This window comes from Pseudomonas sp. PDM01, assembly GCF_014852325.1.
GTDB classification, from domain to species: domain Bacteria; phylum Pseudomonadota; class Gammaproteobacteria; order Pseudomonadales; family Pseudomonadaceae; genus Aquipseudomonas; species Aquipseudomonas migulae.
In genome coordinates this window covers 743,067-858,409 of record NZ_JACVBK010000001.1, presented here as the reverse complement: position 1 = coordinate 858,409, position 115,343 = coordinate 743,067, and the positions used below count along the sequence as shown (strand labels likewise).

Annotated in this window: 92 protein-coding genes (2 of these 92 cut by a window edge); 31 read left to right on the top strand and 61 right to left on the bottom strand. The window is 60.9% G+C overall.

Translation table 11 applies throughout. The annotated features are described in order from the left end of the window. From IB246_RS03855 to IB246_RS03830, 6 genes are all read left to right on the top strand, one after another. Positions 1-843, top strand: partial view of an MdtA/MuxA family multidrug efflux RND transporter periplasmic adaptor subunit gene (locus tag IB246_RS03855; RefSeq protein ID WP_032832279.1) — the 3' portion only. 474 nt of this gene lie to the left of the window's left edge; 843 of the gene's 1,317 nt are visible here — the last part of the coding sequence; its start codon lies beyond the left edge, outside the window; its stop codon occupies positions 841-843. Next, positions 840-3,944, top strand: a complete 3,105-nt coding sequence (locus tag IB246_RS03850; protein ID WP_008030209.1) for an MdtB/MuxB family multidrug efflux RND transporter permease subunit — start codon at positions 840-842, stop codon at positions 3,942-3,944. The genes IB246_RS03855 and IB246_RS03850 overlap by 4 nt, the downstream gene beginning before the upstream one ends. Beyond that, positions 3,941-7,048, top strand: a complete 3,108-nt coding sequence (locus tag IB246_RS03845) for an efflux RND transporter permease subunit (protein ID WP_008036286.1) — start codon at positions 3,941-3,943, stop codon at positions 7,046-7,048. The genes IB246_RS03850 and IB246_RS03845 overlap by 4 nt, the downstream gene beginning before the upstream one ends. Continuing rightward, positions 7,045-8,520: an efflux transporter outer membrane subunit gene (locus tag IB246_RS03840; protein WP_008036281.1), complete on the top strand. Its 1,476-nt coding sequence runs from the start codon at positions 7,045-7,047 to the stop codon at positions 8,518-8,520. Before IB246_RS03845 ends, IB246_RS03840 begins: the two co-directional genes overlap by 4 nt. Positions 8,521-8,839: 319 nt before the next feature. Further along, positions 8,840-10,948 carry a putative bifunctional diguanylate cyclase/phosphodiesterase gene (locus tag IB246_RS03835; protein ID WP_192229993.1) on the top strand — a complete coding sequence of 703 codons (2,109 nt, stop codon included), beginning with the start codon at positions 8,840-8,842 and terminating at the stop codon, positions 10,946-10,948. Positions 10,949-11,188: 240 nt separating this feature from the next. Then, positions 11,189-11,935, top strand: coding sequence for an SDR family oxidoreductase (locus IB246_RS03830; RefSeq protein WP_008035597.1), 747 nt, complete (start codon positions 11,189-11,191; stop codon positions 11,933-11,935). 123 nt (positions 11,936-12,058) lie between these two features. On the opposite strand, the gene mapR is transcribed toward IB246_RS03830, so the two are convergent. From mapR to IB246_RS03815, 3 genes are all read right to left on the bottom strand, one after another. Continuing rightward, positions 12,059-13,468, bottom strand: coding sequence for a GntR family transcriptional regulator MpaR (gene mapR, locus IB246_RS03825; RefSeq protein ID WP_008041055.1), 1,410 nt, complete (start codon positions 13,466-13,468; stop codon positions 12,059-12,061). Between the two features lie 130 nt (positions 13,469-13,598). After that, entirely contained in the window at positions 13,599-15,011 is a 1,413-nt protein-coding gene (gene ccoG / locus IB246_RS03820) for a cytochrome c oxidase accessory protein CcoG (RefSeq protein WP_008041054.1), read from the bottom strand. A gap of 195 nt (positions 15,012-15,206) precedes the next feature. Next, positions 15,207-15,440 (bottom strand): DUF3203 family protein, encoded by a 234-nt coding sequence (locus IB246_RS03815; RefSeq protein WP_008035603.1) that lies wholly within the window; start codon positions 15,438-15,440, stop codon positions 15,207-15,209. Between the two features lie 121 nt (positions 15,441-15,561). Between IB246_RS03815 and IB246_RS03810 the strand changes: the two genes are divergently transcribed. Continuing rightward, complete coding sequence (locus IB246_RS03810; protein WP_008041053.1) at positions 15,562-16,056, top strand: MgtC/SapB family protein; 495 nt, start codon at positions 15,562-15,564, stop codon at positions 16,054-16,056. A 110-nt stretch (positions 16,057-16,166) separates the two neighbouring features. Here IB246_RS03810 and IB246_RS03805 read toward each other — a convergent pair whose 3' ends face one another. Further along, entirely contained in the window at positions 16,167-16,334 is a 168-nt protein-coding gene (locus IB246_RS03805) for a hypothetical protein (protein ID WP_008041052.1), read from the bottom strand. A gap of 217 nt (positions 16,335-16,551) precedes the next feature. On the opposite strand from IB246_RS03805, the gene IB246_RS03800 reads away from it, so the two are divergent. From IB246_RS03800 to glgB, 3 genes are all read left to right on the top strand, one after another. Then, entirely contained in the window at positions 16,552-18,546 is a 1,995-nt protein-coding gene (locus IB246_RS03800) for an alpha-1,4-glucan--maltose-1-phosphate maltosyltransferase (protein ID WP_008041051.1), read from the top strand. 168 nt (positions 18,547-18,714) lie between these two features. Then, entirely contained in the window at positions 18,715-22,056 is a 3,342-nt protein-coding gene (gene treS, locus IB246_RS03795; RefSeq protein WP_008041050.1) for a maltose alpha-D-glucosyltransferase, read from the top strand. Positions 22,057-22,058: 2 nt separating this feature from the next. Next, entirely contained in the window at positions 22,059-24,290 is a 2,232-nt protein-coding gene (glgB, locus tag IB246_RS03790) for a 1,4-alpha-glucan branching protein GlgB (RefSeq protein ID WP_008035616.1), read from the top strand. A 144-nt stretch (positions 24,291-24,434) separates the two neighbouring features. Here the strand turns inward: glgB and IB246_RS03785 are convergent, their stop codons facing one another. The 9 genes from IB246_RS03785 to glgA all read right to left on the bottom strand — a co-directional run bounded on the left by IB246_RS03785 (position 24,435) and on the right by glgA (position 39,422). Further along, a complete protein-coding gene (locus IB246_RS03785; protein ID WP_008041049.1) occupies positions 24,435-25,502 on the bottom strand; it encodes an autotransporter outer membrane beta-barrel domain-containing protein in 1,068 nt (355 codons plus the stop codon). A 417-nt stretch (positions 25,503-25,919) separates the two neighbouring features. Beyond that, a complete protein-coding gene (locus tag IB246_RS03780) occupies positions 25,920-26,720 on the bottom strand; it encodes an endonuclease/exonuclease/phosphatase family protein (RefSeq protein ID WP_008041048.1) in 801 nt (266 codons plus the stop codon). Positions 26,721-27,503: 783 nt separating this feature from the next. Beyond that, positions 27,504-28,262, bottom strand: a complete 759-nt coding sequence (locus IB246_RS03775) for a PIG-L deacetylase family protein (RefSeq protein ID WP_192227257.1) — start codon at positions 28,260-28,262, stop codon at positions 27,504-27,506. Between the two features lie 215 nt (positions 28,263-28,477). Continuing rightward, entirely contained in the window at positions 28,478-30,637 is a 2,160-nt protein-coding gene (gene glgX, locus IB246_RS03770) for a glycogen debranching protein GlgX (protein ID WP_008044002.1), read from the bottom strand. Between the two features lie 198 nt (positions 30,638-30,835). Then, positions 30,836-31,162 (bottom strand): DUF2934 domain-containing protein, encoded by a 327-nt coding sequence (locus tag IB246_RS03765; RefSeq protein ID WP_008038331.1) that lies wholly within the window; start codon positions 31,160-31,162, stop codon positions 30,836-30,838. A gap of 2 nt (positions 31,163-31,164) precedes the next feature. Next, a complete protein-coding gene (locus IB246_RS03760; protein ID WP_008038332.1) occupies positions 31,165-33,936 on the bottom strand; it encodes a malto-oligosyltrehalose synthase in 2,772 nt (923 codons plus the stop codon). Next, positions 33,933-36,011 (bottom strand): 4-alpha-glucanotransferase, encoded by a 2,079-nt coding sequence (malQ, locus tag IB246_RS03755; protein WP_008038334.1) that lies wholly within the window; start codon positions 36,009-36,011, stop codon positions 33,933-33,935. The genes IB246_RS03760 and malQ overlap by 4 nt, the downstream gene beginning before the upstream one ends. Beyond that, on the bottom strand, positions 36,008-37,804 hold the full coding sequence (gene treZ / locus IB246_RS03750; protein ID WP_008038336.1) for a malto-oligosyltrehalose trehalohydrolase: 1,797 nt from the start codon (positions 37,802-37,804) through the stop codon (positions 36,008-36,010). Before treZ ends, malQ begins: the two co-directional genes overlap by 4 nt. A 13-nt stretch (positions 37,805-37,817) precedes the next feature. Beyond that, positions 37,818-39,422, bottom strand: a complete 1,605-nt coding sequence (glgA, locus tag IB246_RS03745; RefSeq protein ID WP_008038338.1) for a glycogen synthase GlgA — start codon at positions 39,420-39,422, stop codon at positions 37,818-37,820. Positions 39,423-39,977: 555 nt separating this feature from the next. Here glgA and IB246_RS03740 point away from each other — a divergent pair. Next, positions 39,978-40,790 carry a crotonase/enoyl-CoA hydratase family protein gene (locus IB246_RS03740; protein WP_008026262.1) on the top strand — a complete coding sequence of 271 codons (813 nt, stop codon included), beginning with the start codon at positions 39,978-39,980 and terminating at the stop codon, positions 40,788-40,790. A 7-nt stretch (positions 40,791-40,797) separates the two neighbouring features. Further along, positions 40,798-41,628, top strand: a complete 831-nt coding sequence (gene nudC, locus IB246_RS03735) for an NAD(+) diphosphatase (protein ID WP_008026265.1) — start codon at positions 40,798-40,800, stop codon at positions 41,626-41,628. Here the strand turns inward: nudC and IB246_RS03730 are convergent. Next, positions 41,596-42,375 (bottom strand): TSUP family transporter, encoded by a 780-nt coding sequence (locus tag IB246_RS03730; RefSeq protein WP_008038340.1) that lies wholly within the window; start codon positions 42,373-42,375, stop codon positions 41,596-41,598. The genes nudC and IB246_RS03730 overlap by 33 nt on opposite strands. Positions 42,376-42,557: 182 nt before the next feature. Beyond that, on the bottom strand, positions 42,558-43,796 hold the full coding sequence (locus IB246_RS03725) for an acyl-CoA dehydrogenase family protein (RefSeq protein ID WP_008038342.1): 1,239 nt from the start codon (positions 43,794-43,796) through the stop codon (positions 42,558-42,560). A 333-nt stretch (positions 43,797-44,129) separates the two neighbouring features. On the opposite strand from IB246_RS03725, the gene sfnG reads away from it, so the two are divergent. Next, a complete protein-coding gene (gene sfnG, locus IB246_RS03720) occupies positions 44,130-45,221 on the top strand; it encodes a dimethylsulfone monooxygenase SfnG (RefSeq protein ID WP_008038344.1) in 1,092 nt (363 codons plus the stop codon). A 118-nt stretch (positions 45,222-45,339) separates the two neighbouring features. On the opposite strand, the gene IB246_RS03715 is transcribed toward sfnG, so the two are convergent. Together IB246_RS03715 and IB246_RS03710 are read right to left on the bottom strand one after the other, a co-directional pair. Then, complete coding sequence (locus IB246_RS03715) at positions 45,340-45,816, bottom strand: DUF1348 family protein (RefSeq protein WP_008038345.1); 477 nt, start codon at positions 45,814-45,816, stop codon at positions 45,340-45,342. Between the two features lie 56 nt (positions 45,817-45,872). Then, on the bottom strand, positions 45,873-46,436 hold the full coding sequence (locus tag IB246_RS03710) for a TetR/AcrR family transcriptional regulator (RefSeq protein ID WP_008038347.1): 564 nt from the start codon (positions 46,434-46,436) through the stop codon (positions 45,873-45,875). A 205-nt stretch (positions 46,437-46,641) separates the two neighbouring features. Between IB246_RS03710 and pssA the strand changes: the two genes are divergently transcribed. After that, positions 46,642-47,985, top strand: coding sequence for a CDP-diacylglycerol--serine O-phosphatidyltransferase (gene pssA / locus IB246_RS03705; RefSeq protein WP_008038356.1), 1,344 nt, complete (start codon positions 46,642-46,644; stop codon positions 47,983-47,985). Here pssA and IB246_RS03700 read toward each other — a convergent pair. The 5 genes from IB246_RS03700 to efeU form a co-directional block, all read right to left on the bottom strand. Further along, positions 47,980-49,158 (bottom strand): MFS transporter, encoded by a 1,179-nt coding sequence (locus IB246_RS03700; RefSeq protein ID WP_008038357.1) that lies wholly within the window; start codon positions 49,156-49,158, stop codon positions 47,980-47,982. The genes pssA and IB246_RS03700 overlap by 6 nt on opposite strands. A gap of 168 nt (positions 49,159-49,326) precedes the next feature. After that, on the bottom strand, positions 49,327-50,151 hold the full coding sequence (gene efeO / locus IB246_RS03695; protein ID WP_008038359.1) for an iron uptake system protein EfeO: 825 nt from the start codon (positions 50,149-50,151) through the stop codon (positions 49,327-49,329). 25 nt (positions 50,152-50,176) lie between these two features. Continuing rightward, a complete protein-coding gene (efeB, locus tag IB246_RS03690) occupies positions 50,177-51,475 on the bottom strand; it encodes an iron uptake transporter deferrochelatase/peroxidase subunit (protein WP_008038360.1) in 1,299 nt (432 codons plus the stop codon). Between the two features lie 17 nt (positions 51,476-51,492). Next, positions 51,493-52,692 (bottom strand): iron uptake system protein EfeO, encoded by a 1,200-nt coding sequence (efeO, locus tag IB246_RS03685; RefSeq protein WP_008038361.1) that lies wholly within the window; start codon positions 52,690-52,692, stop codon positions 51,493-51,495. A gap of 110 nt (positions 52,693-52,802) precedes the next feature. Beyond that, positions 52,803-53,645, bottom strand: coding sequence for an iron uptake transporter permease EfeU (gene efeU, locus IB246_RS03680; protein ID WP_008038362.1), 843 nt, complete (start codon positions 53,643-53,645; stop codon positions 52,803-52,805). 275 nt (positions 53,646-53,920) lie between these two features. Between efeU and IB246_RS03675 the strand changes: the two genes are divergently transcribed. From IB246_RS03675 to IB246_RS03645, 7 genes are all read left to right on the top strand, one after another. Beyond that, complete coding sequence (locus tag IB246_RS03675) at positions 53,921-54,937, top strand: AraC family transcriptional regulator (protein WP_008038363.1); 1,017 nt, start codon at positions 53,921-53,923, stop codon at positions 54,935-54,937. 250 nt (positions 54,938-55,187) lie between these two features. Next, positions 55,188-56,852, top strand: coding sequence for an AMP-binding protein (locus tag IB246_RS03670; RefSeq protein ID WP_008038364.1), 1,665 nt, complete (start codon positions 55,188-55,190; stop codon positions 56,850-56,852). A 16-nt stretch (positions 56,853-56,868) separates the two neighbouring features. Beyond that, a complete protein-coding gene (locus tag IB246_RS03665) occupies positions 56,869-57,630 on the top strand; it encodes an SDR family NAD(P)-dependent oxidoreductase (protein WP_008026522.1) in 762 nt (253 codons plus the stop codon). 12 nt (positions 57,631-57,642) lie between these two features. Continuing rightward, positions 57,643-58,836: an acetyl-CoA C-acyltransferase gene (locus tag IB246_RS03660; protein WP_008038365.1), complete on the top strand. Its 1,194-nt coding sequence runs from the start codon at positions 57,643-57,645 to the stop codon at positions 58,834-58,836. Positions 58,837-58,975: 139 nt separating this feature from the next. Further along, on the top strand, positions 58,976-60,103 hold the full coding sequence (locus IB246_RS03655; protein WP_008026517.1) for an acyl-CoA dehydrogenase: 1,128 nt from the start codon (positions 58,976-58,978) through the stop codon (positions 60,101-60,103). Positions 60,104-60,116: 13 nt separating this feature from the next. After that, positions 60,117-60,890, top strand: coding sequence for an enoyl-CoA hydratase (locus IB246_RS03650; RefSeq protein WP_008038367.1), 774 nt, complete (start codon positions 60,117-60,119; stop codon positions 60,888-60,890). A 274-nt stretch (positions 60,891-61,164) separates the two neighbouring features. Then, positions 61,165-61,434, top strand: a complete 270-nt coding sequence (locus tag IB246_RS03645) for a hypothetical protein (protein ID WP_008038369.1) — start codon at positions 61,165-61,167, stop codon at positions 61,432-61,434. 107 nt (positions 61,435-61,541) lie between these two features. Here IB246_RS03645 and IB246_RS03640 read toward each other — a convergent pair whose 3' ends face one another. Further along, positions 61,542-62,693, bottom strand: coding sequence for an acyl-CoA dehydrogenase family protein (locus tag IB246_RS03640; RefSeq protein ID WP_008026512.1), 1,152 nt, complete (start codon positions 62,691-62,693; stop codon positions 61,542-61,544). A gap of 3 nt (positions 62,694-62,696) precedes the next feature. After that, positions 62,697-63,803: an enoyl-CoA hydratase/isomerase family protein gene (locus IB246_RS03635; RefSeq protein WP_008038371.1), complete on the bottom strand. Its 1,107-nt coding sequence runs from the start codon at positions 63,801-63,803 to the stop codon at positions 62,697-62,699. 448 nt (positions 63,804-64,251) lie between these two features. Here IB246_RS03635 and IB246_RS03630 point away from each other — a divergent pair, with 448 nt between their 5' ends. The 7 genes from IB246_RS03630 to astA all read left to right on the top strand — a co-directional run bounded on the left by IB246_RS03630 (position 64,252) and on the right by astA (position 70,068). Continuing rightward, positions 64,252-65,031 carry a transporter substrate-binding domain-containing protein gene (locus IB246_RS03630; protein ID WP_008026508.1) on the top strand — a complete coding sequence of 260 codons (780 nt, stop codon included), beginning with the start codon at positions 64,252-64,254 and terminating at the stop codon, positions 65,029-65,031. Positions 65,032-65,106: 75 nt separating this feature from the next. Further along, complete coding sequence (locus IB246_RS03625) at positions 65,107-65,832, top strand: ABC transporter permease (RefSeq protein ID WP_008038374.1); 726 nt, start codon at positions 65,107-65,109, stop codon at positions 65,830-65,832. Then, the gene (locus IB246_RS03620) at positions 65,829-66,539 is read left to right on the top strand and encodes an ABC transporter permease (RefSeq protein WP_008026504.1); all 711 of its coding nucleotides are present in this window, start codon (positions 65,829-65,831) and stop codon (positions 66,537-66,539) included. Before IB246_RS03625 ends, IB246_RS03620 begins: the two co-directional genes overlap by 4 nt. 51 nt (positions 66,540-66,590) lie before the next feature. Beyond that, on the top strand, positions 66,591-67,352 hold the full coding sequence (locus tag IB246_RS03615; RefSeq protein ID WP_008038375.1) for an ABC transporter ATP-binding protein: 762 nt from the start codon (positions 66,591-66,593) through the stop codon (positions 67,350-67,352). 12 nt (positions 67,353-67,364) lie between these two features. Then, positions 67,365-67,844, top strand: coding sequence for an Lrp/AsnC family transcriptional regulator (locus IB246_RS03610; RefSeq protein ID WP_008026500.1), 480 nt, complete (start codon positions 67,365-67,367; stop codon positions 67,842-67,844). Positions 67,845-68,098: 254 nt separating this feature from the next. Continuing rightward, positions 68,099-69,037 (top strand): citrulline utilization hydrolase CtlX, encoded by a 939-nt coding sequence (gene ctlX, locus IB246_RS03605; RefSeq protein ID WP_008038378.1) that lies wholly within the window; start codon positions 68,099-68,101, stop codon positions 69,035-69,037. After that, positions 69,034-70,068, top strand: a complete 1,035-nt coding sequence (gene astA / locus IB246_RS03600; protein WP_008038379.1) for an arginine N-succinyltransferase — start codon at positions 69,034-69,036, stop codon at positions 70,066-70,068. The genes ctlX and astA overlap by 4 nt, the downstream gene beginning before the upstream one ends. Positions 70,069-70,119: 51 nt before the next feature. Here astA and IB246_RS03595 read toward each other — a convergent pair whose 3' ends face one another. The 9 genes from IB246_RS03595 to argH form a co-directional block, all read right to left on the bottom strand. Next, on the bottom strand, positions 70,120-70,827 hold the full coding sequence (locus tag IB246_RS03595) for an HPP family protein (protein WP_008038386.1): 708 nt from the start codon (positions 70,825-70,827) through the stop codon (positions 70,120-70,122). 159 nt (positions 70,828-70,986) lie between these two features. Then, positions 70,987-72,165, bottom strand: coding sequence for an MFS transporter (locus tag IB246_RS03590; protein ID WP_008026490.1), 1,179 nt, complete (start codon positions 72,163-72,165; stop codon positions 70,987-70,989). A gap of 140 nt (positions 72,166-72,305) precedes the next feature. Beyond that, entirely contained in the window at positions 72,306-73,655 is a 1,350-nt protein-coding gene (locus IB246_RS03585; RefSeq protein WP_008038389.1) for an MmgE/PrpD family protein, read from the bottom strand. After that, positions 73,652-74,539 carry a polysaccharide deacetylase family protein gene (locus IB246_RS03580; protein WP_008038390.1) on the bottom strand — a complete coding sequence of 296 codons (888 nt, stop codon included), beginning with the start codon at positions 74,537-74,539 and terminating at the stop codon, positions 73,652-73,654. The genes IB246_RS03585 and IB246_RS03580 overlap by 4 nt, the downstream gene beginning before the upstream one ends. Next, the gene (locus IB246_RS03575; RefSeq protein ID WP_008038392.1) at positions 74,532-75,374 is read right to left on the bottom strand and encodes a polysaccharide deacetylase family protein; all 843 of its coding nucleotides are present in this window, start codon (positions 75,372-75,374) and stop codon (positions 74,532-74,534) included. Before IB246_RS03575 ends, IB246_RS03580 begins: the two co-directional genes overlap by 8 nt. Positions 75,375-75,523: 149 nt before the next feature. Beyond that, positions 75,524-76,348, bottom strand: coding sequence for an ABC transporter substrate-binding protein (locus IB246_RS03570; protein WP_008026483.1), 825 nt, complete (start codon positions 76,346-76,348; stop codon positions 75,524-75,526). Between the two features lie 38 nt (positions 76,349-76,386). Next, complete coding sequence (locus tag IB246_RS03565; RefSeq protein ID WP_008026481.1) at positions 76,387-77,151, bottom strand: amino acid ABC transporter ATP-binding protein; 765 nt, start codon at positions 77,149-77,151, stop codon at positions 76,387-76,389. A 10-nt stretch (positions 77,152-77,161) separates the two neighbouring features. Beyond that, the gene (locus IB246_RS03560) at positions 77,162-78,040 is read right to left on the bottom strand and encodes an amino acid ABC transporter permease (protein WP_008026479.1); all 879 of its coding nucleotides are present in this window, start codon (positions 78,038-78,040) and stop codon (positions 77,162-77,164) included. A gap of 154 nt (positions 78,041-78,194) precedes the next feature. Beyond that, positions 78,195-79,622 carry an argininosuccinate lyase gene (argH, locus tag IB246_RS03555; protein WP_008038395.1) on the bottom strand — a complete coding sequence of 476 codons (1,428 nt, stop codon included), beginning with the start codon at positions 79,620-79,622 and terminating at the stop codon, positions 78,195-78,197. Between the two features lie 296 nt (positions 79,623-79,918). Between argH and IB246_RS03550 the strand changes: the two genes are divergently transcribed. Further along, positions 79,919-80,887, top strand: coding sequence for a LysR family transcriptional regulator (locus IB246_RS03550; RefSeq protein ID WP_008038396.1), 969 nt, complete (start codon positions 79,919-79,921; stop codon positions 80,885-80,887). A gap of 133 nt (positions 80,888-81,020) precedes the next feature. Here the strand turns inward: IB246_RS03550 and IB246_RS03545 are convergent, their stop codons facing one another. The 8 genes from IB246_RS03545 to arnB are packed head-to-tail and all read right to left on the bottom strand — an operon-like array spanning position 81,021 to position 89,818. After that, positions 81,021-82,400 carry a UDP-glucose dehydrogenase family protein gene (locus tag IB246_RS03545; protein WP_008038398.1) on the bottom strand — a complete coding sequence of 460 codons (1,380 nt, stop codon included), beginning with the start codon at positions 82,398-82,400 and terminating at the stop codon, positions 81,021-81,023. After that, positions 82,397-82,798 (bottom strand): 4-amino-4-deoxy-L-arabinose-phosphoundecaprenol flippase subunit ArnF, encoded by a 402-nt coding sequence (arnF, locus tag IB246_RS03540; RefSeq protein WP_008038401.1) that lies wholly within the window; start codon positions 82,796-82,798, stop codon positions 82,397-82,399. The genes IB246_RS03545 and arnF overlap by 4 nt, the downstream gene beginning before the upstream one ends. Further along, positions 82,795-83,139 (bottom strand): 4-amino-4-deoxy-L-arabinose-phosphoundecaprenol flippase subunit ArnE, encoded by a 345-nt coding sequence (arnE, locus tag IB246_RS03535; RefSeq protein WP_008026468.1) that lies wholly within the window; start codon positions 83,137-83,139, stop codon positions 82,795-82,797. Before arnE ends, arnF begins: the two co-directional genes overlap by 4 nt. Beyond that, entirely contained in the window at positions 83,136-84,785 is a 1,650-nt protein-coding gene (arnT, locus tag IB246_RS03530; protein WP_008038402.1) for a lipid IV(A) 4-amino-4-deoxy-L-arabinosyltransferase, read from the bottom strand. The genes arnE and arnT overlap by 4 nt, the downstream gene beginning before the upstream one ends. Next, entirely contained in the window at positions 84,782-85,666 is an 885-nt protein-coding gene (gene arnD / locus IB246_RS03525) for a 4-deoxy-4-formamido-L-arabinose-phosphoundecaprenol deformylase (protein WP_008038404.1), read from the bottom strand. The genes arnT and arnD overlap by 4 nt, the downstream gene beginning before the upstream one ends. Continuing rightward, positions 85,666-87,657: a bifunctional UDP-4-amino-4-deoxy-L-arabinose formyltransferase/UDP-glucuronic acid oxidase ArnA gene (gene arnA, locus IB246_RS03520; protein WP_008038405.1), complete on the bottom strand. Its 1,992-nt coding sequence runs from the start codon at positions 87,655-87,657 to the stop codon at positions 85,666-85,668. The genes arnD and arnA overlap by 1 nt, the downstream gene beginning before the upstream one ends. Next, positions 87,654-88,673 carry an undecaprenyl-phosphate 4-deoxy-4-formamido-L-arabinose transferase gene (gene arnC / locus IB246_RS03515; protein ID WP_008026458.1) on the bottom strand — a complete coding sequence of 340 codons (1,020 nt, stop codon included), beginning with the start codon at positions 88,671-88,673 and terminating at the stop codon, positions 87,654-87,656. Before arnC ends, arnA begins: the two co-directional genes overlap by 4 nt. Next, positions 88,670-89,818: a UDP-4-amino-4-deoxy-L-arabinose aminotransferase gene (gene arnB, locus IB246_RS03510; protein WP_008038406.1), complete on the bottom strand. Its 1,149-nt coding sequence runs from the start codon at positions 89,816-89,818 to the stop codon at positions 88,670-88,672. Before arnB ends, arnC begins: the two co-directional genes overlap by 4 nt. A gap of 433 nt (positions 89,819-90,251) precedes the next feature. On the opposite strand from arnB, the gene xerC reads away from it, so the two are divergent. Continuing rightward, positions 90,252-91,142, top strand: a complete 891-nt coding sequence (xerC, locus tag IB246_RS03505) for a tyrosine recombinase XerC (protein WP_008038408.1) — start codon at positions 90,252-90,254, stop codon at positions 91,140-91,142. Here the strand turns inward: xerC and IB246_RS03500 are convergent. The 17 genes from IB246_RS03500 to IB246_RS03420 all read right to left on the bottom strand — a co-directional run bounded on the left by IB246_RS03500 (position 91,139) and on the right by IB246_RS03420 (position 111,520). Next, positions 91,139-92,209: an ABC transporter ATP-binding protein gene (locus tag IB246_RS03500; RefSeq protein ID WP_008038418.1), complete on the bottom strand. Its 1,071-nt coding sequence runs from the start codon at positions 92,207-92,209 to the stop codon at positions 91,139-91,141. The genes xerC and IB246_RS03500 overlap by 4 nt on opposite strands. After that, positions 92,206-93,804, bottom strand: a complete 1,599-nt coding sequence (locus tag IB246_RS03495) for an ABC transporter permease (protein ID WP_032832447.1) — start codon at positions 93,802-93,804, stop codon at positions 92,206-92,208. The genes IB246_RS03500 and IB246_RS03495 overlap by 4 nt, the downstream gene beginning before the upstream one ends. A gap of 3 nt (positions 93,805-93,807) precedes the next feature. Next, complete coding sequence (locus IB246_RS03490; protein WP_008026448.1) at positions 93,808-94,821, bottom strand: iron ABC transporter substrate-binding protein; 1,014 nt, start codon at positions 94,819-94,821, stop codon at positions 93,808-93,810. 192 nt (positions 94,822-95,013) lie between these two features. After that, a complete protein-coding gene (locus tag IB246_RS03485) occupies positions 95,014-95,769 on the bottom strand; it encodes an ABC transporter ATP-binding protein (RefSeq protein ID WP_008038420.1) in 756 nt (251 codons plus the stop codon). Then, positions 95,763-96,824 carry a FecCD family ABC transporter permease gene (locus IB246_RS03480; protein ID WP_008038421.1) on the bottom strand — a complete coding sequence of 354 codons (1,062 nt, stop codon included), beginning with the start codon at positions 96,822-96,824 and terminating at the stop codon, positions 95,763-95,765. The genes IB246_RS03485 and IB246_RS03480 overlap by 7 nt, the downstream gene beginning before the upstream one ends. After that, positions 96,821-98,008, bottom strand: a complete 1,188-nt coding sequence (locus IB246_RS03475; RefSeq protein ID WP_008038422.1) for an ABC transporter substrate-binding protein — start codon at positions 98,006-98,008, stop codon at positions 96,821-96,823. Before IB246_RS03475 ends, IB246_RS03480 begins: the two co-directional genes overlap by 4 nt. A gap of 65 nt (positions 98,009-98,073) precedes the next feature. Then, positions 98,074-100,503, bottom strand: a complete 2,430-nt coding sequence (locus IB246_RS03470; protein ID WP_008038423.1) for a TonB-dependent receptor — start codon at positions 100,501-100,503, stop codon at positions 98,074-98,076. Between the two features lie 102 nt (positions 100,504-100,605). Continuing rightward, the gene (locus tag IB246_RS03465; RefSeq protein ID WP_008038424.1) at positions 100,606-101,583 is read right to left on the bottom strand and encodes a FecR domain-containing protein; all 978 of its coding nucleotides are present in this window, start codon (positions 101,581-101,583) and stop codon (positions 100,606-100,608) included. After that, the gene (locus tag IB246_RS03460) at positions 101,584-102,099 is read right to left on the bottom strand and encodes a sigma-70 family RNA polymerase sigma factor (RefSeq protein WP_008026436.1); all 516 of its coding nucleotides are present in this window, start codon (positions 102,097-102,099) and stop codon (positions 101,584-101,586) included. 77 nt (positions 102,100-102,176) lie between these two features. Further along, on the bottom strand, positions 102,177-103,421 hold the full coding sequence (locus IB246_RS03455) for an MFS transporter (RefSeq protein WP_008038425.1): 1,245 nt from the start codon (positions 103,419-103,421) through the stop codon (positions 102,177-102,179). Between the two features lie 79 nt (positions 103,422-103,500). Beyond that, positions 103,501-104,061: a membrane integrity-associated transporter subunit PqiC gene (locus tag IB246_RS03450; protein WP_008038426.1), complete on the bottom strand. Its 561-nt coding sequence runs from the start codon at positions 104,059-104,061 to the stop codon at positions 103,501-103,503. A 17-nt stretch (positions 104,062-104,078) separates the two neighbouring features. Beyond that, positions 104,079-105,734, bottom strand: coding sequence for an intermembrane transport protein PqiB (locus tag IB246_RS03445; protein ID WP_008038427.1), 1,656 nt, complete (start codon positions 105,732-105,734; stop codon positions 104,079-104,081). After that, a complete protein-coding gene (locus IB246_RS03440; RefSeq protein WP_008038428.1) occupies positions 105,715-106,365 on the bottom strand; it encodes a paraquat-inducible protein A in 651 nt (216 codons plus the stop codon). The genes IB246_RS03445 and IB246_RS03440 overlap by 20 nt, the downstream gene beginning before the upstream one ends. Next, on the bottom strand, positions 106,362-106,958 hold the full coding sequence (locus tag IB246_RS03435; protein ID WP_008038429.1) for a paraquat-inducible protein A: 597 nt from the start codon (positions 106,956-106,958) through the stop codon (positions 106,362-106,364). The genes IB246_RS03440 and IB246_RS03435 overlap by 4 nt, the downstream gene beginning before the upstream one ends. A 661-nt stretch (positions 106,959-107,619) precedes the next feature. Beyond that, complete coding sequence (locus tag IB246_RS03430) at positions 107,620-108,921, bottom strand: NAD(P)/FAD-dependent oxidoreductase (RefSeq protein ID WP_008041573.1); 1,302 nt, start codon at positions 108,919-108,921, stop codon at positions 107,620-107,622. Then, a complete protein-coding gene (locus IB246_RS03425; protein WP_008041571.1) occupies positions 108,918-110,006 on the bottom strand; it encodes a polyamine ABC transporter substrate-binding protein in 1,089 nt (362 codons plus the stop codon). Before IB246_RS03425 ends, IB246_RS03430 begins: the two co-directional genes overlap by 4 nt. 155 nt (positions 110,007-110,161) lie before the next feature. Continuing rightward, on the bottom strand, positions 110,162-111,520 hold the full coding sequence (locus IB246_RS03420) for a glutamine synthetase family protein (RefSeq protein WP_008041569.1): 1,359 nt from the start codon (positions 111,518-111,520) through the stop codon (positions 110,162-110,164). Between the two features lie 161 nt (positions 111,521-111,681). Between IB246_RS03420 and IB246_RS03415 the strand changes: the two genes are divergently transcribed. Beyond that, a complete protein-coding gene (locus IB246_RS03415) occupies positions 111,682-112,602 on the top strand; it encodes a helix-turn-helix domain-containing protein (protein ID WP_008041567.1) in 921 nt (306 codons plus the stop codon). Positions 112,603-112,614: 12 nt separating this feature from the next. On the opposite strand, the gene IB246_RS03410 is transcribed toward IB246_RS03415, so the two are convergent. The 3 genes from IB246_RS03410 to IB246_RS03400 form a co-directional block, all read right to left on the bottom strand. Further along, on the bottom strand, positions 112,615-113,535 hold the full coding sequence (locus IB246_RS03410) for a MurR/RpiR family transcriptional regulator (RefSeq protein WP_008041565.1): 921 nt from the start codon (positions 113,533-113,535) through the stop codon (positions 112,615-112,617). 120 nt (positions 113,536-113,655) lie between these two features. Further along, positions 113,656-114,420, bottom strand: a complete 765-nt coding sequence (locus tag IB246_RS03405; protein ID WP_008026415.1) for an ABC transporter ATP-binding protein — start codon at positions 114,418-114,420, stop codon at positions 113,656-113,658. Between the two features lie 18 nt (positions 114,421-114,438). Beyond that, on the bottom strand, positions 114,439-115,343 hold the 3' portion of the coding sequence (locus IB246_RS03400) for a succinylglutamate desuccinylase/aspartoacylase family protein (protein WP_008041554.1). It continues 208 nt past the right edge of the window; only the last 905 of its 1,113 coding nucleotides appear in the window; its start codon lies off the right edge, out of view — the gene reads right to left on this strand; its stop codon occupies positions 114,439-114,441.

The window sequence follows — 115,343 nt, the reverse complement described above, 5'->3', positions numbered from 1 at the left end:
GTCGAGCGTTATCGCAACCTGTACCGCGAAGACAGCATCGCCAAGCAAACCCTGGACACCGCCGAAGCGCTGGTCGGCCAGTACCAAGGCACGGTCAAGACCAATCAGGCGGCGGTCAACGACGCCAAGCTCAATCTCGAATTCACCAAGATCCGTGCGCCGATTACCGGGCGTGTGGGCCTGCGTCAGCTCGATGTCGGCAACCTGGTGGCGGCCAACGACACCACGGCGCTGGCGATCATCACCCAGACCCAGCCGATCAGCGTGGCGTTCACCTTGCCGGAAAACAGCCTCGACGTGGTGCTGACCCGCTATCGCAGCGGCGCCAAATTGCCCGCCGAAGCGTGGAACCGTGGCGATACCCAAATACAGGCCACCGGTGTATTGCAAAGCCTCGACAACCAGATCGACGTCACCACCGGCACCCTGAAATTCAAGGCGCGCTACGAAAACCGTGATCAGGCGCTGTTCCCCAATCAGTTCGTCAACATCCACCTGCTGGCCGACACCCTCAAAGGCGTGGTACTCGCGCCGTCTGCAGCGATTCAATTCGGCACCAACGGCACCTTCGTCTATGCGATGGATGGCGACAAGAAAGTCACGATCCGCCAGTTGAAAGTCGGCGCCAGCGACGGTGACAACACCGTGATCACCGAAGGCCTGGTCGCCGGCGATCGTGTCGTCCTGGAAGGCACCGACCGCCTGAAGGAAGGCAGCGAAGTAGAAGTGGTCAACGACACCAAGGATGTGCCGACCACCCCGACCGGGCACCTGCAAGGTAAATCGGCGGCCGACGCGACTGAGCCGGCGACCACCGACAAGGCGAAAAAGGGCGGCGCATGAACATCTCGCGTCTGTTCATCCTTCGCCCGGTCGCCACGACCCTGAGCATGCTGGCCATTATTCTGGCCGGCGTGATCGCCTATCGGCTGTTGCCGGTATCGGCGTTGCCACAGGTTGATTACCCGACCATTCGCGTGATGACCCTCTATCCCGGCGCCAGCCCGGACGTCATGACCAGCGCCGTCACCGCGCCGCTCGAACGTCAGTTCGGGCAGATGCCGGGGCTCACGCAAATGGCCTCGACCAGCTCCGGCGGCGCTTCGGTATTGACCCTGCGGTTCAGCCTCGACATCAACATGGACGTCGCCGAGCAGCAGGTGCAAGCCGCGATCAACGCCGCGACCAATCTGCTGCCCAAGGACCTGCCGGCACCACCGGTGTACAACAAGGTCAACCCGGCGGACACCCCGGTGCTGACCCTGGCGATCACCTCCAAAACCATGCTGTTGCCCAAGCTCAATGACCTGGTCGATACGCGCATGGCGCAGAAAATCGCCCAGATCAGCGGCGTCGGCATGGTCAGCATTGCCGGCGGTCAGCGTCAGGCGGTACGGATCAAGGTCAACCCCGAGGCCCTGGCGGCCAACGGCCTGAACCTGTCGGATGTGCGCACCTTGATCGGCGCCTCCAACGTCAACCAGCCCAAGGGCAACTTCGACGGCCCGACCCGGGTCTCGATGCTTGATGCAAACGATCAACTGACTTCGCCCAAGGATTACGCCAACCTGATCCTGGCCTACACCAACGGCGCGCCGTTGCGGCTCAAGGACGTGGCGGAAATCGTCGATGGAGCGGAGAACGAACGCCTGGCGGCCTGGGCCAATGAAAATCAGGCGGTGTTGCTGAACATTCAGCGCCAGCCGGGGGCCAACGTCATCGAGGTGGTCGACCGGATCAAGGCCTTGCTGCCGAGCATCACCGACAACCTGCCGGCCGGTCTCGAGGTCACCGTACTGACCGACCGCACCCAGACCATCCGCGCATCGGTCACCGACGTGCAACACGAGCTGCTGATCGCCATCGCGCTGGTGGTGATGGTGACGTTCCTGTTCCTGCGCCGGGCCAGCGCCACGATCATTCCATCGGTGGCCGTGCCGCTGTCGCTGATCGGCACCTTCGGCGTGATGTACCTCGCCGGTTTCTCGGTGAACAACCTGACGCTGATGGCGCTGACCATCGCCACCGGTTTCGTGGTGGACGATGCGATCGTCATGCTGGAGAACATTTCCCGGTTCATCGAAGAGGGCGACAGCCCGTTGAACGCGGCGCTCAAGGGTGCCAAGCAGATTGGCTTTACCCTGATTTCCCTGACGCTGTCGCTGATCGCGGTACTGATTCCGCTGCTGTTCATGGCCGACGTGGTAGGGCGCCTGTTCCGCGAATTTGCCATCACCCTGGCGGTGGCGATCCTGATTTCCCTGGTCGTGTCGTTGACCCTGACACCGATGATGTGCGCGCGGCTGCTCAAGCGTGAGCCCAAGGAAGAAGAGCAGGGCCGTTTCTACCGGGCCAGCGGCGAAGCAATTGATTGGATGATCGCGGCTTACGGGCGTAAGTTAAAGTGGGTTCTCAAGCATCAACCGCTGACGTTGCTGGTGGCCATCGGCACTTTGGCGCTGACCGTGTTCCTTTACATGGTGGTACCGAAGGGCTTCTTCCCGGTGCAGGACACCGGGGTGATTCAGGGGATTTCCGAGGCGCCGCAGTCGATTTCCTTTGCGGCGATGAGTGAGCGGCAGCAGGAGCTGGCGAAAGTGATTCTGGCGGATCCTGCCGTCGAAAGCCTGTCGTCCTATATTGGCGTTGATGGCGACAACTCGACGCTGAACAGCGGTCGCCTGCTGATCAACCTCAAATCACACAGCAATCGTGATTTGAGCGCCACCGAGGTGATTGCCCGCCTGCAACCGGAACTCGACAAACTGGTCGGTATCCGTCTGTTCATGCAGCCGGTGCAAGACCTGACCATCGAGGACCGGGTCAGCCGCACCCAGTACCAGTTCAGCATGTCGTCGCCGGATTCCGAGCTGCTCAGCCTGTGGAGCAGTCGATTGGTTGAGGCTCTGGCCCAACGGCCGGAACTGACCGACGTCGCCAGCGACCTTCAGGACAAAGGCTTGCAGGTTTACCTGGTGATCGACCGTGATGCCGCCTCGCGGGTCGGCGTATCGGTGTCGAACATCACCGACGCGCTGTACGACGCCTTCGGCCAACGGCAGATTTCGACCATTTACACCCAGGCCAGCCAGTATCGCGTGGTCCTGCAGTCGCAGTCCGGCGAGAAAATCGGCCCGGACGCGCTGAACCAGATTCACGTCAAGACCACCGATGGCGGGCAAGTGCGCCTGTCCAGCCTGGCGCACATCGAAGAGCGTCAGGCGCAACTGGCGATCACCCACATTGGCCAGTTCCCGGCGGTGATGATGTCGTTCAACCTCGCGCCCGGTGTGGCGCTGGGGCATGCGGTGCAAATCATCGAGCAAGTGCAAAAGGACATCGGCATGCCGATTGGCGTGCAGACCCAGTTCCAGGGCGCAGCCGAGGCGTTCCAGGCTTCGCTGTCGAGCACCTTGCTGCTGATTCTGGCGGCGGTGGTGACCATGTACATCGTGCTCGGCGTGCTCTACGAGAGCTACATCCACCCGATCACCATCCTCTCGACCTTGCCCTCGGCGGCGGTCGGCGCCTTGCTGGCGTTGCTGTTGAGTGGCAATGACCTGGGGATGATCGCGATCATCGGCATCATCCTGCTGATCGGTATCGTGAAGAAGAACGCGATCATGATGATCGACTTCGCCCTCGATGCTGAGCGCAATCAGGGCATGGACCCGGAAACGGCGATCTATCAAGCCGCGCTGTTGCGGTTCCGGCCGATTCTGATGACCACGCTCGCGGCGTTGTTCGGCGCGGTGCCGTTGATGCTCGCCACCGGTTCCGGCGCTGAATTACGTCAGCCGTTGGGTCTGGTGATGGTCGGTGGCTTGTTGGTGAGTCAGGTACTGACGTTGTTCACCACGCCTGTTATCTACCTGTACTTCGACCGCCTCGGTCGTCGTTGGGGCCGCAAGTCCGAGTCCGTGGAAGTGGTCGAGCAGCCATGAACCTCTCCGGACCTTTCATCAAGCGCCCGGTCGCCACCATGTTGCTGAGCCTGGCGATCATGCTGCTGGGCGGGGTGAGCTTCGGCCTGCTGCCGGTGTCGCCGCTGCCGCAAATGGACTTCCCGGTGATCGTGGTCCAGGCCAGTCTGCCCGGCGCGAGCCCGGAGGTAATGGCCTCGACCGTGGCCACGCCGCTCGAACGTTCCTTCGGCGCCATTGCCGGGGTCAACACCATGAGCAGCCGATCCAGCCAGGGCTCGACCCGGGTCATTCTGCAATTCGACCTCGACCGCGACATCAACGGCGCGGCGCGGGAAGTGCAAGCGGCGATCAACGCCTCGCGCAACCTGCTGCCGAGCGGGATGCGCAGCATGCCGACCTACAAGAAGGTCAACCCGTCCCAGGCACCAATCATGGTGCTGTCGCTGACTTCGGACGTTTTGGAGAAGGGCCAGCTCTACGATTTGGCCTCGACGATCCTGTCCCAGAGCCTGTCCCAGGTGCAGGGCGTGGGCGAAGTACAGATCGGCGGCAGCTCTTTGCCGGCGGTGCGTATCGAACTTGAACCGCAGGCGCTCAACCAGTACGGCGTGGCGCTGGACGATGTGCGCAACACCATCGCCAATGCCAACGTGCGCCGGCCCAAGGGCTCGGTCGAAGACGGTCAGCGCTTGTGGCAGGTTCAGGCCAACGATCAACTGGAGAAGGCCAAGGACTACGAGTCGCTGATCATCCACTACAACGGCGGTGCGGCATTGCGCCTGAAGGATGTGGCCAAGGTCAGCGACGGCGTCGAAGACCGCTACAACAGCGGTTTCTTCAACGACGACGCGGCGGTTCTGCTGGTGATCAACCGCCAGGCCGGCGCCAACATCATCGAGACCGTCAACGAGATCAAGGCCCAGCTCCCGGCACTGCAAGCCGTGCTGCCGGCCAGCGTCAAACTGAACCTGGCCATGGACCGCTCGCCGGTGATCAAGGCGACCCTGCATGAAGCGGAAATGACCCTGCTGATTGCCGTGGCGCTGGTGATTCTGGTGGTGTTCCTGTTCCTCGGTAACTTCCGCGCCTCGCTGATTCCGACCCTCGCGGTGCCGGTGTCGCTGGTCGGCACTTTCGCGGTGATGTACCTCTACGGGTTCTCGCTGAACAACCTGTCGCTGATGGCATTGATTTTGGCCACCGGGCTGGTGGTGGACGACGCCATCGTGGTGCTGGAGAACATTTCCCGGCACATCGACGAAGGCGTGCCGCCGATGAAGGCCGCTTACCTCGGGGCACAGGAAGTCGGCTTTACGCTGCTGTCGATGAACGTCTCGCTGGTGGCGGTGTTTCTCTCGATCCTGTTTATGGGCGGGATCATCGAAAGCCTGTTCCGTGAGTTTTCCATCACGCTGGCGGCGTCCATCGTGGTGTCGCTGGTGGTCTCGCTGACGCTGACACCGATGCTGTGCGCCCGTTGGCTGAAGCCACATACGCCGGGTCAGGAAAACCGTTTGCAGCGCTGGAGCCAGCGCGCCAATGAGTGGATGGTCGGCAAATACGCCACCAGCCTTGACTGGGTGCTGCGTCACCGTCGTCTGACGTTGCTCAGCCTGATCGTTACAGTTGGCGTTAATATTGCGCTGTATATTGTTGTTCCTAAAACGTTTTTACCTCAGCAGGATACCGGTCAGCTGATCGGTTTCGTGCGTGGCGACGATGGTCTGTCGTTTAGCGTGATGCAGCCGAAAATGGAAATCTTCCGCCGTGCCGTGTTGAAAGATGAGGCAGTGGAAAGCGTTGCCGGCTTCATTGGTGGCACTAACGGCACCAACAACGCCTTCATGCTGGTGCGTCTGAAGCCGATCAAGGAACGGGCCTTGTCCGCGCAAAAAGTCATCGAACGCCTGCGCAAGGAAATGCCCAAGGTTCCCGGCGCACAGTTGATGCTGATGGCGGATCAGGACCTGCAGTTTGGCGGTGGTCGTGAACAGACCAGTTCGCAGTATTCCTACATCCTGCAAAGCGCCGACCTTGGTGAATTGCGCCAGTGGTACCCGAAAGTCGTCACCGCGCTCAAGGCGTTGCCGGAGCTGACCGCGATTGATGCCCGTGAAGGGCGCGGCGCGCAGCAAGTGACCTTGATCGTCGACCGCGATCAGGCCAAACGCCTGGGCGTCGATATGGACATGGTCACCGCCGTGTTGAACAACGCCTACAGCCAGCGGCAGATTTCGACGATCTACGACAGCCTTAACCAGTATCAGGTGGTGATGGAGGTCAATCCGAAGTACGCCCAGGACCCGATCACCCTCAAGCAGGTCCAGGTGATCACCGCCGACGGCGCGCGGATTCCGCTATCGACCATCGCCCATTACGAAAACAGCCTGGAAGATGACCGCGTCAGCCACGAAGGCCAGTTCGCCTCCGAAAGCATTTCCTTCGACATGGCCGAAGGTGTGACCGTGGAGCAGGGCAGTGCGGCCATCGAACGGGCGATTGCCAAGCTCGGCATGCCGGAAGACGTCATCGTGAAAATGGCCGGTACAGCCGATGCCTTTGCCGCCACGCAAAAGAGCCAGCCGTGGATGATTCTTGGCGCGCTGGTGGCGGTGTATCTGGTGCTGGGCGTGTTGTATGAAAGCTACATTCATCCGCTGACCATTCTCTCGACCTTGCCGTCGGCCGGGGTCGGTGCGTTGTTGTCGATCTATGCATTGGGCGGCGAGTTCAGCCTGATCTCGTTGCTCGGGCTGTTTTTGCTGATCGGGGTGGTGAAGAAAAACGCCATTCTGATGATCGACCTCGCGCTGCAACTGGAGCGGCAAAAGGGCCTGGAACCGCTGGAGTCGATTCGCAGCGCGTGCCTGCAACGTCTGCGTCCGATTCTGATGACCACGCTGGCCGCGATCCTCGGGGCGTTGCCGCTGCTGCTGAGCCGTGCCGAAGGTGCGGAAATGCGCCAGCCGCTGGGCCTGACCATCATTGGCGGGCTGATCTTCAGTCAGGTGCTGACCCTTTACACCACCCCGGTGGTTTACCTCTATCTCGACAAACTGCGCCATCGTTTCAATAAATGGCGTGGGGTGCGTACTGATGCTGCTCTGGAAACTCCGCTATGACTGACCGTTCGCTTATCAACCTGTCTGCACCGCTGATTACGGCCCGAGGCTCGCGTTTGTTGAGCCTGTCGCTGTGCGTGGCGCTGCTCAGTGCCTGCGCCATCGGCCCGGATTACCAGCGCCCGACGGCCGCCGCGCCGGTGCAGTACAAGGAGGCGGCCGGTTGGCGTCAGGCCAACCCGAGCGATTCCCTGGCCCGCGGTGCCTGGTGGGAGCTGTATGGCGATCAACAGCTCAACGGCCTGATCGATAAACTCAACAGCGCCAACCAGACCGTCGCTCAGTCCGAAGCCCAGTACCGTCAGGCCCAGGCCCTGGTGCGCAGTGCTCGCGGCGCTTTTTTCCCGACGGTGGACCTGACCGTCGGGAAAAACCGTTCCAGCCAGGGCACCGGCAGCAGCAGTTCGAGCCTGAGCAGTTCCTCCAGCGGTATTCGCAACACCTACACGGCCCAGGCCGGGGTCAGTTGGGAGGCCGATGTCTGGGGTAAATTGCGCCGAGGCCTTGAGGCCGACACTGCCAACGCCGAGGCAAGTTTTGCCGATCTGGCAGCGATGCGTTTGAGCCAGCAGTCGGAGCTGGTGCAGAACTACCTGCAATTGCGTGTGATTGATGAGCAAAGGCGCCTGCTGCAAGCGACGGTCGAAGCCTATCAGCGCTCGCTGAAAATGACCGAAAACCAGTACCGCGCCGGTGTTTCCGGCAAGGACGCGGTGGCACAGGCCACCACTCAGCTCAAGAGCACCGAGGCCGAGCTGGTTGATCTGATCTGGCAACGCGCCCAATTCGAAAACGCCATCGCCGTGCTGATCGGACTGGCGCCCGCTGAGTTCAGCCTCGCAGAAACCACGGACATCCCGCTGCTGCCCGACGTGCCGCTGAACCTGCCTTCGCAATTGCTCGAACGTCGCCCGGACATCGCCTCCGCCGAGCGCTCGGTGATGGCGGCCAACGCCAACATTGGCGTGGCCAAGGCCGCTTATTACCCGGACCTGACGTTGAGTTTGAACGGTGGTTACAGCAGCAGCACCTCTTCGAACTGGATCAGTGTGCCGAACCGCTTCTGGTCGGTCGGCCCGCAACTGGCGATGACCTTGTTCGACGGCGGCCAGCGTTCAGCGGAAGTCGACCGCAGCGAAGCGGCCTATGACGAAACCGTGGCCAAGTACCGCCAGACCGTGCTCGACGGTTTCCGCGAGGTGGAAAATTACCTGGTTCAGCTCAAGGTCCTGGAAGACGAATCCGCCGTGCGTCAACAGGCTCTGGACGCGGCGCGTGAATCCCTGCGCCTGACCCAGAACCAGTACAAGGCCGGGTTGATTGCTTATCTGGATGTGGTCGTGGTGCAGGCCACGGCGCTGAACAATGAACGCAACATGCTGGACTTGTTGCAGAGCCGGCTGATCGCCAGCGTGCAATTGATTGCGGCGCTGGGCGGCGGATGGGACGGCCAGCTCGAACTCAACAACTGACCCCCGTATTCCCGCTTTCCCCCGTATCCCTGTAGGAGCTGTCGAGTGAAACGAGGCGGCGATTTTTGATCTTGCTCCAGATCTTCATTGCCTGAAAGAATCGCCGCCTCGTTTCACTCGACAGCTCCTACAGGAGAGCGGGGGAGTTGGGGCTCGGGAGTAACGTTTCAGAGGTATTGCGGGTGATCAAACAAGCGTTTCATCGGCTTGATGGCCCTTTGCTAATTTTCTCAGTGCGTTCTTTTGTGCAATCAGTACAATCGCCCGATTTGCCCCCCGAGAACGGAAGCAGTACGGCGGGGTAGTCGCGAGAAATCCAATGCTCATCGGTAGCTATTCACCCACGCTGGTTATCATTTCGCTCTTCGTAGCGATTCTCGCCTCCTATACCGCACTCGACATGACCGGGCGTATTGCCACTGCCAAAGGTCGGGCCGTGCATTTGTGGACGGCGGGCGGGGCTTTTGCGATGGGCATTGGTGTGTGGTCGATGCATTTCATCGGCATGCTCGCGTTCAAATTGCCGATTGACCTTGGCTACGATGTCACGCTGACGTCGCTGTCGCTGCTGACCGCGTTCCTGTCCAGCGGCTTCGCCCTGTGGCTGGTCAGCCAGCCACAATTACCGGCCTGGCAACTGGCGTTCGGTGCACTGGTGATGGGTGCGGGCATCAGCGCCATGCATTACACCGGCATGGCCGCCATGAGCATGCAGCCGGGCATCGATTACGACCCTACGCTGTTCAGCGCATCGCTGCTGATAGCCGTTGGCGCCTCGGGCGCGGCGTTATGGATCGCCTTCCGCCTGCGCAAGCACACACCTTACGTCCGGCTGATTCGCGGCGGCGCGGCGGTGATCATGGGCATCGCCATCGTCGGCATGCATTACACCGCCATGGCCGCAGCGCAGTTTCCGGACGGCAGTTTTTGTGGCGCGGCCGTCAACGGTTTAAGCGGCAAGGGCCTGGACAGCCTGGTCTTGATCACCACGCTGGCGGTGTTGAGCATCGCCTTGCTCACCTCGATTCTGGATGCGCGTCTGGAGGCGCGCACCGCCGACCTGGCCCGCTCGCTGACCGAAGCCAATCGTGAACTCACCCAACTGGCGCTGCACGACACCCTGACCGGTTTGCCGAACCGGGTATTGCTGGCCGACCGCATCGGCCAGGCCATGTCGAAGGTGCAGGAGCAGGGCGGTTGTTTTGCATTGATGTTCATCGATCTGGACGGTTTCAAACCGGTCAATGATGCCTTCGGCCATCACATGGGCGACCTGCTGCTGCGGGAAGTCGGCTTGCGCCTGCGCGAGGATCTGCGCAGCCAGGACACCCTGGCGCGGATCGGCGGTGACGAATTTGTCTTGCTGGTGCAACTGCGCGACGAACATGACGCCCTGAACCTGGCGGCCCGTCAGGTCGGAATGATCGCGCGCTCGTTCCGTGTCGCCGAACATGATTTGCAGATTTCAGCCAGTGTCGGCATCGCCCTCTACCCGGGCAACGGCCAGACGGCCGAAGAGCTGCTGATGAATGCCGATGCGGCGATGTATCACGCCAAGGGCGCGGGCAAAAACGGCTACAGCTTCTTCGACGCCTCGATGAACAGCAACGCGCGCAAACAACTGCAATTGCTGCAAGACCTGCGTAATGCCGTGGACCAGCAACAATTCAGCCTCTATTACCAGCCCAAATTCGACGCCAGCAATGGCCGGCCGGTCGGCGCCGAAGCGCTGTTGCGTTGGGTGCACCCGACTCAGGGCATGCTGCTGCCGGACAAATTCATCGAGCTGGCGGAGAAGACCGGGCTGATCATTCCGATTGGCGACTGGGTGCTCAACGAAGCCTGCCGCCAGATGCGCGAGTGGTACGTGCTCGGCTACACCGACTGGCGCATCGCCGTGAACCTCTCGGCCCTGCAGTTCTGTCATGCCGGCCTGGTTCAAAGTGTCGCCAAAGCCCTGGCCACGCACCATTTGCCCGCCAACAGCCTGACTCTGGAAATCACCGAAACCACCGCCATGAGTGACGCCGATGCGAGCATGACGGTGCTTAACGAGCTCTCGGAGATGGGCGTCGACTTGTCCATCGATGACTTTGGCACCGGCTATTCGAGTTTGATGTACCTCAAGCGTTTGCCGGCCAATGAATTGAAGATCGACCGCGGTTTTGTCCGCGACCTGGAACGCGACAGCGACGACGCCGCGATCGTTTCCGCCATCGTCGCGCTGGGCCAGGCACTGGGTTTGCGGATTGTCGCCGAAGGGGTGGAAACCGACGTGCAGCAGGATTTCCTCACCCAGCTGGGCTGCGATTCGTTGCAAGGCTACCTGCTGGGGCACCCGCTGCCGGCGGAGCGCTTCATGGTCGACATCCTTCGAGCGGAGCGTGCGGCCGCGTTACCGCTTACCGCCGAGTCACTCCCCCTGTAGGAGCCGGCTTGCCGGCGATGGGCCCCGTGAGAGTTACGTCGATTTCGAGGGCGCTATCGCCAGCAAGCCGGCTCCTACAGAGGACCGTGTAGTTCAGATCGTTCAGGCCCGCCACAAAACCTTGTAGGAGCCGGCTTGCCGGCGATGGGGCCCGTCCAGTCTCCACACACCCCATGCAAAAAACGCCGATGACGGTTATTCTTGCCCCCGACTGCTTACGCTTGAACGGGGAAAGCTCGCATGGACAAAGTCATCGTCATCACCGGCGGAAGCCGCGGCATCGGTGCCGCCACAGCCTTGTTGGCCGCCGAACAGGGCTATCGGATTTGCATCAACTATCAATCCGACGAAGAAGCTGCGCACCGTGTGCTCGAGCAAGTCCGCGCCCTTGGCGCCCAAGCCATCGCGGTCCGTGCCGATGTCAGCATCGAAGACGAAGTGATCGCCTTGTTTCACCGGGTCGACACCGAGCTGGGCCGGGTCACCGCACTGGTCAACAACGCCGGCACCGTGGGGCACAAATCCCGGGTCGACGAAATGTCCGAATTCCGCATCCTCAAAATTCTCAAAACCAACGTCCTGGCGCCGATCCTCTGCGCCAAACACGCGATCCTGCGCATGTCGCCCAAACATGGCGGCCAGGGTGGCAGCATCGTCAACGTCTCCTCGGTGGCCGCACGCTTGGGCGCCCCCAACGAATACGTCGACTACGCGTCCTCCAAAGGCGCACTCGACACCTTCACCGTCGGCCTGTCCAAGGAAGTGGCCGGCGAAGGCATCCGCGTCAACGCCGTGCGCCCCGGTTACATCTACACCGATTTCCATGCACTGAGCGGCGATCCGGACCGGGTCAGCAAACTGGAATCGGCAATACCGATGGCACGCGGTGGCCGGCCGGATGAAGTGGCGGAAGCGATTGTGTGGTTGTTGTCGGATAAGGCGTCGTATGCGACGGGGACGTTTGTTGATCTTGGTGGCGGGCGTTAGCCTTCAAGTGTTGTGGTGCCTGTTCTGGTCTCATCGCGAGCAGGCTCGCTCCCACAGTGGAACACGGTCAACTGTAGGAGCGAGCCTGCTCGCGAAGGCGATAGACCAAACACTATCAAACCTTCAGAACGACCGCACAATCCGCCCCAACGTCTCCATCGCCTTCTCCGAAGCCTCATCCCAAGGGCTGCCATAATTCAGTCGAATACAATTCCTGAACCGCTGCGCCGGTGAAAATATCGGCCCCGGCGCAATGCTGATCCCTTGCGCCAATGCCATCTGAAACAACTTCAACGAGTCCATCTGCGGCGGCAATTCCAGCCATAAAAAATACCCGCCGGCCGGTTGGCTGACACGAGTCTGCGCCGGGAAATAGCGCGCAATCGCCGCCAGCATCGCACTTTGCTGCTCTTCCAACGCATAACGCAGTTTGCGCAGATGCCGGTCATAGCCGCCATGTTGCAGATAATCGGCAATGGCCGCCTGCGCCGGCATCGATGCGCACAGCGAGGTCATCAACTTCAACCGCTCAATCTTCTGCGCATAGCGCCCGGCAGCCACCCAGCCAATGCGATAACCAGGGGCGAGGCTCTTGGCGAACGAGCCGCAGTGCATCACCAACCCTTCGGTATCGAACGCTTTCGCCGGTTTTGGCGCCTGTTGCCCGTAATAGAGTTCTGCGTAAACGTCATCTTCGATCAGTGGCACCTGATGGCTGCGCAACAACTCCACCAGTTCCTGTTTCTTGGCCTCGGGCATGGTGGCGCCCATGGGGTTCTGGAAACTGGTCATGCACCAGCAGGCCTTGATCGGGTGGCGTTCCAGGGTTTGCGCGAGCACGCCGAGGTCGATGCCGTCGCGTGGGTGCACGGGGATTTCCACGGCTTTGAGTTTCAGCCGTTCGAGGATTTGCAGGCAGGCGTAGAACGCCGGGGCTTCGATGGCCACCAGGTCGCCGGGTTCGGTGACGGCTTGCAGGCACAGGTTCAACGCTTCGAGGGCGCCGTTGGTGATCAGCAGTTCTTCCATGGGCAGCATCAGGCCGCCGACCATGTAGCGCAGGGCGATTTGTCGGCGCAGTTGCGGGTTGCCCGGCGACATGTCGGTGACGACCATGCGCGGGTCCATGTCCCTGGCGGCGCTGGCCAGGGAGCGGGACAGGCGTTGCAGGGGAAACAGGGTCGGGCTGGGGAACGCCGAGCCGAAGGGCACGGTGTTGGGGTCTTTGATCGAGTCGAGGACCGAGAACACCAGTTCGCTGACGTCGACTTCGGTGGACTCGTTGACCTGGCTGCTGATCACCGGCTCTGAAAACGGGCTCGGCGCATGGGTGTTGACGAAGTAGCCGGAACGCGGGCGGGCGCGGATCAGGCCACGGCGCTCCAGCAGGTAATAGGCCTGGAACACCGTGGACGGGCTGACGCCGTAGGTCTGGCTGGCGTAGCGCACCGAGGGCACGCGCTGGCCGGGGCCGAGGACGCCGGAGCGGATCAGTTCAGCGATGTCGTCGGCGAATTTTTCGTAGCGTTTCATCGAGTGCCCGGTTCATTGTGGTTCAGTGAAATCGAGGTGACTTCTTCGCGGGCAAGCCTCGCTCCTACAGTACGGTGGAGACTGTAGGAGCGAGGCTTGCCCGCGAATGGCAGCACCGCAGTCTAAGGGATCAACGGTTCATCGGCGCAACAAACCGGCTTTTGGCCACGCTATAAATCTCAGGTTCATCGCTGTCGATGATCTTGAAATTGATGCTCTGCGAGCTGCTGCTTGGCCGTTCGGTGGTCATCGCCACGGACACCGGCACGTCGACAATTTCGCCCGGCGCCAGGCTCAGTTCGGTCTTGCCTTGCAGCTGGAAGCCGTCGCCATCGACCAGGGTCAAGCGATAGTCCTGACGTTGCTGGGTCTTGTTGATGACCTTAAGGCTGTAGATGTTTTCGATCTGCCCCTGGCTGTTCTCGCGGAACAGACCACGGTCCTTGCTGACGTCCAGCGACACCATCGGCCGTTCCACCAGCGCGAGGGCGAGGGCGCCGATCATCACCAGCAACACCGCGGTGTAGCCGATCAGCCTTGGCCGCAGCAGATGCGTCTTGCCACCTTGCAACTCGTGCTCCGAGGTGTAGCTGATCAGGCCACGGGCATAGCCCATTTTGTCCATGATCGAATCGCAGGCGTCGATACACGCGGCGCACCCGATGCACTCCATCTGCAAGCCATCGCGGATGTCGATGCCGGTCGGGCAGACCTGTACGCACAGTTGGCAATCGATGCAATCACCAAGGCCGACGTCGGCAGGTTGCACCTCACGTTTGCGTGGGCCACGGTTTTCGCCACGGGCGACATCGTAGGAAATTGTCAGCGTGTCCTTGTCGAACATCACGCTCTGGAACCGTGCATACGGGCACATGTGCATGCACACCGCTTCGCGCAGCCAACCGGCGTTGATGTAGGTCGCGCCGGTGAAAAACAACACCCAGAACAGGCTGACACCGCCCATCTGCAAGGTCAGCAGTTCTTCGGCCAGCGGCCGGATCGGCGTGAAGTAACCGACAAACGTCAGGCCCGTCATCAAACTGATCGCCAGCCACAGCGTGTGCTTGGCCGAGCGACGCATCAGTTTATTCACGCCCCAGGGCGCGGCTTGCAGCTTGATTCGCTGGTTACGCTCGCCTTCGGTGATCTTCTCGCACCACATGAAGATCCAGGTCCAGGAGCTCTGCGGGCAGGTGTAGCCGCACCAGACCCGGCCGGCAAATACGGTGATCGCAAACAGACCGAACGCGGCAATGATCAGCAGCGCCGACAGCAGAATGAAATCCTGCGGCCAGAAGGTCGCACCGAAGATGTGGAATTTGCTTTCGGAAAGGTCCCAGAGCACGGCCTGACGGCCACCCCAGTTCAACCACACGGTGCCGAAAAACAGCAGAAACAGAAACCCCGCACCGCTCAAGCGCAGGGTTCGGAACAGGCCGGTGAAGCTGCGGGTGTGGATCAGGTTGTCGCTGGACTTGGCCTTCATCTTTGGACGCGAAGGCTCAAATGTTTCTACGGTTCGGACGGGGATTCTTTCGCTCATGGTCTTTCGCTCATCAGCCTCCATCAGGCATGAGCACTATGAGCGGCGATCTGTTTGCATAACAGACTCAGGTATCGCAATAAAAAGCGGATCAGATGAGCGTTGGGCCTCGCCCTGCGACAAGTTGATGCACCCGTCAAAACGGGGCGCGGGCGCCTATATCAGGCGCCCGCGCGTGATGTTGATCCGGGTCAGTCAAATCACCGAATCACTGTTGGTGGCCTTCAGATGCCGTCGACCGTCCACTGCGCCTGCTACGGTCAATGCATCGGCTTCTGCTTCGGTGATGTAAATGCGCTGGCCGTCGATGTCTACCGCCGACATGGCCTTGGCGCCGTCGGTGATGATGGTGACGTCGGGGCACAGACGAATTTCTTCGCCGTTCTGCGTGATGAAGAAGCAGGTCTGGTTTTCGATGCGCACAGTCATGGATAGGTCCTTTTTCTGCGGGTTCATGACTGTTAGGGCACCCGCGGCCGCCATCGTTCTGTGCAACCGATTAATGGTCGGCGCGGTCCATCCTCTATCGAGCATCTACAAGGATTGCACCATGAACGCCTGGTGGCATGAGGTTTGGGTGACGCTGCAAGCGGAGTTCGCCGACATCGGCGACGCCTCACAACTGACACGAATTACCGTCAGATTGCTGATAGCGGCGATTTTGGGCGGGATTCTGGGGTTCGAGCGTGAACACAAGGGCAAGGCGGCCGGAGTGCGAACGCACATGTTGGTTGCCCTTGGCGCGGCATTGTTTGTGCTGGTGCCGCAAATGTCCGGTTCTCAGGCGGATGCCATGAGCCGCGTGGTGCAGGGCGTGATCGCCGGGATCGGCTTTCTCGGTGCCGGGACCATCCTGAAAAACCAGGACGGTGATGAAGGCCATGTGAAAGGCCTGACCACCGCCGCCGGGTTGTGGATGACCGCGGCGATTGGTGTTTCCGCCGGGTTGGGGCGTGAGGCGACGGCGGTGTTTAGTACGTTGCTGGCGTTGGCGATTTTCAGCGTGATGCCGAGGATCGTGAAGCTACTCGAAAACAAAGACTGACACGGACCTGTAGGAGCCGGCTTGCTGGCGATGGCGGTGTGTCAATCAATGCAAATGGTGCGTTGTAAACCGCTATCGCCAGCAAGCCGGCTCCTACAGGGGGCGCGGCATCATTCGGGACTGACGATTACCGGCGGGATGGTTTCTGGCGGATCTTCACGCGGTGGCGGGGTAGTGCCCGGCGGGTCCTGCTCGGGTACAGGCTGTGGCTCAGTCGACGGAATGGTCGGTTGGTCGATGTTCGGATCTGGCGTTTCTGCCGGGATTGGAATACTCATCGTTGAAGCCTCCAGTGGCACATGGCGCAAGTCGTGCTTAAGTGTGTTGACCACTTCGTGCAGGAATTGATTCCACCGGATACCCAGGCAAATCCCCGTGAACTTTTACCGGCGCCCGTCGCTCGGAACTTAAGTGAGTTCATTCCCGGGCCGCTGGCCTTGCGCGAATGACGACCAGGTACAAGAGCGTCCATGGGGCGTGAAGGAGAGATGCTCGATGACTGCTGAAAAACCCACAGAGCTCAACTACAACCCTCATATGCCGCTGTCGCAGGCATTACTGCTACCGCGCATCGCCATCGAAAACACCATGCCGACCCTCGATGGTGGGCAATTCGCCGTTAAAGCGGTGGTGGGGCAAGACGTGGTCGTTACCAGCAAAGTCTTCGCCGACGGTCATGACAAACTGGCCGTCCGGGTCCGCTGGCGCGCCGCCGACGATGAAGTCTGGCAGAGCGAAGTCATGGGCGAGTTGGGCAACAACGGTTATCAAGGCCAGTTCCGCGTCGACCGCCAGGGCCGTTATGTGTTCTGCATCGAAGCCTGGGTCGATCAGTTCGCCAGCTTCTGTTATGAGCTGGAAAAAAAGTACACGGCCCGGGTGCCGGTCAGTCTTGAGTTGCAGGAGGGGCGCAATCAGGTCCAGCAGGCGGCCGAACGCACTGAAGGACCACTCAGCGAAGCGCTGGCCGCGCTGCACCATGAATTGTCCGGGTTGCTCGAAACCGAGCAGGTCGCACTGTTTTTGCACCAGCGTAGCGCTGACCTGATGGCCGAGGCCGATCACCACGCTTATTTGAGCCTGAGCGCCGAGTTTCCGCTGGATGTCGAACGCGAGCTCGCGCAGTTTGCCAGTTGGTATGAGTTGTTCCCGCGTTCGATCACCGATGACCCGGCCCGTCACGGCACCTTCAACGACGTGCATTCGCGGCTGCCGATGATCCACGACATGGGGTTCGACGTGCTGTATTTTCCACCGATCCACCCGATCGGGCGCAGCTACCGCAAAGGCCCGAACAACTCGCTCACCGCTGGCCCCGACGATCCGGGCAGCCCCTATGCCATTGGCAGTGAAGAGGGCGGGCATGAGGCGATTCATAAGGAGCTGGGCACCCGCGAAGACTTCCGTCGGCTGGTGGCTGCAGCGGCTGACCATGGCCTGGAAATCGCGCTCGACTTTGCCATCCAGTGTTCCCAGGACCATCCGTGGCTCAAACAGCACCCCGGCTGGTTCAACTGGCGCCCGGACGGCACGATCAAATACGCCGAGAACCCGCCGAAGAAATATCAGGACATCGTCAACGTCGACTTCTATGCGGTCGAGGCGATCCCCAGCCTGTGGGTCGAGTTGCGTGACATCGTGGTCGGCTGGGTCGAGGAGGGCGTGAAGCTCTTTCGCGTCGACAACCCGCACACCAAACCGTTGCCGTTCTGGCAGTGGCTGATCGCCGATGTGCGGGCGCTGTACCCGGAGGTGATTTTTCTCGCCGAAGCCTTCACCACGCCAGCGATGATGGCGCGCCTGGGCAAGGTGGGGTATTCGCAGAGCTACACCTACTTCACCTGGCGCAACACCAAGCATGAACTGTCGACGTACTTCACCGAGCTCAACGAATCGCCGTGGCGCGAATGCTACCGGCCGAATTTCTTCGTCAATACGCCAGACATCAACCCGGCGTTTCTGCATGAGTCGGGGCGCGCCGGTTTTCTCATCCGTGCGGCGCTGGCGACTATGGGCTCCGGGTTGTGGGGCATGTATTCAGGGTTCGAACTCTGTGAAGCCGCGCCTGTGCCGGGGAAGGAAGAATACCTCGATTCCGAGAAGTACGAGATCCGCCCAAGGGACTTCAATGCGCCCGGCAACATCATCGCCGAGATCGCGCAGCTCAATCGCATTCGTCGGCAAAACCCGGCGCTGCACACGCATTTGGGGCTAAGGGTCTACAACGCCTGGAATGACAACATTCTGTATTTCGGCAAGCGCAGCGCCGATGGCAGCAATTTCATTCTGGTGGCCGTCAGCCTCGATCCGCACAACGTTCAGGAAGCGAATTTCGAATTGCCGCTGTGGGAAATGGGTTTGTCCGACGACGCCAGCACCCAGGGCGAGGATTTGATGAACGGGCATCGCTGGACCTGGCACGGCAAGTACCAGTTCATGCGGATCGACCCGGCGCATCAGCCGTTCGGGATCTGGCGCATCACCGTCTAAACGCAGGACCTGTAGGAGCCGGCTTGCTGGCGATAGCGCAATTACATTCAACAGTTTCGTTGACTGGCCCGCCGCCATCGCCAGCAAGCCGGCTCCTACAAGGGAAATCATTGCGTCGGAGGACTGTGCACGGCCCAGCGACCTTCTCGAACTCAACAGGAGTTTCAAATGGCGAAGAAACCCAAGGCAGCCACGTTTATCAAGGACCCGCTCTGGTACAAGGATGCGGTGATCTACCAGGTTCACGTTAAGTCTTTTTTCGACTCCAACAACGACGGAATCGGCGACTTTCCCGGCCTTATCGCCAAACTCGATTACATTGCCGACCTCGGCGTCAACACCATCTGGCTTCTGCCGTTTTACCCGTCGCCACGACGCGATGACGGTTACGACATTGCCGAATACCGCGGCGTGCACCCCGATTACGGCACCATGGCCGACGCCAAACGCTTTATCTCTGAAGCGCACAAACGTGGCTTGCGGGTGATTACCGAACTGGTCATCAATCACACCTCGGACCAGCACGCGTGGTTCCAGCGTGCGCGCAAAGCCAAGCCCGGCTCGGCTGCGCGGGACTTTTACGTGTGGTCCGATGACGATCAAAAATACGACGGTACCCGCATCATTTTTCTCGACACCGAGAAATCCAACTGGACCTGGGACCCGGTCGCCGGTCAGTACTTCTGGCACCGCTTCTACTCCCACCAGCCGGACCTGAACTTCGATAACCCGCAGGTCATGAAAGCCGTGCTCTCGGTCATGCGCTATTGGCTGGACATGGGCATCGACGGTTTGCGTCTGGATGCGATTCCGTACCTCATCGAGCGCGACGGCACCAATAACGAAAACCTGCCCGAGACCCATGACGTCCTCAAGCAGATCCGTGCCGAAATCGACGCCAATTATCCCGACCGCATGCTGCTGGCCGAGGCCAACCAATGGCCGGAAGACACCCAGTTGTACTTCGGTGAAACCGATAAAAAAGGCCTGAACGGTGACGAATGCCACATGGCGTTCCACTTCCCGCTGATGCCGCGAATGTACATGGCGCTGGCCCAGGAAGACCGTTTCCCGATCACCGACATTCTGCGTCAAACCCCGGAAATCCCGGCCAACTGTCAGTGGGCGATTTTCCTGCGCAACCACGATGAGCTGACCCTGGAAATGGTCACCGACAAGGAGCGCGATTACCTGTGGAATTACTACGCCGCCGACCGTCGAGCGCGGATCAACCTGGGGATTCGCCGTCGCCTGGCGCCGCTGATGGAGCGTGATCGTCGTCGCGTGGAATTGCTCAATAGCCTGTTGCTGTCGATGCCCGGCACACCGACGCTGTATTACGGCGATGAAATCGGCATGGGCGACAACATCTACCTCGGCGACCGCGATGGCGTGCGCACGCCGATGCAATGGTCGATCGACCGTAACGGCGGGTTTTCCCGCGCCGACCCGGCGAGCCTGGTGCTGCCGCCGATCATGGACCCGCAATACGGCTACCTGTCGGTCAACGTCGAAACCCAGGCCGGCGACCCGCATTCGCTGCTGAACTGGACCCGCCGCATGCTCGCGGTGCGCAAGCAGTCCAAAGCCTTCGGTCGTGGCACCCTGAAAATGCTGTCGCCGAGCAACCGCCGGATTTTGGCCTACACCCGTGAATTCACCGGCGCCGACGGCAAGCACGAAATCATCCTGTGCGTGGCCAACGTGTCCCGCAGCGCGCAAGCGGCAGAGCTCGACCTGTCGGCCTACGTCGGCATGGTGCCGGTGGAGATGCTCGGCGGGAATGCGTTCCCACCGATTGGTCAGCTGAATTTTCTCCTGACCCTGGCACCGTACGGTTTCTATTGGTTTGTGCTGGCGGCAGAAAACCAAATGCCGAGCTGGCACGTCGAGCCGGCGCAAAGCCTGCCGGATTTCACCACGCTGGTGCTGAAAAAACGCATGGAGGAACTGCTCGAAGCGCCGTCCCGTGGCACGTTGGAGCAGAGCATCTTGCCAAGCTGGTTGCAGAACCGGCGTTGGTTCGCCGGCAAAGACGCAGCCATCGACAAGGTCAACCTGGCCTACGGCGTGCGTTTCGGTGATGCGCAGCATCCGGTGCTGTTGAGTGAAATCGAAGTCACCAGCGGCGGCCAGACCAGTCGTTACCAGTTGCCGTTCGGCTTTATTGCGGACGATCAGGTCGGGCCGGCATTGCCGCAGCAACTGGCGTTGTCGCGCGTGCGACGCGGACCGCAGGTGGGTTTGATCACCGATGCCTTCAGCCTCGAACACTTCATCCGCGCCGTGCTGTCAGCCATGCAGGACAACACGGTGTTGCCTTCCGATGGCGGCGAAATCCGTTTCGAGCCGACTGCCGCACTGGCCGGCCTGGGGCTGACGGCGGAATCGGAAGTGCGTTACCTGTCCGCCGAGCAGTCCAACAGTTCGGTGGTAGTGGGCAAAACCATGGTGCTGAAGCTGATCCGCAAGATCGCCTCGGGCGTGCACCCGGAACTGGAAATGAGCGCGTACCTGACCAACGCAGGCTTTGCCAATATCTCGCCGCTGCTGGGCTCGGTGGTTCGCCGCGACGCCAAGGGCGAAGACAACCTGCTGATGATCGCCCAAGGCTATTTGAGCAATCAGGGCGATGCGTGGGAATGGACGCAGAACAACCTCGAACGGGCGCTGCGTGATGAACTGGCCGACGCGATGTCCGAGCAGGAACAGCATTACAACGCCCTCGGCGAGTTGAAAGACTTCGCCGCTATGCTCGGTCAGCGCCTGGGTGAAATGCACCTGGTGCTGGCGGCGTCTACCGACGACCCGGACTTCGCCCCGCACGTCACCACGCAAAAAGACGCCCTGGCCTCGGCCAAGGATGTCGCGGCGCAACTGGAGCACGCGCTGAAGTTGCTCAAGCACCATCAAAGCGAACTGGACCCGGCGGACAAAACCCTGGTCAGCCGTTTACTGGACAACAAAAAAGCCATCCTCGGCCATGTCCAGGAACTGGGTAAAAAAGCAGTCGGTGGTCTGCGGATTCGCGTCCACGGCGACTTGCACCTCGGGCAGGTGCTGGTGATCAAGGGGGATGCGTACCTGATCGACTTCGAAGGTGAACCGGCGCGGCCACTGGCCGAACGGCGCGGCAAACACAGCCCCTACAAGGATGTCAGCGGCGTGTTGCGTTCCTTCGACTACGCTGCGGCGATGACGATCAACGTGCACAACGCCGATCACACCACCGATGTGCAGGCGGCTCGCCAGCGTGTCGCCGATCGCTATTTAAGTGAAGCGCGACAGGCATTTGTCGACGCTTATCGGCTGGCGGCAGCTAGTCTTGCTCATGCGTGGCAAGATCCGGAAGGCGAGGACGCCGCGCTGGCGTTGTTCAGTCTGGAGAAAGCGGCGTATGAGGTGGCCTATGAGGCAGAGAATCGGCCCACCTGGTTGCCCGTGCCCTTGCACGGTTTATATGGATTATTGAGTGGGCTTAAACCCTTTTCCGATCTTGGTGGAGAGTAGTCATGAGTTTCTCGAACAAGGAACAGGGTCACGCTAGAGAGGCGTTACTGCCCAGGTCCCGGGACATCGATGCGCTGGTACGCGCTGAACATCACGACCCCTTTGCAATCCTCGGCCCCCATGGCGATGGTGCTGGCGGGCAATTTATTCGGGCTTATCTACCTGACGCGCTGAGCGTGCAGGTGCTGGCCAAGGACTCCGGCGAAGAACTCGGCAGCCTGGAGGCCACCCAGACGCCGGGGTTGTTTGTCGGGCATTTCGAGCACGCGCAGCCGTACGTGCTGCGCACCCGTTGGGCCGGCGGTGAACAGGTGTCCGAGGACCCTTACAGCTTTGGCCCGTTGCTCGGTGAAATGGACTTGTACCTGTTCGCCGAGGGTAATCACCGCGACTTGAGCAGTTGCCTCGGTGCGCAGCTGAAAAACGTCGACGGTGTCGACGGCGTGCGTTTTGCCGTGTGGGCACCCAACGCCAGGCGGGTGTCGGTGGTCGGCGATTTCAATAACTGGGATGGCCGCCGGCACCCGATGCGCTCGCGTCACCCGACCGGTGTCTGGGAAGTGTTCATCCCGCGCATGCAGGCAGGCGAGGCTTACAAGTACGAGATCCTCGGTGCCCACGGCATTCTGCCGCTCAAGGCCGATCCGATGGCCCTGGCCACCGCGCTGCCACCGGACACCGCGTCGAAAGTCGCCTCACCCCTGAGCATCGAGTGGCAGGATCACGCGTGGATGCAGGCACGCGTCGAGCGTTCACAACCGAGCGCGCCGCTGTCGATCTACGAATTGCACGCCGGCTCCTGGCAGTGCGAACTGGACGATCTGGGCGAAGTCGCGCGCCAGTACACCTGGCACGAACTGGGTGAACGGTTGATCCCGTACGTGAAAGATCTGGGCTTCACCCACATTGAGCTGATGCCGATCATGGAGCACCCGTTCGGCGGTTCGTGGGGCTATCAACTGCTCTCGCAATTCGCCCCGAGCGCACGCTACGGTTCACCGGATGACTTCGCCGCGTTCGTCAACGCCTGTCACCTGGCCGACATCGGCGTCATCCTCGATTGGGTGCCGGCGCATTTCCCGACCGATGTCCACGGCCTGGCGCAATTCGACGGCACCGCACTGTACGAATACGGCAACCCGCTGGAAGGTTTCCACCAGGATTGGGACACGCTGATCTACAACCTTGGCCGCACCGAAGTGCACGGTTACATGCTGGCGTCGGGGTTGCACTGGCTCAAGCATTTCCATGTCGATGGCCTGCGCGTCGACGCGGTGGCGTCGATGCTGTATCGCGATTACTCGCGCAAGGCCGGCGAATGGGTGCCGAACCGTCACGGCGGGCGGGAGAACCTTGAAGCGATCGACTTCCTGCGTCACCTCAACGACGTGGTCAACCTCGAAGCCCCTGGCGCACTGGTGATCGCCGAAGAATCCACCGCGTGGCCAGGCGTGAGCCAGAGCACGCAACAGGGCGGCCTGGGTTTCGATTACAAATGGAACATGGGCTGGATGCACGATTCGCTGCATTACATCCAGCAGGATCCGGTGTACCGCGCGCATCATCACAACGAACTGAGTTTCGGCCTGGTATACGCCTGGTCCGAGCGCTTCATCCTGCCGATCTCCCACGACGAAGTGGTCCACGGCAAACACTCGCTGATCGACAAAATGCCCGGCGACCGCTGGCAGAAATTCGCCAACCTGCGTGCGTACCTGAGCTTCATGTGGGCGCATCCGGGCAAGAAGCTGTTGTTCATGGGCTGCGAGTTTGGCCAGTGGCGCGAGTGGGATCATGATCAGCAGCTGGATTGGTACTTGCTGCAGTACCCGGAACACCAAGGTGTGAAGACATTGGTCGGTGACCTGAATCGGCTGTACCGCGAAGAACCGGCGCTGCATGAGCAGGACGACGTGCCGCAAGGGTTCCAGTGGCTGATTGGCGATGACGCGATCAACAGCGTTTACGCGTTCCTGCGCTGGAGCAAGGACGGTCGGCCGGTGCTGGTGGTGGCCAACTTTACGCCGGTGCCGCGCCAGGCTTATCGCATTGGCGTACCGTTTGCGGGGCGCTGGACTGAGGTGATCAACAGCGATGCAGCGACGTATGCCGGGTCGAATTACGGGAACAGCGGCGGGGCGTCTACCGAGGAAGAGGCGAGCCATGGGCAGGCGCTTTCCTTGGTGCTGAATTTACCGCCGTTGGCGGTGTTGATGTTGAGGCCGGAGGGTTGATCTAAAAACGCGTCGCTGCCATTCGCCGGCAAGCCGGTCTCGCTCCCACAGGGGTCATGCTGTACCTGTGGGAGCAGCGGTGCGACGACCCGACTTGCCCGCGATGTTGTCAGCCGGGACAACGCATTTCTTGAAAACCGACGCTCACCAGCGCATCCGCACGCCAAGGCTGCCAATCAGCCCATTCAAATCATTTTCATCCACGCTGCTGCTGTAATCCGCGCTGACATACAGGCTCACGGCGGGAGTCACTCTGGCCACCAGGCCCAAACCCACTTCGACTGTCGATGAATAGCGGCTGGTGCTTATCTTGTCGACCTGATCCAGGGTCACGGTATTGCCGGTGTACACCGTGTGCCACAAGTTGGTCCGCACATACGGTTCGACCCCGAGGCCGTTGATGTCGTAACTACCTTTCAACCGTGCACCGACCCGACCGCTCCAGGATGTCAGGTCGCTGGACGAAGCGTTGCCGGAACCGGCGTACGGGGTGTCCAGGGTGATGCGCTGATTGATCAACTGAGCCTGGGGTTCGACCACCCAGTTGTCGCCCAGACCAATCGGAAAGCCGCCTTCCACCGAGAAGGTGACTGCGCTGCCTTCGGTGGCTTGTCGGGCTCCCTGTTCATTACGACTGAAGCCGTTGACCCGACCGCCACTGGCCGTCAAGTCGACGTGCCAGCCCTGTGGGCCGGTCAGGCTCCAGTAGGCGCCGAGGCTCTGGCCTTGCAGGTTGAGGGTGTCGGTGTTGGGGTCGGCAAGGGCGCGACTGGTCAGCAGGCCGTTGCTGTTGCCTTGAAACTGGCTCATCCCGCCGATCAGCCCGACCTGCTGGGTATGGCCGCTACCGCTTTGCAGGGTGAGGATCGCCGGGCCTTTGAATTCGTTGGCGCCAGGAATGCTGAATCCCTGGGACAGATAATCGGTTTGTGCCTGACGCGATACCTGTCCATAGAGCTGATCCCAGGCCGAGGGCGCAGCGTCTTCGATGGTCAGGTGTGAACTTCGCAGATCAGGGTTGGCGCTGAAGCGGCCGGGGTAGTTGGTAGCGAGCGAGGGCAAGGTGAGCACCGGGACCTCCTGGTCATACCAGGGGGTTGTTTCTTCCTCGGCAGGCGAGGCCTGCACTTCCATGGATGAACACAGCAAGAGTGAACTCGACACTGTGCAAAAAGTAACTTTGATCTCTTGTGGGGTGAATGAAGTTTTCATGGAGGTCTACCTTGCAGTCGCATGTGGTATCTCGCTCTGGCGTCTCTCCTACCCCTGATTGAGGGGCGACCGAATGGACTGGGGCAAGCCGCTGGCGGCCCGTTTTGACGGGTGTCTGGGGGCTGCTCCGGGTGGTACTTCCGGGGGTAGTAACGTCAAGTCAAGAAGACCGATGGCGTCGCGTCAAGAAAATGAACGATAAGCGGTATGTCTAATTTAGCCGTTGCAACTGATTGTTTTTTGGCGCTTATCTAAGTTCTTGTTTGTACGAAAAATCATCGTGAAAGTATTGTTCCAGAGGCGTTTGAGCAGCCGACGGTCGGTAAGAAAGTCGATGTGAGCGGCGAGATTCACGGTCGCATCCCTTAGAACATTACTGTCAATATCAATGATGCCTGACGGATCATGCCTGAAACACTAAAGACGCACTTCCACCGCCAACGGCAAATGATCCGACAGATGCGTCCACGGCTTGCTGCCCAATATCCGCGGCTCATGGCTGCTGGCATTGCGCAGATAGATCCGGTCCAGGCGCAGTAACGGAAACCGTGCCGGATAGGTTTTTGCCGGGCGACCATGGTGGCGCTCGAAGGCTTCGTGCAGGTAGTCGTGGCGGGCGAGGGCGGCGTTGCCTTGTAGCTGCCAGTCGTTGAAGTCGCCGGCGATGATCACCGGTGCATCGTCGGGTAAAGACTCAAGCAGTTGGCAGAGTAACTGGAGCTGCAACTGACGATGACTTTCCAGCAGGCTCAGGTGTACGCAAATCGCGTGGACTTCGGCGTGGCCCGGTACGTCGAGCAGGCAATGCAGCAGACCTCGGCGTTCGGGACCGGTGATCGAGACGTCGAGGTTGCGGTATTCGCGGATCGGGTATTTTGACAGCAGCGCGTTACCGTGGTGACCGTTGGGGTAGACCGCATTGCGGCCGTAGGCGAAATCGCTCCACATGCTGTCGGCCAGGAACTCGTATTGCGAGGTCTGCGGCCAGTTGTTGAGGCGGGAAGAATGGCGTTCGTGTTCACCGACGACTTCCTGCAGGAACACCAGGTCGGCGGACGTACTGCGTACCGCTTCACGCAGTTCCGGGAGGATGAAACGTCGGTTTAGCGCGGTGAAGCCCTTGTGGGTGTTGACCGTCAGCACTCTGAGTCGATTAATCGCCGGCGGCGTGTTCAATGGCGTCGATTCGACGGTCTGGCGCTTGGAATCACTGGTCACTTTGACTCCTCTGAATCAGGCTGGCTTATGTATGCGACTGATGCGGGGGCGGGCAGTTCAGTTTGAGCATGCGCTGCGGTCCGACTTGCCGGTGATGGCGTCTTCAAGATTAGCGCAAGGTTCAAGGGCCCCATCGCCAGCAAGCCGGCTCCTACAGGGGCGGGGGTAAATTCAAACCTGTGATCGACACAACCTTGTAGGAGCTGGCTTGCCGGCGATGGCGCCCGCAAGATCAGTGCAAGGTTCAAGGGCCTCATCGCCAGCAAGCTGGCTCCTACAGGGGTGGGGGCAATTTCGAGCGGGTGATCGACACAACCTTGTAGGAGCTGGCTTGCCAGCGATGGCGTCTTCAAGATTAGTGCAAGGTTCAAGGGCCTCATCGCCAGCAAGCTGGCTCCTACAGGGGCGGGGGCAAATTCAAACCTGTGATCGACACAACCTTGTAGGAGCCGGCTTGCCGGCGATGGCGTCCGCAAGATTAGCGCAAGGTTCAAGGGCCTCATCGCCGGCAAGCTGGCTCCTACAGGGGTGGGGTCAACTTTAAACCTGTGATCGACACAACCTTGTAGGAGCTGGCTTGCCGGCGATGGCGTCTTCAAGATTAGCGCAAGGTTCGAGGGCCTCATCGCCAGCAAGCTGGCTCCTACAGGGGCGGGGGCAAATTCAAACCTGTGATCGACACAACCTTGTAGGAGCTGGCTTGCCAGCGATGGCGTCTTCAAGATTAGTGCAAGGTTCAAGGGCCTCATCGCCGGCAAGCTGGCTCCTGCAGGGGGTGTTGGTTTAGACGAAGACGATTTCATAGGGCAACCGCATGCGTTCCAGCAGCACCCGGGGCAGCAGCGGGGCGATACCGATGGCGGGTTCGCCGTCGAGCTGGCTGGCGTAGGCGTGGGTGGCGTGGCTTTTGCGCGCGACGGTCCAGGTGTCGAGGCGAACCTTGCGGGCACGGTGCCACGGGATCAGCCCTCGATCACGCGAGGGCCAATGCCACGCCCAGACGGGCACTTCGTTGAACGCAGCACCGACCGAGGCGGCGGCTTTGGCACTGGCGCGGCCGACGACGTCGTGGTCGACATTGCCGTCCTCGCTCCAGGTGCTGAACACCACATCACCAGGCCGCAAGTACCGCGCGATGAATTGAGTCAACTGAAGTTCGCGCTCAGCCAGGGCGTTGTCGGTGAACCCACCGCGAATCCACTTCAGGCTGTGCATCGGCAAACCGAGGCGGCGCAAGGCTTCGACGCTTTCCTGGGGACGAAACACGCTGAGGCGTTTCTCCGACCACTGCTGTGACCCCGGATGGCTGGCGCTGCCGTCGGTGATCGAGATCAATTGCAGGGGATGGCCCAGAGCGCTGAGTAATTGCAGCAGTCCGCCGCAGGTCACGACTTCATCGCCGGGATGCGGCGCGATCACCACGGCGCGGGCGCCGGGCGGGACCAGGGTCTGGGTGTTGATGACGGGAATGTTGTCGAGCTGAGGCGCGTTGTTCCAGATCTGTGCAGTAAGGCTGCTGTCGCTGATGGAAACGGATTTCATCGGGCTACGTCCTTGTTCTAATTGATAGCAATGTGCCGCTCTCCGAACCCTGGATTGCTGCGAGCAGAGTATTGCTCAAGTCACGCTATTCGTCGCGTCGATGTTCCCACCGGTGCATATTTTTCTCCGGGCTGTGCCAGGTCGCGCAATTATCGCTGGAGTCGCTCCAGTGTCCGTCTGCTGCCTGGCCATGTAGAAACGCCCGTAGTTTCATTTCACTCTTCTTCCTCACGCTGCAATTCGAACAGCAGCAGCGAACGGCCGGTGACCGAATATTCGTGGCCGAACTCAAAGCGCTCCTGACCGCGGATCGATGGCTGATTGGTGTCGACCATGCAGGTCCAGAACCTGCCATCCGGCACTTGCGGCAAGGTGAAGTTGACGATGTCGTGGTGCGCGTTGACCACCAGTAGCAAGGTGGCATCACCGCCCTTGCGGCGAATCCCGGTTTCCTGGGCTCGGCCATCGAGTAACATGCCGAGGCATTTGCCGTGGGATTCCTCCCATTGTTCGGTGCTCATCTCGCTGCCATCCGGCGCCAGCCAGGTGACGTCCTTGACGCCGATGTCCTCGTTGTAATTGCCCACCAGGAAGCGCCCGCGTCGCAGGATCGGGTAGGCCAGGCGCAACTTGATCAGGCGTTTGACGAACTTCAGCAACGCCTTGCCATCTTCGCTCAGGTCCCAATTGACCCAGCCGATTTCACTGTCCTGGCAATAGGCATTGTTGTTGCCGTCCTGGGTGCGGGCGAACTCGTCACCGGCCACCAGCATCGGCGTGCCCTGGGACAGCAGCAGGGTGGCGAAGAAGTTGCGCATCTGCCGCTGGCGGAGCGCGTTGATCTCCGGGTCATCAGTCGGGCCTTCGACGCCGTGGTTCCAGGACAGGTTGTTGTTGCTGCCGTCCTGGTTGTTCTCGTCGTTGGCTTCGTTGTGTTTTTCGTTGTACGACACCAGGTCGTTGAGGGTGAAGCCGTCGTGAGCGGTGACGAAGTTCACTGACGCGTAGGGCCGCCGACCACGCTGATTGAACATTTCACCGGAGGCAGTCATCCGGCTGGCGAAGTCAGCGAGTTGGCCGTCGTCGCCTTTCCAGAACGCGCGCACGGTGTCGCGGAATTTGTCGTTCCATTCAACCCAGCCCGGTGGAAAGCGACCGACCTGATAGCCACCGGGACCAATGTCCCACGGCTCGGCAATCATTTTCACCTGGCGCAATACAGGGTCCTGGCGGCAGGCAACGAGAAAGCTGTGACGTTCATCGAAACCGTCGTGGTAGCGCCCGAGAATGGTCGCCAGGTCGAAGCGGAACCCGTCCACGTGCATTTCCGACGCCCAGTAACGCAGGGAGTCGGTGACCATTTGCAGCACGCACGGGTGACTCAGGTCCAGGGTGTTGCCGGTGCCGGAATCGTTGATGTAGAAGCGCTTGTCGTCGGGCATCAAGCGGTAATACGAGGCGTTGTCGATGCCGCGCATCGACAGGGTGGGGCCCTGTTCGTTGCCCTCGGCGGTGTGGTTGTACACCACGTCGAGAATCACCTCCAGATTGGCTTCGTGCAGGTGCGCGACCATTTCCTTGAACTCGGCGATCTTGCCGCTGGCCAGGTAGCGCGGGTCCGGCGCAAAAAACGCGATGCTGTTGTAGCCCCAGTAATTGGTCATGCCTTTGTGCAACAAGTGCTGGTCATTCACGAACGCGTGAATCGGCAGCAATTCCACGGTCGATACGCCGAGCTTGCGGATGTGTTCCAGCATGTCATCGACCATCAACCCGGCGAAGGTGCCACGCACGCTCTCGGGGACAGACGGGTGACGCATGCTGAAGCCGCGCACGTGAGTTTCGTAAATGATCGTTTTGTCCCACGGCACGCTGACGCGGTGGTCGTGGCCCCAGGTGTGCGCCGGGTCGATCACCTTGCATTTCGGTACAAACGGCGCGCTGTCGCGTTCGTCAAAACTGAGGTCGGCGTCGGGGTGGCCGATGGTGTAGCCGAACAGCGCTTCGGACCATTTCAACTGGCCGACCAGTTGTTTGGCGTAGGGGTCGATCAACAGTTTGTTGTGATTGAAGCGATGCCCGTTGGCCGGGTCATACGGGCCATAAACACGGTAGCCATAGATCAGCCCCGGATGAGCGTCGGGGAGGTAGCCGTGGTAGATCTCGTCGGTGTATTCCGGCAGTTCGATGCGCTCCAGTTCAACTTCGCCGGCGTCATCGAAGATGCACAGTTCAACCCTGGTTGCGTTGGCGGAGAACAAGGCGAAGTTGACCCCCAGACCATCCCAGGTGGCGCCCAGCGGGAAGGGCAGGCCTTCCCGGATTCGCGAAGCCTCGGCCTGAGGTTCTGGCGCGGCTTTTTTTGGACTGGTCATAGATGCTCCTGCAATTGGGGGAATCCCCTGTAGGAGCGAGGCTTGCCCGCGAAGACGGCGTGTCAGTCGATTCGAATGTTGATTGACACACCGCCTTCGCGGGCAAGCCTCGCTCCTACAGGTTTATCGGGGGCGAACGCGCCCACGGTGGCGAGAGGTCGCTCGCCACAAGGTCAGTCAGGACAATGCCGGGAAGCGTCAGACCGCAGGCGGTTTACGCGCTGCGCGAGGTTTCTTCTCGGTGGATTTTTCCCCGGGCGGGATCACCTTTGCCGCAGCGGCGGGTTTCGCCTTGGCTTTGGTTTTCGGCTCGCCAGCCTTGCCGTTGGCGGTTTTGCTGACGGCAGGCTTGGTGCCTGCCGCTTTGCTGCCGGCTGCCTTGGGCGATTTGCTGGGGGCCAGGGCTTCGGCTTCTGCCAGTTTTCGAGCCATCTCCCAGTGCCGGGCTTCATGGCCCTCGGGTTTTCCTTCCGATTCCCAGATCTGATAGGCAAATTCGCGGATGCGTTTATCGTCGGTACTCATCGCTATGCTCCTGAACTGAACTCAAAGTTTTGGATAAAGAGATTGACCGGGAAATCCCCCAGCGCGGCGCCAATTATCAGCTCCTTGTGTTCTGTGACTGCGACGCTGGAAAAAAGTCCCTTCAGATTTTCGGCAGGGGTGGTAAACGGTAATTTGACTCGCGTATCGCCCCACTGCGGCGCGCCGACATGGGGTATGGCACTGTTTTTCAGCAGGCCTGCACAGCGTATCGGGACGATCACGATGGCCTGCTTCTGGTTGTACGAGCGCGCAAATGCCAGCACTCGGTGTGCCTCGCAGCCGACCACTTCCAGCGCTTGATACGTCCCGCGTTGAAACAGCTCGGCCTGTTGGGCGCGCAGGCTTAATGTGCGCGCGATCAGGGTTTGTTTGATGCGTCCGTCACGCCAGTTGGCCAGCAGTTCCGGCAGTTCCGGCGGACGTTGCATGGCGTGTTGGCGACTCGCGTAATCCACCGGGCGACGGTTGTCCGGATCGACCAGCGAGAAGTCCCAGTACTCGTTGCCTTGGTAAAGGTCCGCAATGCCCGGCACAGTCATGCGCAGCAAGGTTTGCGCCAATCCGTTGAGTGCGCCGGGGGCGGCGATGGACGTCACGGCTTTGCTCAGGGCTGCGCGCAGCAGCTCGGCTTCGGGGCTTAGCAGCAGACGTTCGATGAACGCCTGGGTCGCACGTTCATACGCATCGTTCGGCGCGCTCCAGCTGCTTTGCAGCTTGGCTTCACGCAAGGCTTTCTGCTGCCACTGCCAGAGACGTTTGACGTAGTCCTCGAGCGCGGGCCGATCGTCGACGCGCAGTTCCAGCGGCCAACTGCCGAGAATCGTCTGATACAGAATCAATTCATCACCCGCCGACGGCATCGCATCGTCGGCGCGCACCGGCCGGGCCAGTGTCTGCCAGAGCGGCACCTGCTCGGCGAACCACGCGCTGCGCTCGCTCAACACCGCCAGCCTGGCGCGGGTGTCTTCGCCGCGTTTGTGGTCGTGGGTCGCGGTGGCCAGCAGGTTGTCGGGGAATTCTTCGAGACGATTGAGGCACGCGGCATGGAAGTCAGCCACCGGTGCACTGAATTGTTCTGTGTTGAACCCCACGTCATTGCGCGACAGCAAAACCGCCGAGCGATAAAACGCGGTGTCCTCGACGGCCTTCGCCGCTGCCGGTGAAGTCAGTTGCTGAAAACGCACGCAGGCATGCTTGAGCATCTTGCGCGGACGGCCCACCGGGCGTTTGCGCCAGGGTTCGCCGCCCAGCCATCGGGCCAGGCAATCGAGTACCGGCCAATCGGCTTCGCTGAGGTTTTGCCGCGCGCCGTCCATGGCTTGCTGAAAAAAACCACCGTCCTCAGCGGAACGCCCACAAGGGCTGATGTAGGTGCGATACACCGGGAAGTGCACGATCAGTTCCTGCAACGCCCGACGAATCGCGCCGAGGGTCAGGTCGCGGGTCATCACATCATCCCGGGCCACTTGCAGCAGCGCCTGGGCGACACTTTCGAAGTCGCCGGCAAGCGAACCGTTGAGAATTTGCTGGCGGGCCAGGTGTGCTTCCTGACGGAAATCGGCGGGCCGTTCGCTGTAGCGGTTCCACAATTCGCCGAGGGTTTTCTCACCAGCGGGATCATGTTGCAGCAAGGACACCTGGTTCATGAATTCATAACCGGTGGTGCCATCCACCGACCAGTCACGGTGCAGGGTTTCACCTTCACCGAGAATCTTCTCGACGTAGATCGGCAGGTGTCGGCCCGGCGTCAGGCTGTCGACCCGGCGTCGCAGTTTGCGGCAATAACCGCGTGGATCGGCGAGGCCATCGATGTGGTCGATGCGCAGGCCGTCGATCAGGCCCTCGGCGACCAGTTCGAAGATTTTTGCGTGAGTGGCTTCGAACACCGCCGGGCGCTCCACACGCAGACCTCCCAGTTCATTGACATCGAAAAAGCGCCGCCAGTTGATGTCATCCGCCGCCGTGCGCCAACTGGCGAGGCGATAGCTTTGACGTTCCAGCAACTGATGCAGGCGCTGGAAACCGTCCGGCGTGAGCGAATCGTAGGCTTGCAGGTTCTGCTCGATGACTTGAAGCAGGGCCGGGTCGCTGGCCAGTTCGCGCAGCTCGTCTTTCAACGGTTTCGCCAAGCGGTGGGCGTCAGTCTGGTAACTCAAGGTGCTGAAGCGGTCGGCCAGTGACTTGAATCGCTCGGTATCGTCCTTGAGCAATTCGCCGTAGTCCATCGGGCAAATCGGGAAGTGATGATCGTAGTGTTCGACGTAAAAAGCACCGTGCTGCGCATCGAAGCGCAAGGGCAGGGTGCCGTCCTGCAACGCCACGCCATAGTCGCTGCCGAGAAATGGCAGCAAGAGCTGACCCTCCATCAACGGATCGGGCGAATGCCATTGGATGTCGAAAAATTCGCCGTACGGGCTCAAACGGCCCCATTCCAGCAAGTCCAGCCACCAGGGATTATCGCCGCCACCGACGGCCATGTGGTTGGAGACAATGTCGAGGATCAGCCCCATGTTCTGCTCACGCAACGCGCTGACCAAACGGCGCAACGCCGCTTCGCCGCCCAGTTCCGGGTTGACCGTGCCCGGGTCCACCACGTCATAGCCGTGCATGGAACCTGCGCGTGCGCTCAGCAGCGGCGAGGCGTAGACATGACTGATGCCGAGGCGCGAGAAATAGGGCACCAGCGGCACCGCATCGTCCAGCGTGAAGCCCTTATGAAACTGCAAACGCAGGGTCGCGCGTGGTTGATTCATCGGTCACGCTCGGCCGCCTGAAGCCGCGCGCAGGCAAGCAATTCCAGACGTCGGGCAGCGTCCAGGTCATCGAGCAAGGCTTCGCTGGCACCGGGCAAGCGGCGCGACCAATTCGGATGGGTGTCGATGGTGCCGGGCAGGTTGGCCTGCTGTTCGATGCCTAGGGCATCCTCCAGCGGCAGCAACACCAGCGGCGCGCGGGTATGGCCGAGGAAGCGGATGGCTGCGTCGAGTATCTGATCGGTCTCATGGGACTCTTCGCGGAAGTTCTGCGGGTCCTGGCTCAACGCCCGGCGCAGGCCTTCACGCTCGCGTTCGCGGTGACGGCGCCACTCGATTTCACCCGTGGCGTCGACCAGGCCCAATCGGGCATTCCAGTCGATATCGTGGCCATGCCACCAGCCGTTGAGCGTCGGTAAATCGTGGGTGCTGGTGGTGGCCAGTGCGTTGTCCGGCCAGTCGAGGATCGGCTTGAAGTGTGTGTTGTCCTGCTCGAACAGCAACACGCGCATGCCGAGAATCGAACGGGCGATGAGTTTTTCCCGCAGGCCGTCTTCCACTGTCCCGAGATCTTCGCCGAGGACGATGGCTTGATGCCGATGGGATTCCAGGGTCAGCAGGCGCAGCAGATCGTCCACCGGGTAATACAGATAAGCGCCATCGGCGGGTGACGCGCCGTTGGGGATCACCCACAGCCGTTGCAGGCCCATGACGTGATCGATGCGCAGGCCACCGGCATGGGCGAAGTTGGCCCGGAGCATTTCGATGAACGCACGAAATCCGTGACGCACCAGGCCTTCGGGCGAGAAAGCGGAAATCCCCCAGCCCTGCCCGGTGCGATTAAGAATGTCCGGCGGCGCACCCACCGTCAGCGAGGCGAGCAATTCGTCCTGGCGACTCCAGGCCTGGCTGCCGCCGCCGTCGGCACCGACCGCGAGGTCAGCGATCAGGCCAATGCTCATGCCGCTACTGCGCGCAGCGGATTGTGCGCGCTCCAGGCAACGGGTAATCAACCACTGGCAGAAGGCGAAGAAGCCGATGCGCCCGGCGTTCTCTTCGGCAAATTCAGCCAGCGCAGCACTGCGCGGGTCGCGCCATTGCTCGGGCCACTCGCGCCAGTCGAGGTTTTCACCTTTGGCGGCACGGGCCTCCTGAATGGCTTCGAAACGGCAGTGGTTCTCCAGCGCTTCGCCAGCCGCGTGGCGGAAGCTGCTGAAGTCGGCGTGCAACGGGTGTTCGCCCTGGACAAAACCTTCGTACAACGCCTGCAACAAACGGTGCTTGGCGTCGGCCGCCACAGGCCAGTCAACCAGCGGCTGTTGTTCCAGATGCTTGAGCTCGGCGGCGAGCCCGGTGGCGTCAATCGCCGTGCGCATCGCTCGTTCGCCAAGTATCGCGCCGGGTGCTGCGTACAGGCTGTTGAGGAACAGGCGGCTGGACGGCGAATAAGGGCTATAGCGCTGGGTGTCGCTGCTGAACATCGCGTGCAGCGGACTGATCGCCAGCGCTTCGGCGCCACGCTCACCGGCAACGCGGGCCAGGTCTTCCAGCGCCTGGGTGTCGCCAAAACCGCCATCGCCGGGACGGCGCAGCGAGTACAGCTGCACGCTCAGCCCCCAGGCGCGAGGGATCGGGCTGTCGACCGCATCGCTGACGCTGTAGCAACGTGCCGGCGCCACGGCCAGCGTAAAGGATTGGCCGTCGATCGTGACGTGCTGATAACCGACGGGAATCAGGCCGGGCAACATCGCCTGGGCATCCAGTTTCAGGTTTAACCGCGATCCGTCCTCAAGGTGGATCTCGCAGGGGGTCTGCGGCTCAAAATAATGCGCGAGGCTGAGGCCCACGCCAACGTCCGCGGTCAGCAGCGGCGGCAGATGCCGGGTTTGTTGCACTTGCTGCAATTCTTGCAGGCTGGCATCGATCTCCTGGGCGCTGCCGGCCGGATGGCCGAGCCCGGTCAGGACATTGCGTAACACCGATGGCGCGACTTTTTGTGGGCGGCCGTTGGCATCGATCCAGTCGACGGCCAGGCCAGCTCGGCTGGCCAGTATTTCCAATTGCGCATCGCTCATGGGCGCTCTCCATCCGGGGGTAGCAAAGGGGCTGCGGTCGTGAGGCTGACTAGCGCGCAATACGGGGCAAGGGTGCCCTGATTCAGCAGGTCGGCGGACTTCGGCGGGTGTTCGAACAACAACGAAGTGCCGGCCTGTGGGGAGTGGACCACCGGCTTGTCGCTGAGGTTCAGGTCAATGCGCAGCAGGCTGCCATCGCCCAGTTGCCAGCGTGCGCTCACCGCGCCCGGCGCCAGTACCTCGGCACCCAGCGGGTGTGCACCGGGCAGGCGCGCGATGATCTGCTCGTGGCGGATTTTCAGCAGTTGGCGATACAGCGTGTAAATGGCCGATTGCCCGCTCGCCGTCAGATTCGGTCGTGAGTCTTCGAAGGTCTGCTGCGCGTTCGGGTCGGGAATCTGTTCACGCTTGGCCGGATCGGAAAATGCATCGAACGCGCAAAATTCGTTACGCCGACCTTCGCGAACGAGTTCCGCCAGTTCGCCGTGATGGCTGGTGAAAAACAGGAACGGTTGCTCGGCGGCAAACTCGTCGCCCATGAACATCAGCGGGATCATCGGCGATAACAGCAACAACGCCGTCGCGGCTTTCAAGGCGTCGGGGTGGGCGAGTTGGTGCAGCCGTTCGCCGAATGCGCGATTGCCGATCTGGTCATGGTTCTGCAAGAACAGCACGAACGCCGTGGGCGGCAAATGACCGCTGGGCTCGCCGCGGGCTTCGCCGTGGCGGTTGGTGTGGCCCTGGAATACGAAGCCCTGGCTCAGGCAGCGCGCCAACTGTTCGGTAGGGTTGTCGGCATAGTCGGCGTAATAGGCCTCGGTTTCACCGGTCAGCAGCACGTGCAAGGCGTTGTGGCCGTCGTCGTTCCACTGCGCGTCGTAACCTTCCTGCAGCAGGCTGGCCTGGTTGTGTTCGTTTTCGACTGTCAGCCACACGTGGCGCGCCGGGTCGATTTGCTGCCGGATGCGTTGCGCCAATTCCTGTAGAAAGTCCGGGCTTTTGATCGCGTGCACCGCGTCGAAGCGCAAACCGTCAAAGCGGTATTCCAGCAACCACATCAACGCATTGTCGATAAAAAAGTCGCGCACCTCGCGTCGCCGGAAGTCGATGGCCGCGCCCCAAGGCGTGTGCTTGTCTTCATTGAAGAAGGCCTTGGCGTAGCGATGCAGGTAATTGCCGTCCGGGCCGAAGTGGTTGTAGACCACATCGAGCATCACCGCCAGACCATGGCCGTGGGCGCTGTCGATCAGGTGCTTGAGTTGCTCGGGCGTGCCATAGGAGGCTTGGGGCGCGTAGGGCAGAACCCCGTCGTAGCCCCAATTGCGATCACCGGGGAACTGCGCCAGCGGCATCAGTTCGATGGCGGTAATGCCCAGTCCGGCAAGCCGCGCCAGGTGCTGCTCGACCTCGACGAAACCGCCGAGCGCACCGACGTGCAACTCGTAGATCACCGCCTCGTTCCAGGGCCGCCCCAGCCAGTCGCGGTGTCGCCACGTGTAGGCGAGGGGATCGACCACCACGCTGTGCCGGTGAATGTCACCGGCCTGAGCGCGGGAGGCCGGGTCGGGCACCTCGAGTTCGCCATCAATGTTGTAGCGGTAACGCGTGCCCGCAGGACAGCGCGTCTTGATCACGAACCAGCCATCGGCCTGAGGCAGCAACGGCAAGGACTGTCCATCTTCCAGTTCGACACTGACAAAAAAAGCATCCGGCGCCCACAAGGCAAAACGCGTGTGCTCTGCGTCCAGCATGATTGCGCCGTGGGGCCAGGTCTCAAGGGTCCGTAACGGCATCGTTGAAAACCTCTTACTGTTTGTTCGATTTCCCCAGCGCTTTAGCCACCAGCTGTTCGTAGAGTTCGGCGTAGGGTTCGACGGCTTTGCACCAGTTGAACGGTGCGGCCATGGCCCGGCAACGCATGGCATTGAGCAAGCCAGGAAAGGCGAACACCTTGAAGGCTCGACTCAGGGCTTCCTGATAGCTCTCGACCGTGGATTCGTCGAACAGGAAACCGGTCACGCCATTTTCGATGGTGTCGGCCAGGCCGCCGGTGTTGCGTGCCACCGGCAACGAACCAAAACGCTGGGCGTACATCTGGCTCAAGCCGCACGGTTCATAACGCGAGGGCATCAGCAGGAAATCGCTGCCGGCGAACATGCGGCGGGCGTCGGTTTCGTTGAAGCCGATGCGCACGCCGATCTGCCCTGGAAAGCGCAGTGCCAGTTCACGCATTGCCTGTTCTTCTTCCGGCTCGCCGCGCCCGATGATCGCGATCTGGCCACCGGATTTGACGATGTACTCGGACACGGCTTCCGTCAGGTCCAGGCCTTTCTGATAGACCAGGCGCGAGACCACGGCGAACAGCGGACCTTCGGAGTCGTCCAGCCCGAACAGCTCGCGCACGTGCGCCGCGTTGACCGCTTTGCCTTCCCAGTCACCGATGCTGAACGGACGGAACAGGTGGCTGTCAGTGGCGGCGTCCCAGCTCTCATCGATGCCATTGGGAATCCCGCTGAGCAGGCCTTGCTGGGTCTTGGCGGCGAGAAAACCGTCGAGGCCGCAGCCGAAGGCCGGCGTGGTGATTTCCTGGGCGTAGGTGGCGCTGACGGTGGTGATGTGGCTCGAATAAGCCATGCCGGCCTTGAGGAACGACATCTTGCCGTAAAACTCCATGCCTTCCTGTTGCAGGGCATGCGCGGGAATGCCTAGCTCGGGGCACGACCCCAGGCTGGTCACGCCTTGATAAGCGAGGTTGTGAATGGTGAACAGCGTCGGCGTGCGTTGACCGCGCCAGTGCATGTAGGCGGGGGCCAGGCCGGCGGGCCAGTCATGGGCGTGCACCAGGTCCGGGCACCAGTGGATTTGCGCGAGGTTGGCGGCGATGTCGGCAGCCGCCAGGCCCAGGCGGGCGAAACGAATATGGTTGTCCGGCCAGTCGCGGCCGTTGTTGGCGCCGTAAGGTGAACCTTCGCGCTCGTAGAGTTCAGGGCAGATCAACACGTAAATGACCAGGCCGTCAGGCATGTCCATGCGCCCGATCTTGCAGGCAGGCAGCGCGGCATGACCGCCGAGCTCACCAATAATGTGGATCGGGTTTTCGCTGTGCAGCACTTGCGGGTAACCGGGGATCAGCACACGCACATCGTGCAATTTCGCCATGGCCCGGGGCAGCGCCGCGGAAACGTCACCCAGACCGCCGGTCTTCACCAGGTCGGCGATTTCCGAGGTCACAAACAACACTTTCTTTCTGTTGGGATTCTGACTGACCACCGGCGTCAACGTCTTGGTACCCGTGACGTTGATCGATTGGGCACTTGGGGCGCTCACGGCGCTCACGGCGCTCACGGCGCTCGTTTCGCCGACCTGCTGATGAGCACGTTCTCCCTGGATATCTAATGCCGTACTGATCATATGAATCTCCCGTGTTGTTGATCTAATTCTAGGTCTGGCAAACGGTGTTTCGTGGCCAAATCCTGTGGCCGGGCGCAAACGCGCTACGCATCGGTGAGCAAACGCTGCCCATGCGTTAAAGCAGAATGGCTGGAGTGGCCGTTGCAAGGATTGCACCAGTCGCAACGCACCTACCTTTCAGAGGACCGGCCACAAATGGCAAAAGTTTCGATTTTTTTGACACTTTGTGACCGACCGGTTTTGCCCCGCGAAAAGGAGTCTAGGCCAGAACTTAGAGCGGTGAAGGCCAGTTGGCAAAATTGTTCGACAATCGGTTCAAAGCGGTACGGACGTACCGGATAGGCAGCCAAACGCCCCGACGAAGGGCGTGTTTTTTCGCGATTCGGCCCCAAAAAGTAACCTGGCAGTCACACGAATGTGCGAGGGCGATTACGGCTGCGCACTGTTGTGGTGCGTTCGCAGGTCCCGCTTTTGGCCGAACCGCTGCCTTACTGCGGCGCGGGTTGCCTTGTTATAGTTCGGGCCTCATTTTTTGCCCGGTAAAGGATCACTGCCATGTCTCAGTACACTGCGTTCACCGTCGAACTGGCCGATAAAATTGCCCATGTGCAGATCAATCGTCCGGAAAAGATCAACTCGATGAACGCCGCGTTCTGGAGCGAGATCATTGAGATCTTCCAGTGGATCGATGACACCGACGAAGTCCGGGTGGTGGTGCTCAGCGGCGCCGGCAAACATTTTTCCTCCGGTATCGACCTGATGATGCTGGCCGGCGTGGCCAATGAGCTGGGCAAGGACGTCGGCCGCAATGCGCGCCTGCTGCGCCGCAAGATCCTCGCGCTGCAAGCGTCCTTCAATGCCGTCGACAACTGCCGCAAGCCGGTGCTGGCAGCAATCCAGGGTTATTGCCTGGGTGGCGCGATCGACCTGATTGCCGCCTGCGACATGCGTTATGCCGCCGAAGACGCGCAATTCTCGATCAAGGAAATCGACATCGGCATGGCCGCCGACGTTGGCACCTTGCAACGCTTGCCGCGGATCATCGGTGACGGCATGCTGCGTGAACTGGCTTACACTGGTCGCTCGTTTGGCGCCGAGGAAGCGCGCAGTATCGGCCTGGTCAATCGCGTCTACAGCGACGCCGCCAGCCTGCTCGACGGTGTCATGGGCATTGCCCGGGACATCGCCGGCAAGTCGCCGATTGCGATCACCGGCACCAAAGAGATGATCAGCTACATGCGTGACCATCGCATTGACGACGGCCTTGAATACGTCGCTACCTGGAACGCCGCCATGCTGCAATCCACTGACTTGCGCGTGGCCATGGCCGCCCATATGAGCAAACAGAAACCCGAATTTCTGGATTGATTGAAAAATGACTTCACGCTGGACCACTGCAGTACTGGACACCGATCAACCGGGCGGCTGGGCCGTTGCGCGCAGCCCCGAAGGCTTCCTGTTCGACGACAATGGCGCGCTGTTCCCGCGTGAATGGCTCAAGCGTCAGGACCTGCCGGTTCTGGCCGAGCACGGCATCGGTCATCTGGATGGCGAACCGGTCTACCTGTTGGAGCTGCGCAGTCACAGCGAAGTGCCGGGCTGCAACTGGAAAGGCTTGCGGGCGTTCATGCTCGATGGCGATCACGCGGTTTACAAAGTGCTGGGTTATGCCGCGCAGATCGGCACCTGGGCCCGTGAACACCGCTTTTGCGGCAACTGCGGGCAGGCGACCTTGCAGGTGCCGCGTGAGCGGGCGATGTATTGCGAGCCGTGCAATTTGCGCTATTACCCGCGGATTTCGCCGAGCATGATCGTGCTGATCACCCGTGGCGATGAAGTCTTGCTGGCGCGCTCGCCACGGTTTGTCACCGGGGTCTACAGCACGCTGGCGGGTTTTGCCGAACCGGGTGAGTCCGCTGAAGACTGCCTGATTCGCGAGGTGCGTGAAGAGGTGCAGATCGAGGTCAAGAACATCCAGTACATGGGCAGCCAGTGCTGGCCGTTCCCGCACTCGATGATGCTCGGCTTCCACGCCGAGTACGCCGGGGGCGAGATTGTCTGCCAGGAGGACGAGATCGAGGACGCCCAGTGGTTCAACGTGCACGAGCTGCCGCCGTTGCCGGCGTCACGCTCGATTGCCCGTTACCTGATCGACGTCTATGTGGCGCGGCGCTTAGGCCACGCTGAACCAGTGCTGCCAGGCTAGGCGCACTGTCAGGCCCAGCACCACGGTGATGAACACCGGGCGAATGAACTTGGCTCCGCCGCTGATGGCGGAGCGCGCACCGAAGAACGCACCGACCATCACCGACAGGCCCATGCTCAGGCCGATGATCCAGTCCACTTGCCCGGAAAAGATGAACACCGACAGCGCTGCAATGTTGCTGACGAAGTTCATGCTGCGCGCCACGCCGCTGGCCTTCACCAGATCGATGGGGTACATCAGCAGGCTGCTCACGGTCCAGAACGCGCCAGTGCCGGGGCCGGCCACACCGTCGTAGAAACCGAGGCTGAAGCCTTGGGTCGATTGCCACTTTTTCTTGATCGGTGCTTCGCTGTCCAGCGGCGCTTTCGGCGTGCCACCGAACAACAGGTAAAGGCCGCAGGCGAACACGATAACCGGCAGCATTTTGTTCAGCCATTCGGCGGGCAGGTAATGCGCGACCACGGCACCGGTCAGCGCGCCGACCAAGGTGCCGACGATGGCGTGCACCCACTGCCGGGGATGGAACAGTTTGCGTCGATAGAAGGTGAAACTGGCGGTGGCCGAGCCGAAGGTCGAACTGAGTTTGTTGGTGCCCAGCACCAGATGCGGCGGCAGGCCAGCGGTCAACAGCGCCGGCGTGGTCAACAGACCGCCGCCGCCGGCAATGGCGTCGATGAAACCGGCAATGAAGGCGACGACGGCCAGGATGGCGAGGGTGGTGAGGTCAACGCTGAGTTCGAAAGGCATGGAAATGGGCTTATTCGGCGGGGTGCAGCAAAGGGCTGCGGGGAAGGGCCGATATCTTACCTATATCCAACTTCTGCGGCGACTGGTCTGGCCTCTTCGCGGGCAAGCCTCGCTCCTACGGTTAAGTGTATTCCCCTGTAGGAGCGAGGCTTGCCCGCGAAGACTGACTCGCAGGCGCTACATCACTTGGCGGCCGGCCCATTCCCGATCTGCCACACAAACGGCGGTTCAGTCCCGTTAATCTCCCAATCCCCGACAATCCGCGCCTTGTAGATCACCGGATTATGCGAAGACACGGTCCGCGCATTACGCCAATGCCGGTCCAGCGACTTGCCCTGACGCACATCCGAAGCCCCCAGCGCATTGAACAGCTCGGTGGTCGCCCGCTGAATCAGCTCCGACACCACCACCTGCGCTTTCGCCGATTCGAGCTCCGCTGCAACATTCGCGGCCCGCTCCAGCGCGTCATCCCCCGAAAACCGCGCCAGATACGCCCGCTGCGCCGGTTGTGCAGCCTTCAACGCGCTCGCTTCGGCGGCGTACACCAGCGCCGCCACCTCACCGACGACTTGTTGAACTTGTGAATCCTCGCTGACGCGCTGGGCATTGCCATGGCTGTAAATACGTTTGCGTTCACCTACCTGATGCGCCACGTCGCGCAACGCGGCGCGACCGATTCCGGCCAGCGTGGCCAACAACACGAGCTGATAGAACGCCGTCTGGTATTTGAAACGGGTGGCGAAGTCGATGACGTTTTCGGCGTCCACCTCGGCGTCGATAAACTGCGACGTGCCGCTGCCCGTGGTGCGCTGACCGAAACCGTCCCAGTCATCGCTTTGCACGATCCCCGGTTGTCGGGTGCGCACCGCTGCGATGACATCGCCGCCGGTATCACTGCGCTGGGCGTAGACGTCGATCCAGTCGGAAAACAGGCTGCCGGTGCTGTAGAACTTTTCACCGTTGAGCCGCCAGCCGTCGCCGTTGGGCGAGACTTTAGTGATCACGTCGCCAATCGCCACATTGCCGATTTCTGTCCAGGCACAGCCGACAATGTCGCCGTCGACAAAGCGTTTGAACCACAGGTCCCGTGCCGGCCCTGGCGTGGCGTTCAAGCGGTCCTCGGCAAACGCGAAATGCCCGCGCAGTGCCTGGGGCACGTTGGAATCGGCTTCGGCCAGTTCGATCAGCAACTCAAACAGCTGCGGCAGGGAGGCGCCGCCACCCCCATATTCCGCCGGCACCCGCACCGCGCCGAAACCGGCTTCCTTCAGCCACTGGATGGGCTCGTAAGGCAGACTGCGCGATTGTTCACGCTCAATGGCACCGGCGGCGATGCGCTGGAAAACAGGACGGAATCTCGCGGCCAGCGCTTCATAGTCAGTGCCAATGGACAGCGGATTGATTACCTGGTGTTCGGTCATGGGACAGCTCCTTGGATCGGCAGTGGATGCCAAGGGGGATTGCATGGTCCATGCCGGAGAGGGGCGGCCAGGATTTACTGAAGCGTAGGGATTCAGATTCTGCTTGAACTGTTGCTGGGCCAACAGCGCCGCAGCAAATTGCCCTGACACACCCAGACCCATGTGGGAGCGAGCCTGCTCGCGATGGCGGTTGCACATACAACACTTTTGTTGGCTGACACACCGCCATCGCGAGCAGGCTCGCTCCCACAGGGGGCTTCGGTCGGTACAGGAAAGCACTGGCACGGTTGCTGCTCTCACCCCAGGACTTCCTAACGTCCCGAGGACACGTCAATGAGTCAGCAAGCCGTCAAATTTGCCTACTGGGTGCCGAACGTCAGCGGCGGGCTGGTGGTCAGCAAGATCGAACAACGCACCCACTGGGGCATCGACTACAACCGCAAACTGGCGCAACTGGCTGAAGCGGCGGGGTTCGAATATGCCCTGACGCAGATTCGCTTCACCGCCGGTTACGGTGCCGAGTACCAGCATGAATCGGTCGTCTTCAGCCACGCGCTGCTCGCCGCCACCACCACATTGAAAGTCATCGCGGCGATCCTGCCCGGCCCCTGGCAACCCGCGCTCGCGGCCAAGCAACTGGCGACCATCGATCAACTGACCAACGGCCGCATCGCGGTGAACATCGTCAGTGGTTGGTTCAAGGGTGAATTCCAGGCCATCGGCGAACACTGGCTGGAGCATGACGAGCGCTATCGCCGCTCCGAAGAATTCATTCGCTCGCTCAAAGGCATCTGGAGCCAGGACAACTTCACCTTTCGCGGCGACTTTTACCGCTTCGACAATTACAGCCTCAAACCGAAACCACTGGGTCAGCCGGAAATCTTCCAGGGCGGCAGCTCCCGTGCAGCACGGGACATGGCGGCGCGAGTTTCGGACTGGTACTTCACCAACGGCAACACGCCGGAAGGCATCAAGGCGCAAGTCGACGATATCCGCAGCAAGGCCGCCGCGAACAATCACTCGGTGAAGGTCGGGGTCAACGCGTTCGTCATCGCCCGCGACACCGAAGAAGAAGCACGCGCAGTGCTGGCGCAGATCATCGATCAGGCTGATCCGGAAGCGGTGAATGCCTTTGGCGATGCGGCGAAACAGGCGGGCAGGGCATCACCGGAAGGCGAGGGTAATTGGGCCAAATCAACGTTCGAGGATCTGGTGCAGTACAACGACGGCTTCAAGACCAACCTGATCGGCACGCCGCGGCAAATTGCCGAGCGGATTGTGGCGTTGAAAGCGGTGGGCGTGGATTTGGTGCTGGCGGGGTTTCTGCACTTTCAGGAAGAGGTGGAGTACTTCGGCAAGCGGGTGCTGCCGTTGGTGCGGGAGCTGGAGGCCGAGGCCAACGTGAAACAAGCCGAAGTCGCCTGACCACCACAAAAACTTGTAGGAGCCGGCTTGCTGGCGATAGCGATTTCACAATCAACATCATCGTTGAATGTTATGACGCCATCGCCAGCAAGCCGGCTCCTACAAGGGGGATATGCGTTTACAAGCCCAGGTCGGACAAACTTGGATGATCATCCGGGCGACGCCCCAGCGGCCAGTGGAACTTGCGGTCGCTTTCCTTGATCGGCATGTCGTTGATGCAGGCGAACCGGTTGGCCATCAGGCCGTTCTCGTCGAACTCCCAGTTTTCGTTGCCGTAGGAACGGAACCAGTTGCCTGAGTCGTCGTGCCATTCATAGGCGTAGCGCACGGCGATGCGGTTGCCGGTGAACGCCCAGAGTTCCTTGATCAGTCGATAGTCCAGTTCCTTGGCCCATTTGCGCGTCAGGAAACCTTTGGCTTCTTCACGGTTGTAGGCGAATTCGGCGCGGTTGCGCCATTTGGTGTCCAGTGTGTAGGCCAGAGACACACGCTCTGCATCACGGGAGTTCCAGCCATCTTCGGCCAGGCGAACTTTTTCGATGGCCGATTCACGGGTAAACGGCGGCAATGGCGGACGAACTTCGGCGTTAGACATTTAAAGTCTCCCAATAAGATTAAAGTTCAAGCAAGTTGTCGGGCTTGTTTAAAGTGTTACAGGTCCAATAACTTTCGCGCCATGCATTGCGCATTATCGGCGGCACTGTGATCACCCATGACAAGCGCCACGGTAATGGCGCCATCGATCAGGATCAGCAGCTGTTTGGCCAGCGTCTCCGGGTCGGTTGCGCCATGTTCGGTGCAGAGCTCGCGCACGTAGTCGAGCAGCTTCTGTTTGTGTTCTTTGGCGACCAGCCGGACCGGGTCTTGCGGGTCGCCGGTTTCACCGCTGGTGTTGATGAAAGCGCAGCCACGGAAGCCTTCGGAGGCAAACCAGGCCTTGAGCACGGTAAACAGGTTGAGTAGCCGGTCGGCCGGGGTTTCGGCCTGGTCGACGGCACTTCTGTACCAGAGCATCCAGCGCACGTCGCGGCGTTGCAGGGCGGCGACGGTCAACTCCTCCTTGTTGGCGAAGTAGCGGTAGACGCTCTTTCTGGAGACGCCGGCGGTTTTCACCAGAAGATCCATGCCCGTGGCAGCGATGCCACTTTTGTAGATCAACTTTTCGGTGACATCCAGAATGATGTCGCGTGTGTCGTTGCTAGTGATTTCGTTCATGGGGCATACAGTAGAACGATCGTTCTCCTTGGTCAAATATTATTTTGTGGCGACCATGAAATCGCCTTCGCGGGCAAGCCTCGCTCCTACAGAGGTGTAGGAGCGAGGCTTGCCCGCGAAGGGGTCATTACAGACCGTAACAAGACCCAAACCCCTCCATGGTGTAAGCTCTCAACCTCTCCGGATTCGACCCATTGCGAGCCCTATGCCGTCGCTTTTCAAACGCTCTCTGCTGCCCAAACTGCGCAGTTTTCCGCTGACCGCCGATGCCGTCACCATCCTCTCTGGCGCTGCCGAATTCCGTCGTTGCCTGTTGGAAAAAATTGCCCAGGCGACCCGGCGCATCTATATCGTCGCGCTGTACCTGCAACAGGATGAAGCCGGCCAGGAAATTCTCGATGCCTTGCATGCTGCCAAACTGGCGCGTCCGGAACTGGACGTGGTGGTCGTCGTCGACTGGCTGCGCGCCCAGCGTGGCTTGATCGGTGCCGGCAAACAGCCGGGCAATTCGGCGTGGTATCAGGAAACCACCCGAACCCACGCCAGCGTGGTCCCGGTGTACGGTGTGCCAGTGCAGACCCGCGAGCTGTTCGGCGTGCTGCATTTGAAGGGCTTCGTGATCGATGACTGCGTGATCTACAGCGGTGCGAGCCTGAACAACGTTTATCTGCACAAATTCGACAAATACCGCTACGACCGTTATCACCTGCTGCACAACGGCGCCCTGGCCGATTCGATGCAGCACCTGGTTCAGCACGGCCTGGTCGCCTCGAAAGCGGTGCATCGCCTCGATTTGCCGAACCTGCCGACCACCCGCAGCCTGCGCCACGACATCGGCGACCTGCGCAGCCGCCTGAAACATGCGGCGTACGACACCACGACGGGCACCACGGTTAAAGACGGTTTGTCGGTCAGCCCATTGCTTGGGGTCGGCAAGAACAACCCGTTGAGCCGGGTAATCTGCGAGTTGATCGCCAGTGCCCAGCATCAACTGACGATCTGCACGCCGTACTTCAACCTGCCGTTGGCGGTGACCCGGGAGATCAACCGGGCATTGGCCCGCGGTGTGAAGATCGACATCGTGGTCGGCGACAAAACGGCCAACGACTTCTACATCCCGCCGAGCGAGCCGTTCAAGGTGATCTCGGCGTTGCCGTACCTCTACGAGATCAGCTTGCGGCGTTTCGCCAAGCGTCATCATCGCAGCGTCGACAGCGGCCAGTTGAACCTGCACCTGTGGAAGGACGGCGATAACACCTATCACCTGAAAGGCATGTGGGTCGATCAGCGTTACACCTTGCTGACCGGCAACAACCTCAATCCGCGCGCATTCCGTCTCGACCTGGAAAACGCGCTGCTGATTGATGACCCCAAAGGTGAATTGCTGGAGCCGCGTCGCAGTGAGCTGGCGGAGATTTTCCAGCACACCACGCGCATCGAGCGTTATCAGGACCTGCAAACCCTGCCGGATTACCCGGCGGGCGTGGCCAAGTTCCTCAAGCGTGTCAGTCGTGTGCGCATTGAACGCTTGCTCTATCGCATCCTATAAAGCCTGACACTGCCGGGGCCCTGGCCACAGGGCCACCAGCAGCAACAGCGCAGCCGCCACCAGATACGGCAAACGCGGTTCGATGCCGTAGATCAGCGTGGCGGTCAACGGCCCGATCACCACGCCGAACCCTTGGGCGGCGCCGATGGAACCTGCGGTCGCGCCTTGCTCCGAGGCCTCGACCGCATTGGCGGCAAGCGCGGCGAAGGACGGGAAAATCAGGCCCATGCCGCTCGCCGAGACAAAGAACCCCAGCCACAACCCCCACGCCGAATCGACCATGATGCTGCCGGAAAACCCCAGCGCAGCGACCATCGCGCCGACCCGGATCAGCCGTAGCGGCGGCCATTCCAGTCGACGCACAACCAGCTGCGAACAGATCAACGCGAAGCCGACCATGGTCAGGGCGATACCGGCCGTTTGCGCGGCGTCGGCCGGGCTCATGCCCAGTCGATCGATGGCGAAGAAGCCAACGGTGATCTGCGCGACAGAAACGCACAGCATCGCCACGAACGCGACCGCCATGGGCCGGCGCAACCGTGGATCGTTGAGGTGCACCTTGCGCGGTGCCTGACGCAAGTGCAGTTCCTGGGCCTTGAGTTTGTAACGCAGCACGAGGAATGCCATCAGCGGTAGAAACGCCATGGCGTAGAAGGGCAGGCTCAGGCTGTATCGGGACAGCAACGCCGCTATCGCCGGGCCGACCACCAGCCCGCAGGCGTTGGCAGCGCCCAGCGCGGCCATGGCTTTGGCGCGGTGTTGCGGCTCGACGTTGTCGGCAATCAACGCATTGCAACCCACCGGAATCGCCGCATAGAACACCCCGATCAGCCCGCGTCCGAGCATCAGCCCGATAAACGCCAGCGCCGCTGAAGGCAGGAATCGCAAAGACGTGTCGATGAACAGGCACAAGGCCCAATAGGCGAGGGTGAATCCCGCAGTGCCGAGCAACAGAATGCGCCGTCGTCCAAAGCGGTCGCTGGCCTGACCCCATGGACGCGCCAGCACCATCCAGATCACCCCGGACACCGTCACCGCCGCACCGGCCTGCCAGGTGGCCAGGCCCAACACCCGGGCGATGGGCCCGATCAAAGAAACGAACGCCATCATTGCCATGGTGCAGGCCATGTTGGCGACCATGAGCGGGCGCAGGTCGAAGGTTGAAGCGGACATGGGTGAGTCTTCCGTGAGCTTTTATTATTGGCGGGGGATGGTAGCAGGAGGGGAATGTGTAGGGGCTGAAAATGCCTTCGCGGGCAAGCCTCGCTCCTACAGAGGTATGCGATCCCCTGTAGGAGCGAGGCTTGCCCGCGAAGGGGCCCGCTCAAACGCTACAAAAAATCAATTCAACCCAAGTTTCCCACGCAACGTCGACAAATCCTCAGCCAACGTATTCACCGGCCCGACCAGCGCCTTGCGGTCGCTGTCCTTCACTTTGTCATAGGTCTCAAAACCGCCATCCCTGGTTTTGTACTTCGCCAGCGTCTTGTTCACCGTGGCAAAGTTTTTGTCGACCTTGGCAATGAACGCCGCGTCCTGCTTCTCGATCTGCGGACGGAACAGGTCGACGATTTTCTTCGCGCCGTCGATATTGCCCTGGAAGTCATACAGGTCGGTGTGGCTGTAACGATCCTCTTCGCCGGAGATCTTGGTGGCGGCGACTTCTTCCAGCAGCGCCGCCGCGCCGCCCACCACTTTTTCAGGCGGGAAGGTCAGGCCGGCCACGCGGGTTTGCAGGTCCTTGACGTCTTTGTTCAAGCCATCGGCCAGTTCGCCCAGGCCCTTGGTGCTCTTCTCGGAAAACAGCGAGTATTCGATGCGGTGGAAACCGGTGAAGTCTTCGGCTTTCACGCCTTTTTCGTGGTCGTCGACACGGGAGTCGATGGAGGCGTCGAGGTCACTGAACAGCTCGGCAATCGGCTCGATCGATTCGTAGTAAACCCGGGTCGGCGCGTAGAGTTTTTGCGCGGTGGCCAGATCACCTTTCTTCACCGCATCGGTGAATTTCTGAGTGTGGCTGGCCAGTTCGTCCAGTTGCTCGGTGACGTAGATTTTGTAATCCGAAATCGGCCCCACCAGTTCCAGCGGCGCCGTCGCCGCGAAAGCCGAAAACGGGGTGTTGAGCAAACCAAGGGTCAGCAATAACGCGAGTGGCGACTTTTTCATGGGACGGTTCCGTGTTGGGGGTTGGTTAGGCGGTGGCTTTTGTTTGTGTGGCGTTGAGCAGCGAGCGACCGATGAAATCCTGGTCGCCCGTCACACCCGGCAGGGTGAAGAAGTACCCGCCGCCGACCGGCTTGAGGTACTCCTCGAGCGGCTCGCCGTTGAGCCGGGTTTGCACGGTGATGAAGCCTTTTTCCAGGTCGGCCTGATAGCAGATGAACAGCAACCCCATGTCCAGCTGACCGTTCTTGTTCACGCCGTTGGAGTAGTTGAACGGCCGGCGCAGGATCAGGTTGGCCTGGCTCGCGGCAGTGCGCGGGTTGGCCAGGCGAATGTGCGCGTCGAGCTTGGTCAGCTTGCCTTCCGGGTCCTTGGCGTAGTCCGGCACCTCGGTTTCGTGGGCACCGCCCATGGGGGCGCCGGTGCTTTTGACCCGGCCGAGAATGCTTTCCTGCTCCTGCAACGGCGTGCGGTCCCAGCGTTCGACGAAGTTGCGGATGATCCGCACCGCTTGATAGCTGCCATTGACGGCCCACGCCGGTTCGTCGCTGCCGGGCTGGACCCAGACGATGCGATCCATGGCCTTGGCGTCGTTGGAATCGGGGTTGGCCGAGCCGTCGCGAAAACCCAGAAAGTTACGCGCACTCTGCGCCGGCACACCGGGTTTCGCCGGTGCCTGGGGCGGCACGCTGCCTTCCTGTTTCCAGCGCACCAGCAGCAAGTCCGGCAGGTTTTTCACGATGTCGCGCAGGGCGTGGATGTTGGTGTCGGTGGTGTTGGAGCAGAACTGCAGACTCAGGTCGCCGTGGCAGCAATCGGCTTCCAGCGCATCGTTGGGGAAACCGACCATGCGACTCAGCCGTTTCGGTTTGGCGTGGACCAGGCCGAAGCGTTCGTCGAATAACGATTCACCCACCGAGACGGTGATGGTCAGGTTGTCCGGCGTGACCACCGGGCCAAGAATCCCTGAATCCACCGGCGGCAGTTTCGGATCGACCTGCGCCACCGGGCCGCCCTTCATCAGGAACGCGATGCGCTCATTAAGCGTGCGGAACAGCCGTTCGAGGTCTTCGCGGTCACTGGCCAACACATCAAACGACACCAACATGCCCGACGCCGGGCGCGGCGTGACGATGCCGCTTTGGTGCTGGCCGTGGAAGTCGTGGTGGTCTTCGGTCCTGTCGCTGCTCGGTGCTTCGGTGACTTGCGCGGGGCTGGCGGCCATGGCCGGGCAGCTCAATGCCGAACCGGCCAACGCGACACCGGCGGCACCCATGCCCATCAAAACCCGGCGACGCTGGAGGTTGAATTGCTCTGAATCGTTCATCTGAATGTCGTCTTCTGCTACAGGCCGGAAAGGCCAAGGGCGGGATCGATTCCATCGAGTGCATCGGCCAGTGCCTTGGCCTTGTCGGCGATCTGTTTGCGTTGCGCGGCGCCGACCGTGTCATAGCTCGCATAGCCGTCCTTGACCTTGAAACCGTTGAGTTCGGAATCAAGGCTGGCGACAGTGCTGTCGAGGGCCGGCAGCAGTTCGGCGGCGGACTTGGTCAGCAACGGGCGCAACAGGTCGACGACTTTGCGGGCAGCTTCGAGGTTGCCGGCGAAACCGTACAAGTCGGTGTGGCTGTAGCGTTCTTCTTCACCGCTGCTGGCGCGCACATCTCCGAGGTTATTGAGGTTGCGCACCACGATGCTGACCAGTTGTTCCGGGGGCAGCGATTGCGCGAGCAGTTGTTGCTTGAGCGTGGTGACGTCGGTCAGCAGCTGTTGGGCTACCGGTGTCAGGCCGTCGAGGTTGCGTTGCTGGAACAGCGCATATTCCAGGCGATGGAAACCCACGAAGCCGGGGTCCTGCTCACGCTTTTCAAAGTAATCGGCACGGGCGTTGATGGTGTTGTCCAGTTCCGCCAGGCGTTGTGTGGCCGGGGCAATGCGTTGATAGGCACTGCGCGCCGGGACGTACAAGGCTTGCGCCTGACTCAGGTCACCGGCTTCGATGGCTTGTTCAAGCGCGGTGACGGCTTTGATCAACGCGGTGCTCTGGCTGCTCAGGTAAACGCGGAATTCCGACAACGGCCCGACGAAAGCCACCATCGACGGCTTGGCTTTGGCCGCGGCATCGGACGCCGCGGTTGGTGTCACGTGCAGCGTGCCACGCGGGTTGCTCAGCAGGCCGCAGGTGATCGCGTAATCGCCGGGCAACAGGTTGGCGTTGATCACCTGACTCAGGCCGGGCGCGATGTTTTCCCGTTCTTCGACCACCAGCACGCCGTCAAGGATTTCCCATTCAACGGCGCGATCCGAGCGGTTGACGATGCGGAAACTGGCGCGACCGGCCGGCACCGTCAACGCATTCGGCTCGCAGCTGTGGGGGTGAATGGTCACCAGCACTTCGTCATGGTTGGCCTGGCGTTTGGCCGCGGCCATTTTCGAGGCGTAGTAGAACAGGCCGCCGGCGGCGATCATCACGATCACCGAACCGGCCACCGCCCAGCGCAAGGCGCGGGGAGGGGAGGCCTGGGGAGGGGCTTGATTTGACATGGGTGCCCTTACTGACTGGAAAAAATGCATTGGCGCACGCCCCTGTAGGAGCGAGCCTGCTCGCGAAAAAGCCACAGGCGCCGCTGGGCATCTGGTTTCACGCGTTATCGTTAACGACCATCGCGAGCGGGCTCGCTCCTACAGAGGACAGGTGGCGCCGGGAGAAAAAACATCACCAGCGCCACCAGCAGGTAAATCAGATAAGCGCCGAGGGTGCTGACGGTGGGCGCGTCCTGATAGCCGAACATCCCGGCCAGCACCGAGCCCAGCGGGCCGTCCATTGGCAGCGTCGCGCTGAAGTCGAACAACACGGTTTGCAGCTGATTCCACACCCCGGCCTCATGTAGCGCCTGCACCGAGTTGGCGAGAATGCCGGCCGCGACCACGAGGATGAACAGCCCGGTCCAGCGAAAGAACGCGCCGAGGTTCAGGCGCATGCTGCCGGTGTAAATGAGGAAACCAACGATGATCGCCAGAATCAGGCCGAGCAGGGCGCCAATCGGGGCCGCCGGGCCTTCGCTTTGCTGGAACACCGCGAGCAGGAAAAACACCGTTTCCAGGCCTTCCCGGGCGACGGCGAAAAACACCATGGCAATCAGCGCCGTGACCTGATGTTTAGAGCCAGCCAACGCCTGATCGAGGGAGACGTGCAGCGAATGCTTGATCGAACGCGCCACCTTGCGCATCCAGAACACCATGGAACTGAGGATGCCGACCGCCACCAGGCCGACCACACCTTCAAACAGTTCCTGTTGTTTCTGCGGGAACTCAGCGCTGACCAGTTCCAGACCACCGCCCACCAGCAGGGCCAGCGCGGCGGCGAGAAACACGCCGATCCACACGGCCGGCATCCACTGGCCACGACCGGTTTGCTTGAGGTAGCTGGCGATGATGCCGACGATCAATGCGGCCTCGATGCCTTCGCGCAGCATGATCAGAAAAGGAACAAGCATTCAGCACCGTCGTGGAATTAGATAGGGTGCTAATTTGTAACATAATGACACTCATTCCCAAATGCCAATAGTTGACATTTACCTGAACCTAACCTGAACAACCCTCAACATCGCCCATATCCCCTGTGGGAGCGGGCTTGCTCGCGAAGAGGCAATGTCAGTCACTATGGATGTTGAATGACACACTGCTTTCGCGAGCAAGCTTCGCTCCTACGGAACTGTGTCGCTGTGCGCTACTATGCCCTCCACTCAAACAACAGGGCACACCCCGCGCAATGTCGGAAAAAGACACCATTTCCATTCAACTGGTGCGTGAAGCGCTGTTGCAAAGTTGCGCCCCTGGCGCGGCCACCGATGAGGTGTTGAGCAAGGTCGGTATCGATCCGGCGCTGCTGGAGTCCGCCGTTGCCCGCGTCCCGGCCACGGCCTATGCGCGTTTGTGGCGGTTGCTGGCCCGGCGTGGCGACGATGAGTTTTTTGGCATGGACCCGCGCAAGCTCAAATCCGGCAGCCTGGAGTTTCTGTGCCGCTGCTCAATGGTCCAGCCGAGCCTGGCCGCCGGTATGACTTCGGGGCTGGGGTTTCTGTCGTTGATGCTCGAACACCTGCCCGCGCAGCTGGTTCGTCAGCAAAGTCTCGCGGAAATCGTCTTGCTGGAAGACGACCAGGACCCTCGCCGCGCGTTCACCTATTTCACCTACTGGATGATCGTTCACGGCGTTGCGTGTTGGCTGGCCGGGCGGCGGATTCCGATTCTGGCCATCGAGTTGCGCTGCCCGGAACCGGATTTCTGTGATGACTATCAGGTGATGTTTTCCGAGAACCTGCGTTTCGACCGGCCACGCACCCGAATGATTTTTTCGGCCGATTGCCTGGACCTGCCGATCAAGCGCAGCGCGGAAGAACTCAAGCGCTTCCTGGCCCATGCGCCGGCCAATATTCTGGTCAAGTACCGCGACCCGGAGAGTCTGGCGAGTCGGATCAAGCACGATTTGCGGCAATTGCCCGCCGAGCAGTGGCCGGAAACCGAACCTCTGGCACAGCAACTGTGCATGTCGGCCTCGACCTTGCGGCGGCGGCTGGCGGAGGAGGGGCAGACCTATCAAGGCCTCAAGGACAGCGTGCGCAAGGAACTGGCCATTGTCTGGCTGGCGGAGCCAAGTATCAGCTTCGCCGAAATCGCCACGCGACTGGGGTTTGCCGATGCGAGCTCGTTCTACAAGGCGTTTCGCAAATGGTCGGGGTCGAATCCGGGGCATTATCGGAGTTTGATTCTGACCGAAGCGAGCTGATCCGGGTTTTGTGGTGATTGGGCGGGCCTCTTCGCGGGCAAGCCTCGCTCCTACAGAGAAATGCGATCCCCTGTAGGAGCGAGGCTTGCCCGCGAAGGCGTCAAACCCGGCGCCACATCTGTTGGATCTTGGCCAAACCAGTCAGACAACTTGATAGCTTTGACCATTGCCCCACCCCCCGCGCAGAGCGAGTATTTCGCTGTTGGTTACGCTTCCCCCAACCTAATAAAAATACCGAGGGATTCTGGCAATGCGCGATTACTTGTCTGCCACGTCACAGTTCAATTATCAGCACACCGTCGACGCCGCACTTGCGGGTAACCTGACGGCCCTCAATGCCTGTGTCGAGTGTTGCGACCGGCATGCGTTACCAGGTCGCATCGCGCTGTTCTGGGAAGGCCGGGACGGCACCAGTGCGACGTACACCTTCAGCGACTTGCAGGACAAGGCTGCACGTTTCGCCAATTTCCTGCTGGCGCAGGGCGTAAAGAAAGGCGACAAGGTCGCCGGCCTGCTGCCGCGCAATATCGAATTGTTGATCACCGTGTTCGCCACCTGGCGCATCGGCGCGGTGTATCAGCCGCTGTTCACCGCGTTCGGCCCCAAGGCCATCGAGCATCGCTTGAGCAGCTCCGGCGCCAAAGTGGTGGTGACCGACGCGGTCAATCGCTCGAAACTCGCTGAAGTCGCCGACTGCCCGACCATCGTCACCGTCGGTGGTGCAAAAGGCCAAGGCATCGTCCGTGGCGATTTCAGTTTCTGGGCCGAACTGGCCAACTATTCCGCTGACTGCGAACCGGTGCTACTGACCGGCGAAGACCCGTTCCTGCTGATGTTCACCTCTGGCACCACCGGCCCGTCGAAAGCGCTGTCGGTGCCGCTCAAGGCAATCGTCGCGTTCGAGAGTTACACCCGCGACGCCGTGGACCTGCGCCCTGAAGACGCGTTCTGGAACGTCGCCGATCCGGGTTGGGCCTACGGCATCTATTTCGGCGTCACCGGGCCAATGGCGATGGGGCATCCGATCACCTTTTACGATGGCCCGTTCACCCTCGAAAGCACCTGCCGGGTGATCAACAAGTACGGGATCACCAACCTCACCGGTTCACCGACCGCCTATCGTCTGCTGATCGCCGGTGGCGATGAGTTCGCCAAGTCGATCAAAGGCAAGCTGCGCATCGTCAGCAGCGCCGGCGAGCCGTTGAACCCGGAAGTGATCCGCTGGTTTGCCGACAACCTCGGCGTGGTGATTCACGACCATTATGGCCAGACCGAATTGGGCATGGTCCTGTGCAACCACCACGGCCTCGATCATCCGATCCACATGGGCGCCGCCGGTTTTGCTTCGCCGGGCCACCGTATCGTGGTGCTGGACGAGGAGTACAAGGAACTGGGTGTCGGCCAACCCGGCATCCTCGCCATCGACCGCACTCAGTCGCCAATGTGCTGGTTCAACGGCTACGAAGGCGCACCGACCAAAGCCTTCGTCGGCAACTATTACCTGAGCGGCGACACCGTCGAGTGGAACCCGGACGGCAGCATCAGTTTCGTCGGCCGCAGTGACGACGTGATCACCACTTCCGGCTATCGCGTCGGCCCGTTCGATGTGGAAAGCGCATTGATCGAACACCCGGCCGTCGTCGAAGCCGCGGTGGTGGGCAAGCCCGATCCGGAACGCACCGAACTGGTCAAAGCTTTCGTCGTGCTCAGCGCGCAATACCGCGCCGCGCCGGAGTTGGCCGAAGAACTGCGCCAACATGTACGCAAACGTCTGGCCGCGCACTCTTACCCGCGTGAAATCGAATTTGTCAGCGAGTTGCCGAAAACCCCAAGCGGCAAATTGCAGCGCTTTATCTTGCGCAACCAGGAAATCGCCAAGGCTCAAGAGGCCGCAGCGAAGAACGTTTCAGCTTGAATCCAAGGAAACAATGATGCAGATCGAAAACAAGGTTTTTCTCGTCACCGGCGGTGCCTCCGGGCTCGGCGCGGCCACGGCTGAAATGCTGGTCGCGGCCGGCGCCAAAGTGATGCTGGTGGACATGAACGCCGAAGCGGTCGCGGCCCAGGCTGAACGTCTCGGCGCGCAAAGCGTGGTCGCGGACATCAGCAATGAAGCGGCGGCGGAAGCGGCAGTGCAGGCCACGGTCAAAGCCTTCGGTGGCCTGAACGGTCTGGTCAACTGCGCCGGCATCGTGCGTGGCGAGAAGATCCTCGGCAAAAACGGTCCGCATGCACTGGCCAGTTTCAGCCAGGTGATCAACGTCAACCTGATCGGCAGCTTCAACATGCTGCGTCTGGCGTCGGCGGCCATCGCCGAAACCGAGCCGGATGCTGATGGCGAGCGCGGTGTGATCATCAACACCGCTTCCGCCGCAGCCTATGACGGCCAGATCGGCCAGGCGGCCTATGCGGCATCGAAAGGCGCGATTGTCAGCCTGACCTTGCCGGCGGCTCGTGAACTGGCGCGCTTCGGTATCCGTGTGATGACCATCGCCCCAGGGATTTTCGAGACGCCGATGATGGCCGGCATGACCCCGGAAGTCCGCGATTCCCTTGCCGCTGGGGTGCCGTTTCCACCACGTTTGGGCAAACCGGCCGAGTACGCGCAGCTGGTCAGGCATATCATTGATAACAGCATGCTCAATGGCGAGGTGATCCGTCTCGACGGTGCCTTGCGCATGGCCGCCAAGTAAGGAGGATTTGTCATGACCCTTTCCCACGATCCAATCGTTATCGTCAGCGCCGTCCGTACCCCGATGGGCGGTTTCCAGGGCGAACTGAAAAGCCTGACTGCACCGCAATTGGGTGCCGCCGCGATTCGCGCCGCCGTCGAACGCGCCGGTGTGGCGCCGGACGCGGTTGAAGAAGTGCTGTTTGGCTGCGTGCTGCCCGCCGGCCTCGGCCAGGCCCCGGCGCGCCAGGCTGCACTGGGCGCCGGGCTGGATAAATCGACCCGTTGCACCACCCTGAACAAGATGTGCGGTTCCGGTATGGAAGCGGCCATCCTGGCCCATGACATGCTGCTCGCCGGCAGTGCCGATGTGGTGGTGGCGGGTGGCATGGAAAGCATGTCCAACGCGCCATACCTGCTGGACCGCGCCCGCAGCGGTTATCGCATGGGCCATGGCCGTGTGCTCGATTCCATGTTCCTCGACGGCCTGGAAGACGCCTACGACAAGGGCCGCCTGATGGGCACTTTCGCCGAAGATTGCGCTGAAACCAACGGCTTCAGCCGCGAAGCGCAGGATGCGTTTGCCATCGCTTCGACCACCCGCGCACAGCAGGCGATCAAGGACGGCAGCTTCAAGGACGAGATCGTGCCGCTGACCGTGACCGTCGGCAAAGAGCAAGTCGTCATTAGTAACGACGAGCAGCCACCAAAAGCCAAACTGGACAAGATTGCCTCGCTGAAACCGGCCTTCCGCGAAGGCGGCACGGTGACGGCGGCCAACTCCAGTTCGATTTCCGACGGTGCGGCGGCGCTGGTGCTGATGCGCCGTTCCGAAGCGGACAAGCGCGGCCTGAAACCGCTGGCGGTGATCCATGGCCACGCGGCATTCGCCGACACGCCGGGCCTGTTCCCGGTGGCACCGATCGGCGCAATCAAGCGGCTGATGAAGAAAACCGGCTGGTCGCTGAATGACGTGGACCTGGTGGAAGTCAATGAAGCCTTCGCGGTGGTCGGCATGGCTGCGATGACCCATCTGGAAATCCCCCACGAGAAACTCAACGTGCACGGCGGCGCTTGCGCCTTGGGCCACCCGATCGGTGCGTCCGGCGCGCGGATCCTCGTGACCTTGCTCTCGGCCCTGCGCCAGAAAGGCCTGAAACGCGGCGTTGCGGCGATCTGCATCGGCGGCGGCGAAGCCACGGCGATGGCCGTGGAATGCCTGTACTAGGCCAACCTACCCCCTGTGGGAGCCAGCCTGCTGGCGATGCGGTATGTCATAAAAGCAGACAGTGACTGACACGACGCCATCGCCAGCAGGCTGGCTCCCACAGAGTTCTGTGTCGTACCCCGGATTTTAAGGATTTGCCATGATTCCCAATGACGAACAACTGCAGATCAGCGAAGCGGCCCGGCAGTTTGCCCAGGAACGGCTGAAACCGTTCGCCGCCGAATGGGACCGTGAGCACCGTTTTCCCAAGGAAGCCATCGGCGAAATGGCTGAACTGGGCTTCTTCGGCATGCTGGTGCCCGAACAGTGGGGCGGGTGCGACACCGGTTACCTGGCCTACGCCATGGCCCTGGAAGAAATCGCCGCCGGCGACGGCGCCTGCTCGACCATCATGAGCGTGCACAACTCGGTCGGCTGTGTGCCGATCCTCAACTACGGCAACGACGACCAGAAAGAACGCTTTCTCAAACCGTTGGCCAGCGGTGCAATGCTTGGCGCTTTCGCCCTGACCGAACCGCAGGCCGGCTCCGATGCCAGCGGCCTGAAAACCCGTGCGCGCCTGGAAGGCGATCATTACGTCCTGAACGGTTGCAAACAGTTCATCACCTCCGGGCAGAACGCCGGCGTGGTGATCGTGTTTGCAGTGACGGACCCGAGCGCCGGCAAACGCGGGATCACCGCACTGATCGTGCCGACCGACTCACCGGGCTACAAAGTCGCCCGCGTCGAAGACAAACTCGGCCAGCATGCGTCCGACACCTGCCAGATTCTGTTCGAAGACGTCAAAGTGCCGGTGGCCAACCGCTTGGGCGAGGAGGGTGAAGGCTATCGAATTGCCCTGGCCAACCTCGAAGGCGGTCGCGTCGGCATCGCTTCGCAATCGGTGGGCATGGCCCGAGCCGCGTTTGAAGCGGCGCGGGATTACGCCCGTGAGCGCGAGAGCTTCGGCAAACCGATCATCGAGCATCAGGCCGTTGCGTTCCGCCTCGCGGACATGGCGACCCAGATCGCCGTCGCCCGGCAAATGGTGCATTACGCCGCCGCGCTGCGTGACAGCGGCAAACCGGCGTTGGTCGAAGCGTCCATGGCCAAACTGTTCGCCTCGGAAATGGCCGAAAAGGTCTGCTCTGCTGCATTGCAAACCCTCGGCGGTTACGGTTACCTGAACGACTTCCCGCTGGAGCGGATCTACCGCGACGTGCGGGTATGCCAGATCTACGAAGGCACCAGCGATATTCAGCGCATGGTCATTTCGCGCAGTCTTTAAGAAGGAGTCCATTGTGAGTTACGAAACGATTTTGCTGGAAACCCACGGCCGTGTCGGCCTGATCACCCTGAACCGTCCGCAGGCGCTGAACGCGTTGAACGCGCAGATCGTCAGCGAACTGAACCACGCCCTCGATGGCCTGGAAGCCGATTCGAACATCGGTTGCATCGTGCTGACCGGCTCGAAAAAAGCCTTCGCCGCCGGTGCCGACATCAAGGAAATGGCCGAGCTGACCTACCCGCAGATCTACCTCGACGATCTGTTCAGCGACAGCGACCGCGTGGCCAACCGCCGCAAGCCGATCATCGCTGCTGTGAACGGTTTTGCCCTGGGCGGTGGTTGTGAACTGGCGTTGATGTGCGACTTCATCCTGGCCGGGGACAACGCGAAGTTCGGCCAACCGGAAATCAACCTCGGCGTGTTGCCGGGCATGGGCGGCACCCAGCGCCTGACTCGCGCGGTCGGTAAAGCCAAGGCGATGGAAATGTGCCTGAGCGGGCGTTTGATCGATGCGGTTGAAGCGGAGCGTTGCGGGATCGTGGCGCGGATCGTTCCGGCGGATGAATTGCTGGAAGAAGCGCTGAAAGTCGCCGCGTTGATCGCCAAGAAATCGTTGCCGATTGCGATGATGGTCAAGGAAAGCGTCAACCGCGCCTTCGAAGTGAGCCTGTCGGAAGGCGTGCGCTTTGAGCGTCGGGTGTTCCATGCGGCGTTTGCGACGCAGGATCAGAAGGAAGGGATGGCGGCGTTTATTGCCAAGCGTGAGGCGGAGTTCGTCGGTAAGTGATGTAGCGTTCTCACGGACGTCTTCGCGGGCAAGCCTCGCTCCTACAGGTTGTGTGTTGTTCATGCGAACGCCGATAACCTGTAGGAGCGAGGCTTGCCCGCGAAGCTTTTTCCAGCACCCATGAAATGCATTGAAAGAATTCAGCGAAGCAGGGCCATCACTCCGCCCGTATCTGATCCCATGTACCTCGACTATGGTGAATTTGCCCGGACGCTAACCGAGGCTTCAGGACGAAGCCGTCGTTTCAGGCTCAATCACTTTATTCGAGGTTTACATGAGCATTTGTCATTTTGTGCACGCCCAGTGCGGTACGCCGGTATCGCACGTTCCCCAAGGTTATGTTCTGGCCAACGAGCCCATGAAAGACGACATCGTCTATTGGCCACAAAACCCCAACACAGCCTTGTTGGTGACCCGACGAACCGTTGTGATCGAGGAAGACGGCACGACATCGGTGTTCTTCGCGGTGCAGGAAATGCCGTCCAGCGAACCCGATTTGAGCGTGGCAATTCAGACCGTACGCGCCACAACGTCGGTGGTTTAAACCAATAACGCCTTCGCGGGCAAGCCTCGCTCCTACAGGTTATCGGTGTTCGCATGAACAACACACAACCTGTAGGAGCGAGGCTTGCCCGCGAAGCTTTTTAAGGTTCACACCAGATAATTCTTCAACTCTCGGGCAATCACCATCCGCTGAATCTCGCTCGACCCTTCATAAATCTGCGTGATCCGCGCATCCCGGTAGTAACGCTCCACCGGGTAATCCTCCAGATACCCGTACCCGCCATGGATCTGCATCGCTGACGAGCAGACCTTCTCAGCCATTTCCGAGGCAAACAGCTTGGCCTGCGAAGCCTCCGACAGACACGGCTTGCCGGCACTGCGCAACCGCGCGGCGTGCAGGATCATCAACCGTGCAGCGTTGAGTTGCATGTGCATGTCGGCCAGCATATTGGCGATGCTCTGGTGCTCGATGATCGGCTTGGCGAACTGCACGCGATCACGGGAGTAGGCCAGCGCCGCTTCGAAAGCGGCACGCGCGATACCCAAGGCCTGCGCGGCGATGCCGATGCGTCCGCCTTCGAGGTTGGAGAGGGCGATGGCCAGGCCTTTACCGCGCTCACCCAACAGATTGGCTTCGGGGATGGTGCAGTTGCTCAGGGTGACTGCGCAGGTATCGGAGGCGCGAATGCCCATCTTGTGTTCGGTGCGATCAACGATGAAACCGGCGGTATCGGTCGGCACCAGAAACGCCGAGATACCACGCTTGCCCAGGTCCGGATCGGTCACGGCAAACACAATCGCCAGTTTCGCCCGTTTACCGTTGCTGACGAATTGCTTGGCGCCGTTGATCACCCACTGGCCGTCGCGCAGTTCGGCGCGGGTACGCAGGTTATGCGCCTCGGAACCGGCTTGCGGCTCGGTCAGGCAGAAGCAGCCGATGGCCTTGCCGCTAGCCAGATCCGGCAACCAGGTCTGTTTCTGTTCGTCGGTGCCGTAGTTCATGACCGGCCCGCAACCCACGGAATTGTGGATGCTCATCAGTGCGCCCGTGGCGCCGTCGCCAGCGGAAATCTCTTCCACCGCCAGGGCGTAGGCGACGTAATCGACATAAGTGCCGCCCCATTCCTCGGGCACCACCATGCCAAGCAGCCCCAGTTCGCCCATCTTCGCTACCAGACCGTCGTCGATCCAGCCGGCCTTTTCCCAGGCTTGCGCGTGGGGCGCGATTTCGCCACGGGCAAAGTCCCGGGCCATGTCGCGGATCATGACTTGCTCTTCGCTCAATTCGATATCGTGCATGGCTCAGCTCCCGCTCCGGTCAAACCCTGTGAAAAAACTCGCGACGTGTGCGGCGTCCAGCGCCTGCAAGGTCGGCGGGTTCCAGCGCGGGGTCTTGTCTTTGTCGATCAGCAAGGCGCGCACGCCTTCGATCAGGTCGCCGCGCTCGAACCACTGACGGTCCAGGTGCAGCTCCAGGGCAAAACAGTCTTCCAGACTCAGGTGCCGACCGCGCCGCAGCATTTCCAGGGTCACGCCCATGGCCAGCGGTGAACGGCTTTGCAGCAGGTCGGCGGTGGTGGTCGCCCATTCATGGCTGTCGGCAACCGTGACGTTGCGCAGTTGTTCAACAATACCCGGCACATCGGGCAGGGCGAAGAAGTGATCGATAGCCGGGCGCAGCGCTTCCAATGGCGCGTCCGGCAGTTGCTGCACGGCGAGTCGGGCCAGCAGGCCTTGCAGGTCCTTGAGCGGCGTGTCGTGCCATTCCAGCTGATCGAGCTTTTCGTCCAGCGTGGCCAGTTTGCTGCTGTCCAGATACCAGTCAGCCAGGCCGCAATAGAGCGCATCCGCCGCACGGATCTGCACGCCGCTGACGCCCAGGTAGATCCCCAGTTCACCGGGGATGCGCGGCAGGAAGTAGCTGCCACCGACGTCCGGGAAATAACCGATGGCCACTTCCGGCATCGCCAGGCGGCTTTTCTCGGTGACCACGCGTAGATCGGCGCCTTGCACCAGACCCATGCCGCCACCCAGGACGAAGCCGTCCATCAGGGCGAGAACCGGTTTGCGGTAATGGTGAATCGCGAGGTCGAGGGCGTATTCCTCGACGAAGAAATCTTCGTGCAGGGTGTCGCCGTTTTTGAAGCTGTCATACAGCGAGCGGATGTCGCCGCCGGCACAAAAGGCTTTTTCGCCGGCACCGCGCAAGACCACCGCGTGAATGTTCGAATCCTGCGCCCAGGCGTCGAGCTGACGCTGCAGATTGCGCACCATGTCGAGGGTAATGGCGTTGAGGCCGGCGGGGCGGTTGAGGGTCAGGTGACCGATATGGTTGCGAACCTCGGCCAGCACGTCGTTTTGCGTGGCATCCATGGACGAAGTCCACTTCGATGAAACCTGAGCAGTCATCACTAACTCCCTGCTTTTATTGTTCTTTATAGAGAAGCTCGCGCGCGAGCGATGCTGGATCGTAACAGTGCAAATTTGCCTAGTACAACCCGGATATGTGCAGGTCTCGTGTGCATTTTTGTAATAGCGCTGAAGAACTTCCCTCTCAAGACCACCGCGGGCCGCGCTCACGACCGAATCGGCTGTGAAAACAGCCTTATCAGCGCAATCGGGGCGTCTGGAACGGCCCTTACGACACCTGCAACAGGTTATCTGTTGGCATTCTGGCCGTGCTTTTGAAGCCGTCTGTGCCGAGGGTTTCAGGCTGGAGGCCGCAACGTGCGGCCCCTCGAACAAAACAATAAGAACGCTGTTGCGGCTCGCGCCGCACCGACTCTCTGTTCCTGCCCATAAAGGCGGTCCGGTTCGCCAGGCCGCGATAACTCCAAACAAATCGGGACTCAAGAAGATGAATATCAAATGGCTGACTTTGCCGACACTCGCGCTGCTGTGCTGCACCACCGGCGCCCATGCCAAGGAATGGAAAGAGCTGCGATTCGGCGTCAACCCAAGCTACCCGCCTTTTGAGTCAACCACCGCCGATGGCGGCGTGCAGGGCTTTGGCGTGGACCTGGGCAACGCGATCTGTGCCGAGCTGAAACTGACTTGCGTGTGGGTCAGCAATGATTTCGACGGGCTGATTCCAGCCCTCAAGGCCGGCAAGTTCGACGCCATCGAATCGTCGATGACCGTGACCGAGCCGCGCAAAAAGCAGATCGACTTCACCGACCGTCTGTACGCCGGGCCGACCGCCATCGTCACCCGCAAGGACTCCGGGCTGCTGCCCACCGCCGAGTCGCTGCGGGGCAAGACCATCGGTTACATGCAGGGCACGATTCAGGAAACCTACGCCAAGGCCAAACTGGGGCCGGGCGGCGTGAAGCTGCGCGCTTATCAGAATCAGGATCAGGTGTACGCCGACCTGGTTTATGGCCGTCTCGATGCGTCGATCCAGGACAAGCTGCAAGCGCAGATGAGCTTCCTCACATCGCCACAAGGGGCTGACTTCCAGAACAGCGAAGGCATCAGTGACCCGTTGGTGCCGTCGGAAATCGCCATCGGCGTGCGCAAGGACAACGAAGAACTCAAAGGCATGCTCAATGCCGCCATCAAGGCCCTGCACGACAAGGGCATCTACGCACAGATCCAGCAGAAGCATTTCGGCGATCTGGACCTCTACAACAACTGATCCTCGCGCCCCAAGACACTGTGCCGTGAACCGGCACAGTGTTTCACCGTGGGCGCCTCAAGACAGGTGACTGGCGTGAATTCCTTCCTGAATCTGATCGGGCTCGATGTTTCGGCCCTGCAAGGCTATGGCCCATTGTTGCTGCACGGCACCTGGGTCACGCTGAAACTGTCGGCGCTCTCGCTGCTGGTGAGCATGGCGTTGGGGCTGCTCGGCGCGGCGGCAAAGCTGTCGCCGCTGAAGCTGTTGAACCTGCCGGCAACCTTCTACACCACCTTGATTCGCGGTGTGCCGGACCTGGTGCTGATGCTGCTGATTTTCTACAGCCTGCAAGGCTGGCTGAGCAGCCTGACCGAAGCGATGGGCTGGCCGTACATGGAAATCGACCCGTTCGTGGCCGGGATTATCACCCTCGGGTTTATCTATGGCGCGTATTTCACCGAGACCTTTCGCGGCGCGATCCTCAGCGTGCCGCGTGGACAGCAGGAAGCCGCGGCGTGTTTCGGTTTGAACCGCTGGCAGCGGTTTCGCTTCGTGGTGTTTCCGCAAATGATGCGATTTGCCTTGCCGAGCCTGGGCAACAACTGGCTGGTGTTGCTCAAGGCCACGGCGCTGGTGTCGATCATCGGCCTGTCGGACCTGGTAAAGGTCGCGCAGGAGGCCGGTAAAAGCACCTTCAACATGCTCGATTTCCTGCTGATGGCGGCGGCGCTTTATCTGCTGATCACCAGCGCGTCGAACTACGCCTTGCGTGTGTTGGAGCGACGTTACAACCAGGGCGTACGGGGGATGGCGCGATGATCGAGTTGATTGCGGAATACTGGAAACCCTTTCTGTTCAGCGACGGCGAGACCCTCACTGGCCTGGCGATGACCCTGTGGTTGCTGGTGGCGAGCATCGCGATGGGCTTTGTCCTGTCGTTGCCGTTGGCGATCCTGCGCACCTCGCGCTGGGGCTTGCTGCGCTGGCCGGTTCAGCTGTTTACCTACGTGTTTCGCGGTACGCCGCTGTATATCCAGCTGCTGATTTGCTACAGCGGGATCTACGGCATCGCAGTGGTGCGCTCGCAGCCGCTGCTCGAAGCGTTCTTTCGCGACGCGATGAATTGCACGCTGCTTGCGTTCACCCTCAACACTTGCGCCTATACCGTGGAAATTTTTGCCGGGGCGATCCGCAGCATTCCCTACGGTGAAATCGAGGCAGCCCACGCTTATGGCTTGAGCGGCTGGCGCCTGTACCTGCGACTGATCCTGCCCTCGGCGCTGCGCCGGGCGTTGCCGTATTACAGCAACGAAGTGATTCTGATGCTGCACGCGACATCGGTGGCGTTCACCGCGACCATTCCGGACATTCTCAAAGTCGCCCGCGACGCCAACGCCGCGACCTTCATGACCTTTCAGGCGTTCGGCATTGCCGGCCTGCTGTACCTCGCGTTGTCGTTTGGCCTGGTCGGCGCATTTCGCCTCGCGGAAAAGCGCTGGCTGAGCTTTCTCGGGCCGACTCATTAATCCATTTATCCAGACCAGCGCCGAATCGGGTGCTGCTGCAGGGGTGTCTGCATGTACAAACTCACGGTTGAAAATCTGTATAAACGTTTTGGTGACAATGAAGTGCTCAAGGGCGTCTCGTTGAATGCGCGGGCAGGGGACGTGGTGAGCATGATCGGTGCCAGCGGTTCAGGCAAAAGCACCATGCTGCGTTGCATCAATTTTCTGGAACGGGCGGACGAGGGCGCCATCGAACTCGACGGCGAACGGGTCATCACTCGCCCGGGCGCGGGTGGCATGCGCGTCGCCCATCCGGCACAGTTGCAGCGTTTGCGCACGCGCCTGGCGATGGTGTTCCAGCATTTCAACTTGTGGAGTCACCTGACCGTCCTGGAGAACATCGTGCTGGCGCCGTGCCGGGTGCTGGGCATCAGCCGCAAGGCGGCTGAGGAAAGTGCACGGGCTTATCTGGACAAGGTCGGCTTGCCGCAGCGAGTCGCCGATCAATACCCGGCGTTTCTATCCGGCGGCCAGCAGCAACGGGTGGCGATTGCCCGGGCGCTGGCGGTGGAGCCGGAAATTCTGCTGTTCGACGAGCCGACCTCGGCCCTTGATCCGGAGTTGGTCGGCGAAGTGCTCAAGGTGATTCAGGCACTGGCGGAAGAAGGCCGGACCATGTTGATGGTGACCCACGAAATGGGCTTTGCCCGGCAGGTGTCGAGCCAGGTGTTGTTCTTGCATCAGGGGCGGGTCGAGGAGCAGGGTGATGCGACGATCCTCGACCGGCCAAACAGTGAACGTTTGCAGCAATTCCTATCGGGTCGTTTGAAGTGAGGCAAGACGTACATGGCGGATATCCGCGATCTGTCGATCGTGCTTGATCGTATCGATCAGGCAATCATTGAAGTGCTGCGCCATGAAGGGCGCATCACTTACCAAAAGCTTTCGGAGCGCGTGCACCTGACCCCCAGGCCATGCCTGGAACGGGTGCGCAAGCTTGAACAGCTCGGGGTCATTCGCGGTTACGGGGCGATCCTCGATGAGAAAAAACTGACACCGGGGCTGTCTTTGCTGGTGTTGGTTGCGCTGTCGAACCAGAGCGGGCGGGCGGCGCAAAAAGCCTTCGAAGCCAAGGTCCGTGCTTGCCCGCAGGTGCTGGAGTGTCGCTTGATCAGCGGCGCGTTCGACTACAGCCTGCGCATGCGTTGCCGCGATATGGAACATTACCGGGTGCTGACCGAAGTCTGGTTCGACGACCCGGAGCTGCACATCGACAAACTGGTCAGCCATCCGGAACTGGCGATGGTCAAGACCACGATGGAGTAATAAACACCCCGGTTCCCTTGTGGGAGCGAGACCGGCTTGCCGGCGATAGCGGTGTATCAGTCAATTCATTAGTGACTGATACACCGCTATCGCGAGCAGGCTCGCTCCCACAGTGGTTTTTGGTGTTTGCCGAATCGGCTGGAGGGGCCGGAATCTTCAGCCGTTTCCATCACCTTAAAAACCCTTATCAACCGGGTTTTCCCGCTCCCGAAACAGACAATGAGCCTCTCTCAACCCTCATTGAATCTGTGCCCATGCAAACCACCAATACCGTTTTGATGATTCGCCCGACACGTTTCTCTTTCAATCAGGACACGGCGGCGAACAACCGTTTTCAGCGCCCGGCCGCCGTGTCCGAAGACGTTCAGCTCAAGGCCCTGCAGGAATTCGATGGCTACGTTGCCGCACTGCGCGGGCAAGGCGTCGAGGTCCTTGTGCACAACGACCTTGAGGCCCCGCACACGCCAGACTCGATCTTTCCCAACAACTGGTGGAGCAGCCACCCCGACGGCACGTTGGTGCTGTATCCGATGCAAGGCCACAACAGGCGACTGGAGCGGGATAAAGGTGTGCTCGACTGGCTGCGCGACGAATACCGGGTCGAGCAGTTGCTGGACCTTTCCAGCCTCGAACAGCAGGAAGTCTTCCTGGAAGGCACCGGCAGCATGGTGCTGGATCGTCAGCAGCGGATTTGCTACGCCGGCTACTCCACCCGCACCCACGCCCGGGCGCTGGATGAGGTGGTCAACCATCTGGGTTACGAGCTGTGCGCGTTCACGGCGCAGGACCGTCAGGGCGTCGCGATTTACCACACTAACGTGATGATGAGCGTCGGTACGCGTCTGGCCATTGCCTGCCTGGCATCGGTCACGAACCCTAGCGAACGCCTGGCCCTGCGCTCGCGGCTGGAAGACAGCGGCAAGCAAGTCATCGCGCTGAACTGGAGCCAGTTGGAATCCTTTGCCGGCAACATGCTGGAAGTTCAAAGCAGTGCGGGCGACCCCGTGCTGGTGATGTCACGTACCGCCTGGCAAGCGTTGGACACCCGCCAGCGTCGGTTGATTGAAGCCCACACCACGCCGCTGCCAGTGAACATCGACACCATCGAACGCATTGGCGGCGGCAGCGCCCGCTGCATGTTGGCCGAAGTATTCCTGCCCAAACACCTGACTGCCAAGGAGCAAGTGCGATGATCGTCCGTCCCGCCACACCGGCTGACCTGCCGGCACTCCTGGCCCTGGCCCATAGCGCCGGGACCGGTTTGACCACCTTGCCTGCCGATGCGCCGCGTTTGCGCCAGCGTCTGGAATGGGCCGCGAAAACCTTTGCCGGCGACGCCGAGCGTGCCGATGCCGACTACCTGTTTGTGCTGGAAAACGACCAGCAAGAAGCGATCGGTATTTGTGCGCTGGCCGGTGCCGTCGGCCTGCGCGAGCCCTGGTACAACTATCGAATGGGCTTGTTTGTCGCGGCGTCGAAAAACCTCGGGATCAATCAACAACTGCCGACGTTGTTCCTGGGCAACGACATGACCGGGCAATCGGAGTTGTGCTCACTGTTCCTGCACGCCGATCATCGCAGCGGGCTGAACGGGCGCTTGTTGTCGAAGGCGCGGTTCCTGTTTCTCGCAGAGTTCCGTCAGCACTTCGGCGACAAGGTCATTGCCGAGATGCGCGGCTACTCGGACGAAGCGGGCATTTCACCGTTCTGGGAAGGGCTGGGGCGGCACTTTTTCAAGATGGACTTTGCCGATGCCGACTACCTCACCGGCCTGGGCAACAAGACCTTCATCGCGGAACTGATGCCCAAGTTTCCGCTGCCGACCTGCCTGTTGCCGGAAGCAGCGCGCTCGGTGATTGGCCGCGTCCATCCCAACACCGAGCCGGCGCTGGGCATGCTTCAGGCGGAAGGATTCGAACACCGCGACTACATCGACATTTTCGACGGCGGGCCGCTGATTGAATGCGCCACCGCCGACATCCGAGCGGTGCGTGACAGTCAGGTACTGCAATTGAGCATTGGCACCCCCGGAGAACAGGCGGCGACTTACCTGATTCACAACCGCCAGTTTGCCGAGTGCCGGATTACCGCAGCACCGGCGCGGGTAGCGGCGGGCACGTTGATTGTCGATGCGCAGACCGCAAAAACACTGGGGTTGAGTGCCGGGGCATCGGTGCGGGCAGTGAGTCTGGCAGTACCGGCCAAGCAATTATCTGCGGCGTGACTCGAACCTTCAGGAGCGAGACTGCTCGCTCCTGAAGGGTTTTGTAGGGTGTCAGGTTCTGCGGCTAAGGACTTCAGTGATACTGCGCCGTTTGGCATGCAACTCACTGGCTTGAATCAATTGTTCAAGGTCTTCGGGCGTGACATCAAAGAAAGCTTCCATGTCCGCCAGCGCCCGTTTCAGGTCCTGGGCAGTGATCGCCTGGCTGTCTATGGGCGGGTGATCGGCTGGCACCATCGCCACCGGTTCACTGGCGCGTCTTGGGTAACGAATGCGCGTCAGGTTGTTGTATGCGAGCGCGCTGAGCAACATCGTCGAGGCGCCGAGCATTACCGGGCCGAGAGCTTTCCAGTCCAGCGCGATGGTCGCCGGGTCTGCCAATACCAGCAGCAACGCCAAGGCACCGGCCGGCGGATGCAGGCAACGCAGCCAGCACATCAGGATCAGTGACATGCCTGCGGCCAGGCAAGCACTGCCAAGGGTTCGTCCGAGCACGTGGGCGACCAACAATGCGACCACCCCAGCGCTCAAGTAGCCGCCGAGAATCGACCAAGGTTGCGCCAATGCGCCGGAGGACACCGCGAACAACAGCACTGCCGAGGCGCCCAGCGGACCGATCAGGTGCTGCGCCACTTCGATGCCGAAAGCCTGTGAGCACAGCCAGACGCTGAACATCGTACCGAGGGCCATGCCGATGGCGGCGCGGCTCCATTCAGAAGGTCGAGTATTGATGGCGGCGGGGAACCAGCGAGCAAACATGAGGTGAACGGTCCGTTGCAAAAGTCGAGGCAAAAAAAAGGCTTAGCTGGGATACCCAGAAAGCCCTTGAAGTCGTTCCAACTATTGGGGGAGGAACGAGGCACAGTGTGCCGCTCATTCCAGACGGAGACAAATTCATATTAATGCAGTTTCAGTGCATTAATTTTGCTGTAAAGCCACCCGGCGTCCGCTCATGAAACACAGGAAACCGCCCATGGCGGTCAGCGCGCTCAGGGCATAAAACATCGTCGGCGCCGGGGTGTGCATCAACAGGAAACCGCAAATCACCGGGCTCAGGGCACCGCCCAGGGCCGCCAGGTTTTGCGCGCCGTAGTAACTGCCGCGCAGTTCTTCGGGGGCCAGTGTGTCGACGAACAGGAATTCGGCGGGGTAAATGATCATTTCGCCGAGGGTGAAGATGAACATCGCGATGCACCACGACACCAGGCTATCCGCCAGGCTGAAGCCGATCAGGCCGAGGATGAACAGGCTGGTGCCACCGGCAATCCAGTAGCGCAGTTGTTCACGCTTGAGGAAACGGCCGATCTGGTATTGCAGCAGGATCACGCTGATGGCGTTACAGGCGAGCAGGGCGGCCATGGTTTCCAGAGCGCGTTTGGAGTCCTGGGTCACCAGCAAGTATTGCGACAGGTACAGGGTGAAGCGCCCATGGACCACGGTGCTGAGCAGGCAGCCGCAAGTGAACATAATCAGCGTGCGGTCGTTTTTCAGGGTGATCAGGGTTTTCAGAAAGCTTTGCGGCTGGCCGATCGCGGGTGTCTGGCTCGAATCTTTCGGGATCCCGCTCATCAAAAAGATGCTGAAAAACGCAATGCCGCCGGCAATCAGGAACGGCGCAATCGGGTAGACACCGGCAATGACCACACCGAGCATCGGCCCCGTGGCGTAACCGATGTTGGTCAGGGTGTAGCGCAGGGAAAAGGCCTTGGCACGCTGGCCCATGGGCAGGTTTTCGCTGAGGATCGCCTTCGAGCCGATCAGGAACAGCGCCGAAGCGGTTTCGGTGATCACCAGGGTCAGGGTGGTCAGGTAGAGGTTTTCGGCGAAGGTCAGCAGCACGAAACCGATGGCGCTGGAGAGCATGGCGAGGATCAGCAGCCGGCGTTTTTCGAGGCGGTCGATGATGTAGCCGCCGTAGAGCGCAAGCAGGGTAGCGATGAACACCGCGATGCCCAGCAGCAAGCCAACGTCCTGTTGGTTGAGGCCCAGTTTGTTGCTCAGGAACAACGTGAGCAACGGGCTGGTGATGGCGCGGCTGACGACGATGGTCAGCGATACGATCATCAACCGGCGGATAACAAGCGAGTAAGTGGCCACGGTGAGGCAAATGTCCTTATTCAGATTTCAGGGTGTTCGACGGTGTACCGTGTCGCGCCATTCGCGGGCAAGCCTCGCTCCTACAGGGGTCGTAGGAGCGAGGCTTGCCCGCGAAGAGGCCCGCACAGGCAACGCAAAATTCAACTCAACCACCGATCCAGCACAGCAACCGATTCCAGCTGTTCCAACCGCCACAACTGCCCGATCAGTTCCTCTGCCTGCAACCTCGGCATCACCCGCACCGCCAGACTGAAAAACTTCTGTTCCAACGCGTCATCACTCAACGGATTACCCGGCGCACCCAGTGGCGGGTCGACGCACAGGCTCGCCTGCCGACCGTCCACCGTCCGCACGCTCACCACGGGCTCGCCATCCTCTGACAGTTGCGGGTCCACTACAAGACGAATGCGCGACATCCACAGCGCAATCTTCGGAACACGCCGTTGCTCGTCGTCATACGCCTCCAGCCGGCAATGCCCATGAACCAAGCGTGCGGCGAGGGCGTACGGCAAGCTCATCTGCGCCGCCGCGAGGCTGCTCACCTCCTGAGCGCCGCACATGTCTTGCAGAAACCCGCACAGCGAAACCTCAAGGTCTTCAACCTGATCGACATCCACCTGCAGTTGATCCAGCAACAACCCCAACGCGTCGATGGCCGAATGCGTGCCACGGCACGAGGCGTACGGCTTGATCGAACAGCGGGCGAGCTTCCACACGACGCCCAGGCCGGTATCCAGCGCCTCAAGTTGTGAAGACGCCCCGGCCAGGGTTTTCAGAAAACCGCCCCAGACATCATCGAACAGCTTCGACGGCCCGGTGATGCCTTGCTGCGCAAACCGTGCCGCCAGCAATCCACCTTCGGCGGCGCGCCCGCTGTGCAGTTTTTTACTCTGCGAGCCGTCGTGGATGAAGGCCCACAAGCCGCCGCTGAAACTGCCCGCGATACCGAGTGCCGAGAGCATTTGTCCGGCGTTCAAACCGAGGATGCGTGCACTTGCCGCCGCCGCGCCAAACACGCCGCAGGTGGCGGTGGAATGCCAGCCGGCACCGTTGTGCGCCGAATAGCCGCCACAGGCTTCGAGCACGCGGCGGCCGACTTCGTAACCGATGACCACCGCCGTGATGAACTCGCGACCACTGACAGGCCGCGTGGACATCGAAACAGCGGCCATCACCGCCGGCAGCACCACCGCGCCGGAATGGTCACAGCCACCGGTGTCGTCCAGTTCCAGCGCATGTGCGGCGACGCCGTTGAGCATTGCAGCCTGAGCGGCGCCGACCCGCAGGTCCGCGCCCCAGACCAGCGTGCCGCCGGTTTCGCCCGCGAACACCAGGCGCGCCTGTTTCGCCACATCGCTATCAGCCCCGGCCAGCGTCGCGCCAAAGGTGTCGAGAATGTGCCGTTTGGCTTGTGCAACCAGTGCCGGGGGCAAGTCTTCAAATCGTGTGTCGACGCAAAACTGCGCCAGTCGTTGCAAACGCTCGGTCATAGGAGGTAGTCCCGATAATGCCGTTCGTACACTGACGCCGGGTGATCCTCGGTCACAGGCGTCGCGGAATCGGCCCACCACTGAGCGACTTCGGCTCCGGTGGCGATCCACACATCGTTGTGTTGCTGAATGCCCTGCAGCAATTCGCGCAACACGCCGATCCGTCCCGGCGTGGCAATGATCTCCGGGTGCAAACGCAGCACGTAACACAGCCCGAAGCGGTGAAACCCTGCAAAGTCCATTTGCAGGTTGCCCAGGGTGTGGCTGTAAGAGGCGATCCGTGATTGCGCCGGCGGCACCGCCGGGCTCAGGTTGAACGCGAAGTAGGGTTCGTCTTCCAGCTCGTAGTGCAAGGGCAGTTCAATCACCTGCGGCGCAGTGGGATGTGCGAACGGCAAATCATCGCCGCGCCACGAGGATGACCAATGAATGCCCTGATCCCTCAGCGCCTCGATGAATCCCGGCGCGCCATTGCCGGCGGGGATGCGAAACCCCGTCGGACGCTGGCCGGTCAATGTTTGCAGAGCCTCGCAGCCGGCGGCAATTTCGGCGCTCTGCTGTGCCAGATCGAGGGTGTCGTAGTTTTGATGGCGATACCCGGCGCAGGCAATTTCATGCCCACCGGCCTGGATCGCCTGAAGGTGTTCGGGGTTTTCTTCGGCGACGATGCCGGGGACAAACCAGCTGCTGCGAACCCCCAGTTCCTTGAACAAACCCAGCAGACGCTCGACGCCGCGCTGGCTGCCGTATCGCCATACAGACAGTGTCTTGTCGCGCCCGGCGACTTCCGGCGCCTGGGTGAGAATCCCGTGAATGTCGTTGTAATCGACGGTCAGCACCACCGCGCAGCGATAGCCGTCGGGCCAGACGATGGAATCAGCCATGGTGATGCTCCTTCAGCCACCACTGGGCGACGTCGCGGCAAGTGGCAAACCACACGTCGTCGCGCTGACGCATGTGTTCGAAAAGTTTTTCCAGCAACAGGATGCGTCCCGGTTTGCCGGTGATCTTGGGGTGGAACAGGGTGGTCAGGCACAACCCTTCATTCATGGCGCCGTCGTACTCGCGGCACCAGTTGTCCAGAGTCAGCTCGTAGCTGGCCGTGCGGTCCAGTCCCGAAGGAAAGTCCGGCGCGCGGGTGTAGGCGAGGGAGGCGTAGTCGTCCATTTCCCAGCGACCGGGGATTTCCACCAGTGGCGTGTCGAACCCCGGCACGTTCACCAGGTACGGTCGGTCGTCGCCGCGCATGCTGCTGGAGTAGGTCACGCCGGCTTCCACCAGCATCGCCGGGGTCTCGGCGCGCCAGTCGCCGGACGGCGTGCGGAAACCTTCGGCGCGGATGTTCAGGTGTTTCCAGAACACCTCGCGGGATTTCTTCATCACGTCCTTTTGCTGGTCCAGCGTCAGGGCGTAAAAGGATTCGTGTTTGTAGCCGTGGTACGCCACTTCATGCCCGCGCTCGACAATCGCCTGGCACTGTTTCGGCCAGTTCTCCACGACCCAGGCCGGAACGAAAAACGTAGTCGGGATGCGGAATTCGTCGAGCAGGTCGAGAATCCGTGGCAGCGCCCGGTAAGGGCCGTAACCACCAAAACCGAAGTACTCGGGCTTGTGCCAGATCGAGCCGTTGAGCATCGCATCGCCGGTGGGGCCGTCGAGGTCGAAGGCCAGGGCAAGGCAGGCCTTGTGCTGGTCGGGCCAGGTTGGGGAGGACGACATCGTGATGCTCCGTATTCAATTGTCGAAACGCAACCTTGTAGGAGCCGGCTTGCCGGCGATGGCGGCGCATCAATCTGCATTGATGGTGCCTGACCCACCGCTATCGCCAGCAAGCTGGCTCCTACAGGGATGTGTTCATCCCGAGCGGATTATTTGCCGGCGTTGATGGTTGCCGTCTTGATTGCGCCCAGCTCCAGGTCCCATTTTTTCAGGATGGTCTGGTAGCTGCCGTCATCGATCATGCTCTGCAACGCAACCTTCACCGCTTCGCTCAGCTCAGGCTTTTTGTTGCTCAGGCCCATGCCGGAGAACTGCACGGAAATCGGCTGGCCGACCGTTTTGTACATGTCCTTTTCCTGAGTCTTCAGGTACGACAAGGTCTCGCTGCCTTGCATCGCGGCATCGATACGGCTCTGACGCAGTTGCGCACGGGCATCCGCCGAGCCTTCGGTGCCGATCACCACGATGGCCGGTTTGCCGGCGGCTTCGCAGTTGGCCTTGCTGTACTCAGCGATTTCCGCCGGGAACGTGGTCCGGCGGCTGGTGCCGACTTTCTTGCCGCACAGGTCGGTGATTTCGTTGAAGTCCTTGTTCTTCTGCAGGGTGTAGAACTGCGGACCGCTGGTGAAGTAGTCGACGAAGGTCACGCTGGCCTGACGCTCTTTGGTGTCGGTCATGCCCGACAGCACCATGTCGACGCGGTCGGTGGTCAGGGCGTTGATCATTTGCTCGAAGCCGGTTTCCTGCCATTTGATCTTCACGCCCAGACGTTCGGCCAGGGCGTTGCCCAGATCAACGTCCACACCGGTGAGGGTATTGGTGGCCGGGTCCTTGAAATCCATCGGCGGGTAGTTCGGCATGATCGCGACGACGATCTCGCCTTTTTCCTTGATGCTGGCCGGCAATTCGGCGGCGAAGCTGACGCTGGATGCCATCAGGCCTGCGAGTACTGCTGGGATTACGATGTTCTTCATGGTCGTTCTCTTATGTGTGTTGTTACGCCAGCCGGCGCTTAGGTTCGAACGGCAGAAATGAAGCTTTGGGTGCGCGGGTTTTGCGGACTTATTAGTATTTCTTCGGGGCTTCCTGCCTCCACGATCTGCCCGCCGTCCATGAACACCATGCGGTTGGATACTTCGCGAGCGAAGCCCAGTTCATGGGTGACGACGATCATGGTCATGCCGGATTGCGCGAGATCGCGCATCACCGACAGCACCTCACCGACCAGTTCCGGGTCGAGTGCCGAAGTGGGTTCATCGAACAGCATCAGCTTGGGCCGCATGGCCAATGCGCGAGCAATGGCGACACGTTGTTGCTGACCACCCGAAAGCTCGATCGGGTAGCTGTTGCGCTTGTCGGCCAGGCCGACGCGGGCGAGCAGTTCCAAGGCTTCTTCGTGCGCCTCCTTGGGCGAACGCTTGAGCACCTGGCACGGCCCTTCGATGATGTTTTGCAGCACAGTCATGTGCGGAAACAGGTTGAAACGCTGGAACACCATGCCGGTGGCCAGGCGTTGACGGGCGATCTGCGACTCGTTGAGTTCGTGCAGTTTGTTGCCGACGATGCGGTAACCCACCAGCTCGCCATCGACCCACAGGCCGCCCTTGTCGATCTTTTCCAGCTGGTTGACGCAACGCAGCAAGGTGCTTTTACCGGAGCCGGACGGGCCGATGATGCACAGCACTTCGCCTTGCTCGACTTCGATGTTGATGTCCTTGAGGGCGTGGAAATGGTCGTAATACTTGTTCAGGCTCACGGCCTTGACGATGCTTCTCATGTTCGACTCCTCAAGAACGCTTGCCGGCGCCGCGAGCGAAACGACGCTCCAGACGGCTTTGACCAAAGGACAGCACGGTGACCGTGGCCAGGTACCAGATACCCGCGACGATCAGCAGCTCCATCACCCGGGCGTTGGCGTAGTAGATGTTCTGAGCGTTGTAGAGCAGCTCCGAGTACTGGATGACGCTCGCCAGCGAGGTCATTTTCACCATGCCGATAAACTCGTTGCCGACCGGTGGAATGATGATCCGCATGGCCTGCGGCAGGATGATCCGGCGCAGCGCTTGCAGGCGTGGCATGCCGATCGACTTGGCAGCTTCGTACTGCCCGGTGTCCACCGACAGCAGGCCGGCGCGCACCACTTCGGCGGTGTAGGCACCCTGGTTGATGCTCAAGCCGAGGAGGGCGGCCACGAACGGCGTCATCAGGCTCACGGTGTCCATTTCGAACACGCCAGGGATGCCGATGGTGGGGAAGATCAGCGCCAGGTTGAACCACAACAGCAGTTGCAGGATCAGCGGCGTGCCACGGAACAGCCAGGTGTAGGTCACCGCCACGTAACGCAGGATCGGGTTGGCCGACATGCGCATGATCGCCGTGATCACCCCGAACACAATGCCCAGCCCCATCGCCAGCACGGCCATGACGATGGTATTGAGCAAGCCCCACATGATCGCCTGGGACGTGAGGAACTGGCCGATGTACGACCACTCGATCTTGCCTTCGGCGAAGGCCCGCACCAGGCCGATGATCGCGATGACGATGACCGTGGCGAAAAAGATCCGCCCGTAATAGCGCCGTGGCACGTGATCGTACTGGGTGATATCGAACTGGTTTTCCGCCAGTTTGCGCTCCGCCTGGAGTCGTTCTGCCTGAGTCTGGCTCATGTTGTTTCTCCGAACACTGGTATTACAGGTCAAACACAATTCCCTGTAGGAGCGAAGCTTGCTCGCGAAAGCGGTGTGTCATTCACCACTGATGCTGACTGACATGGCCTCTTCGCGGGCAAGCCTCGCTCCTACAAGGGATCTGCGTTGTCTATCAGAGGCGGAAGCCCTGATAGTTCTCGGTCCATTCGTGTTGTGCGGCGAGGGCGGTCTTCAACCGGCCGATCTGCTCGCGCACCTGCTGCGGCGCCGTACCACCCCAACCGCTACGGGCGGCGATGGCGGCTTCCAGCGTCAGGCTGTCGCGTACTTCCGGGGTCAGGCGCGAATCGATCTCGGCCAACAGCGCTGGCGAGGCTTCCCACAACTCGATGTCGTGTTTCTCACAGGCCTGAACCAGCGCGCCGGTGATTTCATGGGCTTCCTTGAACGGCACGCCACGCACCGCCAGCCAGTCGGCCACTTCGGTGGCGAGGGTGAACCCGAGCGGTGCCTGACGGCGCAGCTCTTCAACGTTGACCTTCATGGTCGCGACCATCCCGGCCATGGCAGGCAGCACCAGCAGCAAGGTGTCGACGCTGTCGAGCACGCCGTTCTTGTCTTCGCTCAAGTCGCGGTTATACGACAGCGGCAGGGATTTCAGGGTGGAGAGCAGGCCGGTGAGGTTGCCGATCAGGCGACCCGCCTTGCCCCGGGCCAGCTCGGCAATGTCCGGGTTTTTCTTCTGCGGCATGATCGAGCTGCCGGTGGCGTAGGCATCGTCCAGTGCGACCCAGCGAAATTGCCGCGACGACCACAGGCAGAATTCTTCCGCCAGGCGGGAAATGTTGATTCCGAGCATGCTGGCGATAAACAGGAACTCGGCAACGTGATCGCGGCTGGCCACGGCGTCGATGGAGTTTTCGCACACGCCGCTGTAACCCATTTCCTTGGCCGACTGTTGCGGCAGGCGTGCGATGGCGGAACCGGCCATGGCGGCGGCGCCGAGTGGCGACAGCGAGGTGCGGATGTCCCAGTCCACCAGCCGTTGCACGTCACGCAGCATCGATTGGGCATGAGCGAGCAAGTGGTGAGCAAAGACGATCGGTTGCGCCTGTTGCAGGTGAGTGAAACCGGGGCAGATGCTTTCGATGTGTTGTTCGGCCTGGTCGACCAGCGCTTGTTGCAAGGCCAGCACTTCGACGGCCAGGGTGCGCACGTGGTCCCGCAGGAACAGACGAAGGTCGTTGGCGGTCTGGTCGTTGCGCGAACGGCCGGCGCGCAGCTTGCCGCCCAATGGGCCGAGGCGCTCGGTCAGCAGGCGTTCGATGAAGGTGTGGACGTCTTCGTCATCCAGCGTTGGCGCGATGTTGCCGGCTTTAAAGTCAGCGCCGATACCTTCCAGCGCGGCCAGCATGGTGTGGGTTTCCTGCTCGCTCAACAGCCCGGCGCGCTGCAGTTCACGGGCATGGGCCTTGGAACCGGCGAGGTCATACGGGGTCAGGCGAAAGTAGCGCTCAGGGCAACGGGACAGGGCCGCCAGGGCTTCGGATGGGCCGCTTTTGAAGCGGGCACCCCAGAGACGGTCGGTGGTTTGAGACATTGTTGTTTTCCTCGTCGGTAAAGCGAACTGAAATTGATGCGCAGAGCCGGGAAGACCCGCCGGAAATAATTCGGGCGTGGTTCGGCCTAAGCAGTTTTCAAGAGGGCAGTTGCAGCGTTGCGAGAGCTGATCGAAGTGTCAGCTTTTAGTAGTTCGAAATCAGTGAGTTGGCACTGAAGTACGGGGATTATTAGCGGTTGCCAAGCCTGGTTTTCTGTGTTCATTATTATTGGCCAGCTATGTTTTTGTTGTTGGACACAGGTTGTTGAATAGAGCGCCAGAGGTAAATAAGCATTATGGAAACCCCACTTTCCAATTCCGGAAACCCGGCGCCAAAAACGGCGCATCGGGCGCCACTGGCCCTCAGCGGGCTGGATTTCAAACTGCTCAAAGTGTTCAAGGCCGTGGTCGAGGCCGGTGGTTTCAGTGCGGCGCAGAACGAGCTGAATGTGGGGCTGGCGGCCATCAGCAAACAGATCTCCGACCTTGAAATTCGTATCGGCATGCGCTTGTGCACCCGAGGTCGCGAGGGCTTTCATCTGACCGAAGAAGGCCGGCTGGTGTATCAGGCGTCGATTGATTTATTTGCCTCGGTTGACAACTTTCGCGACCGGCTTAGTTCGGCGCAGAATGAACTTATTGGCGACTTGGGCGTGGGCGTTATTGATAACACTATTTCCGATCTTAATTCACCGTTAGTTGCGGCGCTTAGACGGATAAATGAAGAATCGCCGAAAGTAAGGTTTCAACTTCAGGCGTCACAACTGGATGAAATTGAAAGAGGGGTCGTAGAGGGTCGACTGGTGGCCGGTATCGTGCCGGTTTATCAGAAACGCGAAGAGTTCGACTATTACACGCTGTATGAAGAACGCTCGGAGGTTTACTGCGCGATCGGCCACCCGTTGTTCTCGGTGCCGGACGCAGAAATCGGCAGCAACGTACTCAAGGATTACGAGTGCATCAACCACCGCTACGCGATCCATCGCGACAAACTGAATTTTGCCCGGTACGACAGTTTTTCCGCCTCGGCGACCCAGGTGGAAGCCGTGGCGCTGCTGATCAAGACCGGGCGTTTCGTGGGTTTTCTACCGCAGCATTACGCCGCGTCGATGGTCGCCCAAGGGCAATTTCGCGCGGTGCGGCCGGACCTCATTCACATCAGCACACCGTTCAATCTGATCCTGCGTCACAACACCGTGCGCAGTCCGTTGGTGAAGGCGTTTGCCCAGGCGTTGGGCGTTGATTTGAAGGTGCCTGTTTGTTAATCAAACTTTACTGACACCATCAAACTGTAGGAGCTGGCTTGCCAGCGATAGCAATCAAAAGATCACCACAAAGTCCAAGGTCCTCATCGCCGGCAAGCCGGCTCCTACAGTGTTTTGAGTAGGCCTCTGTCAATCACGCAACAACTGAAGCCACTGGCCATTGTTGATGTGGAATCGGTAACTTGCGCGAGTCGCCTCGCCCCATCGGAAAGTACATAAACCCGCTGCGCGCCAACCGGTCTGCGTCATACAGATTGCGTCCATCGAATATCACCGGTGCTTTCAAACGTTGCTGGATCAGATTGAAATCCGGCGCCTTGAACTGCTGCCATTCGGTGCAGATGATCAACGCATCGGCGCCGGCCAGCACTGATTCCGGGGTGCCCATGAGCATCAGCTTCGCTTCGTCGGGATACAAATGCTGGGTTTCCTGCATCGCCTCCGGGTCGAACGCCCGCACGCTGGCACCGGCGGCCCACAGCGATTCCAGGAGTACCCGACTCGGCGCGTCGCGCATGTCGTCGGTGTTGGGCTTGAACGCCAGGCCCCACACAGCAAACGTCTTGCCGCGCAAATCGCCTTTGTAGAACGCGTTGATGCGCTCGAACAGCTTGTGTTTCTGCCGCTGGTTGATGGCTTCCACCGCTTGCAGCAGGTCGCTGGAGCAATGCGCTTCCTCGGCGCTGTGGATCAGGGCGCGCATGTCCTTGGGGAAACACGAGCCGCCATAACCGCAGCCGGGGTAGATGAAGTGGTAGCCGATGCGCGAATCGGCGCCGATGCCCAGCCTCACAGATTCGATGTCGGCGCCGAGGTGTTCGGCTAGTTCGGCGATCTGGTTGATGAAGCTGATCTTGGTCGCCAGCATGCAGTTGGCGGCGTACTTGGTCAGCTCGGCGCTGCGCAGGTCCATGAACATGATCCGGTCATGGTTGCGGTTGAACGGTGCGTAGAGGTCGCGCATGACATCGCGCACGTCATCGTTTTCGCAACCGATGATGATACGGTCCGGGCGCCGACAATCGGCGACGGCCGAACCTTCTTTCAAGAACTCCGGATTGGAGACGATATCGAACTGCAGTAACCGGCCGACCTTGATCAGGCACTTGTCGATGTGCGTGCGCAAGGTATCGCCGGTGCCCACGGGGACGGTGGATTTCTCCACCAGAATCACCGGCTGCTCGCGGTGGCGGGCCACCGCTTCGCCCACCGACAGCACGTAGCGCAAATCCGCCGAACCATCGTCCCGGGACGGCGTGCCCACCGCAATGAACAACACCTGACCGTGTTGCACCGCGAATTTTTCATCAGTGGTGAACTGCAACCGCTTGGCCTCCAGGCTTTCGCGCACGAGGCTGGCCAGCCCCGGCTCGAAAATGCTCACGTGGCCTTGCTGCAGCAACTCGACTTTTTTCTCGTCGATGTCCATGCAAACCACGTCGTGGCCGACTTCAGCCAGGACAGCGGCCTGCACCAGGCCGACGTAACCGCTACCAAATACACTGATTTTCATAGGTCACTCCTGAGTGTGGACGCGTGAGCAGGTCGAGCGTTGATGGTGATGACGCCCAGAATGACCAGGGCCACCCCGAGGCTTTTGGAAAGGCTGAAGTCTTCGTTGAACACCGGCAGGACGGCGGCCAGCAGGTACACCAGCGCGTAGCTGATGCTCAGCAGCGAGTAAGCCCGGCCCAGTGGCGCATCGCGCAGGGCCACGAGCCAGCTGAGCATCGACAGGGCGTAAGCGAGGATCGCGGCCAGCACCACGGCGACGGCGCTCGGGTCGAGGCTGGCGGTCAGCAAGTGCTCCGGTGACGGCAGGCGCGTCATGCTCCAGCGCATGCCCAACTGCGCGGCACTGCCGAGCAGCACGCTGCCCAGGGCGAAGGCGATGCCCCGGCGCAGGCTCATGCGTTCAACCCCAGCAAAATCACGCCGCCGATCACCAGCGCTACGCCCAACCCGTGGCGGCGGTCGATGGTTTCGTGGAAGACAAAGCGAGCGATCAGGGTGATCAGCACAAAATTGAGGCTCAACATCGGATAGGCGACGCCGACTTCAAGTCGCTGCAACACCAGCAGCCACACCAGCAAACCCGCGCCCAACGCGGCGAGGGCCAGCCACAGCCATGGCGAGCGCAATTTCTCGCCCCAGCCCGACGTCTTGCCGCGCCAGTTCTCCACGGCGTATTTCTGGGCGATCTGGCCCAGGCAGGTCAGCAGGCAGGCCGCCAATACCAGCAACAGGCTCATGACGCACCCTGAGGGAATATCAAAATCACAAGATTGCCTTGTTCATAGCGTTTGCCATCCTTGGGCAAGCGGTCGATTTCATGCAGCTCGTCTTGACCCTTGACCCGCATCAGCACGCCTACCGAGCCACGCTGACGGGCGTCGTGCATCCACTGTTGCACGCGATCAGGGTCGACGCGTTGCGACACGCCGTCAGGATAAGCGAGGCCATATTTCAGTTCGCCTATCGTGTTGTACAACGCCACGTCCGGGCGTTTCAGGCGCCAGGCCAGGGCCGAAGCGGCGCCCAGATCGTTACTCAACAAACTGGCGGTCTCGCCGAGTTCCCGGGCATGCTCAAGGACAAACTGGTCGGGCATTTTGTTCGCCACCACCGATTCGGGTATGGCCGCCGGCAAGACCCCGACCAGCAGCAGGCTGCCGAAGGCCGGCGCCGCCCAGCATTGCAAGGGCCGGAACGCTTGTAGCAGGTTGGCCATGATCCAGCCGATCAGGCCGATGAACACCAGCACCAGGTTGTGCAACTCGTGGTCGTACAGCGGTTTTTTCAGTTGCAGGTACACCAGCGTGAAGAGGGTGGTCAGGCCCAGCATGAGATTGAGCAAACCATTGAGGCCCAGTACCCGGCCTTGCTCCAGCCGCAAGCGATCCGCCAGCGCATGCCCCAGCAGCAAGGCCAGTGGCAGCAGGCACGGCATGATATAGGTGGGCAACTTGCCGTTGCTCAGGCTGAAAAACAGCAGCGGCATCAGCAACCACAACAGCAGGAACGCGATGTTTGCCTGCCTGCGGGTTTGCCATGCCTGACGAAGTGCAGACGGCAGCAGCACCACCCACGGCAGACTGAACGCCACCAGCAACGGCAGATAAAACCACCACGGCGCGTCATGCTGCGCGTCCTCACTGGCGAACCGACGGATGTGCTCGTGCCAGAAGAAAAACCGCCAGTAATCGGGCTCCTGCGCGTGCACCGCCAAGGCCCAGGGCAGGCTCACGGCGATGGCCACGGCAATTGCCAGCGGGCCGTAGATCAACAGTTCACGCCAGCGTTTTTGCCAGAGCATCCAGGGCAGGGCGATCAGCACCGGCAGCAGCCAGGCGAGAAAGCCCTTGGTCAGGAAGCCCATGCCACAGGCCAGGCCCAGTGTTGCCCAGGCAATCAGGCGTCGGGCGCGGGTGGCGCTGTCCAACGCAAACCACAAGGCGACCAGGCTCAGGTTGACCCAGAAAGTGAACTGCGGATCGAGATTGGCGTAGCCGGCTTGCCCGGCGACCACGGTGAAACTCATGTACAGCAACGCGCAGGCAAAGCTTTTGAGTGGCTCGTTCCACAGCCGGCGAGCGATCAAGTAACACAGCATCACACTGAGCCCGGTACTGATGGCCGAAGCAATCCGCACCCCGAACAGATTGTCGCCAAACAGTGCCTGGCCAAGGGCGATCATCCAGTACCCGGCCACCGGTTTTTCGAAATAGCGCAGGCTCATGAAATGCGGCGAGATCCAATTGCCGCTCAAGAGCATGTCCTGGCTGATCTGCGCGTAACGGGTTTCATCGGGAATCCACAGACCGTGGGTGCCCATTGGCAGCAGGTAGCCCAGCAGGAAAAGTCCCAGCAGCAGCGGAAGTACCCAGCGTTTACTCATGCACCTTGCACTCCCAGCCAGCCTTCACGACCGTCGAGCGTGCCGCGCAGTACGCGACCGGTCGGCAAGGTGCCTGGCGCCTCGGGCAGCAGGTCGCCCAAGGGTTGAAAACGGATACCTCGCTGGCGCGCAGCGGCCAGCAGTTGACGAAAATCGTTGGCCATCAGAATCCCTTCTACTTCGGCGTGGATCGTATAGACGTTGAGTTTTTCCGAGGAGAATCGATCGAGAATGAACCCGTTGAAGTCCTTGGCCGCGAGCGTTGGGCCAACCACTTCATCGAAGGTCGGCAGGTCGACCGGAATCTGCGGCGCGCCCAGATCACCCTCGGCCAATATCGGGCGGAACAGACTGTGGCCACGGCAATCGCTGTTGTAGCGAAAGCCGAAAGCCTGCTTGGCCTCGATCACGCGCTCGTCCGCGCGCCAACCGGCGGCTGCCGAACACTCGATTTTTTTCCCGAGGATGTCGCCGAGCGTGTCCACGCCCTGGCGAATCTGCTCGATCAGCTGTGCGTCGCTCCAGCGCCCGGCATTGGCCTGCCAGCCGTGGTGATCCCAGGCATGCAGGCCGACTTCATGCCCGGCCGCAAGGGTCTGACGCATCAAATGTCCGAGGTCGCGGCCGATCGGTTTGCCCGGCCACGCGGTGCCGGCCAGCAGGATGTCCCAGCCGTACAGCCCGGCGGCGTTGGAACGCAGCATCTTCCACAGGAACTGCGGACGGATCAGGCGCCACAAGTGGCGCCCCATGTTGTCCGGCCCGACGCTGAAGAAAAAAGTCGCTTTGACCTGGGCTTCATCGAGCATCTCCAGCAGCCGGGGCACTCCTTCCCGAGTACCCCGGTAGGTGTCGACATCAATTCGGAGGCCTGCCTGCATCAGCGCTTGTCCGCGATTTCGAGCATCGCTTCACGCAAGAAGAAATCCAGGGTGTTGCCGATGGTTTTGCTCATCTGCACGTTCGGCGCCCAGTCCAAAAGGCGCTTGGCGTTGTCGATGCTCGGTTTGCGGTGGGACACGTCCTGGTAACCGGTGCCGTAGAACGCCTTGCTTTCAACGTCGCGGAAGCCGGCGAACGGCGGGAAGTTGTCGCGCAGCGGGTGCGCTTCGAACTGGCGCAGCAGCTCCTCGCCCAACTGACGGATGCTGGCTTCGTTGTCCGGGTTACCGATGTTGATGATCTGGCCGTTGCAGGCATCGTTGTCGTTATCGATGATCCGCGCCAACGCTTCGACACCGTCGGCGATGTCGGTGAAGCAGCGTTTTTGCTCACCACCATCGAACAGGCGAATCGGCGTGCCTTCCACCAGATTGAGGATCAGTTGCGTGATGGCCCGTGAGCTGCCGATGCGTGCCGAGTCCAGTCGGTCGAGGCGCGGGCCCATCCAGTTGAAGGGGCGAAACAGGGTGAAGTTCAGGCCTTTCTGGCCGTACGCCCAGATCACGCGGTCGAGCAATTGCTTGGAGGTCGAGTAGATCCAGCGCTGCTTGTTGATCGGCCCGACCACGAGGTTGGAGGTGTCTTCGTCGAATTTGGCGTCCTGGCACATGCCGTAGACTTCCGAGGTCGAGGGGAAGATCACGCGCTTGTTGTATTTGACGCAGTAGCGCACCAGTTTCAGGTTTTCTTCAAAGTCCAGTTCGAACACGCGCAGCGGGTTGCGGGTGTACTCGATCGGCGTGGCGATCGCCACCAGCGGCAGGACCACGTCGCACTTCTTGATGTGGTACTCGATCCACTCGGAGTGAATGCTGATGTCGCCTTCGACGAAGTGGAAATGCGGATGGCTGCGCAGGCGTTCGATGGCGTCCGAGCCGATATCCAGGCCGTAGACCTCGTAGCGGTCGTCACGCAGCAGACGCTCGGACAAGTGATTACCGATGAAGCCGTTGACGCCGAGGATCAGCACGCGGGTGCGACGTGGCGCGCGCCCTGATTCGGCACCGCGCAGCACCGAACCGTCGACCAGCCCCAGTTCGTTGGCCAGTTGCGGGCCGCTCAGGTACAAACCGTTGTCGTTGCGTTGACCGGCAGTGATCACCAGCGAGTCTTCGCCGCAGGCAATGCGCAGCGGATCGACGCTGATGACCCGGCCCGGTGCCTGGCCTTCGTTGCCCAGGGCGACCTCGGCGTTCCACACAATCAGTTTGTGCTCACCCACCGCGCAGAACGCGCCGGGATAAGGCTGGGTCACGGCGCGTACCAGATTGAACAGTTCTTCGGCCGGTTTTTGCCACATCAACTTGCCGTCGGCAGGCGTGCGGCGACCAAACACCGTGGCTTTCGATTCGTCCTGCGGGGTCTCGCTGACTTTCCCGGCGAGCAACGCTGGCAGCGTGTCGCGCAGCAGGTCGGTAGCGGCCACGCGCAACTTGCCGTGCAGGCTCAGCGCGGTGTCGCTTCGCTCAATAGCTACTTTTTTCTGGGCGAGGATCGCGCCGGCATCGGCCCGTTTGACCATGCGGTGCAGGGTCACGCCGGTTTCGCTTTCGCCATTGACCAGCACCCAGTTGGCCGGCGCACGACCGCGATAGCGCGGCAGCAACGAACCGTGCAGGTTGAACGCGCCCTTAGTGGCCGTGGCCAGCAACAGTTCGCTGAGCAGGTGGCGGTAATAAAACGAGAACAGGTAATCGGGGTTGAGCTTGGCGATGCGTTCGATCCACAGCGGATGATTGACGTCTTCCGGCGCGTGCACCGGGATCCCCTGACGGGCGCACAGTTGCGCAACCGAGCCGTAGAAGGCGTTTTCCTGCGGATCATCGGCATGGGTGAACACGGCGGCAATCTCGTAACCGCTGGCGAGCAGGGTTTCGAGGCCGGCACAGCCAATATCGTGATAGGCGAAGACAACAGCTTTTGCGCTCATGAGAGAACCTGATCTGAAGAGGTGGAAGTGAGGCCGTCGACGGTGACCACAGGCGCCGGGGTGGCCGGCTGGCCGCGCAGGACTTTTTCGATGAAGAACCGCGGACGGGCGCGAACGTCGCTGTACATGCGCCCGAGGTACTCGCCCAAAAGGCCCATGCCGATGAACTGGCCGCCGGTGAACACGAACAGCACGGCGAACAGCACGAACGTACCGTCACCGGCCCAACTGGCGCCGAACACCAGTCGCAGGACGATCAGCGCCATGGCGAATGCCACGCCCAGTCCGGCCATGGCGAAGCCGACGATGCTCAGCAACCGCAGCGGCGTGGTGGTCATGCACGTGATCAGGTCGAACATCAGATTGACCAGGCGCATGGGGCTGTACTTCGATTCGCCGTGTTCGCGCTCGGCGTGGGTCACCAGGATTTCCGTGGTGTGCCGGGCAAAGCTGTTGGCCAGGATCGGAATGAACGTGCTGCGTTCACGGCAGGCGAGCATGGCGTCGACAATGGTCCGGCGGTAAGCCCGGAGCATGCAGCCGTAGTCGCTCATGGCGACGCCGGTGGAGCGCTGCACGGCGAGGTTGATCAGCTTCGACGGCCAACGGCGCAGGGCCGAGTCCTGGCGGTTGTTGCGCACCGTGGCGACCACGTCATAGCCGAGTTCGGCCTGAGCCACCAACCGTGGAATTTCTTCGGGCGGGTTTTGCAGATCGGCATCGAGGGTGATGACGACATCGCCCTTGCACTGCTCGAAACCGGCCATGATTGCCGCGTGCTGCCCGTAATTGCGGTTGAGAATGACCGCCACCACCGGGCTGCACTCGCGACTGGCGGCTTCTTCAAGTATCTGCGCCGAGTGGTCGCGGCTGCCGTCGTCGACCAATACGATTTCATAGTCATGGTGCAATTGCTGGCACGCCGCCTCGGTGCGCCTGAGCAGTTCGGGCAGGCTGTCCTGTTCGTTGTAGACCGGGATGACAATTGACACACAACGGATCGGATAAGGTTTCACAGGCGTCTGTCCACAGTGTTTTCGATGGCGCTGACCACACGGTCGACGTCGTCGTGGGTCATGTCGGGGAACAACGGGATCGAACACAGGCGCGCCGAGTTCCATTCGGTGTTGGGCAGGTAGATGTTGGGGAATCGCCGGCGGTAGTAGGTGTGCAGGTGAGTGGCGATGAAGTGAATGCCGGTGCCGATGTTTTGTTCCTGCAGGGCTTTCATGAACGCCTCACGGTCCAGCCCGCAGCGTTCGGCATCGATGCGCAGGATGAACAGGTGCCAGGCGTGCTGCTGCGGGTAGGCCGGAATCGCCAGCGGTTGCACCGGTGAGCCTTCCAGCCGTTGCAGGTAAGTCTTGGCCAGTTCGGTGCGCTTGGCGTTGATCTGGTCCAGGCGCTCCAGTTGCACCAAAGCAATGGCGGCATTGATGTCGGCCAGGTTGTATTTGAACCCCGGCTCGATCACTTGGGCCTGGGGTTTGCGGCCGTGGGTCAGGCGGTCGTAGGCATCGACGCCGAGGCCGTGAAACTTGAGCATGCGCACTCGACTGGCCAGCGCTTCATCATCCGTGACGAACATCGCGCCCTCGGCGCAGGTCATGTTCTTGATCGCGTGGAACGAGAAGATCGCCGTGCCTTTCGCGCCGACGTGACGATTTCTGTAGAGGGTTCCGGCGGCGTGGGCGGCGTCTTCAACAACGGGGATGCCGTGTTTGTCGGCCAACGCATAGAGCGGGTCGAGATCGAAGGCGGCGCCGGCATAATGCACCGGAATGATTGCCCGGGTGCGCGGGGTGATGGCCGCTTCAATGTGCTCCATGTTGCTCATCAGCGTGTCGCGGTCAACGTCGACGAACACCGGTGTCGCGCCCAGCAGGCAGATCATGTTGGCGGTGGAGACCCAGGTCTGGGACGGGGTGATCACTTCATCGCCGGGACCAATGCCCAAGGCCAGTAATGTGACGTGCATGGCACCGGTCGCCGAGGAAAGTGCCACGGCATGACGGCAGCCCACGTAGTTGGCGAAGTGTTCTTCCAGTTGCTGGTTTTTCGGTCCGGTAGTGATCCAGCCGGAGCGCAATACTTGCTCTACGGCAGCCATTTCTTCATCGCCGATACTGGGGCGGGAGAAGGGGAGAAAAGCCTGACTCATGGGCACCTCAAGGCTGTTGGCTTAGTGGTGTGGCTCTAGATAATTATTGGATCCAATAAAAGCGTAGCCGAATAATCTAAAGCTGCATCAATGAGTTGACTCATCATGCTGACAATCCGCTTTCATTGACTTTTCCTGCCTGGACCGGCAGGTTGGGAGCCCCTTGCGGCTCACCGTATTCATAAGAGGTTAGGCGCGTTTTTGTGAAAGGAACATGAAAAACCAGTCGGCGAATCGTTTTTCTGACAGCTATTAAGCCCGTGTTCAGACTACTGCCGTTCATCGCGTTTTTAGTAGAAAGGTCCTACAGAAGTGTTCCGCTTTATATGAAGGATGTTTCAATCCTTAGTTGTTTTAATGATCTGTTTCCACTCAAGGCCGTTTTGTTTTGATTGACTTACCTGTTGCTGATTCAACTGCTGCAAAGAGCCCGATGACCGTGTATCTGGCGCGACTGGCGCCGTCCAGCCAACTGACCATGCGTTATGTGTTGCAGGATGCCGCCGACCGTCTGGGCTTCGAAGACATGAACGTCGAGGAAATTCCCTGGCACGAGCTTCAGCCCGAGGATGTGATCGCGCTGGTCGCGGCACTGCGTGAGGATGGCTACGCGCCGAATACGTCGTCGCTGTACGTCAACGCTGTGCGCGGGGTGATGAACGAAGCGTGGCGCATGAGCCTGATCAGCCAGGAACACTTGCTGAAAATGCGCTCGGTCAAGGGGATTGCCGGTACGCGGCTGTCCCAGGGGCGCAACCTGCGACGCTCGCTGATTCAGGAAATGATGGCGGTCTGTGCCGCGGACCCACGGCCACAAGGCCTGCGAGACGCGGCGATCATCGGGATTCTGTATGGCTCGGGCATGCGCAAGTCGGAATCGGTGAACCTGGACCTCGATCAGGTGGATTTCACCGAGCGCAGCCTGCGGGTGACCGCCAAAGGTAACAAGCAACTGATCAAATACGCACCGGCCTGGGCATTCGCCAAACTGGATGCCTGGCTGGAGCTGCGCCGTTCGCAGCTCAAGGAAGGCGAAGTGGACGATCCGTTCCTGTTCAATCGCATTCGCCGTGGCAGCCACATCACCCGTGAGCGCATCACCAAGCACGCGATCTATTACATCGCCCGCCAGCGCGGTGCGCAGGTCGGGGTGAAGATCATGCCCCACGATTTTCGCCGCTCGTTCATTACCCGGGTGATCGAGGAGCATGACCTGTCGATCGCGCAGAAGCTCGCCCATCACAGCAACATCCAGACAACCGCCAACTATGACGTGCGGGATGACAACGAGCGGCGACGGGCCGTGGATCGTTTCGACCTTTAAGCTTCGCTCAACACGTGGGCGTGACCGATGGTCGAGACGTGCACCGCACTGCCGGTGGGTGGCGCGTACAGGCCCGAACTGCGCACCATGAGCGTGCGACCGGGCTGCTCGGCGGATGGCGGCGACTCCAGTTCCACGGTCAAGGTGCAGGTATTGCCGCTGAAATCCCGCTCGGTCACCACCGCGCGACACCCGGCGGCCTCCACCGCGCTAGGCACGATGCCGACCACTTGCAGCTGCTCGGGCCGCAGCATGATCTGCGCGCAACGGTTGTTGCGATGGTTGTTGACCGGGATCCGCCCCAGATCACAATGCGCCCAGCCAGCCTCGATCCTGGCGGGCATGACCACCGCATCGCCGAGGAACAGCGCGGTTTGTTCGTCACCGGGGTAGCGGTAGAGGTCCAGTGGATGACCTGACTGCACCAGTTGGCCATCGCGCATGACCGCCAGTTGATCGGCAAACGACAGCGCCTCACTCTGGTCATGGGTCACCAGGATGGTGGTGACCCCGGCGTCTGCCAGCAACCGCGCGACCAGTTTGCGCATGGCCGCTCGCAAGCCGGTGTCGAGCGCGGAAAACGGCTCATCAAGCAACATCAGGCGTGGCTGTTGCGCCAGTGCCCGCGCCAGAGCCACACGTTGTTGCTGGCCGCCGGAAAGCTCGTGGGGCCAACGATTGGCCATGCTGGAATCCAGTGCGACGCTGTCCATCAGCTCAGCGATACGCTCCTGTTTTTGCGCACCCTTGATCGACAGGCCGAAACCGATGTTGGCGGCCACGGTCATGTGCGGGAACAGGGCGCCGTCCTGCGGGACATAACCTATCTGGCGTTGATGCGCCGGGACTTCGTGGGTGTCGTCCACCAGCGTCTGGCCGTTGAGTGTCAGGCGACCCCAGTCCGGAAACTCGAAACCGGCGATCATGCGCAACAAGGTGGTTTTGCCCGAACCGGAAGGCCCGACGATCACCGTGCGGCTGCCCGTCGGCACCGACAGGCTGATGTTTTCCAGGGCGCGTTGCGAGCCATAGGATTTGCAGATCGAATGCAGTTCAAGAGCGTTCATCGGCCAGCCGTTTTTTTGGATTGGTGATAGAGGAGCCCCGTCAACGGAAGTGACAGCAGGATCATCAGCAAGGCATAAGGCGCCGCAGCGACGTAGTCGATCTCGCTGGTCAACGCCCAGAACCCGGTCGCCAGCGTGCGCGTGCCGTTCGGCGCGAGCAGCAAGGTGGCGGTCAATTCATTGGTGATCGCCAGAAACACCAGCGCGGCACCCGCGGCTGCACCGGGCGCGGCGAGGCGCAGGGTTATCAGCCACAGTGCGCGGCCGGGCGAGCGACCGAGACTGCGCGCGATGTTCTCCAGCTCCACCGGCGCCTGGGCGATGCCGGCCCGCAAGCTGACCAGGGCACGGGGTAAAAACATCAGCAGATACGCCAGCAGTACGGTGATCGTGGTCTGATAAATCGGCCGGGCGAAATGTACCGTGACGGTCACCAAGGCCAGGGCGACCACTATGCCCGGCAATGAGCTGGTGATGTAGTTGCAGCTTTCGAGGACCCGTTGCAGCCGCCCCGGCGAGCGGATCGACAGCCAGGCAATCGGGATTGCCGCACAGGTGGTGAGGGCCGCACCCGCAATCCCGAGCAGCAGCGTCTGTTGCAGTGCCGGCATCAAGTCGGCCATCTGCCAGACGTCCGCACCACCGGCGATCAGCCACTTGCCCAAGGTGATCAACGGCACCCCGAGCGCGAGGGCGCAGGTCACGATTTGCAAGGTCAGCGCGAGCACGGTGGGCACCTTTTTCAGGCGCACGAGCTGCTGCTCCCGGGCGCTTCCGGAACCGACGCGGGCATAACGCGCATTACCACGCGCCGTCGATTCAACGGTGAGCATCGCCAGGCAGCACAGCGCGAGAACACTGGCCAGCATGTTCGCGGCAGGTCCGTTGAAGGTGGACTTGAACTGATCGAATATCGCCGTGGTGAAGGTGTCGAAGCGGATCATCGCGTACAGGCCATATTCGGCCAGCAGGTGCAGCCCGACCAGCAAGGCGCCGCCGCAAATGGCCAGGCGCAACTGCGGCAGCACGACGCGAAAAAACACGGCCCAGGGCTTGAGCCCCATCGATTGCGCGACATCTTCAATGGCTGGATCGAGCCGACGCAAAGTCGCCGCAATCGGCAAGTAGAGGAAGGGGAAGTAGGCGATGACCGACACCAGCACCCCGGCAAACAGCCCGTGAATCGGCGGCACCAGGCTGACCCAGGCATAGCTGTGGACGAATGCCGGAACCGCCAGCGGCGCGGTCGCCAGTAACGACCACCAGCGTCGCCCCGGCAGATCGCTGCGCTCGGTCAGCCAGGCCAGTGTCACGCCCAGCGCGATGCACAAGGGGATCGTGATCAACACCAGCAACACCGTATTGATCAACAGCTCGCCAACCCGTGGCCGGAACACCAGTGCCAGCAAGGTCGACCAGCCAGTTTGTACGGACACGCCGATGACAAAGGCGATGGGCAGCAGCGCGAGCAGAGAAACCAGCACCGACAAACCGATCACCCACGCACCGCCGCGACCCACGAACAATCCGCGGGAGCGGCGGCGTAAAGTTGCGGGAATCGCCTCAGCGACGCCCGCGGGTAATGTTTCAGGTATCAATTAGAGCAGTCCGGCCTGAGTCATCAGCTCCACGGCTTTTTTACTGTCGAGTTTCGAGGCGTCGACTTTCGGCGCGTCGAGCTGCTGCAGCGGCACCAGTTTGGGGTTGGATTCAGCGTTCTTGCCTACAGCGTATTCATAGGAGTTGCCAGTCTTGAGGATCGCCTGGCCGTCTTTGCCGGTGACCCACTTCAGGAACGCCTGGGCTTGATCCTTGTGTTGGCTGGACGCCAGGACACCGCCACCGGAAATACTCACAAACGCGCCCGGGTCTTTGTGCTTGAAGTAGTGCAGGGCGGTGTTCTTGCTGTTCTCGCCGGTCTTGGCCTGATCACCGAAGCGGTAATAGTGATAAATCACGCCGCTGTCAATTTGCCCGGCGTTGACCGCTTTGAGCACCGAGCTGTTGCCCCGGTACGCGGTAAAGTTGTTTTTCATGCCCTTCAACCACTCAAGTGTTGCGGCTTCGCCCTTGAGTTCCAGCACGGCGGCGACAATCGCCTGGAAGTCGGCACCAGCCGGGGAGGCCGCCCAACGGCCTTTCCACTTGGCGTCGGCGAGATCCATCAGCGACTTCGGCAATTCGGCTTCGGGCAGTTTGCCCGGGTTATAGACAAACACCGTGGAGCGCGCGGCGATCCCGACCCATTTGCCATGGGCCGGACGGTAGGCTGCATCGACCTGTTCCAGGGTGGTCGGCGCCACTGGCGCAAACAGCCCGGCGTTGTCCACCAGCACCATGGCCGGGGAGTTTTCGGTCAGGAACACGTCAGCCGGGGAGGCCGCGCCTTCCTGCACGATCTGATTGCCCATTTCCGTGTCGTCGCCATTGCGTATCGTGACCTTGATCCCGGTTTCCTTGGTAAAACCTTCGACCCAGGCTTTGGTCAGGCTTTCGTGCTGGGCGTTGTAGACCACGATACCGTCGGCATCGGCGGCGTAGACGTGGCCGGCGCTCAGCAGGGCAGTGGCCAGCAGGGCTTTTTTCAGGAAAGAGGGGATATGGCGATTCATGCTTCGGGCAGCTCCTGTTTTTTTGGGCGTCATACGCAGGAATTCGCGGTTCAACCAATGCGAATCATTTGCATGTTTCGGATCGCTGGAATGTAGTGGGTACAATGAGAAAAAAACGTTAAATAAACCGTTAATACATGTCATTTTCATTCAGATTAGCAGTGACTCAGCCCCTTGCGCGGTCGATCTGATTCAAACGATGTCGTCGATCAGGATATGGCGCTGGCCACGGCTGCAAATCTCGATTCTGGCTTCGACCTCGTAGACCTCGCGCAGCATCTGTTCGGTGATCACTTCAGCGCTGGGCCCGCTCCCCCGGGACGTTCCATTGGCAATCACCAATACCTGATCGGCAAAGCGTAGCGCTTGATTCAGGTCATGGATGGCAATAAATACAATGACTTCGCGTTTGCGTGCCAGTGCGCGCATGAAGTTCAGCACTTGAACCTGCCGATGCATGTCCAGCGCGCTGGTCGGTTCGTCCATCAGCAGGATTTCCGGTTCGCGCACCAGCGTTTGTGCGATCGATACCAATTGCTGCTGCCCGCCACTGAGTTCGCCGAGGTTGCGAAAGGATAGTTCGGTGATGCCAAGCGCGTCGAGAATCTGGTCCACCAGTTTCAGCTCGTCGTCGTGAACGACCCACCCCGGCGTCAGTTGTTTGCGGGCCAGCAGCACGGACTCATAGACGGTCAACCGGGCACTGGCGTTCAAGCCCTGAGGCATGTAGCTGATGCCCTGCGGCCCCTTTTTCGAGCCCTGCAAGTTGACCTGTCCCGGGCCGTCGATCAGCCCGGCCATGCGTTTGAACAGGGTGGATTTACCCGCTGCATTGGGCCCGACCACCGCGACCACCTGGCCACCGATAAACGTTGCCGTAGTCACGCCGCTAATGATCTCGCGCTGGCCATAGCGGGCGCCAAGGTTTTCAAGCTGGAGCTTCACCATGTGTTTTTCTTCCCGCCAAGGATCAAAGAGATGAAGAACGGCACGCCGATCAGCGAAGTGACCACGCCAATGGGGAAAATCGCGCCAGGGATCAGGGTTTTGCTGACCACCGAACTGGCGGACAGAATCAGCGCTCCGGTCAGCAATGACGCCGGCAAAAAGAACCGTTGATCTTCACCAATCAGCATCCGGGCGATGTGCGGGCCGACCAGCCCGATAAAACCGATGGTGCCGACGAAGGCCACCGGAAACGAGGCGAGCAGGCTGACCATGATCAGTGTCTGGAAGCGCAGGCTGCGCACGTTGATCCCGAAACTCGCGGCTTTGTCATCGCCTAAGCGCAGGGCCGTCAGGGCCCAGGCCCGCTTGGCGAAGATCGGCAGGGTGATGAGGATCACCGCGCAAATCACCCCGAGTTTTGGCCAGGTGGCTTTGGTCAGGCTGCCCATGGTCCAGAACACTACGGCCGCCACCGCTTGCTCGGTGGCAAAAAACTGCACCAGTGCCAACAACGCGTTAAACGTAAACACCAGGGCAATGCCGAGCAACACGATGGTTTCGGCGGTTACGCCGCGACGCATGCTCAGAAAGTGGATCAGCAGCGCGCAAAGCATGGCCATGATGAACGCGTTCAGCGGCACCATGTACTGCGCCGCCAGCGGGAACAGCGCCACCCCGAAAGCCAGTCCCATTGCCGCGCCAAAACTGGCGGCGGCAGAAAGGCCCAGGGTGAACGGACTGGCCAGCGGGTTGTTGAGGATCGTCTGCATCTGCGCACCGGCCAGCGACAGCGCCGCGCCGACCGCAACCGCCATCAGCGCGACCGGCAAGCGGATGTCCCACATCACCACCCGCACTTGCGCCGACGCCGTGTCCGGTGAAAACAGGGCGCCAAGCACCTCCTTCAGGCTGTAACTGGCCGGACCCAGCGCCAGATCGAGCAGCACGCTGAACACCAGCAACACCGCCAGCGCCACCAGGATCAGCCGTTTTCGCAGGACCCGTTGACGGTACGTCACGCTCTGCGCAATAGGCATTTCACCTAACGAACTCATGGCTTGACCCCGGTTTTCTCAAGGCTGACGAAGTAGCCCGGTTGGTAGGGCACAGGCAGGAAGCGCTCGTGGAGTTCGCGAAACGCGGCGTCGGGATCCAGATCGGCAAACAACGCCGGATGAAACCACTTGGCCAATTGCTGGATGGCCACAAACTGGTAGGGGCTGTTATAGAACTGGTGCCAGATGGCATGAAACGCTTGATCGTTCTGCGCCTTGATACCGGCGTAGGCCGGGCGTTGGGTGTACCAGGCCAGTTTGTGTCGCGCTTGTGTCAGGTCCGCGCCCGGTCCGACGCCTACCCAGCGACCGCCGGGCGCAAAGGCTTGCCAGTTGGCGCTGGTGACGACCACTTGATCCGGGTTGGCGACGATCACCTGTTCGGGGTTCAACTGGCCAAAGGTGTTCGCAATGATGCTTTTGGCGATGTTGTTGCCACCGGCCATGTCGACAAACAGGCCGAAATTCTCGTTGCCGAAACTCAGGCAACAATCGTCGGTGTACCCACCGATTCGCTCGATGAACACCGTGGGCCGCGCGGGGTGTTTGGCCTCAATGACGTCGGTAACACGACGGATCTGTTGATTGCGAAAATCGATAAACGCCTCGGCGCGCTCTTCCTTGCCAAACAACTGGCCGAACAGGCGCATGGTCGGCTCGGTGTTTTGCATCGGGTTGTTGCGAAAATCGACGTAGACCACCGGGATCCCCAGCGCGTCGAGCTTCTCGATGTAGCGCGCATCTTCGGTGGCGTGCTGCGCTTCGATGTTCAGGACGATGACGTCCGGTTGTTGCGAGATCGCTTGCTCGATGTCGAAGGTGCCGTCTTCGAAGCCGCCGAAGGTGGGAATCCTGGCGATGTCGGGGAACTTGCGCAGGTAGGCACCGTAAGTGTCCGGGTCGGACTGAATCAAGTCCTTGCGCCAACCGACGATGCGCTCGATGGGGTTTTGCGTATCCAGCGCGGCGACCAGGTACAACTGCCGCCCCTCGCCGAGAATCACCCGTCTGACCGGGAGGTGAACCTTGACCTTGCGGCCCAGCAGGTCAGTGACCGTGACGGCGGCGGGATCCGGATTCGCCGCGAGCGCGGTGCGCGGCGCCAGAGAAAACCCCAACACGCCCAGCAGTCCCGCCAATAGCAGGGCCGCGAAGGCGTGGCGGCGTGGATGAACAGATGCCATGGTTGAAACCTTTACAGGTAGCCAGACCGGGCAACGGCTCAGGCCGTTGCCCGGGGCTGAACGTTTCAGAAGTCGACGGTGGCCGACAGTTGCAGGGTGCGCGGCGAACCTTGTGAGAAGGCGCCATAGGACGCGACACCGGACCAGTACTCACGGTCGAAAACGTTCTGCACCGTGGCCCGGAATGTGGTCGGACGCTCCGCGATGCGCGTGGCGTAACGTGCGCCAACATCGAAGCGGGTCCATGGGTCGAGTTCCTGGGTGTTGGCCTGGTTGACGTATTGGCTGCCGGTGTAGATCGCGCCGCTGGTCAGCGTCAAACCTTCGATCCACGGCGTATCCCACTCGGCCCACAAGTTGGCCTGGACCTCGGGCACGCCCACCGGTTTGTTGCCGCGATTGGCAACGGTTCCGGTCTTGGTCAGTTCAGCGTCGAGGACGGTGACGCCACCGAGCAGGCGAGTGCCTTGGGCGATCTCGCCAAACACGTTCAACTCCACGCCCCGATTGCGCTGTTCACCTTGTACCGAGAACACACCGGAGGCCAGCTCGCCGCTGGGCTTCTTGATCTGGAACAGGCTGAGCGTAGAGGTGAAGGTGCCGTAGTCGACCTTGACCCCGACTTCCTGCTGGCGGGAAATGTAAGGCGCGAAGATCTCGCCGGAGTTCGACGCGGTGGCCGGCGCGATGTCGCCCTTGCTCAAGCCTTCGATGTAGTTGTAGTAGAACGACACGTGGTCCCAGGGCTTGACCACCACCCCGAACAGCGGCGTGGTTTCGCTTTCGTCGTAAGACGTGGTGACGGCGCCGGCCGCGTTGAAGTTATCGGATTCGATGTTCTGCTTGCGCAGGCCGACAGTGACCTGCAAGCGCTCATCCAGTACCGAAAGGGTGTCGGCCAACGCCACGCCCGACAGTTCTGTCTCGGAGACCTTGAGGGCATCCGGTTCGGCAATGGACGGTTTCGGACGGTCGATCGGGTGGTACATGTTCGACAGCACGGCTGGGCCGGAAATGATGCCGCGTTTCAGTTCGTCGCGATAACGGGTGACCTGCAACGTGGTGCTGTGGCTGATCGGGCCGGTGTCGAAGCGCAGGCGGGCACCGGCGTCGACGGTGTAGCGCTCGACTTCGAATTTGTAGTAGCCCGGGATTGAAGAGGTGTCACCCGCGTTGTTGAGAATGGTCGGGGTCTGATCAGACATCCGCTTCACGTCCGACCGGCCGCCACCGGCGTGGGCGAACACGGTCAAGGCGTCGTTGAGGTCGTACTCGGCACCGAGCAGGGCCGATTTATCGCGGGTTTCGGCCCATCCCCAGTCCTGGCTCACGTTGGTGCGGCCGTTGGCGGCGGAGGGGATTTCCACGCCCGAGGCGATGAGGAACGGACGGGACGCGGCGTCGAATTGTTCTTTCTGGCTGATCAGGTCCAGGGTGGTTCGCAGGCGATCACCCTGATAGTCCAGGGAGATGGCGCCGATGTCGACGTCCCGGGATTGATCGTCGATGGCCGTGTCACCTTGCTGGGTGCTGCCGTTGACGCGCACACCGAAGCGGCGTTCTTCGCCGAAGCGCCGGCTGACATCGACGTGGCCGCCGATCTGCGAATCCATGGCGTAGCTGGCGGTGAAACGGGTCAGGTCCTCATCGAGGGAACGCTTGGGGACTACGTTGATCACGCCACCGACACCGCTGTTGGGCGACATGCCGTACAGCAGGGCGCCGGGGCCCTTGATCACTTCGATACGCTCGGCGTATTCGGTGAAGACCCGGTAGTTGGGCGCAACGCCGTATACACCGTCGAACGCCAGTTCGCCGAGGTTGCCTTCGCCCACCGGGAAGCCGCGAATGAAGAAGGAATCGACAATGCCGCCGGTCTGGCCAGTGGAGCGTACCGAGGAGTCGCGCTCCAGCACATCGGCCACTGTCACAGCCTGCTGATCTTTCATCAACGTCGAGGTGTAGTTGCTGACGCTGAACGGTGCGTCCATCACGTCCTTGTTGCCCAGCATGCCGAGCCGCCCGCCACGGGCGACCTGACCGCCCGGGTAGGCTTGCGGCAAGCTGCCCTTGCGACCGTCGGTGCCGTTGATCGTGGTTTCGGCAAGGGTCAGATCCCCCTCGCTGTTGGCCGGGATCGGCGCCAGGGTGTAGCTGCCATCAGTGCGCGGCACTATTTGCAGACCGCTGCCGGACAACAGTCGGGTGATCGCTTCCTGGGGCGAGTAAGTGCCGGAAAGCCCCGGACTCATCAGGCCCTCGGTCATTGATGGCTGGAATGAAAGCGCAATGCCGGCGTCCACCGCGAACTTCGACAAGGTTGCCCCCAGCGGGCCGGGGGCAATGCTGTAGGCGCGGGTCGCAGTGGCATCCAGTGACGCTGGCGCGGCAAGGGCAACGGGGCAGGCGACGCCGGTCAGGGCAAGGCTTAGCAACGCGCTGCGGATAGCCAGCTTGAGTGAGCGATCCGAACGCAGAGGGCGTGCAACGAACATGGAGTGATGACCCTTTCGACGAGGTTGAGAAGTTCTTCCTTTCCTTGCCAGTCGAGATCAAAAAAAGTATCACCCGCTCAGCCATTTTTTTTTGCGCGAGGTTCAGGCGGGGGAGAGCGTCACCCAATAACCGCTCAAGTGGCCGGTTGCGAGCACCGGGTAGGTTTGCACCAGCATGTTCAAGGTGCGTTGGGTATCGCTGATGGGGAACGCGCCAGAAATGCGCAGATCGGCAATCGCCGGATCACAACGCACGAAGCCTTTGCGATAACGCGCCAGTTCCGCGATGAAGTCGGCCAGACGCATGTTGTCGGCCATCAGCATGCCTTGGGTCCAGGCGCTGACGGAGCGGTCCACCGGGTTCAACAGGCCGAAAGCCTGCGATGAAAAGTCGGTGCGTTGCCCGGCATTGACGATCAAGGGCGTTACGCCGTTGCCACCAGGCAGTTCAACCCTGACAGCGCCGTCCAGTACTGCGAGCTGAGTGCGGGTTTGCAGTTCGCGCACCGTAAACCGCGTGCCCAATGCCTGCATTCGCCCCTGACGGGTAGTCACCAGAAACGGTCGGGACTGGGGGGCTACATCCGGCGCGGTCTGCACCAGGATTTCACCTTCACGCAAATTGATCAGCCGTTGACGGGCGTCGAACAGCACATCGATCGCCGAATCGGTATTGAGTGTAATGCGCGAGCCATCGGCCAGCGTCAACTCGCGTTGCTGGCCCACGGCAGTCCGGTAGTCGGCCGACCATTGTCGGGATTCGACCAGCTTCCAACTGCCCCAACCGGCGGGTAACACGGCCAGCATTATCGCCAGTTTGCCGAGGGCCATGCGGCGTTCGGGATTGCTCGGGCGATCCAGCGCCGACATCGCCAATGACGGGGGCAGGCCGCCCAGCTTGCTTTGCAGCAGTTGGGCCCGGCCCCAGGCGCGGCTGCGTTCAGGGCTGCTGACACGCCAGCATTCCCACTCGGCGCGCTCGGCATCGTCAAGGTCGCCTTCGCTGATGCGCATCAGCCACTCGGCCGCTTCATCGAGTACTTGTGGATCAATCTGAGTGGGCGTGGCGTAGGTCGACATTCATTCCACCAGCATCAGGCATTGAACGAAGGCCTGTTTCATGTAGCGCTTCACGGTGATCAGCGACACGTCCAGTTGCGTGGCGATGTCGTCGTATTTCAGCCCGCTGATCTGCGACAGCAGGAATGCGCGTTTGACCAGCGGCGGCAGGGCGTCGAGCATCGCGTCGATTTCGTGCAGGGTTTCCAGCACGATGAAACGCAATTCGGGCGAGGGCGCTTCAGGGGCAGGCAACAGCGCGAGGGCATCCAGATAGGCGCGTTCAAGCGCCTTGCGCTGATACCAATTGACCAGAATGCCCTTGGCCACACAGCTCAGGTAGGCCCGGGGTTGTTCAATGACCGCGACCCTGGAAGCCAGTATGCGTGTGAAGGTGTCTTGCGCCAGGTCCGCCGCATCCATGGCGTTGCCCAGTTTTTTGCGCAGCGTGGCGTACAACCAGCCGTGATGGCCGGTATAGAGAGCCTCGATCGCGCGCAGGTGATTGTGATGAGTCGCGGGCAGGGTATCGCTCATGGATGATAATTTTTAGCGATTGAGAAGTATTCCCAATCCTAAGTGACTGCACCCCTGCGGCGCAAGGGGGAGGCTGATCAGTCGCAGCGTGGCGCTTCGTCCGGTTGCAACAGTACTGATCGATAACGCAAGGCGACAATGAGCACCAAGGCCATTGCGTAGGCGAGGCAAACGATCAGATAGGTGTATTGCAGGCCGTAGACCTGACTGAGCAAACCGCCCAGGGAAATACCTGCGATGGAGGCCAGTTGCGCCGTGCTCTGAGCCACACCCAGTACGTAACCCTGTTGCGAACTGTCGACCGTTTTGGAAATCAGCGCCATCAGCACCGGCGTCGTGGCGCCCAGCAGCACGCCCCACAGGAAGTAGGCCATGACAAACACGGCCGGGTTTCGGGTAAGGCCGGCGACGCCGGTCAGGCCGATGCAGCCAATGACAACCCAGGACATTCGCTGCAGGGTTTGCTGTTGCGTCCGGTGTTCGAAGTAGCGCGCCCAGCGTGTCGCCGAAAGGATGAAGCCCAGTGCCAGCAAGCCGTAACACAGGCCCGTGACCGAATTGCCGACCTCAAACACCGAGCTGACGTACAACGAAAATGATGTCTGCGGCAGCATCCGCGCCAACAGCAGAATGCCCATGACGCCCAACAGCGACATCAGGGGCGAGCCCTGCCACACGCCGCGTGCCCGACCCGGCTGCGGCGCAGCATCCACCACCGGCGTTTTTTTCACGGGAGGCACATCCGGCAACGTCACGGCCGCCACCACGGTGCACACCGCGCAGAGCGCCGAAGCGATGAGATTGATCCAGAAAAAAGTCGCGTAATCGAGAATCAGACCGCCGACCACTGCGCCGAGCAACGAGCCGACGTTGGTGGAGATTTGCAGGATCGCAAACAGGCGGGCCCGCCGTGAGGGCGCCTCGATACTGACCCCGTAAGCCTGGGCTGGCGCGATATACCCGGCAAAGGCGCCTTGCAGGAAGCGCAGCAGCAGAATCACCCAGATATCGCTGCACAGTGCCAACCCCAACTGAGTCAACGACAAACCGGCCAAGGCACGAATCATCATCAACTTGTGACCATAACGGTCGCCGATCCGCCCCCAGAAGGCACTGGTCAGCATGATGCCCAGCATCGGGCCGACATACACGGCGATGCTGGCGAAACTGAACAGCGATACCGACGTGGTCAGCCCGCGCAGGTAGACCGGCCAGAACGGGCCGCTCATTTCCATCGCACCAATGGAGATGAGCTGGATCGTGAACAGAAGATAAATCAGGATTCTGACGCTGGAACCCTGAAAAGTGCCTGAATGGAACATCGGTCAGCCTCGGTGGTTGGCCGGCATCCTACGTGCTTTGCCATCGAGGGAAAACCATATCGGGCGTTCTGTATCGGTGTCAGTTGGCAGACGGACAGCCTCGCTGCGCAGTGGTTGCTGCCTGGCTGATCAACGCGGCCAGGCGTTTGACGTTGTTTTGCTGGGCCACCACCAAGTCATCAATGGAGGGGCCTGAAGGCGTCTGCAAGGTGCTGCGGCAGGTAATCAGCGTGTTATCTCCTTCGCCAGGATTGCGCAGGCGCCATTTGACGTCGATCAAACCGTACTGCCCGGGAATCGAGTCGAAGCGTTGCACCTCCAGGCGTACTGACACTCTTCGCTTCGGACTGCTGCTGGCCAGTTGATCCACCAGAGCACTGCGCAACTCGTCCACCAGACTCGCAGCCCACCATTGGGTTTCGAGAATTGCCACGCCGCTGTTGCCCTGACGAATGACGATCTGCGGACGATCGACCTGGGCCGGTACGCTGAGGCTTTCGATCTGGATTTCCCCACCGTTGCCTCGTGCGGTGCCGCTCAATTGTGCCGGGGTCAGGGTGTGGAACTGAATCGGATCACTGCGGCAGGCGGCGAGCAGTAGACACGCAGTGACCAAGGTAATCTTCAGCGGAAAAGCCATGGGTGTTGCTCCTGTGGTCAGTTGCGCGGTGGGCCCTGTAGGTCCGTCGGTGCTGCATTATTGGGACGACCGCGAATCAGCGACTCTGGATGCCGGCCCAGGTAATCCGAGAGCTCACGCAGGGAGCGCGACATGCGCCCGAGTTCTTCCAGGGTCTGGGTCAATTGCTCGCGTTGCGGCGAGTCTTCGGCGAGGGTCGAGCTGGCCGATTGCAGGGTTTTGCTGACGTCTGCCAGGGTGGTTTGCACGCCAGGCAGGGTCTTGGCGTTGAATTGCGCGAGGCCCTTGCGCAGCTCTACGAGGTTGCTGTCGAGGTTGCCGGCGATGCGCTCGATGGGCAGTTGGTTGATCTTGGTGACCATGCCTTCGAGTTTTTCCTGCAACTGTTCGAGGCTGCCAGGAATAGTGGGAATGCTGACAGGGCGGGCGGTCGGGTCGAACACGACTTTCTCCGCTTTGGGATAGAAGTCGAGTGCGATGTACAACTGGCCGGTCAACAGATTGCCGCTGCGGGCCTGGGCCCGCAGACCGTTTTCGATGAAGCTGCCCATCAACCGTACGCCGGCGGCTTCGTCATTGGGGTCATGCTTCAACGCTTCAAGCATTCTGGCGTGGGCCTGGCCAAGCCGTTGCGGGTAGATCACGATGCCGACGTTGACCGGAAAGCTGCGTTTTTTCGGGTCGAAATCCAGATTGACCGACACAACCCTGCCGAACTCGATGCCAAGGAACTCCACCGGCGCACCGACTTTCAACCCGCGCAATGCCTGGTCGAAACGCAAACTCAGGAACTGCGCCTTGCCGCTGGGTGGGGCGAGGGCGGTTTGCTGGTCTTCGAACAGCTCGAAGCCTTTGTCCTCTAGCGCCGGTTTATCGTTGGGGCTGTATTCCGGCGCCCTGAACGCGATGCCGCCCACCAAGATGGACGAGAGCGACTCGGTCTTCACCGAAAAACCGTTGGCGCCGACGTTGACATCAATGCCGCTGGCATTCCAGAACCGGGTGTTATCGGTGACGAAGGCATCGTTGGGCGAATGGATGAAGACTTCGAGGTTTACCCCTTTGCCGTCTGCATCCAGGGCATAGGCGACCACTTGGCCGACCGGAATTTTGCGGTAGTAGACGGGAGAACCAATGTCGAGCGAGCCCAGGTCCTGGGTGTGCAGCGTAAAGCGCTTTCCGGGTTCGCCATAGGTAATGGGGGGCGGATTTTCCAGCCCGGTGAAATTCTTCGACCGGGCATTGGCCTGGCCGATGTCGGCGCCAATGTAGTCCCCGGACAGCAGTGTATCGATGCCCGACACGCCGCCAGCACCGATGCGGGGCCGTACCACCCAGAATTGCGAGTCTTCGCGGGTGAAACTTTCCGCCTGCTTGGACAGTTTGATGGTGGCGTTGACGCTTTTCTGGTCGCCGCTCAGTTCCACGTCGGAGACATGCCCGATCACCACGTTGCGGTATTTGACTTCGGTCTTGTTGGCGGTCAGGCCGCTACCGGTCTTGAACGTGACGGTGATGGTCGGTCCTTCCTGCAAAATGCTGTGAACCACCAGCGAAATACCCACCAGCACCGCGACAATCGGCACGATCCACACCAATGAAACGCTGTAGCGGCGGGTCTTGATGGGGGCCTGCCCGGGAGCTTGCGGCCCGTCAGCGGCTTGAGACTTCATCCATGACCTCCTCGTTTTCGGAATGTTGCTGATCCCAGATCAGACGTGGGTCGAAACTCATCGCCGACAGCATGGTGAACACCACCACCAGACCAAAAAACAGAATGCCCGCGCGCGGTTCGATATCGGCCAGCGCCTGGAACTTCACCAACGAAGCCACCAGGGCGACCACGATCACGTCGAGCATCGACCAATATCCGATGAGCTCGACGAAACGGTACATTTTTGAGCGCTCCTTGCGCGCCCAATCACTGTCGCGCTGAACGGTCACCAGCAATAACGACAGGGCGACGAACTTGATGCCCGGCACCGCGATGCTGGCAATGAAAATGATCAGGGCGATGTCCCAGGCGCCGTGCTGCCAGAAATCCAGCACACCACCCATGATTGTGCTGTCCGCGCCGCTGCCGACCATTTTGGTGTTCATCACCGGCAACACATTGGCCGGGATGTAAAACACCAATGACGTGATCAAGTAGGCCCAGGTTCGGGTCAGGGCGTTGGTTTTGCGCCGATGCAGCGGCGCACCGCAGCGTTCGCATTCGTGGGGGTCGCCGGTCATGTCACAGGCCAGGCCGCAGCTGTGGCAGAGACACAGGTTGAGTTCGCTGGCGACTGGTGGCGTAGTCATAAGACATCCCACAGTTCACGGACATCGCGCCCGGCGATGCGGATCATCATCAGGCTGAGAATGGCCAGGGCGAACAGGCCGATACCAGGCAGGACGTCGAGCAACCCGGCGAGCTTGATCACCGCGACCATCGCCCCCAGCAGGCAGACTTCCAGCATGCTCCAGGGCCGCAAGGTTTCCAGCCAGCGCATACAGAATTTGAAACCCGGCGAACGACGGGAGGCGAGGGCAAAACTCAGGACCCAGATGAGCAGCAGCAACTGGAAAATCGGCGCGATGATCATGGCGATGGCCGCCACCATCGCGATGAAGGTAATCGGGCCCAGACTCAGGGCCTGTACCGAATCCCACAGCGTCGCGCTGTTTTTCAGGCCTTGCAGGCTGATGCTCATGACCGGGTAGAAATTGGCGAATATCCACAGCATCAGCGCGGTGACGGTCAGCGCCAGCCGCTGCTCCACCGTCAGGCCGTTATAGCGCTGAAGCACGCCGCCGCAGCGCGTACAGAGGGTTTTCTGATGTTTGGCGAGCGTGACTTTTTGATACACGCAGTCGCAGTGCTCGCAGATGATCAGTTGGTCAGTCGTAGCCATAGGCCGCACTCGCCAGGAGGCAGGAAAGTCAGAGCACATCCTCAATATAGAAGTGCCTTGCGATTGAGCAAATTAAAAGGCGGACTTAAAGCTGACTTGCTGGTGATCGGGCCTCGAGTCCTGCACTGATCTTGCGGCCGCCATCGCCAGCAAGCCGGCTCCTACAGGGTTTAGTGTTTGCCCGGTGGATCGGCTGCGCACGGTTATTGTAGGAGCCGGCTTGCTGGCGATTGGGCCTTGAGGTTTGCGGTTATGTTGAGGGCGCCATCGCCAGCAAGCCGGCTCCTACAGGGTTTAGTGTTTGCCCGGTGGATCGGCTGCGCATGGATATTGTAGGAGCCGGCTTGCTGGCGATTGGGCCTTGAGGCTTGCGGTTATGTTGAGGACGCCATCGCCAGCAAGCTGGCTCCTACAGGGGTTGGTGTTGACCCGGTGGATCGGCTGCGCACGGCCATTGTAGGAGCCGGCTCGCCGGCGATTGGGCCTTGAGGCTTGCGATTATCTTGAGGACGCCATCGCCAGCAAGCTGGCTCCTACAGGGTTTGGTGTTTACCCGGTGGATCGGCTGCGCACGGCCATTGTAGGAGCCGGCTTGCTGGCGATTGGGCCTTGAGGTTTGCGGTTATCTTGGGGGCGCCATCGCCAGCAAGGGGTGGGTGTTTTAGCCGAGGATTTCGCGCAGGCGATACCAGAACATGCCGAGGGCCAGCAGCGGTGAGCGCAGTTTCGGGCCGCCGGGGAAGGTCATGTGGGGCACGGCGCTGAATACGTCAAAGCCTTGGCTGTGCCCGGCATGAATCGCTTCGCCCAGCAGTTTGGCGCACCAGTGGGTCACGTTCAGGCCGTGACCGGAATAACCCTGCGCGTAGAACACGTTCGGATGCTGACTCAAGCGCCCGACCTGCGGGAAGCGATTGGCGGTGATACCAATCTTGCCGCCCCATTGATAATCAATGCGCACATCGGCCAGTTGCGGGAACACCTTGAGCATTTGCGGGCGCATGTAGGCGGCGATGTCTGCCGGATCACGCCCGGAATAATGGCAGGCACCGCCGAACAGCAAACGCCGGTCCGCCGAAAGCCGGTAGTAATCCAGGCCGACTTTCTGGTCGCACAGTGCCAGGTTCTGCGGGATCAACTGCGTTGCGACGTCAGGCGCCAACGGCTCGGTGGCGATGATGTAGCTGCCCGCCGGAAGCACCTTGCCGCTAAGCTTCGGTTCGAGTTCGTCCAGATGCGCGTTACACGCCAGCACCAGGCTGCCGGCGCGCACCGTGCCCCCGGCACAACGCACCTGCACGGTATTGCCATGAATCAACTCCAGCACCGGGCTCTGTTCGAAGATCTGCACCCCCAGCGATCGCGCCAGTCGCGCTTCGCCGAGCACCAGATTGAGCGGGTGCAAGTGCCCCGAGCCCATGTCCACCAGGCCACCGGCATACACGCCTGAATTCACTACGTGTTCACGGATCTGCTCCGGCCCGACCAAGCGCGTTTCATGGGCGTAACCCGACTCGACAAGGCCTTCTTGCTCAGCCTTGAACGCCGCGAACTGTGCCTTGGTGTTGGCCAGTTCGCAAAAACCCCAGCGCAGGTCGCAATCGATGCCGTGCTCGCGGATGCGCTTGCCCACCAGCTCGACCGATTCGGTCCCCGCGCGTTCCAGGTAACGCACGCCTTCTACGCCGACATGCCGGGCGAAACCGCTGACGTCATGGCCAATGCCGCGGATCAACTGACCGCCGTTGCGCCCGCTGGCGCCCCAGCCGATCCGCCGGGCTTCCAGCAAAATCACCGAGAGCCCGCGCTGAGCCAGTTCGATGGCCGTGTTGACCCCGGTAAACCCGCCGCCGATCACGCAGACATCGGCGACAAGGTCCTCTTCCAGCGCAGGGAAGGGCGTCAGCGTATGGGCCGATGCCGCGTAATAGGAGCGCGCATGTTCGTGGTTGTACTGATTCATTTGTTGGACTTCACTTTGCTCCAGGAACGGGTCATCAACCGCATGATCGCCTGGGGCGGGGTGGTCGAGATGTAGAGTTTGTCGAGCACTTCCTGAGGCGGGTAAACCTCGGGATTGTTCACCAACTCAGGGTCCATGAATTGCTTGGCGGCCGGGTTGGGGTTGGCGTAGCCGACCGAGGCGCTGACCTTGGCGATCACTTGTGGGTCGAGCAGGTAGTTGATGAAGGCGTGCGCCTCTTTCGTGTTGCTGGCGTCGGCAGGAATCGCCAGCAAATCGAACCACAGGTTGCTGCCTTCCTTCGGAATCGCATAGGCGATGTTCACGCCGTTCTTGGCTTCCTTGGCGCGGTTGGCGGCCTGGAACACGTCGCCGGAATAACCGAACGCCACGCAGATGTCGCCGTTGGCCAGGTCCGACACGTACTTGGATGAGTGGAAGTAAGTGATGTAAGGCCGGATGCTCAGCAACTTGGCTTCGGCCTTCTTGTAGTCCTCGGGATTTTCGCTGCGCGGGTCCATGCCCATGTAGTTGAGGATCGCGGGGAAGACTTCATCCGCCGAGTCCATCATCGACACGCCACACTGGCTGAGCTTCTTGATATTTTCCGGTTCGAACAGCACGGCCCAGGAGTCGATGCGATCGATGCCCAGCACTTGCTTGACCTTGTCGACGTTGTAGCCGATGCCATTGGTGCCCCACAGGTAAGGCACCGAATGCTCGTTACCCGGATCGTTTTTCTCCAGTAGCGCCAGCAGTTTCGGGTCGAGGTTCTTGAAGTTTGGCAGCTGTGCGCGATCCAGTTTGAGGAACGCGCCGGCCTTCACCTGGCGCGCGAGGAAGTGGTTGGACGGCACCACCACGTCATACCCGGTACGACCGGCGAGCAGTTTGCCCTCCAGGGTTTCGTTGGAGTCGAAAACGTCGTAGATCACCTTGATTCCGGATTTGGCCTGGAAGTCGGCGAGGGTGGTTTCGCCGATGTAATCGGTCCAGTTGTAGACGCTGACCTGTGGTTGAGCCTGAGCAACAGCGCTGAACAGCAGGGCCAGCGCGACCGGGACCACGGATTTCAATAGACGCATATCGACACCTCTTGGATTTATCGGGTTATTCAGGTGTTTCGCTATTCCTGTGGGAGCCAGCCTGCTGGCGATAGCGGTGGGCCAATCGATACAGAGGTTGGCTGTGCTGACGCCATCGCGAGCAGGCTCACTCCCACAGGGGATGTGTGTAGGGCTCAGACGCTGAGCAACAAAAACTCCCGCTCCCACGAGCTGATCACCCGTTTGAAGTTCTCGTGCTCCGCTCGCTTGACCGCGACATAACCGCGGACAAACTTGCTGCCCAGATAACGCTCGATGGTTTCGCATTCTTCCATCTGCGTCAGCGCGTCTTCGATGGTGATCGGCAGGCGCAGGTTGCGCCGTTCGTCGGCCCGGCCCTGTACCGCAGCGCTCGGCTCGATGCGTTCGACCATGCCGAGGTAACCGCACAGCAGGCTGGCGGCGATGGCCAGATACGGGTTGGCATCGGCGCCGGGCAAGCGGTTTTCCACGCGCATCGCCTCGGGGCTGGAGGTCGGCACACGCAGGCCCACGGTGCGGTTTTCTTCGCCCCATTCAACGTTCACCGGCGCCGAGGTGTCCGGCAGGAAACGGCGGAACGAGTTCACGTTGGGCGCGAACATCGGCAGCACTTTGGGGATGTATTTCTGCAGGCCGCCGATGTAATGCAGGAACAGCTCGCTCATCTGCCCGTCCGCATTGGCGAAGATCGGCTGGCCGGTGGCGATGTCCACCACACTCTGATGAATGTGCATGGCGCTGCCCGGCTCGTCGCCAATCGGCTTGGCCATGAACGTCGCCGCAACATTGTGCTTGAGCGCGGCTTCACGCATGGTGCGTTTGAACACCGTGATCTGGTCGGCCAGGTCCAGCGCGTCGCCATGACGGAAGTTGATTTCCATCTGCGCCGGGCCGTCTTCGTGGATCAGCGTGTCGAGGTCCAGGCCCTGTAATTCGCACCAGTCGTAAACGTCTTCAAACAGCGGGTCGAATTCGTTGGCGGCGTCGATGGAAAACGACTGACGCCCACTTTCCGCACGGCCCGAACGGCCCATCGGCGCCTTGAGCGGCAAGTCCGGGTCTTCGCAGCGCTGGGTCAGGTAAAACTCCATTTCCGGCGCGACAATCGGCTTCCAGCCTTTGTCGGTGTACAACTGCAAGACTTTCTTCAGCACGTTGCGCGGCGACAGTTCAATCGGGTTGCCGAACTTGTCGAAGGTGTCGTGGATCACGATTGCGGTGGGCTCGATGGCCCATGGGATCACGTACACCGCATCGGAAACCGGCTTGCACACCATGTCGATGTCGGCCGGGTCGAGCAGGTCGTAGTAGATGTCGTCGTCGACAAAGTCCCCGGTTACCGTTTGCAACAGCACACTTTCCGGCAGGCGCATGCCTCGCTCATGCAGGAACTTGTTGGTGGGCGCAATTTTGCCGCGTGCAATGCCGGTCAGGTCGCTGACGACACACTCGACTTCGGTAATCTTGTGATCTTTCAGCCACGTGAGCAGCTGATCGAAAGGGACATTCATAAAGACCTCGTTATTGGTTTTATTAACGCCGGGGAGGGTGGTTTCATCCGCCACACACTTCCCCTGGGACGCGTTGACGACTATCTTGGGCGAGCCTTGACGTTCCATCTATCCACTTTCAGCAGCACCAAAACGCACCAAACGAGTGCGTAAGGTCACCCATGACAGCGTGCAATCCATTACAGGTCCAAGCGTTCGATACCGCCGATGTCGCCGAGCAAATCCGCGCCACACCCGGTTGGGTCCAGCATTACCAGCAGATGTCGCCGGGGCATTTCGCCGGGCGGGTGCGTTACCTCGACCTCCAGGGCGTCGAGATTTACGAAGAACACATGAACACCCGGGTCGAGCAGAATTTCAGCGCGCCCGAAGGTGCACTGGCGTTCTGTTTCGATCGCAGTGACAACGCGCTGTACGTGCTGAATGAAGAAAGCCGCAACATCTGGATCACGCCGGAGAACTACCAGGAAATCGCCGTGGTGTTCGGGCCGGAGTTCGTTCGGCGTCACGGTCTGAATGTCGCCAGGCTCGAAGGATTGTTCATGGCACCGCTGAATTCGGGGCAGAACGCGCTGTTCAGTCGCTGGCTGAGCGGGACGTTGACCCGGTTGGCGCAAACCCTTGATCCGCCGAGCAAAGAGGCCTTGACCCAGCAGTTGCTGGAAGACTGTCTGTACATCCTCGACAACGCCTCGGTCTGCCTGGATCGCGGCGGTTTGCAGCGCCGCGCTGAAGAGCGGGCGGTGATGAAGCGCATTGGTGAATGGGCGGCCGATTCCCCGGAAGAAACCCTGAACCTGCTGGAGCTTTCCCGGGTTGCCGGGGTGTCATTGCGTCAGTTGCAGCACGCGTTCAAGGCGTACACCGGCATGACACCGACTCATTGGCTGCGTCTGCGCCGACTCAACAGCGCGCACCGCGAACTGCTCAATCGCTCGTCCTTGGAAACCACCGTAGCCGAAGTGGCGATGCAGTGGTCGTTCTGGCATTTGGGGCGGTTTTCCAGCAGCTACCGTGCGTTGTTCAAAGAGCTTCCCAGTCAGACCCTCGCGCGTAAAACCGGCCGGGCATCGAGCCGCTGAACCGATCACTGCTCAGCGTGGCTTGGTTGCTTTGGGCGATTTAGTGCTGCCGGGGATGTGCAGGTAAGCCATGACGCTTTCGGTCAACTCGGTCGCCAGTTTGACGGCTTCCTTGTTGCGCGCCATCACCCCTGCGACCAACCCTTCGATCAAGGCGAGTACGGCGATGTTGGAACTGGTCATGACCGGGTGATCGGCCGGGGCGAACAGGACGTGATCGGCAACGCTGGTCAGCGGCGACGCAGGCGAATCGGTGATTGCCAGCACCTTGGCCCCGCGCTCATGGGCGAAACGGGCGAGTTGCAGGGTGTCGAGCGAGTAACGCGGCAGGGCAATCGCCAGCAGGACGTCCTGGTCGGTAATGGCGGCCAGACGGTAAGCGGCGTTTTCGTTACCGCCCTCCATGCTGATCGCGGTGGCGTCCGCACAGAACGGCATCAGCGTCGAGGCGGCGAGGCCGGCAAAGTAGACGCTGTTGCCAAACCCCAGAATGTAGATTTTGCGTGCGTTGATCAGGCTGGTGACGAACGCTTCAAACGTGTCTTCATGGTTGTTGGTCGCCGCCGTCGCCAGGTTACTGGTGGCGCTCTGGATTTGTTCCTGCAGCCCAAACGCGCCGTCGGGGCGATGCGCCAGTTCGTTGCGCAGCTTGTCGACGGGCGAGACCATTTGCTGCAACGTCGCCACCAGCTCGGCCTTCATGCCGGTGTAGCCGCCGAGGTTCAGGGCTTTGGCCAGGCGGTTTACCGCTGCGGGTGAGGTGGACGTGACGTGAGCCATCTCTTCAATGGTCAGCGTCGCCGCCTTCAGCGGGTGGCGCAGAATGAAGTCGGCCACCTTGCGCAGTGACGGTGGCAATTCGGAAACGGTTTCCGCCAGTTTGCGCATGACCGGCGCGGCATAGACCGTGGTGTCTTTCGATGGGGTCGGCATATCCGGCTCAACATTTCCTGAGAATTAGAGAAGGCCTGGCATGAGGTTGGCGCGAGTGTATCCGAAGCCGACCCTCGACGTGCAGCGCAAGGGCGAGGGTCGGTGATGCAAACGCGCGGATTACTTCAAGCTGCCGGCCAAAAACTGTTGCAGCCGTTCGGACTGTGGTTTTACCAGCACCTCACGTGGGTCACCGCGCTCTTCGACCAAGCCCTTATGCAGGAACACCAGTTGATTGGAGACTTCCCGGGCAAAACCCATTTCGTGGGTCACCACCACCATGGTGCGGCCTTCCTGAGCGAGGTCCTGCATGACCTTCAGCACTTCGCCGACCAGCTCGGGGTCGAGTGCCGACGTCGGTTCATCAAACAGCATCACTTCCGGTTCCATGGCCAACGCACGTGCGATCGCCACGCGCTGCTGCTCGCCACCCGACATATGCGCCGGCCACGCGTTCATGCGGTGCGCCACGCCGACTTTGTTCAAGTAATGTTCGGCCTTTTCCCGCGCTTCTTTCTTGCCCAGCCCCTGCACATGCACCGGGGCTTCCATGACGTTTTCAAGGGCACTCATGTGCGACCAGAGATTGAAGTGCTGAAACACCATCGACAGTCGCGAACGCATGCGCTGCAACTGCCGGGGTTCGGCAGCCTTCAGGCCACCGAGTTTGTTGTTCACCAGTTTGAGCTGCTCGCCATTGAGCACGATATTGCCCGCGTTCGGCTGTTCCAGCAGGTTGATGCAGCGCAGGAAGGTGCTTTTGCCTGAGCCGCTGGAACCGATGATGCTGATGACGTCGCCCGCTTTCGCTTCCAGGGATACGCCCTTGAGCACTTCGTGGGTGCCGTAGCTTTTGTGCAGGTTCTGGATTTCAAGTTTGTACATTCTGTTCACTCTCTGGTGTCAGTCGCTGAGTAAGCGGCCCTGGCGAATCAGGCGGGTGCCGGCGACTTTGGCCAGCCACAAACCGGGTTGGGCAAAACGCAGACGTTCGCGGGCATAAAGGATGCCGTCGGTGCTGGCGCGCACGATGCTGTGGCGATCGTTCAGCGGATCAAGCACTTCAAACAGTGGATCGCCAACCTTGACCCGGGCGCCCAGCGGTTGCAGGAAACTCACCACACCAGGGTGCGGCGCGTAGGCGTATTGCGTCCCGGCGAATGGCGTTGCTTCACAAGCGGATATCGGGGCCTGGGGCCAGTCACCGCTGATCAGGCCTTGTTCGGCGAGATAGCCGAGAATGGCCTCGGCGCTGTCGACACATTGCTCGCGCTCGGTGTCGGCCATGCCACGCAATTCGATGGTCGTGGCCACGCACGCCATCGGGATGGCCGCTTCGGGAAACAGCTCGGCCAGGCGTAACCAAGGAATCGCACAGGCTTCATCGAAGGCGCTGCCGCCAGCATCTTCGGCCAGCAGGGCGGCACCGGCGCCCAGGCGTGCGGCCAATGAGCGCAAGCGTGGCCAGTGTTGTGGCATGGCATAAAGCAGCATGATCGACTCGAAGTCGCAGTGCAGGTCCAGCACCACGTCGGCGTCACACGCATGCCGCAACAGCAGGCGACGCAGGCCATCGAGTTCCGAAGTGGCTGGCGGTATGTCGGCGAGGACATCGGCCATGGCGCGACGGATCAGCGCGGTGTTGACGTCGGCGTCGGTGCCCAGTTGGCCTTTCACCAATGCGGCCACGGCTTCGGTCAACTCGGGAAAATCACGATTGAAATTCTTGCCGCTGGAGAACTCGAAGCGACCTTGGTGGGTAGCCTGGAACATCTGGGCGATGCCGATGGGGTTGGACATCGGCACCA

Coding starts and splice junctions, on each gene's coding strand:
- IB246_RS03460 (WP_008026436.1), bottom strand. CDS start 102,099: ATGAGCGATACCCTGCCCGCGACTCATCACAATCACCTGCGCGCGATC.
- arnF (WP_008038401.1), bottom strand. CDS start 82,798: ATGAGCCTGCGCCGGGGCATCGCCTTCGCCCTGGGCAGCGTGCTGCTC.
- IB246_RS03660 (WP_008038365.1), top strand. CDS start 57,643: ATGACCCTTTCCCACGATCCAATCGTTATCGTCAGCGCCGTCCGTACC.
- IB246_RS03610 (WP_008026500.1), top strand. CDS start 67,365: ATGGCGGATATCCGCGATCTGTCGATCGTGCTTGATCGTATCGATCAG.
- IB246_RS03570 (WP_008026483.1), bottom strand. CDS start 76,348: ATGAAGAACATCGTAATCCCAGCAGTACTCGCAGGCCTGATGGCATCC.
- IB246_RS03700 (WP_008038357.1), bottom strand. CDS start 49,158: ATGTCCGCTTCAACCTTCGACCTGCGCCCGCTCATGGTCGCCAACATG.
- IB246_RS03500 (WP_008038418.1), bottom strand. CDS start 92,209: ATGAACGCTCTTGAACTGCATTCGATCTGCAAATCCTATGGCTCGCAA.
- nudC (WP_008026265.1), top strand. CDS start 40,798: ATGACTTCACGCTGGACCACTGCAGTACTGGACACCGATCAACCGGGC.
- arnE (WP_008026468.1), bottom strand. CDS start 83,139: ATGAGCCTGTTGCTGGTATTGGCGGCCTGCCTGCTGACCTGCCTGGGC.
- IB246_RS03830 (WP_008035597.1), top strand. CDS start 11,189: ATGGACAAAGTCATCGTCATCACCGGCGGAAGCCGCGGCATCGGTGCC.
- IB246_RS03760 (WP_008038332.1), bottom strand. CDS start 33,936: ATGAATCAACCACGCGCGACCCTGCGTTTGCAGTTTCATAAGGGCTTC.
- IB246_RS03645 (WP_008038369.1), top strand. CDS start 61,165: ATGAGCATTTGTCATTTTGTGCACGCCCAGTGCGGTACGCCGGTATCG.
- IB246_RS03640 (WP_008026512.1), bottom strand. CDS start 62,693: ATGCACGATATCGAATTGAGCGAAGAGCAAGTCATGATCCGCGACATG.
- IB246_RS03430 (WP_008041573.1), bottom strand. CDS start 108,921: ATGAATCAGTACAACCACGAACATGCGCGCTCCTATTACGCGGCATCG.
- IB246_RS03850 (WP_008030209.1), top strand. CDS start 840: ATGAACATCTCGCGTCTGTTCATCCTTCGCCCGGTCGCCACGACCCTG.
- IB246_RS03595 (WP_008038386.1), bottom strand. CDS start 70,827: ATGTTTGCTCGCTGGTTCCCCGCCGCCATCAATACTCGACCTTCTGAA.
- IB246_RS03405 (WP_008026415.1), bottom strand. CDS start 114,420: ATGTACAAACTTGAAATCCAGAACCTGCACAAAAGCTACGGCACCCAC.
- IB246_RS03655 (WP_008026517.1), top strand. CDS start 58,976: ATGATTCCCAATGACGAACAACTGCAGATCAGCGAAGCGGCCCGGCAG.
- IB246_RS03575 (WP_008038392.1), bottom strand. CDS start 75,374: ATGTCGTCCTCCCCAACCTGGCCCGACCAGCACAAGGCCTGCCTTGCC.
- treZ (WP_008038336.1), bottom strand. CDS start 37,804: ATGCCGTTACGGACCCTTGAGACCTGGCCCCACGGCGCAATCATGCTG.
- glgA (WP_008038338.1), bottom strand. CDS start 39,422: ATGATCAGTACGGCATTAGATATCCAGGGAGAACGTGCTCATCAGCAG.
- efeO (WP_008038361.1), bottom strand. CDS start 52,692: ATGTCAAATCAAGCCCCTCCCCAGGCCTCCCCTCCCCGCGCCTTGCGC.
- IB246_RS03470 (WP_008038423.1), bottom strand. CDS start 100,503: ATGTTCGTTGCACGCCCTCTGCGTTCGGATCGCTCACTCAAGCTGGCT.
- IB246_RS03475 (WP_008038422.1), bottom strand. CDS start 98,008: ATGGCATCTGTTCATCCACGCCGCCACGCCTTCGCGGCCCTGCTATTG.
- IB246_RS03410 (WP_008041565.1), bottom strand. CDS start 113,535: ATGCCGACCCCATCGAAAGACACCACGGTCTATGCCGCGCCGGTCATG.
- IB246_RS03580 (WP_008038390.1), bottom strand. CDS start 74,539: ATGGCTGATTCCATCGTCTGGCCCGACGGCTATCGCTGCGCGGTGGTG.
- IB246_RS03715 (WP_008038345.1), bottom strand. CDS start 45,816: ATGTCTAACGCCGAAGTTCGTCCGCCATTGCCGCCGTTTACCCGTGAA.
- IB246_RS03725 (WP_008038342.1), bottom strand. CDS start 43,796: ATGACCGAACACCAGGTAATCAATCCGCTGTCCATTGGCACTGACTAT.
- IB246_RS03840 (WP_008036281.1), top strand. CDS start 7,045: ATGACTGACCGTTCGCTTATCAACCTGTCTGCACCGCTGATTACGGCC.
- IB246_RS03710 (WP_008038347.1), bottom strand. CDS start 46,436: ATGAACGAAATCACTAGCAACGACACACGCGACATCATTCTGGATGTC.
- sfnG (WP_008038344.1), top strand. CDS start 44,130: ATGAGTCAGCAAGCCGTCAAATTTGCCTACTGGGTGCCGAACGTCAGC.
- IB246_RS03835 (WP_192229993.1), top strand. CDS start 8,840: ATGCTCATCGGTAGCTATTCACCCACGCTGGTTATCATTTCGCTCTTC.
- IB246_RS03450 (WP_008038426.1), bottom strand. CDS start 104,061: ATGGCTTTTCCGCTGAAGATTACCTTGGTCACTGCGTGTCTACTGCTC.
- IB246_RS03615 (WP_008038375.1), top strand. CDS start 66,591: ATGTACAAACTCACGGTTGAAAATCTGTATAAACGTTTTGGTGACAAT.
- IB246_RS03740 (WP_008026262.1), top strand. CDS start 39,978: ATGTCTCAGTACACTGCGTTCACCGTCGAACTGGCCGATAAAATTGCC.
- IB246_RS03585 (WP_008038389.1), bottom strand. CDS start 73,655: ATGACCGAGCGTTTGCAACGACTGGCGCAGTTTTGCGTCGACACACGA.
- ccoG (WP_008041054.1), bottom strand. CDS start 15,011: ATGAGCGAAAGAATCCCCGTCCGAACCGTAGAAACATTTGAGCCTTCG.
- IB246_RS03675 (WP_008038363.1), top strand. CDS start 53,921: ATGTCGGAAAAAGACACCATTTCCATTCAACTGGTGCGTGAAGCGCTG.
- IB246_RS03800 (WP_008041051.1), top strand. CDS start 16,552: ATGACTGCTGAAAAACCCACAGAGCTCAACTACAACCCTCATATGCCG.
- IB246_RS03665 (WP_008026522.1), top strand. CDS start 56,869: ATGCAGATCGAAAACAAGGTTTTTCTCGTCACCGGCGGTGCCTCCGGG.
- astA (WP_008038379.1), top strand. CDS start 69,034: ATGATCGTCCGTCCCGCCACACCGGCTGACCTGCCGGCACTCCTGGCC.
- IB246_RS03565 (WP_008026481.1), bottom strand. CDS start 77,151: ATGAGAAGCATCGTCAAGGCCGTGAGCCTGAACAAGTATTACGACCAT.
- IB246_RS03630 (WP_008026508.1), top strand. CDS start 64,252: ATGAATATCAAATGGCTGACTTTGCCGACACTCGCGCTGCTGTGCTGC.
- IB246_RS03785 (WP_008041049.1), bottom strand. CDS start 25,502: ATGAAAACTTCATTCACCCCACAAGAGATCAAAGTTACTTTTTGCACA.
- IB246_RS03775 (WP_192227257.1), bottom strand. CDS start 28,262: ATGAAATCCGTTTCCATCAGCGACAGCAGCCTTACTGCACAGATCTGG.
- IB246_RS03815 (WP_008035603.1), bottom strand. CDS start 15,440: ATGACTGTGCGCATCGAAAACCAGACCTGCTTCTTCATCACGCAGAAC.
- malQ (WP_008038334.1), bottom strand. CDS start 36,011: ATGAGCGATGCGCAATTGGAAATACTGGCCAGCCGAGCTGGCCTGGCC.
- treS (WP_008041050.1), top strand. CDS start 18,715: ATGGCGAAGAAACCCAAGGCAGCCACGTTTATCAAGGACCCGCTCTGG.
- IB246_RS03425 (WP_008041571.1), bottom strand. CDS start 110,006: ATGCGTCTATTGAAATCCGTGGTCCCGGTCGCGCTGGCCCTGCTGTTC.
- IB246_RS03420 (WP_008041569.1), bottom strand. CDS start 111,520: ATGAATGTCCCTTTCGATCAGCTGCTCACGTGGCTGAAAGATCACAAG.
- IB246_RS03455 (WP_008038425.1), bottom strand. CDS start 103,421: ATGTTCCATTCAGGCACTTTTCAGGGTTCCAGCGTCAGAATCCTGATT.
- IB246_RS03435 (WP_008038429.1), bottom strand. CDS start 106,958: ATGGCTACGACTGACCAACTGATCATCTGCGAGCACTGCGACTGCGTG.
- IB246_RS03480 (WP_008038421.1), bottom strand. CDS start 96,824: ATGAGTTCGTTAGGTGAAATGCCTATTGCGCAGAGCGTGACGTACCGT.
- IB246_RS03560 (WP_008026479.1), bottom strand. CDS start 78,040: ATGAGCCAGACTCAGGCAGAACGACTCCAGGCGGAGCGCAAACTGGCG.
- arnB (WP_008038406.1), bottom strand. CDS start 89,818: ATGAGTCAGGCTTTTCTCCCCTTCTCCCGCCCCAGTATCGGCGATGAA.
- IB246_RS03730 (WP_008038340.1), bottom strand. CDS start 42,375: ATGCCTTTCGAACTCAGCGTTGACCTCACCACCCTCGCCATCCTGGCC.
- arnA (WP_008038405.1), bottom strand. CDS start 87,657: ATGAGCGCAAAAGCTGTTGTCTTCGCCTATCACGATATTGGCTGTGCC.
- IB246_RS03490 (WP_008026448.1), bottom strand. CDS start 94,821: ATGAATCGCCATATCCCCTCTTTCCTGAAAAAAGCCCTGCTGGCCACT.
- IB246_RS03550 (WP_008038396.1), top strand. CDS start 79,919: ATGGAAACCCCACTTTCCAATTCCGGAAACCCGGCGCCAAAAACGGCG.
- ctlX (WP_008038378.1), top strand. CDS start 68,099: ATGCAAACCACCAATACCGTTTTGATGATTCGCCCGACACGTTTCTCT.
- IB246_RS03620 (WP_008026504.1), top strand. CDS start 65,829: ATGATCGAGTTGATTGCGGAATACTGGAAACCCTTTCTGTTCAGCGAC.
- glgB (WP_008035616.1), top strand. CDS start 22,059: ATGAGTTTCTCGAACAAGGAACAGGGTCACGCTAGAGAGGCGTTACTG.
- glgX (WP_008044002.1), bottom strand. CDS start 30,637: ATGACCAGTCCAAAAAAAGCCGCGCCAGAACCTCAGGCCGAGGCTTCG.
- IB246_RS03670 (WP_008038364.1), top strand. CDS start 55,188: ATGCGCGATTACTTGTCTGCCACGTCACAGTTCAATTATCAGCACACC.
- IB246_RS03465 (WP_008038424.1), bottom strand. CDS start 101,583: ATGTCGACCTACGCCACGCCCACTCAGATTGATCCACAAGTACTCGAT.
- argH (WP_008038395.1), bottom strand. CDS start 79,622: ATGTCTCAAACCACCGACCGTCTCTGGGGTGCCCGCTTCAAAAGCGGC.
- IB246_RS03845 (WP_008036286.1), top strand. CDS start 3,941: ATGAACCTCTCCGGACCTTTCATCAAGCGCCCGGTCGCCACCATGTTG.
- IB246_RS03485 (WP_008038420.1), bottom strand. CDS start 95,769: ATGGTGAAGCTCCAGCTTGAAAACCTTGGCGCCCGCTATGGCCAGCGC.
- IB246_RS03445 (WP_008038427.1), bottom strand. CDS start 105,734: ATGAAGTCTCAAGCCGCTGACGGGCCGCAAGCTCCCGGGCAGGCCCCC.
- IB246_RS03810 (WP_008041053.1), top strand. CDS start 15,562: ATGAACGCCTGGTGGCATGAGGTTTGGGTGACGCTGCAAGCGGAGTTC.
- arnD (WP_008038404.1), bottom strand. CDS start 85,666: ATGCAGGCAGGCCTCCGAATTGATGTCGACACCTACCGGGGTACTCGG.
- efeO (WP_008038359.1), bottom strand. CDS start 50,151: ATGAAAAAGTCGCCACTCGCGTTATTGCTGACCCTTGGTTTGCTCAAC.
- IB246_RS03805 (WP_008041052.1), bottom strand. CDS start 16,334: ATGAGTATTCCAATCCCGGCAGAAACGCCAGATCCGAACATCGACCAA.
- IB246_RS03765 (WP_008038331.1), bottom strand. CDS start 31,162: ATGAGTACCGACGATAAACGCATCCGCGAATTTGCCTATCAGATCTGG.
- IB246_RS03440 (WP_008038428.1), bottom strand. CDS start 106,365: ATGACTACGCCACCAGTCGCCAGCGAACTCAACCTGTGTCTCTGCCAC.
- efeB (WP_008038360.1), bottom strand. CDS start 51,475: ATGAACGATTCAGAGCAATTCAACCTCCAGCGTCGCCGGGTTTTGATG.
- efeU (WP_008038362.1), bottom strand. CDS start 53,645: ATGCTTGTTCCTTTTCTGATCATGCTGCGCGAAGGCATCGAGGCCGCA.
- pssA (WP_008038356.1), top strand. CDS start 46,642: ATGCCGTCGCTTTTCAAACGCTCTCTGCTGCCCAAACTGCGCAGTTTT.
- mapR (WP_008041055.1), bottom strand. CDS start 13,468: ATGAAACGCTACGAAAAATTCGCCGACGACATCGCTGAACTGATCCGC.
- IB246_RS03415 (WP_008041567.1), top strand. CDS start 111,682: ATGACAGCGTGCAATCCATTACAGGTCCAAGCGTTCGATACCGCCGAT.
- IB246_RS03635 (WP_008038371.1), bottom strand. CDS start 63,803: ATGACTGCTCAGGTTTCATCGAAGTGGACTTCGTCCATGGATGCCACG.
- xerC (WP_008038408.1), top strand. CDS start 90,252: ATGACCGTGTATCTGGCGCGACTGGCGCCGTCCAGCCAACTGACCATG.
- IB246_RS03545 (WP_008038398.1), bottom strand. CDS start 82,400: ATGAAAATCAGTGTATTTGGTAGCGGTTACGTCGGCCTGGTGCAGGCC.
- arnT (WP_008038402.1), bottom strand. CDS start 84,785: ATGAGTAAACGCTGGGTACTTCCGCTGCTGCTGGGACTTTTCCTGCTG.